Raw genomic sequence first — 111,534 nt, forward strand, 5'->3', positions numbered from 1 at the left:
GGTTTGCTGGCCTTGGCGATGCGCAGCCTGCCTCTGGGTACGGCCTATGTGATCTGGACCGGTATCGGTGCAGTCGGAGCTTTTGCTGTGGGCGCTGTATTCCTGGGCGAGGCTGTCACACCAATGCGACTGATGGCGGCGGCGCTGATTGTATCCGGCATGATCGTCATGAAACTTGCTTGACGCGCGGCTTGCCACAGTTTGTTCTGCGGTCGACGCAACCTTGTTGCGAAAGGAGCTGACCCCATGATGACAGATTTGGACAAACACCTGCTGCGTATTGCGTTCGAAGAGGCGCAGGCAGGGTTTGACGAAGGCGGGTGCCCGATTGGTTCTGTCCTTGCGCGCGACGGAGAGGTGGTCTCGCAAGGCCGGAACCAAAGGGTGCAAAAAGGCGATCCAATCGCGCATGGCGAGATGGACGCGCTGCGCAAAGCAGGGCGTCAGAAAACCTATCGTGACACGGTACTCTATACTTCTCTGTCACCCTGCATGATGTGTGCAGGTACAATTGTTCAGTTTGGTATTCCACGGGTGGTAATTGGCGACACGCAGAATTTCGGCGGCAACGAAGAGTTCCTGCGTCAGCGCGGTGTCGAGGTCATTCTGGCAGAGGACCCCGATTGCATCGCACTCATGCGTCGCTTCATCGCCGAGAAGCCCGAGCTTTGGGCTGAAGATATCGCAGAGTGATCGACTAGGCGTCGGCCAATGCGTCGATAATACCCGAAAAATCTGCAGCTTTCAGGCTGGCACCGCCAACCAAAGCTCCATCAACGTTGGACACACCAAAAATTTCGGCAGCGTTTCCGGGTTTGACTGAACCGCCATAGAGCAAGCGGATCGATTGGCCGATGCTTTCGCCAAACCGTTTTTCCAGAAGGGTACGCATGAAATCATGTACTTCGGCGATCTGCTCCAGAGTTGGAACCTTGCCTGTTCCGATGGCCCAAACCGGCTCGTAGGCGACGACTAGGTTTTCGCCCGTGGACTGATCCGGAATGGACCCCGCCATCTGACCGCCAACCACATCCAAGGTATTGGCCGCTTCGCGTTGTTCCAGGCTTTCGCCGACGCAGATGATGGACAGGAGGCCAGCTTCCATGGCCGTTTGGGCCTTGGCGCGTACATCCGCATCAGTCTCGCCGTGATCGACACGACGCTCGGAATGGCCAAGGATTACCGAAGATGCGCCAGCATCCATGAGCATCTGGGCACTTACGTCACCGGTATGAGCGCCCGATTGCGCAGCGTGGCAATCCTGACCGCCAATAGCGACGCCCGAGGTCTTTGTTACTTCTGCGGCCCTGTGCAGCAACGTGGCGGGTGGGCAGATCAGAATGTCAATCGCCGAGTCTGGATAGCGTTGCGCCAGCTCCGAAAGGTCAGCCAGAGATGCCCCGGTACCGTTCATTTTCCAATTGCCAGCCGCCAACTTACGCCGCATCGCGGACCCTCCAGTTCGATTGCATTTCGCACCGGATACCACCCTGCGGCCAACCTGACAATTACAGTTGTCTGCGCCGGCGTCGAATTGTCGGGATGTCTAGGACTGAGCCGAGATCGACTCGTCGAACTTGATGGACTCGCCGCAGCCGCAGGCATCAACCACGTTGGGATTGCGAAATTTGAACCCGGCTTCCAGCAGCGAGACCTCATAGTCGATCTCGGTTCCGAACAGGAACATCTGAGCCATGGGCGCAATCATCACCCGCGCGCCGCCTTGTTCCACCACTTCGTCATGAGGGTCAGCCTCATCAACATAGTCCATGGTATATTCCATCCCCGCACAGCCGCCTTTCTTGACACCGATGCGCAGGCCAGCATGACCACCCGACGTCATCAGTCGGACAATCTGTTCTGCTGCCTTGGGCGTTATGGTCACGGCCTGCTTGCCGGGAATGCCAAACATGGAATGCTCCGTTCTCGCGTTACTATGGTAATTTAAGGTGCCTTGATGCCTGGCTCAAGGGATGTTCGCACTCGATAGTCCAACTGTGACCAGAGGGAAGCGTCTTGCAGCTTGCCATAGATGCATTGGTGACCATAGTTTGTGCTTAAAACTGAACTCTTTCACCAAAGGCAGGTATCTATGATCTCCTTTTTATCGCTTCCTCTTCGAACGGGTATAGTGCTTGTTGCTTTGAGCATCAGCCTTGCCACCAACGCCTCGGCAGATAATGATGCGCGTCATCCCGTCAACTGCGCGACCGCGCAAGGTGATCTGCGCGCGATTGCGACAGAGAAGACGCATGCAGAAGAAAAGCAGGCCGAAAGCGTGATCGCCATTACACCCGCAGGTGCGCTGCTGGGGCTGGTGACGGGAACAGAGCAAAAACGTCTGAAGATGCTGTCTGGCGACTATATCACCGAGTTGGACAAGCGCGCAGCCGAGATAAAATCGACCTGCAATATCAAATAGGGTGCCAAAAGAAAGGACCGTTCTCGGGCAAGAACGGTCCCTATTTCTGGGCCAGCCGGTTGGGGACAGCAAACTGGTTTAAGGCCCATGCGCGCCATGTGTTTGGCGAAGGCATGTGTCGAAATTCTGAAAGGACTGTAACAGTTTAGAGACTGTTTTGCGACAGGAGCAAGTTTGCTGTGGATAACTTCCGGGGCTACATAAAGCCCAGTTCAAGTCGCGCCTCATCTGACATCATCTCCATGCCCCAGGGCGGCTCCCATGTCAGTTCAACATCAACTTCCTTCACACCGGCAACGGGTTCAATGGCTTCGACGATCCAGCCGGGCATCTCGCCGGCCACCGGGCAGCCCGGCGCAGTGAGCGTCATGATGATTTTGACGGCGTTCTCGGCGCTGATGTCGATCGTGTAGATCAGGCCAAGGTCATAGATATTGACAGGGATCTCCGGGTCAAACACGGTCCGGCAAGCGTCCACCACGGGCTCGTACAATGGGTGTTCGATGGTCGATGGCGCAATGAGTGGGCTGCCTTCAAACTGTTCGCTGGGGTGGGTCATAAGTGCCTCGGGTCCGTTACCTGAGAGATTATATAGGGAAAGACATCCAGAGCGTCCAGAGCAGGCGTGGCGCCGAAAGACAGCGCCACGTTAGGTCAATCGTTAATGTCGTGATTAAAAGTCTTTACCTGACCATGGGGCAGGGCGAACATGCGGCGCAGACCAAGCCATGCGGCCAAAGACAGAACCGCAAAGATCAGCAGCAGCACTGGCAGAACAGGCGTCATCCCCGTGATCCACAGCAGCAGCCCGGTCAGTGCGGCGCCGATGGCAAAGCCCAAGAAGATGAATCCGGGCAGGATGACCTCGGCAATGGCCAGAACCAGCGCTCCGGCCAGCCACAGCCACCATGTCAGCCAGAAGGGATCCACCATCACTTGCCTCCTTTGAGCATGTTGAACGCATTGCCAAATGCTTCAAGCGCATTTGCGGGCACCACAATGGTTTGAGAGCCATTTCCATTGCCCAAAGCATTCAAAGCTTCGACCTGTTTCAGCGCAACCTGATATTGTGCCGCTTCAAGGCCGTTGTCCTGGATCGCCTTGGCCACGACACCGGTGGCAAAAGCTTCGGCCTCGGCCTCGATCCGGCGCGCTTTGGCGGTTTGTTCTGCGGCATACAGCTCGGCATCCGCCTGCAACTCGACCGCGCGTTTCTGGCCTTCGGCTTCGGTCACCTGCGCACGGCGGGCGCGTTCGGCGTTCAGCTGTTGCAGCATCGCGTCGCGGGTGGCCTGGTCCAGGTTCACATCCAGAATCTCGGCGCGGGTCACTTCGATGCCCCAGTCGTCCACGGCGGTTTCCACGCTTTCCTGAATGCGGGTGATCAGCTGCGCACGGTTCGACTGGACCTCATCCAGATCCATCTTGCCGATCTCGGCGCGCACGATACCGGCCACTGTGGTGGCAATCGCGCCGTCTACGTCGCGGATACGATACACCGTCTTTTCCGGCTCCAGAATGCGGTAGAAGACCGAGGTGTCGATCTGCACCAGCACGTTATCCTTGGTGATCGCGTCCTGCGTCGCGTTGGGCAGCTGGCGTTCCAGGATCGAGATTTTGTGACGCGCAACATCCAAAAACGGCACGATAAAGTTGATGCCGGGCCCCAAGACCGAATGCAGCCGCCCAAAGCGTTCGACAACGTATTTTTCCGATTGCGGAACGATCTTTATCCCCTTGAAAATAATCGCGATGATAAAGGCCGCAGCCAGCAAATAAACGATGTTCGACGTAAGAAGTCCGATAATCTGTTCTTGGTTCATATCTGTCCTCTTTTATTGTGTACTATAGTATACATGTGGGAATTGAATCGCCCATTTTCAACTCTGGTATGGATTGAAAGGGCAGGTATTCATATCTTTGAACCTCAGCTTTTGGTGCGTAATTTTTGGGTTGTGACCGCTTTGCATCCCTTGTTGATTGCGGTAACCGGGCCTCATGAAACTGATAATCGACACCGATCCTGGCATTGATGACGCGATGGCCATCGCTTATGCGGCTGCCGCGCCCGAGCTTGAGCTGGTGGGGCTCACCACCGTGTTCGGCAACACCCATACCCATCAATCCAGCCGAAACGCGCGTTATCTTCTCCATCGTCTGGGCTTGTCAGTGCCCGTCGCACAAGGCGCACGCGCGGCTTGGGGCAAGGCCGAGCATAACCCGTCCAGCCATGTCCACGGGCCCGAAGGGTTTGGGGATCTGGTCGAGATTCCGGATATCGGCGAAAACCATGCGACCCCGGCGGCCGAGTTTCTGGTGCAGATGGCGCAAGAGCATCGCGATGAACTGGTCATTTGTGCCGTTGGGCCCTTGACCAATATCGCAGACGCCCTAGGCCTGGACCCTGAGTTTGCGTCCAATCTGGGCCGGTTGGTGATCATGGGGGGTGCGGTTTTTGTACCCGGCAATGTCTCAGCCCACGCCGAGGCCAATATCCATAATGACCCGCGGGCCGCGCAGGCGGTGTTTCAAAACCCACCCAAGACCGTCTTGGTCGGGCTGGATGCCACCATGAAGACCCTCTACCAAAGCTCGGATTTCGAAGCTTTGGCGCAGCACTCGCCGGATATGGGCGGCTTCCTCCGCGATATCTCAGAGTTCTACCTACGGTTCTACAAAGAGGTTGTGGGCGTCGATGGCTGTGGTTTGCACGATTCAACCGCGGTTATTGCTTGCAGCCACACTCATATGTTCGATTTGGTCGAAACCGGGTTGTCTGTGGTGACCGACGGGGATCGTGTCGGCGCAACTCTGCCCGATGCCTCAAATCCGCCGGTTCAAGTGTGCCGCGACGTGGACGGCCCTGCGGTGGTGGAACTGTTCACCCGGCACGTGGCGTCTTTGCCCTAGCGGGTTGCAATGCCGGGGCAGATCGGGCAAACGCTGCCCGGTTCCGTGACGCCGAGGCACTTCATGACAAACCGTTTTTCTTTTGAGCTGAAAGCCACTGATGGCAAAGCCCGCACCGGTGTGATCCAGACGCCCCGGGGTGAGGTGCGCACGCCCGCCTTCATGCCGGTGGGAACCGCCGCTACGGTCAAGGCTATGCTTCCCGAAAGCGTGCGCGCCACCGGTGCGGATATCCTTTTGGGCAACACCTACCATCTGATGCTGCGCCCCACCGCGGAACGGATCGACCGGCTGGGCGGTCTGCACAAATTCATGAACTGGGACCGTCCGATCCTGACGGATTCTGGCGGATTTCAGGTGATGTCTCTGGCCGGGCTGCGCAAGCTCACCGAGAAAGGTGTTACGTTCAAATCCCATATCGATGGGTCCAAACACGAGTTGACGCCCGAGCGTTCGATGGAGATCCAGCGTCTGCTGGGCTCTGACATTGTCATGTGTTTTGACGAATGCCCGGCGCTGCCTGCCGACCGGGACCGTCTGACCGAGTCGATGCGCCTGTCAATGCGGTGGGCGCAGCGGTCTCGTGACGCGTTCGGGGACCGACCGGGCCATGCCCTCTTTGGGATCATGCAAGGCGGTCTGGAACAAGACCTGCGCGAAGAAAGCGCCGAGGCCCTGACCTCGATCGGCTTTGACGGATACGCCGTGGGCGGTTTGGCTGTGGGCGAAGGGCAGGCGGCCATGTTTGACTGTCTGGACTATGCGCCTGATTTCTTGCCCAAAGACAAGCCGCGTTACCTGATGGGCGTTGGCAAACCCGATGACATCGTCGGCGCCGTGGCGCGCGGGATCGACATGATGGATTGCGTGCTGCCCTCACGTTCGGGGCGTACAGGGCAGGTCTTTACCCGGCGCGGTGTGGTGAACATCAAAAACGCGCGCCATGCCGATGATCCGCGTCCCTTGGAAGAAGACTGCACATGTCCGGCCTGTACAAGTTACTCTCGCGCCTATCTGCATCATGTCTTCCGGTCAAACGAGATGATCGCCGGTATGTTGCTGACCTGGCACAATCTCCATTATTTCCAAGAGATTATGCAGGGCACGCGCGATGCAATCTCAGCAGGGACGTTTGAGGCTTGGCAGGCACAATTCCACGCCCAGCGGGCGCAAGGCGACATCGATCCTCTATAACCACTGCATTCTTGGAAAATTCGGTGGATATCTGTGCGGGATGCCTTGCAGTCCACCGGGGCTTTGGCCATTCTGTTTCACGATAGACGATGACGAGGTTGAAAAGCGGTTCGAACCGCCCCACCTTTAACCATCCAAGACAGGAGACAGCCGAAGGTTGCCATACATGGGACCGGTGCTGTCTTGCCAATGATAAGGATAGAGCATGCAAGAGCCTCTGAATTCCTCATACCCCGTCCTGCCGCTGCGCGATATCGTGGTCTTCCCGCATATGATCGTGCCGCTGTTTGTGGGCCGAGACAAATCGGTCCGCGCGCTGGAAGAGGTGATGCAGGATGACAAGCAAATTCTGTTGTCGAGCCAGATTGATCCCGGTGTTGATGACCCGGAAACCGACGGTATTTACCGGTCGGGCGTTCTGGCCAATGTGCTGCAACTGCTGAAACTGCCTGATGGCACCGTCAAGGTGCTGGTCGAAGGGCAGGCGCGGGTTCAGATCACTGAGTTTCTTGAAAACGATGATTTTTTTGAGGCCCGGGCCGAATATCTGACAGAGATCCCCGGCGACGTGACCACAACCGAGGCGCTGCTGCGCACCGTTGCGGATGAGTTCGAGCGCTATGCCAAAGTGCGCAAGAACATCCCCGAAGAAGCGCTGGCTGCAGTGGGTGAGACCACCGAGCCCGCCAAGCTGGCCGATTTGGTCTCGGGCCATTTGGGAATCGAGGTTGAGCAAAAGCAGGAACTGCTGGAAACCCTCAGTGTCAGCGAACGACTGGAAAAGGTCTATGGCCTGATGCAGGGCGAGATGTCGGTGCTGCAGGTCGAGAAAAAGATCAAAACGCGCGTCAAATCCCAGATGGAGAAGACGCAGCGCGAGTATTATCTGAATGAGCAGATGAAGGCCATTCAGAAAGAACTGGGCGATGGCGAGGACGGCAGCAACGAGGTTGCCGAGCTTGAACAGAAAATCGCCGAGACCAAGCTGTCGAAAGAAGCGCTGGAAAAGGCCGAAGGTGAGCTGAAAAAGCTCAAAAACATGTCGCCCATGTCGGCCGAGGCCACTGTGGTGCGCAACTATCTGGATTGGATCCTTTCACTGCCGTGGGGCACGAAATCCCGTGTCAAAAAGGATCTGGGCCGGGCTCAGGAAATTCTGGACGCCGATCACTATGGGCTTGAGAAGGTCAAAGAACGGATCGTTGAATATCTTGCGGTTCAGCAGCGTTCGAAAAAGCTGAAAGGTCCGATCCTGTGCCTTGTCGGCCCTCCGGGCGTGGGGAAAACCTCGCTTGGTAAATCCGTTGCCAAGGCCACCGGGCGCGAATTTATTCGCATCTCGCTGGGCGGCGTGCGTGATGAATCCGAGATCCGGGGTCACCGCCGGACTTATATTGGCTCGATGCCAGGTAAGATCATCCAGGCGCTGAAAAAAGCGAAAACCACGAACCCGCTGATCTTGCTCGATGAGATTGACAAGATGGGGCAGGATTTCCGGGGCGACCCGGCCTCGGCCATGCTTGAGGTGCTGGATCCGGAACAGAACAACACGTTCATGGATCACTACCTCGAGGTCGAATATGACCTTTCGAACGTGATGTTCCTAACCACGTCGAACAGCTACAACATGCCCGGGCCGCTGCTTGATAGGATGGAGATCATCCCATTGGCCGGTTACACCGAGGAAGAAAAGAGCGAGATCGCCAAGCAGCACCTGATCGGCAAGCAGGTCAAGAACCACGGCCTTAAGACCAAAGAGTTCGAACTGACCGATGAAGCGCTGCAATCCATCATCCGTACCTATACCCGCGAGGCTGGTGTGCGGAACCTCGAGCGTGAGATCGCCAAAGTGGCGCGGAAATCGCTGACCAAGATCATCAAGAAAGAGGCGGAATCGGTCACCGTAACGCCTGACAATCTGGATGAGTTCTTGGGCGTGCCGAAATTCCGCTATGGTCTGGCCGAACAGGACGATCAGATCGGTGTCGTCACCGGTCTGGCCTGGACGTCCGTTGGCGGTGATCTGCTGCATATCGAGGCGCTGAAACTGCCCGGTAAGGGGCGCATGAAGACCACCGGTAAGCTGGGCGATGTGATGAAGGAATCCATCGATGCCGCCTCGTCTTATGTGCGGTCGATTGCGCCCGAGATTGGTGTGAAGCCGCCGCAGTTCGACAAGATCGACATCCACGTGCACGTGCCCGATGGCGCGACGCCCAAAGATGGCCCATCGGCCGGTCTGGCGATGGTAACCTCGATTGTGTCGGTTCTGACCGGTATTCCGGTGCGCAAAGACATCGCCATGACCGGAGAAGTATCATTGCGCGGGAATGCGATGCCAATTGGTGGTTTGAAGGAAAAACTGCTGGCCGCCCTGCGCGGTGGCATCAAGACCGTGCTGATCCCAGAAGAGAATGAAAAGGATCTGGCGGATATCCCGGACAACGTGAAGGAAGGGCTGGAAATCATTGCGGTCAAACATGTTTCCGAAGTTTTGGAACAAGCCTTGACCCGTACGCCTGAACCGATCGAATGGGACGAGGCCGCTGAAGAAGCCGCAGCGGCGACGGGCAAAGCTGCAGAAAGCTCGGGCCCGTCAGCAACCGCACACTAAAACCGATTTCAAGCTTACTGGAAGGGCGGGGATCAAACCCCGCCTTTTTTTGTGCCAGCCTCAGCAACACGCACCAGACCAATCCGGGCCTGCTGCGCTGTCAGCGCGGCGCAATATCTGCTAAGATGGGGCCATTGTAGATCTATTTTTCAGGAGATTATTATGGCGGACGCCCCTCGGACGCATGCGAAAACAGCGCGGGACTCCTACGCAAAGAAAGAAGAGCCCGGCAAGTTCATTGTTCGCTCAACTCAAGAGTTTATCACTTTCGAAAACCAAGACTGCAGCTTGTTGGACTCCGTGCTTGCAGCGCAGGATCAGTTCAGGCCCCCTTTGTCACTGCCCCGCAGTCGTTTTGGTCCATTTCGGGGCCCGGATGATTTCGCAACCGTTCCGGCACCGCATCTTCGGGTCGTGTTTCTGTTGATGAGAATGACAAATACTGTAGTCAGCGGATCGGGCATTTCGGGCGCCTTCGTTCATTGGGCCGGAGAAAGCAACGTCGCCAACGAAGAAATCAACGGCCCGTTCACCTTGTCCGCCCCAGCCCCCGGGGCGGTGATCAACACGAACTCAAACAATGGGATCTATCAGGGCTTGGCCATTGATGCATGCGGATTGTCGGTTTCTTACCCCGTGCAACTCGACAGTTGGATCACTCCAACACCATTCACGAATTCAGATGAAGAGTTTGGTCGTGTCAGCTTGCAAGATACAGACACTCTAGATTCCGCGGGCCTTTACAATTTCGGCTATGTGATCCGTGCAGAAGACGGCAGCGACGTCTCGGATTTCACCTTCAGCGGTCTTGTGTCAGTCTTTTGCAAATCCGAGCCGGATTTCGACTAAACAGCGCATGAGCCGGGTTTTGGCAGTCTGAAAAAACGGGAAGACAGAGCTTCTCCGCACCGACCAGCATTCGGTTCAAAACAGTCCTAAGAACCAGTGCTTTCTCGATTCGGTTGAAACTGCCAGCCCGTTTTGGTTTTCCGTAAGGCATATACACGGGGTCACGCGAACCCCGTGCGCTTGGTTTCACCAATCGTATTACAAAATGAAGTCGTCTGCCGTCAGGTTGTGAAGACCTTCCAGGTAAATGATCATCTCTGGGTCTTTGTCGTTATCAGTGTCGACGTAAACAAGAGTGTGATCGTTTGCCGTCCCAGGCTGGTTCACTTTCTTATAGTAGACTTCACCTTGGTCAGATGTTCCAGCAGGCTTTTCCCCTTTGAAAATAAACTCATCGTCGCCCGCCAATATGGTGCTTGCGTCAATGGCACTTAGATCAATCTTGTCGACGCCGACCTGGAAGTCTCTGATCACATCGGCCTTTGACACACTGGCTTTGCTCTCGCTGGTTGATCGATAGACAAATTCGTCCGCGCCACTGCCGCCGATCATCAAGTCTTTGCCTTTGCCGCCGATCAGCGTGTCGTTACCCGAGCCACCTACCAATTTGTCCCGATTTCCCTGGCCGCTCAAAGTGTCATCGCCAGATCGACCCTTCAACTTGTTCTCAGCGCCGTTTCCGGTGATCTGGTCACTATTTGTGGACCCCTGGACATTTTCGATTTTCAGAATGGTGTCGGTTCCATAACCAGTGTCCTGGGCGGATTTCTTTGTCAGGTCGATTGACGCTGCAGCGTTCCCCGAGATCCTGATCCAGTCTTTGCCAGAGCCGCCATGGATGATGTCGTTTCCGTCTCCGTTGGTGACGATGATGTTGTCAACATCGCCTCCACCAATGACGCGATCATTCCCGGACCCGCCGGTCAGTTGGTCTTTGCCGCTACCACCTTTCAATATGTCGTCGCCGCTTTGGCCGCGGATCGTGTCGTTCCCATCGCGCCCCTTGAGTTTATTGTTCACTTCGTTGCCGACGATAAGATCGTTGCCATTGCCACCAATGGCGTTTTCGATGACGACCCCGTTGGCGATCGTAAAGCCACCGCGAATACCCTTCGCATAGCTGGGAACACCACCCGCATCGTTGCCAACAAGATCGGCGTCATTCAGGTTGATTTTGACTCTCTTGGTTAGGCCGGCAGCTGAAATCGTATCATTGCCGCCAGTGTCCCATATGGCTTGCCAATAGGTCCCGGGCGCGTTTGCATCCGGTAACTGATACACGTTGTCCCCGCGTTTGTGCTGCGCGACGCCATAGATTTCCTGCAACGCAGCGATATCCAATGCCATCGGGCCAACAACGCTTCCGTAGTTCAGAGATTTTAGCGGCAGCTTTGAGGCATAGCCCGGATTGTAGGACATGATGGTAAAGATGGCCTGATTCTGACCATCGGTGCCGAAGTCGTTAAAAGGCCGTGTCACACCTGGGAAAACAGAAGAACCGCCGCCGTTGTCATGCGGGTGGGCAAGACCAAGACCGTGTAAAATTTCGTGCGTGATGATGGCGAAACCTTCACCACCTTTCTGCACCGCAGATTTGCTCAAATAAGGTGAGTCGTAGGCAAAAACGCCTGTCATCGCACTGGAGCCAAAATTACCGAACAGCGGAGTGTCACCAGGTACCTGGTGAAAGCCAACAATACCATTTCCCCCAAGGGCATTGCTTGAGAATAGCGAGTATGACAGGTCAACCTGATTGATCGTCCCGTTTCCAGCCAGGAATCCCTTTTCATTAAACTGTATCGGAATAATGGTTTCGATCAGGTCGAAAGCTTTGCGTATTGCGGATTTCATGAAGCCGCTGAACGCCTGTTGACCAAATGTTCCGTTGTCGAACGAATAGGTGATCACACCGTTGCTCGAAGTGGTGTTCCAGGACGTGCCCCAAATCAGACTGTCCACGTAAACGTTGCCAGTGAGATTGTTCCCCGGGGAAGAGGTCGCGATTGCCATTTCCGTCAGTTCTCTCTGTCTAATTTCATACGGATCCGAAAAAGCCGTCTTGATCCGATGTTCGTTTTCCTTGCACCAATAGTGCGTAAACTATGCGTTACAGTTATGAATCTCAGGGTAGTCACCTTAAGATTGACTGCAAGCTATTCAGATCGTCTGTCCGGTGCTGCGTTGCGCAGAAGTATCACTTTTTCAGTCGCGGCATCCGAATAGGTCTACCTTTTTAATATGTTAGATCTTTTTGAATGCGAGTTGTGATCGCTGTATTTCTGGAATTGTTGTTTTTTAACTTTTTGAGCAGCTTGCAACTATAGGGTGTTCTGGAGGTCATTGTTTATCGTCATGCCGAAGCCGGCAGATCTCCGTCATTGCCTGGCGCGCTGTGACTGGTCGCATGAATTTGAGGAAGCCTGGTGAAAGTTCGGCCAATCTCAAAAAACTTCAAAACGCCGCTTGACGCTGCTCGACCATAGCCATAATACACCCCAACGTTCCATCAGGAACGGGCAGTGGGCGGTTGTAGCTCAGTTGGTTAGAGTACCGGCCTGTCACGCCGGGGGTCGCGGGTTCGAGCCCCGTCAACCGCGCCATCACTGTCAGCCTTTGATCCGGGCAAACGGATCGCACAGAGACCCAAAATGCGCGGTTGTAGCTCAGTTGGTTAGAGTACCGGCCTGTCACGCCGGGGGTCGCGGGTTCGAGCCCCGTCAACCGCGCCATTTTTCACTTTAGTCCACGTTTTCCGAAGTCAATTCGCTGCAAAACGCATCCGTTATGATCTTGGTGAGCGCTGCCTTGGCGAAAACCGGCATGTTCTCTTATTGTTCTAACTTTTCTGTTGGAGACTCAGCCTGGCTCAACTATCTCTTAACCACTTGATTGTTGGGGGCCCGAGATGGCTGAGCTGAAGAATATTGAGGTGCGCGGCGCGCGCGAGCATAATCTTAAAGGCATTGATGTCGATATTCCGCGGGATCAGCTGGTCGTGATCACGGGTCTGTCGGGCTCGGGCAAATCCTCCTTGGCGTTTGACACGATCTATGCGGAAGGCCAGCGGCGCTATGTCGAGAGCCTTTCTGCCTATGCGCGGCAATTCCTGGACATGATGGAAAAGCCTGATGTGGATCACATCAGCGGGCTGTCTCCGGCGATTTCGATTGAACAGAAAACCACGTCGAAAAACCCGCGTTCGACGGTCGGAACGGTCACAGAAATCTACGACTACTTGCGGCTGCTTTTTGCGCGCGCGGGCACACCCTATAGCCCCACCACCGGCAAGCCGATTGAGGCGCAGCAGGTACAGGACATGGTCGACCGGATCATGACCATGGAGGAGGGCACGCGTGGGTATTTGCTGGCCCCGATCGTGCGGGATCGGAAGGGTGAGTATAAGAAAGAGTTTCTGGAACTGCGCAAACAGGGGTTTCAGCGGGTCAAGGTGGATGGCGAATTCCATGAGCTCGACACGCCGCCAACGCTGGACAAGAAGTTCCGCCACGATATCGATGTGGTTGTCGACCGTCTGGTGGTGCGTGAGGGGATGGAGACGCGCTTGGCCGACAGTTTGCGCACTGCTCTGGATCTGGCTGATGGCATCGCCATTCTTGAAACGGCCCCAAAAGAGGGGGAGCCCGAGCGGATCACTTTCAGCGAAAACTTCGCTTGTCCGGTCAGCGGCTTTACCATCCCCGAAATCGAACCCCGGCTGTTTTCCTTCAACGCGCCGTTTGGGGCCTGCCCGGATTGTGATGGGCTGGGGGTTGAGCTGTTTTTTGACGAACGGCTTGTGGTGCCGGATCAGACGCTGAAACTCTATGACGGCGCGCTGGCGCCCTGGCGGAAGGGGAAATCTCCGTATTTCCTGCAAACCATCGAAGCGATTGCGCGTCACTATCAGTTTGACAAGAGCACACCGTGGAAGGATCTGCCCGAAAAGGTCAAACAGGTGTTCCTGCGCGGCTCGGGCGATGAGGAAATCCAGTTCCGTTATGACGAAGGCGGGCGGGTTTATCAGGTGACCCGCAGTTTCGAGGGCGTTATCCCAAATATGGAGCGGCGTTATCGCGAAACCGACAGCGCCTGGATCCGGGAAGAGTTCGAGCGCTATCAGAACAACCGCCCATGCGGCACCTGTGAAGGATACCGCCTGCGGGCCGAAGCCTTGGCCGTGAAGATTGCAGGATTGCATATCGGTCAGGTGGTGCAGATGTCGATCCGTGAGGCGTTGGCCTGGGTCGAAGATGCACCCAACCATCTGAGCGCGCAGAAAAACGAGATCGCGCGGGCGATATTGAAAGAGATTCGCGAGCGTCTGGGGTTCCTGAATAACGTTGGTTTGGAATACCTTACACTGTCACGTTCAAGCGGAACTCTGTCGGGTGGAGAAAGTCAGCGTATCCGTCTGGCCAGCCAGATCGGCTCGGGGCTGACAGGTGTACTATACGTTCTGGATGAACCGTCCATCGGCCTTCATCAACGCGACAATGATCGCTTGCTGGGCACGCTCAAAAATCTGCGGGATCAGGGCAATACGGTGATCGTGGTCGAGCACGATGAGGAGGCCATACGCGAGGCAGATTACGTTTTTGATATCGGGCCCGGTGCCGGTGTTCATGGCGGGCAGGTGGTCAGCCACGGGACGCCTTCTGACATCACGGCAGACGCGGCTTCGATCACCGGTCAGTATCTGGCCGGAACGCGCGAAATCCCGGTTCCGACGGATCGTCGAAAGGGAAACAAGAAGAAACTGAAGGTGGTGAAAGCAACGGGCAATAATCTCAAAGAGGTGACCGTTGAGTTCCCACTGGGCAAGTTTGTTTGCGTGACCGGGGTATCTGGGGGCGGCAAGTCGACCCTGACGATTGAGACTTTGTTCAAAACGGCCTCAATGCGCCTGAACGGCGCGCGGCAGACGCCAGCACCTTGTGAAACGATCAAAGGGTTGGAGCATCTGGACAAGGTCATTGATATCGACCAGCGACCAATCGGGCGGACTCCGCGTTCGAATCCAGCAACTTACACCGGGGCCTTCACGCCGATCCGGGACTGGTTTGCCGGGTTGCCTGAGGCCAAGGCGCGGGGTTACAAGCCCGGTCGGTTCAGCTTTAACGTCAAAGGGGGCCGGTGTGAGGCCTGTCAGGGTGATGGTGTCATCAAGATCGAGATGCACTTTCTGCCCGACGTCTATGTGACCTGCGAAACCTGCAAAGGCGCGCGGTACAATCGCGAGACGCTTGAGATCAAGTTCAAGGGCAAGTCCATCGCCGATGTGCTTGATATGACTGTGGAAGACGCGCAAAACTTCTTTAAGGCGGTTCCGTCAATCCGCGACAAGATGGACGCGCTGGCGCGTGTTGGGCTTGGCTATATCAAGGTCGGCCAGCAGGCGACGACCTTATCGGGGGGCGAGGCGCAGCGGGTGAAACTTTCGAAAGAGCTGTCGAAACGTTCAACCGGGCGCACGCTTTACATACTGGACGAACCTACCACTGGTCTGCATTTCGAAGACGTGCGCAAACTGTTGGAAGTGCTGCATGAACTGGTTGATCAGGGCAATACGGTTGTGGTGATCGAACACAACCTGGATGTAGTGAAAACGGCTGACCACATCATCGATATTGGCCCGGAGGGCGGCGACGGCGGCGGTGAGGTTGTTGCGACAGGCACACCCGAGCAGGTGGCCGAGGTCGAACGCAGCCATACCGGGCGTTATTTGAAACCGATGCTGGGCGGCGCGCGGGTCGCGGCGGAGTGATATCTGGCCTCAGTACCGCGCGTAGCGGAACATGTGCGAGTGGCGCATCAGCGGTGGGAAGAAGATAAAGATGAAGCCAAACGCCACATAGGCGAAAATCATCATCGGGATCCACAGCAGGAACCCGATGATCCCCACAAAACCCGCGATGCGCGTTGCCGTTTGCGGCTGGAAAAAGCGATTAAGGGCGGCGTGAAACAGCCTGCCGCCATCCAACGGCATCAGCGGCAACATGTTGAACAGCGCCAGAAAAAGGTTGAGGTCGGCTGTCACTGCCAGAACCCAGCCCAGATCGGGCGATTTGACGTGCGGTTCCAGCAACGAACAGACGGCCCACAATGTCAGATTCACGATGGGGCCCATGGCCACGATCAACTCGTCTTCATAGGATGTTGTCGACCGGCGATGCTCGCAAAACCCGCCGCCGCCATAGAGAACGACGCGCTTGACCGGCACGCCCTGAATCAGACAGCCCCAGGCATGCCCCAACTCGTGCAGCAGGATCGATACGATCAGTATTGCCGCAAATCCAAGCGCATAGGGCAGGCTGTCGGGGTCGAAGTTGAACCCAACGATGATCAGAATCAGGAAAATCAGACTTTGATTGACTTGGACCGGAACATTCCATGGTCCTTGAAACTGAAAAAGAGGTGTCTCGTTGCTCATGTACAATCCTCAAATGAATGAGGATTGTAGTCGCTTAGAATTGTGTCAAAAATTTTAAGTTACACTCAAGGTTGCGAAATTGGCATCTAACCGTTGACCAGGCGACACCTCCGCTGTGTTCCCTTTGGCTGAGTGTCAGTTCAGAATATCGACCACCGCGCCGATCAGGTTCAGCACCTTTCGTGTGTCTGGATCGACGCGATAAACGTAGTCACCCGCGCGGATGTAATAATCATTGCGCTTGAGCCCATAGCGATAGGGATCTTTCACCCACCGATAATCGCCATTGATGTACTCTCCATTGCGGTAGAGCTTTTTGGCTTGGCCAGGCGGGACGCAGGGCACGGCTTTTTTGGCAAGCCCCGGAGGGCAATGCCCTGGCTTACCCTTGGCAAATGCTGTTACTGGCGTCAGCGACACAGCCACGACCATCGCCGTTTTTGTTAGTGCTTTGTTCATTTCGCCATCCTTTTCTTTTGGCCAAAACGCCACAGCCCACGTCAGTAGATGGAGTTTTCCCCGGCCAATGTCAAAGGCGGCAGGCAAGTTGCCGCCAGATCGTCACGTGCGACCACGCTGTTCAAATCGCGGCAACATGGCGCTGAAATCCTGGCCCAGCCCGTTTTCGTGTTCGACAAACTGTTCGTAAAGCGCCATGGCGGCCTGACCCATGGGGGTATCGGCATCGGCGCTGTCTGCGGCCTGTTGGCTCAGACGTAAATCCTTGAGCATCAGCTCTGCCGCGAATCCCGGCTGATAGCCGTTATCCGCTGGGCTTTGCGGGCCAACGCCAGGGGCAGGGCAATAGGCATTCATTGTCCAGCTATAGCCCGATGACGTGCTGACCACGTCAAACATCTTTTGCCGGTCGAGACCCAGCTTGTCGGCCAGCGCAAAGGCTTCACAGGTGGCAATCATAGTCACGCCCAGGATCATGTTGTTGCAGATCTTGGCCGCCTGACCGGCGCCTGCTTCACCGCAATGCACCGCCTTCTGGCCCATGATCTCGAACAGCGGCGCGGCCTTGGCAAAAGCGGCCTCCGAACCGCCGGCCATGAAGGTGAGCGTACCCGCCGCGGCCCCACCGATGCCACCAGACACTGGCGCATCAACGGCCAACAGACCGGCCTGAGTTGCCTGATCTGCAACCGCGCGGGCGCTGTCCACATCCACCGTTGAGCAATCGACAAGCGCAGCCCCGTTGGACATCGCTGGAATGATCTGATCGGCCACGGCGCGTAGGATCTGGCCATTGGGCAGCATGGTGATCACAACCTCCGCGCCCGAGGCGGCCTCGGCGGCCGTGCCTGCCATCGCAACCCCTTCGACGCTGACATCAGCCATGTCAAAGCCTGTCACCGCGTGCCCCGCAGCCGCCAGATTGGCGGCCATCGGCGCGCCCATATTGCCCAATCCAATGAACCCGATTTTCATGCTTAATCCTCCTCAAATGTCAGCCGGTCCGCCCCCAGGGGTTGTAGTATCTTTGACACCGCAACGGGGGGCACCAAACCATCTGCATGTTGCCAATTTGGGGTGCGATCCTTGTCGATAATCTGGGCCCGGATGCCTTCCAGAAAGTCGCTGTGCTGGGTGGCGCGGAAGGTGAAACGGTATTCCATTTCAAGCGCTTTGCGCATGGTCAGAGTGCTGGAGCGGAGCCGATGCAGCATCTCAACCGTCGCGGCCATCGACAGAGGTGAATTGCGCCCAAGGGCTTTTAAGGCTTTTTCCGAAAAGTCGGACGGGTTGTTCTGCAGCATATTGCGGATATCTGTCAGCGTCTCACCGTCGAAGTAATGGTCGATATCCCGTTGCATGTCTTTCAATGTGCTGTCGGGCAGGGCTTGCGCATGTTGCGCGATCGGCTCGGCACTGCCCGAGGCTTCGAGCAGTTCGATCACCTCGGGCCAGATATCCCGTGGAATATAGTGATCAGCAAACCCGGCATAAATCGCATCCGCTGGCCCCATGCGATGCCCGGTGGTGCCCAGATATTCGCCAAGCCGCCCCGGTGCCAAAGCCAGCATCAGAGATCCACCGACATCAGGGATCAACCCGATCGAACATTCCGGCATGGCGATTTGCGACGTGTCACAGACCACACGGTGACTGCCGTGGCAGCCTATGCCAACCCCGCCGCCCATGGTGAAGCCTTGCAGAAAGCTGATCACCGGCTTGGGGTATTCAAAGATCATAGCGTTCAGGCGGTATTCGTCGCGCCAAAAGGTCTGGCCATAAGAGTGATCGCCTTGGGTCGCTGCCGCATAAAGCTCGGCAATATCTCCGCCCGAGCAAAACGCCTTGTCACCTTCGGCATCCAGAATGATCAGATCGACCTCATCGTCTTCGCGCCAGTTCCGTAAGGCGGTATCGATGGCCATGCACATCTCATAGCTGAGCGCATTCAACGCCTGCGGCCGTGTCAGAGTAATGCGCCCGGCGCGGCCGGTGGTGCGAATATCAATATCGGGCATATGGACCTCAGCGAGCGGACAGCATCTGGCGTGCGACGATCACGCGCATGATTTCATTGGTGCCTTCCAGTATCTGATGCACCCGCAGATCGCGCACAAGCTTTTCGATGCCGTAATCGGCCAGATAGCCATAGCCGCCATGCAGTTGCAGGCATTGATCCACCACTTTTGACCCGGTCTCGGTCACGAATTTCTTGGCCATGGCGCAGAATTTGGTTGCATCTGGCGCGCCCTGATCCAGCTTCCACGCGGCCTGTCGCAAAAAGACACGGGCGGCCTGCAATTCGATTTCCATGTCCGCCAGACGAAACTGAAGCGCCTGGAATTGATCGATGGACTGGCCAAAAGCCTTGCGCACGGACATGTATTGCATGGTCATATCCAGGCCGGCTTGCGCCGCACCCAGAGAACAGGCCGAGATATTCAACCGCCCGCCATCCAGCCCCATCATGGCGTATTTGAACCCGTCGCCTTCGGTGCCCACAAGGTTGTCGGCGGGTATTTTGCAATCATCAAACTGGACTTGCGCCGTGGGTTGGCTTTTCCAACCCATCTTCTGTTCGAGAGCACCGAAACTCAGGCCGGGGGCACCGTCCTCTACATAAACGGTCGAAATCCCTTTGGGGCCGTCCTGACCAGAGCGCACCATGCAGACATAGGCGTCGGAGTAGCCACCGCCTGAGATGAACGCCTTGGTGCCGTTCAGCACATAGCCTTCGTTGTTGCGTTCCGCCCGGGTTTTCAGCGCAGCCGCATCCGAGCCTGATCCGGGCTCGGTCAGGCAGTAGCTGAGCACCGTGTTCAAGCTGAGAATATCGGGCATGACGCGGGATTTCAGCGTATCACTAGCAAAGCTGTCCAACATCTTGGCGCACATATTGTGAATCGACAAAAACGCGGCGACCGACGGGCAGGCCATCGACAGGGCCTCGAACACCAGTGTGGCGTCCAGACGGCTGAGCCCTGAGCCGCCACTTTCCTCCGAAACATATAGACTGCCGAACCCAAGCTCTCCGACCTTCGGCCACAGGTCCTTTGGGATGGTCCCATCAGCTTCCCATTGGCGTGCATAGGGCGCGATATGGTCCTGCCCAAAAGCATAAGCCATGTCGAAAATGGCTGTCTGTTCCTCGGTCAATGCGAAATCCATGGCAGGCCTTCCCGTGTCTTTAGAATTGAACGGTTGTTTATTTCCTAATCCTTACAGAAATTTTTCAGCCCCGGCAAACGGTCTGGGCGCATTTGTTGGATCACCGGGTTTGGTGTAGGCTGCGCGCATTTAGAGATCGATTTTTGAAGGAGTATCTTGATGTCCGGTTCCAAAATCGCCGTAGTCGTCATTCACGGTATGGGCAGCCAGTTCAGCGGCCAAAAGCAACCCTCTACAGCCATTACCTTTTCCCGCGATTTGCACAAACGCGTGTCGCGCGAGTTGGGCTCGGATTTTGACGACGTCGCGTGGCACGAGATCGTTTGGGCGCATGTATTGCAAAAGCGACAGGATGAGTACCTGGCCAAGATAAAACGGCGCACCGGATATGACGACGTGCGCAGTTTCGTGGTTCACAACCTTTCAGATGCGGCGTCTTATCGGAAAACCTCGGATGGAAATGACGCGATCTATGAAAATATCCACGCCGAGATTGATCGCGTGATGGAAGACGTTCGCCGCGCGGTTGGCAATAACGCCCCTGTCTTGTTGCTTGCGCATTCCTTGGGTGGCCACATCATGTCGAACTATATTTACGACCATCAAAATCATCTGCGGAAAACCGGCCAGACCCTGTTCAATTCGCCGGTCCGCAACATGCAGACAGTGGCCGGCATCATGACCTTTGGCTGCAACATCCCGATTTTCCTTTTTGCCTATCCCGAGTCACAGATTTTCCCGATCGAACCGCCTCGGTCGGCGGTGCCACCAGCCATGAGGTTCAAGACGTGGTGGTATAACTTCTATGATAAGCACGATGTGCTTGGGTTCCCGCTGCGCGACTGCGCGGATCGTTATGATGCTTTGGTCGCGTCCAAGCAACTGCGCGATGTACCGATCAATTCGGGCAATATCTTCACCTCGTGGAACCCGTTGTCGCATAACGGGTATTGGAAAGACCCGGATTTCTATGAACCGGTAAGCCGGATGATTAAGAACATGCTGCGCGCGCTTTAAAGGTCTGCGTGGAACTCTTCGATCAAGTGGCGCACCACGGCTTGCCCGGGGTCTTCGCCGCGGACTACTGCCTCGCCGTGAACACGGCGTTGTCGTGTGGCTGAGGTCCCGTTCTCTGCGATCTGACGCAACCGGGCAAGTTCGGTCATCGTACCGAGCGCCTCGGCGTCTTCGGCCAACATGCCCATGAGTTCCCCCATCAACTCTGCCATGGGTTTGATGGATCGGTCCCCAAAATCAATCAAGCCTTCGCCCACGCCGTAGCGCTGCGCGCGCCAGCGGTTCTCACCGATCAAGAAGCGATCATAGTAGCGCCAGCGCAGGTTTCTCTCTTTCAGTCGGCACAACATGCGGGTCAGGGCCTGCACAAGTGCGGCCAGGGACAGTGTGTGCTCTAACCGGGGCTGTACATCCATGATCCGCGTTTCAAGGGTTGGAAAACGGTGCGACGGGCGCAGATCCCACCAGATCTTGCTGGTGTCTTCGATCACACCAAGCTCGACCAGAATACCAGTGGTGCGCTCATATTCGGCCCAACTGCCAAAGATCGGTGGCAATCCGGTGCGCGGCAGGTTGTCAAACACGGTCAAACGGTACGACGACAACCCCGTGTCTTCGCCGCCCCAATAGGGCGAGGATGTGGACAGGGCCAGAAGATGCGGCAGAAAGTATGAAAGCTGGGGCATCAGATCAGCGCGCAGGGCAGGGTCTGCGACACCCACATGGACGTGCATCCCACAGATCAACATGCGCCGTGCAACGCCACCCAAGGCGTGTTGCAGCTCATCATAGCGCTCCTTGCGCGTGTGATGCTGGTCTTTCCAGTTCGCAAACGGGTGGCAGGACACTGCGATCGGTGCCAGATTATACTCTGCTGCGCGTTGCGACACGCAGGACCGCAACCGTTTCAGATCTTCACGCGCAGATCGGATCGTCGAATGGGGGCGGGTGCCTACTTCGATCTGGCATTGCAGGAATTCGGGGCTAACCTGTCCTTCGAAATCGGCCTGACAGGCCGCCATCAAGGCTTCGGGCGCTTCGGCAAGCTGCAGGCTGTCGCGGTCAACCAACAGGTATTCTTCTTCGATCCCAAGCGTAAAGTCTTGCTGCATCGCACCTCTCATCGTTCAAGTTCTGTCAGTGAATACGGAATCTCGCTTTTTGCCAAGGGTTTGATCCACTGTGGCTTGCGCAGGCCCGGCCAGCGAAGGTAAGGATCGGGCGCAATCAGGAACGAGGCCGCCGGTGAAACCGAGAAAATTTCCACAGATCAATGCCGCTCTGGACGAGCTAGGCGTCAAGCTGGTCGACAAGGTGACCGAGCAGGACGAGCGCGCGCGGTTGGAGGCGTTTGAGGCCGCCGGAGGCCTGACGCGCCCGGCCTATGCACTGTCTCCGGGAATGGAGGACTTCGACATCTCTTTGCTGGTCGAAGAGTATGCGCTTCACGCGGAATCTCTTGATGCGCTCAAGGATCCTGCGCGCAACCAGATGGGGTATCGGACCTCCAATGGCTATTATGACAGCCCGGATGCCGATGCGCTGTATCTGATGATCCGACGGTTTCAGCCCAAGCGTGTGATCGAAGTGGGATGTGGGAATTCAACCCGTGTGACCCGGCAGGCGATCCTTGATTCTGAGCTTGAAACTCAGATCACCGCGATTGATCCCTATCCACGCGCCGATATCGCGCATGTGGTGGATCAATTCGAACAAAAGCGCCTGGAAGAGGTCGATTCCGCGCTGTTCAATCAGTTGGAGGCGGGCGACATTCTGTTCATAGATTCCAGCCATGTCGTGCGCATGAGCAATGACGTGGCACATCTGTTCTGCCGCATCATTCCGGCGTTAAAGCCGGGCGTGGTGATCCACGTTCATGATGTTTTTCTGCCCTATGAATATCCAAAGCGCTTCTTCTACGATTGCCCCGGTTGGGGCGAGCAGTACATGTTGCACGCTTTGCTGCAATCTGGTGCGTTTTCAATGCTTTGGCCAGGATACTATCTGCAACAAGAGCGACCGGATGCGGTGGCCGCATTGCCGTTTCTGACCGAAGGGCGGGCACAAAGTATCTGGGTGCAAATCAAAAACCCTTAATTAATTTGTGATCCGGTAGTGAAACAGGCGCGTACCCCTTTCCATAACAAGCTGGAGAGGAGAAGACAGCCATGTTCCGCCGTACGTTTATGGGCGCCGCAGCCGCCGCAGCACTTGCATTTGCAATGCCCCTGAAGGCGCAGGCCGCCGATATCGTTGACACAGCAGTGTCTGCGGGTTCGTTCAACACACTGGTTGCTGCCGTTCAGGCCGCTGGTCTCGTTGATACGCTGAAGGGCGATGGCCCGTTCACAGTATTTGCACCGACCGACGAGGCTTTCGCCGCACTGCCCGAAGGTACGGTTGAATCGCTGCTGCTGCCTGAAAACAAGGATCAACTGGTGTCGATCCTGACATATCACGTCGTCCCGGCCAAAGTGATGTCCGCTGACATCGCAGGCAAGCGCGCCAAGGTTTTGACCGTTCAAGGTGATCGTCTGAGTGTAAACGCCCGCAACGGTGTTAAAGTGAATGACGCGAAAGTTGTTCAAGCTGATATCGAAGCCAGCAACGGTGTGATCCACGTGGTCGACACGGTTATTCTGCCCGAATAATCCTGCAGCCCCGAAAAAACAAAGGCCCCGGTCCTAGCGACCGGGGCCTTTGTATTTCAAGCAGCTTTGTTTTACAGAAGGCGTACTTGTGTGCCGACCTGAACCAGCGGGTAGAGCTCTTCCACATGCTGGTTATACAGCCCGATACAGCCAGACGAGCTCTGACGCCCGATCTTGCGCGTGTCATGTGTGCCGTGCACAAGGTAGGCTGGCCAGGACAGGTACATGGCGCGGGTTCCCAGAGGGTTCCCGGGTTCGCCACCTTCCATTCGAATTGGCAAAGTCGGGTCGCGCTCGCGCATGGATGAGGTCGGCGTCCAGCTTGGGTTTTCTGCCTTGCGCACAACTTTGGTGTACCCGCGCTTGGTCAGTTCTTCGCTCATCGGAACTGAGCTTGGATAAAGCTTATAGGTCCCGTCAGGCCCCCAATAGTGTACGGCGCGGCTGGTGATATCAGCCAGCAAGGCACCAACGCCCAGCTCGTCAAAGTGATCCTGCCAGTTCTGTTGCGAGAACGAGGAAACATTTCGGCGCACCGGCAATTGGGTGCTGATTGCCTCTTCGTCTTGCGGGAAAGCATCAACACTTTGGGCGCGCACAAGGGCAGGGGTGGCCAGCAACGAAGCGGCCCCCAACAGGGCCGAGCGGCGGGTCATTCGGGAATGGGACACATTTGCCTCCGGGAAAATTCTGCTCAGAACATTGTTCCCGCAGAAAATATTGCTGCTGGTTGCAAATTTCCAGTGCTGGCGCTCTGAATTTGTTGTGAATAGCCCGGAGCTCGAAAAAAACGGCCCGTCTCTGGGGCCGCTTTTTAGATACATTATTTGTTGCGACTTCAGTCCATCGCTTTGAAGTTGAACTCGCCACCTTCTTTGATGCCGGACGGCCAACGGGCCGTTACGGTTTTGGTGCGTGTGTAGAACTTGAAGCTGTCCGGCCCGTGTTGGTTCAGGTCGCCAAACATGGATTTCTTCCAGCCCCCAAAGGTGTGATAAGCCAGCGGCACCGGGATCGGAACGTTGATGCCAACCATGCCGATATTGATCCGGCTGGCGAAATCACGCGCTGTATCACCGTCACGGGTAAAGATCGCGGTGCCGTTGCCATATTCGTGATCCATCGCAAGACCAATGGCCTCTTCGTAGGAACCGGCGCGCACGGTCGACAGGACCGGGCCAAAGATCTCTTGCTTGTAGATGTCCATATCGGGCGTGACATGGTCAAACAGGTGGGGGCCAACAAAGAACCCGTCCTCATAGCCTTGCAGGCTGAAGTCCCTGTTATCGACCACAAGCTTCGCACCCTGTTCCACGCCCGAGTTGATCAGGCCCAGAATGCGTTCCTTGGCGGCTCCGGTCACGACCGGGCCCATATCCACATCATCGCCTGCGGTATAGGGGCCGACCTTCAGCTTTTCGATGCGCGGCACCAGTTTTTCGATCAACGCGTCGGCAGTGGATTCGCCCACCGGCACGGCCACGGAAACAGCCATGCAGCGTTCGCCCGCCGCACCGAAACCAGCGCCAACCAGAGCATCCGCCGCCTGATCCATGTCGGCGTCCGGCATCACGATCATGTGGTTCTTGGCACCGCCGAAACACTGAGCTCGTTTCCCATTCGCGGTGGCGCGACTGTAGATATACTGCGCAATGGGGGTCGAACCCACAAAGCTGACACCTTGGATGATCTCGCTGTCCAGGATCGTATCGACGGCCTCTTTGTCACCGTTCACAACCTGGAACACACCTGCGGGCAAACCGGCTTCGACAAAAAGTTCGGCCAGCATCAAGGGCACGGACGGGTCACGCTCGGAGGGTTTGAGAACCACCGCGTTGCCGCAGGCCAGGGCCGGGCCCACATGCCAGAGCGGCATCATCGCCGGGAAGTTGAAAGGCATGATCGAACCAACAACGCCCAAGGGCTGGCGCATCGAATACATGTCGATACCCGGGCCCGCGCTGTCGGTATATTCGCCCTTCAGCATCTGAGGGGCGCCGATGCAGTATTCGATCACTTCCAGACCGCGTTGCAGGTCGCCTTTTGCGTCCGGGATGGTCTTGCCATGTTCGCGGCTCAGAACTTCGGCCAGCTTGTCCATGTCGCGGTTCATCAGCGCAACCATTTGCATCATGACGCGCGCGCGTTTCTGGGGGTTGGTCGCGCCCCATGCTGGCTGGGCCGCAGCAGCGGCCTCGATGGCTGCTGTGGTCTCGGAAGCGCTGGCCATCGGGCAGCGATATTGGACCTCACCGGTTGCCGGGTTGAAAACATCGTCGAAACGGCCGGAAGTGCCCGCCGCCATTTCACCGTTCAGAAAATGAGTCAGATCATTCATCGCAATCTCCTCCGGATGCATTTGCGCGCAGAATAGGCTTGCAGAAATGTCCTGAACAGAAGCAATATCCCAAAAAAGCTTTGCAAAAATGCAAAAGAGGTTTCATGACCCCCAATTGGGACGACATGCGCATCCTGCTGGCTGTGGCGCGCGAAGAAAGCCTGTCTGCGGCGGGGCGCGTGCTCAAGATCGACCCGGCCACTGTTGGACGCAGGATCGCGCGGCTTGAGGCAGCGGTGAACGCGGTTCTGTTTACCAAGTCGCAGCAAGGCTATCTGTTGACCGAATCCGGGCAACGATTGATGGAGCATGGTTTGCAAGCCGAAGAGGCGATGCGGGCTGCAATGGGGATGGTTTCCGCCCCTACGCAATCGCTGCGGGGACAAATCCGCATCGGCGCACCTGATGGGGCGGCAAACTATCTTTTGCCACAGGTCTGCGCGCGGATCAGCGATGCCAATCCCGATCTGGACATACAGATCCTGGCACTGCCGCGCATCATCAATCTGTCGCGGCGCGAGGCTGACATGGCCGTGACGGTCAGCGCGCCGACGGCGGGAAAACTGTTGGTGCAGAAGATCACCGACTACCGTTTGCACCTTGTGGCCACGCAAGACTATCTGGCTGGCCACGCGCAGATCCACTCGATTGCCGACCTTAAGGGCCATCGCATGATTGGGTACATTCCCGACATGATCTTTGACCGCGAGTTGGATTACCTGAACGATATGGGCATTGACCGTGTTGCACTTGCATCAAATTCCGTCTCGGTCCAGCTGCGTCAGGTCTCGCAGGGGCTGGGCGTTTGTGTGGCCCATGACTTTACGTTGCCGTTCCATCCAGACCTGCGAAAAATCCTGACGGATCAGATCAGTTTGACCCGTGGGTTCTATCTGGTCCGGCATCAGGGGGATCAACGAAACGAGTTGCTGAACCGCTTTGCGCAAACCCTCATCCGCGGAATACGTGATGAGGTTGCACAACTGGAGGCCCAAGGTTCAACTTGACACATTCCCGCATTCCGGCAACGCTTTGGAAAACAGCAGGTTATACTCGGAGGTTTTAGCACATGCTTGTTCAGGCCATTCTCAAGTCCAAGGCTGCCGAGGGCGTTGTGACGGTGAAACCCGATATCACGGTATCCGAAGCGGCCGAAATTCTGGCCGAAAAAAGGATCGGGACCGTTGTCGTTTCGGAAGATCAAGGCCAAACCGCTATCGGAATCCTGTCTGAAAGAGACATCGTAAGGGAATTGGCTTCAAGCGGCAGCGGATGCCTTGATAAGCCGGTCAGCGCTTATATGACCAAGGATCTGATCACAGCGACACAACAGGATAAGGTCGAAGCGATCTTGTCGCGTATGACCGAAGGACGGTTCCGCCACATGCCCGTGATTGAAGAGGGCAAACTGATTGGCATCGTGACGCTTGGTGATGTCGTCAAGGCCCAGCTGTCCGAGCTGGCGATGGAGAAAGATGCGCTGGAAGGCATGATCATGGGGCATTGAGCGCTGCGCGCGGTTTAGGCCTCTTGCACCCGCACTCAACATATGTTTGCTTGCGCTGAAATTTTGTTGCGCAGGAGAGCCCGATGCGGGTTGGATTATATCCCGGAACCTTTGATCCAATCACACTGGGTCATATCGACATTATCCGCCGCGCGGCTGCTTTGGTGGACAAACTGGTGATCGGTGTGGCGATCAACCGCGATAAGGGCCCTTTGTTCTCGCTGGAAGAACGCGTCGCGATGATCGAAGCGGAATGTGCGCATCTGACGGAGCAGACGGGCACAGAGATCGTAGCCCATCCGTTCGAAAACCTGCTGATCGACTGCGCGCGCGACGTTGGTGCGCAGATCATCGTGCGTGGTCTGCGGGCTGTGGCTGATTTTGAATATGAGTTTCAGATGGTCGGGATGAACCGCGCGCTGGACGATTCAATCGAGACGGTGTTCCTGATGGCAGAAGCCCGCCACCAGGCAATTGCGTCGAAACTGGTCAAGGAAATCGCGCGGCTTGAAGGGGACGTGTCAAAATTCGTCACGCCCCGCGTCAATACTGCGCTGAAAGAACGTTTAGCTTAACACGCCCATCGCGGCGGCTGTGTCCAGCATCCGGTTCGAGAAGCCCCATTCATTGTCGTACCATGCCAGCACGCGCACCAGCGTGCCATCGGTGACCTTGGTTTCGGCCAGCGACACGGTCGAGCTGTGGGAATCGTGGTTGAAGTCGATCGATACCAGCGGGCGGCTTTCGGCGGCCAGAACACCAGGGATCTTGGCGGCAGCATCGATGAACAGCTGATTGACCTCTTCATCGGTGGTCGGGCGCGACACTTCGGCCACCAGATCAACTACCGAAACGTTCGGAGTGGGAACGCGGATCGCCTGACCGGTCAGTTTGCCCTGGAGCTGTGGCAGCACCAGACCAACAGCGGCAGCAGCACCGGTTGTGGTCGGGATCATCGAAAGCGCTGCGGCGCGTGACAAGTAGGGGTCTTTGCCCACAGTGTCATGAACCGGCTGGCTGGCTGTATAGGCGTGCACAGTGGTCATGTTGCCGTGTAGGATGCCCAATCCCGCGTCCAGAGCTGCGGCGACAGGTGACAGGCAGTTGGTGGTGCAAGACGCGTTGGAAACCACCAGATCATCCGCGGTAAGTTGGTCGTCATTGACGCCAAACACAACGGTTTTCACTCCGCCATCCCCTTTGGCCGGGGCCGAGATCAAAACTTTCTTTGCACCGTTCTTGAAATGACGCTCCGCCGCCTCGCGGGTACGGAACACGCCGGTGCATTCCAGCACGACATCGATATCCGACCAGGGCAGGTCCTCGGGGTTGCGCTCGCTGCTCAGACGGATGGGGCCGCGACCCACGTCAAGACCTGCATCGCTCAGGCTGACGGGGTTGGGATAACGGCCGTGGACGCTGTCGAATTCGAACAGATGCGCGTTCATTTCGGGCTTGCCCAGGTCATTGATCGCTACGATTTCGACATCGGTTCGGCCGCTTTCCATCACCGCACGCAGCACGCCGCGTCCGATCCGTCCAAAACCATTGATTGCAAGCTTGAGGGTCATTGATTGCTCCACCAGATTGGGTGTTCAGATTGGTTAGCGCTAACAAAGCCAGATGGGCTCAAATGTCAAGGAAAACCTGTGTCATCGCCAGAATGCGAGCCAGTCCAGGAAATCGTAGAGTTTCTTGCCGAGAAACAGCAGATGTTCGGTTCCGAACAATGCGACATCCACGATCAGAGCGCCGAGAATAAACACCCCAAGCCAGATAGCGATTTGATTGGTCATGGTTGTCCCGAACGAAAAATGCCCGCCCAGATAACCTGAGCGGGCGCTACGCTACAAGAGAAGTCCGAAGTCTCAGTTAAGGCGACCCATAGCCACGGCGACATCGGCCATGCGTACCGAGAAGCCCCATTCATTGTCGTACCACGCGAGAACGCGAACCATACGGTCATCGACCACGCGGGTCTGATCCGGTGCAAAGATCGAGCTTTCTTCGGTGTGGTTGAAATCGGTCGACACAAGCGGCGCAGGCTCATATCCCAGAACACGCTGCATCGGGCCTTTTGCAGCCTCTTCAACAATGGCGTTGATCTCGGCTGCTGACGTGTCGCGGGCGGCGCGGAAGGTCAGATCCACCGCCGAAACGTTCGGGGTCGGCACACGGATGGCGGACCCGTCAAGGCGGCCTTTGAGGTTCGGCAGCACTTCGCCCAGGGCCTTTGCGGCGCCGGTCGAGGTGGGGATCATCGACATCGCCGCAGCCCGCGCGCGGTAGAGGTCGCTGTGGCGGCGGTCCAAAGTCGGTTGGTCGCCGGTATAGGCGTGGATCGTGGTCATGATGCCATGTTCGATGCCCACACCTTCGTCCAGGACCTTGGCAAGCGGAGCAAGGCAATTGGTGGTGCAGGACCCGTTCGAGATCATGTTGTCATTTGCCGTTAGCGTATTGTGGTTCACGCCAAAGACGATGGTCTTGTCAACATTTGTGCCGGGGGCCGACAGCAAAACCTTGCCAGCGCCACGCTCGAGATGCGTTTTGGCTTTCAACCCGTCATTGAACTTGCCGGTGCATTCCAGAACGACGTCGCAGCCGTCCCAGTCCAGCTCGTTCATGTCATAGGTCGAGAACATCCGCATCGGGCCGCGCCCCAGATCCATGGTGTTGCCATCGACCCGAATCTCGCGCGGGAAACGTCCATGGATGCTGTCGTATTTCAAAAGATGCGCCGAGGTTTCCAGCGGACCGGTCGCGTTGATCTTGACAACTTCGATGTCATTGCGGCCTGAGGCAGCAATATGCGACAGGGTACAGCGGCCGATGCGGCCAAAACCATTTATACCGACCTTGATGGTCATGGGACGACTCCAGATACGCTTGCTTTGGTCGGCATATAGCCACGAAACTAATTTCTCAAAAGAGTAAAAACGACATATTTGCAATGTGTTAGCGCAAAACCTGGGCGGTTGCGCTAACGCTTGCGCTAGCTGTTGGATCAGATAGGGTCCGTGGTGCGGCGATTGTTGTGAAAGGAAGAACGATGAGTGGTCTGTTGGCCCTGCTGGATGATGTGGCCGGAATAGCCAAGGTTGCGGCTTCTTCGGTAGACGACGTGGTGGCAGCGGCCGGCAAAGCCGGGGCCAAAACCGCCGGCGTGATCATTGATGATGCGGCGGTCACGCCGAAATACGTTCAGGGTTTTGCCCCCGCGCGAGAGCTGCCGATCATCTGGCGTATCGCGCGAGGATCAATATTCAACAAGATCATTCTGCTTCTGCCCGTCGCCTTGTTGCTGGCCAACTTCGCGCCATGGCTGATCACACCGCTCTTGATGATCGGGGGGTCGTATCTGTGTTTTGAAGGGGCCGAAAAGATCTTTCACGTGCTGTTTCCCCATGGAAGCCATGTTATCGATGAAGACTTGAAGAACCGCGATCCGGGTCATCTGGAAGAACAGAAAGTGCGTGGAGCGATCAAAACCGATTTCATCCTGTCGGCCGAGATCATGACCATCGCACTGGCCGCGATTGAGGCTCCTAACGTCTGGATGCAGGCGGCTACGCTGGCCGTTGTCGGGATTGGTGTGACCGTGGCGGTATACGGCTCGGTCGCGCTGATCGTGAAGATGGATGATGTCGGTCTTTATCTGGCGCAGAACGCGCTAACATCTGTTGGACGCAGTATGGGCCGGGGTCTGGTGCGGGCGATGCCGGGTGTGATGAAAACCCTGTCGATCGTGGGCACGGCGGCTATGCTGTGGGTCGGCGGGTCGATTGTCATCCACGGTATGGAGGTTCTGGGCTTTGGCTGGCTGGGCCATCATATCCACGATTGGGCCTATGCGCTGGGGCATTCGGTATCCGCGCAGTGGACAAGTGCCGTTGAATGGATTTCGAAAGCCACAATGGACGGTGTGTTTGGTTTGGCCTGGGGGATGGTGCTGATCCCCTTGGCGACCAAGGTGATCATGCCGATGTTCGGAAAATCCGGCGCCCATTGATCCAAATGAAAAAGGCGGCCACGGGCCGCCTTTTGCTTGTTCAACTGGGTCTGTTTTACAGCCCGAGCAACTCCTTGACCTTGGCAACTGTCGCTTCGGCTGTAATGCCGAAATGCTTGTAGAGCTCACCCGCAGGGGCAGAGGCGCCAAAGCTGGACATGCCGATGAAACCAGCCTTGGCCTCGCGACCGCGTTCGCCAAGCAACCAGCGATCCCAGCCGCCCGCGCGCACGGCGGCTTCGATGCCGACCCGGACCGGGCCGCCCGGAAGCACGCGTTTGCGATAGGCTTCGTCCTGTTGGGCAAAAAGCTCCATGCAGGGCATCGAGACGACGCGGGTGCCAATGCCTTCGGCCTCAAGCATGGCTTTGGCCTCCATGGCCAGCGACACCTCGGACCCGGTGGCGATCAGGATGGCCTGACGTTTGCCTTCAGCTTCGGCCAGAACATAGGCGCCCTGTGCGGTGAGGTTCTTGGTCTTGTGATCCTTGCGCACCGTGGGCACGCCCTGACGGGTCAATGACAGGACAGAGGGGCTGTCTTTGAAGGTCAGAGCCAGTTCCCACGCCTCGGCGGTTTCAACGGTATCAGCAGGGCGGAACACAAAGGTATTGGGCGTCGCGCGTGAAATGGCCAGATGTTCGACCGGCTGGTGGGTCGGTCCGTCTTCGCCCAGACCGATGGAGTCATGGGTCATCACGAAGACCGTCGGCACTTTCATCAGAGCAGCCAAACGCATGGACGGGCGGGCATAGTCGGTGAAGGCCATGAACGTTCCACCATAGGGGCGGATACCACCATGCAGCGCCATGCCGTTCATCGCGGCGGCCATGCCGTGTTCGCGGATACCGTAATGGATATACCGACCCTTGCGGTTTTCCGGCAGGAACACGCCCATATCCGCAGATTTGGTGTTGTTCGATCCGGTCAGGTCAGCAGAACCGCCGATGGTTTCCGGCATGATCGGGTTGACCACGTTCAAAACTTTCTCGGACGAGGCACGGGTGGCCAGCTTGGGCTGCTCTTCCGCCATCTGCTTTTTGAAGGCACGGATGGCACCGGCCAGTTTTTTGGGAGCCTCAAAGGCATAGGCCCGATTGAACTCTGCCTGTTTGCGTTCAGAAACTTGGGCAAAGCGTTCTTCCCAGGCAGCACGTTCCGCAGCACCCCGAGCCCCAATGGCTTCCCAGGCGGATTTGACTGCCGACGGAATCTCGAACGGACCGTGCGGCCAGCCATAGCTTTCCTTGGCAGCTTTAAGCTGGTCCTGATCGGTCAGAGCGCCGTGACCTTTCGACGTATCCTGCGCCGCATGGCCCAACGCGATATGGCTTTCGCACGCGATCATTGTTGGCTTGTTCGACGATTTGGCCTTGGTGATGGCTTCATCGATGGCTTGCGGGTCGTGGCCGTCGATCTCGATCACCTGCCAGCCCGACGCGGCGAACCGTTTCACCTGATCCGTGCGATCGGCAATATCGACGGTGCCGTCGATCGTGATATTGTTGTTGTCCCAGAACACGATGAGCTTGCTCAACTCGTGCCGTCCGGCCAATGTGATGGCCTCTTGGCTAACGCCTTCCATAAGGCAGCCGTCGCCAGCGATCACGTATGTATAGTGATCGACGATCTTTTTACCGTATTGCGCACGCTGGATTTCTTCGGCCATGGCGAAACCTACGGCGTTCGAGATGCCCTGACCCAGCGGACCGGTAGTGGTTTCGACACCATTGATCAGAAAGTTCTCGGGGTGGCCTGCGGTTTTGGCACCCAACTGGCGGAAATTCTTGATCTCATCCAGCGAGACATCCGCGTGACCTGTCAGATACAGCAGCGAATAGACCAACATCGAGCCATGGCCCGCCGACAGGATGAACCGGTCGCGGTCGGGCCAGTTTGGCGCGCTTGCATCGAATTTCAGGTGCTTTTCGAACAGTACAGTCGCGACATCGGCCATGCCCATCGGCATGCCGGAATGGCCGGAATTGGCGGCGGCGACGGCATCAAGGGTCAGGGTTCGGATGGCCGCAGCCTTGTCCCAGTGTTCGGGGTTGGCTTTGCGCAGCGCAGTCAGGTCCACGGGCGTTGTTCCTTTGGATTACGGATGAGTTACGGGCGGTTGCGCCGCTGAATACCACTCACTTGCCAAAGTGCAAGCAGAACCGGGGCGATATCTCGCCGCTTGGTTCAAGAACTCGCCCCAAGCCCTTGAAAGCAAACAGTGGGTATTTTCCAATACATTCCGTTAGACTAGGCACAGATGATGGCATGGCGTGATTCGTAGACGTCACCACGCATACGAACCTTGACAAAGAGGTGACAGGGGCATGAGCCAAATCGAAGAATTACAGCGGCGCATTATCGTTGCTATGCATCGGATCGGAACAGGGGTCGACGCTTTGGCAGAAGCAACCCTGGAGAGCAGCGGTTCAGATGAGGGTTTGCGAGCGACGCTTGACCAGGAACGTCAGCTTACCGCCGAGTTGCATGAGCGGATCAAAACTCTGGAAACGCGCCACCAAAGCGAGATTGACAACCTGCGGGCCGAGTTGGAGCGGGCAGAGGGTGAGCCAGAGAAAGACCCCGAGATGGATGTGCTGCGTCAGCAGTTGGCCGAAGCGAAGACAACGCTGGCGTCGGTTGAAGCGGCGCGTGCGGAATTGGCTGAGGCCAAGGCTGCTTTGGACAACACCGATGAAGTTGACGGGCTGAAGGCGGAAATCGCGCAGCTGAAAGCAGAGCTGGCCGATAGCGAACGCATAGAAGAGCTGAGCGCAGAGCTTGATATGCTGCGGGCCGAGCGCAGCAGCCATGGCGCCGCGATGAGCCGGTTGGACGACGATTTGCAGCGGATGCGCAAAGCCAATGAACAACTTAGGGCATCGATGGATGAATTGCGCGCGGCCGCACAGAACGGTTTGCCGGACGCCGCGCTTTTGAACCGAGCCACCGCTGCCGAGCTTGAAGCCACCCGTGCGGCGCAAGCGACCGATGCTGCCGAAGCTCATGCGGTTCTGGCGCGTCTGGAACCGCTATTGTCGCGCGCACAACTGACCGAGGGAGAGGTGGAGTAATGCCCGAAGTGACCATTTATATCGGTGGCCGCGGCTTTCATGTCTCGTGCCAGGAAGGTGAAGAAGCGTTCTTGCAATCCGCAGCCAAGATGCTGGACGATGAAGCGCAGGTATTATCGGATCAGATTGGCCGGATGCCGGAATCGCGGATGCTGCTCATGGCGGGGCTGATGCTTGCCGATAAAATGGCCGAATCCGATGAGCGGTTGAAAACACTTGAATCCAAATTGGCCGAAACCGAGGCCGAATTGAACCGCCATCGTCTCGCCCCTCCGCCTGAACCGGAACGTATTGAGGTTGCGGTTGTGCCGCCATCGGTGACCGATACGCTGGCGGAAATGGCTGCACGGGCTGAAGCTCTGGCTGCGGTAATCGAGGAGAAGTCCACGAAATGACCTGCTTGCCCAAACTGGCTCTGGCTGCCGCTCTGTCGCTTGGCGCGTCGGCAGCACTGGCCGAGATCGACATTCTTTCCGTCGCCTTCAATTGCGAAAACAATACGCGCATTCCGGTCACCTATTTCAACGCATCCGATGGGTCCGGGGCGGCGGCATTGGTTTTGAACGGAGAGCTGATCGCAATGCGTCAGGTTCCCAGCGGGTCGGGCATCCAGTATGAATCGGTGGATGCCAATGGCCTCTATACGCTGCGGTCCAAAGGGTGGGACGCGACGATCACCCATCAACCCGCAGGCAGTACAGCCCCCGAAACCCTGTTGTTCAGGGACTGTTCCAGCCGCTAGGCGTTGGCTTCGCGGATTTTGTCCGCGGCATCCTTGTCGTAGGTGACACCATTGTCATCAAACAGAGTGTCCAACTCGCCCGACAAGGTCATCTCGGTGATGATATCGCACCCACCGACAAACTCGCCTTTGACGTAAAGCTGCGGCACGGTCGGCCAGTCGGAATAATCCTTGATGCCCTGGCGCACGGCTTCATCCGCCAGCACATTCACGTCAGCATAGTCAACACCCATATAGTTCAGCACGCCGGCCACGCGGGACGAAAACCCGCATTGCGGCATCTCTTTGGTGCCTTTCATATACAGAACGACGTCATTGGCTTTGACGGTTTCGTCGATCTGGGTTTTTACATCGGTCATTTCGCGTTTCCTTGTCATCAGCGCTCAATCGCGCTTGTTCATGCGTTCCAATCGATCGTTTTCTGCTTGTACCTTGTTTACAAGGTCAACATCGGTCGCTTCCATTCCAAGTATGGATTTGTGTTTGGCTCGTGAATGGCTCAACGCCAAAAGCGTGATCAACGCACCAAAACCGACTACCGCAAACAAAATGACGATCACATGCTCCATCTCACTCCGGCACTTTGGTGGTCAGCGCCAGCGCGTGCAATTCTCCATCTGGGCCGTCCATCTTGCCTTTCAAGGCCGCATAGACCGCGCGCTGTTGTTGGACGCGGTTTTTGCCCCGAAAGCTCTCGTCCACGACCATGGCAGACATGTGCACGCCATCGCTGCCGCCAACCTGAATTTCCGCGTTGGGAAAGCTCTCGCGCAGCAGGGTTTCAATCTCGTGGGCGCTCATCGGCATGTAGGTCACTCCTGAAGGTCTTTCCCAAGATGTAGAGCGCCGGGCGGGGGCGTGCAAGATGTGACGCGGGCGCAGCGCGGGAAAACCCGCGCCTGTGATCAGCGCGGGATTTTCCGTATTTGAAATGAGAAGAAGGGGTGGGCGTGCTTATGCCACCGCAGAGGCAAAGCTGGTGCGGAAGACATCGGTCAACTCGCTCAGAGGCGCTTCTGCGCTGCCAATCCTGACGCTGTCGCCCGTGAACCGGCCAACCGATACCAAAGGCACGCCCGCCTGACCTGCGGCGATCATCAGCGCCTCGGCCTGATCAAAGTTGCAAGCGACCAGATAGCGTGCCTGATCTTCGCCAAAGAGAAACTCGGTTGGCGCCTCGTCGAGGCAGACGCCGACGCCTGCGGCTTCGGCCAGTTCGAACGCGGCCAGTGCCAGACCACCATCACCCAGATCAGTGCAGGCTTTGATCATCTCGCGATTGGCGCGGATGAAATCGCCGTTGCGCTTTTCTGCGGCCAAATCAACCTGCGGCGCGTCGCCGTCTTCGCGGTTGAAGACCTCGGCCAGCAGGGCGGATTGGCCCAGATGGCCGGTGGTGTCGCCGATCACCAGCGCCACGTGACCCTCGCGCACTTCATTGCCGATGATCTCATCGGTGTGGGTCAGCAGGCCGACCGCGCCGATGGTGGGGGTGGGCAGGATCGCTTGACCATCGGTTTCGTTATAGAGCGAGACATTGCCCGACACGATGGGCATGTCCAGCGCACCAACGGCAGCACCGATGCCCTGAATGGCGCCGACGAACTGGCCCATGATCTCGGGCTTTTCGGGGTTGCCGAAATTCAGGTTGTCAGTGGTGGCCAAGGGCGTTGCACCCACGGCGGTGAGGTTGCGATAGGCTTCAGCCACCGCCTGCTTGCCCCCTTCCACCGGGTTGGCGCGCACATAGCGCGGTGTCACATCGCTGGTGAAAGCCAGAACCTTGTCGGTGCCGTGCACGCGCACCATGCCAGCACCCAGACCGGGCGTGCGCGCTGAATCGGCCATAACCATGGTGTCGTATTGTTCATAGACCCATTGCTTGCCCGCATAGTTGGGCGAGGAAAGAAGCGCGCGCAGACCATCAATCGGGTCGATCTGCGGCACGTCATCGAGCGGCGCGGCCTGGGGTGTCGGCACCCACGGGCGATCATATTCGGGTGCGGTTGAAGAGAGTTTGGACAGGACCAGATCGGCTTTGACCTCGCCATTGTGCATGATCAGGAAGCGGTCTTCGGCGATTGTTTCGCCGACGATGGCGAAATCCAGATCCCATTTTTCGAAGACCGCGCGCGCCTCAGCCTCAAGCTCGGGCTTGAGAACCATCAACATGCGTTCCTGGGATTCTGACAGCATCATCTCATAGGCGGTCATGTTCTCTTCGCGCTGGGGCACGTTTTCCAGATCCAGACGTACACCCAGACCACCTTTGTCACCCATTTCAACGGCAGAACAGGTCAAGCCCGCAGCACCCATATCCTGAATCGAGATCACAGCACCGGTCTGCATAAGTTCAAGCGTGGCCTCCATCAGGCGCTTTTCGGTGAAAGGATCGCCAACTTGAACCGTGGGGCGTTTTTCTTCGATCGTGTCATCGAATTCGGCCGAGGCCATGGTTGCGCCGCCCACACCATCACGACCGGTCTTCGCACCAAGATAGACAACGGGCATCCCGATCCCGGAGGCAGCGGAGTAGAAGATCTTGTCACTGTCTGCGAGGCCTGCGGCGAACGCATTTACAAGGCAGTTGCCGTTATAGGCCGGGTGAAACCGGACCTCACCGCCCACGCAAGGTACGCCGAAGCAGTTGCCATAACCGCCGATGCCTTCCACCACGCCGTTCACCAACTGACGGGTCTTGTGGTGCCCGGGTTCGCCAAAGGACAGCGCGTTCATCGAGGCGATGGGGCGCGCGCCCATGGTGAAGACGTCACGCAGAATGCCACCCACACCCGTGGCCGCACCTTGATAGGGTTCGATGTACGAGGGGTGGTTATGGCTTTCCATCTTGAAGACCACGGCCTGACCGTCACCAATATCAACAACGCCTGCATTCTCCCCCGGGCCACAGATCACCTGCGGGCCCGATGTGGGCAGGGTGCGCAACCATTTCTTGGAGGATTTGTACGAGCAGTGCTCATTCCACATGGCCGAAAAGATGCCCAGTTCGGTGAAGCTTGGTTCACGCCCGATGATCTCGAGGATCATGTCGTATTCCTCGGGCTTGAGCCCATGTGCAGCAATCAGATCGGGTGTGATGGCGGGCTCTTGCATCTTCTGTCCTGTGTTCAAATGGGCCGAGTTTTCGGGCCTTTTAGGGCAAGGCGCGGGCTGTGGAAAGAGCCAAACCCGCGCAGGTTGGTAGCGGCAAAGAAAAACGGAACCGACGATGGGGCCGGTTCCGTCTATTCTGTGGTGGCGTCTTGTGAGCGCCACCGGCTGCGACACGGTGGTTAAGCCGGATTCTGCGCCTTGTTTGCAGCGTCGGCCGCCGCAGCGCCTACTGCCGCCTTTTGTTCTTCCGTCAGCGCCTCGGCCTCGTCCAGACCTGGGATCGCAACGCGTACCTCGCGGCGCGCAAAATCGATACCGTTTTCGTTGAACGCTGCCTTGACCCGGTTGAAGATCTCTTTGCGCAGGGTGAACTGCTTGCCGGGCTTGGCCATGAACTTACCGCGGATGATCATGCCAACATCGTCAAAGTCAAAGACGCCCTGAGATTTGAACGGTTGCAGGAACCCATCTTTGTGGGTTTCATCCGCCATCATCTCGGCGCCGATCTTCTTAAAGATTTTCTTGACCTTATTGGGATCGGTATCGAAAGGAACGGTGAACTTGAGTTTCATGATCACCCAGTCGCGGCTGAAATTGGTCAGCTTCTGGATCTCACCATAAGGGATCGTGTGCACCGGGCCGCGGTGGTGACGCAGTTGCATCGACCGGATCGAAATCTTTTCGACGGTACCTGCAGTACCACCCACATCGACATATTCGCCCACGCGAAACGCGTCATCGATCAGGAAGAAGATACCGCCCACGATATCCGAGACCAGTTTCTGAGCACCAAAACCGATGGCCAGACCCAGGATACCGGCACCGGCCAGCAGCGGGGTGATGTCCAGCCCCAGAGCCCCAAGCGCGAGCAGGGCGAAGATCACTGCAATCGCCACCTGCGCGGTCACGCGAAGCAGCGGAAGAACTGTGGCCAGACGCGATCCGCCCGAACCACCGCCTTCACCGGCTTCTTCGTCCGGGCTCTGTTCTGCGGCAGTCTGCTCCTTGGCCAAGCGGCGGTTGATCCATAGCGAGACAAGTTCGTTCAGGATGTAGCCAATGGCCGCAATGATGAAGAACTGGATCAAACGGCTGCCTTCTTCAGCGCCACCACCTGCGATTTCCTGAAGGTTCAGGTTCCAGGCTTTGGCGATCATCAGGATCACCAGAATCCCCGCGATAACGCGGCCAATCCGGATATAGCTGCGTTTGGTCGAGCGGTAGGCGCGTTCCGCCACGGGTCCGTCACCCATCATGGGTGGCTGCAGGTGGCGCACAAGACCCCGGATCAGTGTATCCAGCGCCGGCGCGATCAGCAGCCAGAACATGGTGGTGAAATGAGCACCCGACAGGAGTATTGCGCGAATAACCGGGTCACGCTGCGCTGCCAGAAACTCGACCAACAGCCAGATCACTGCGGACACTGCAATGGCGAAATAGGGATAATACCGCGCCACTTCCTCGTCGAACTTGGTGTGGTCAGGGTCTGTGCCCAACATCATCTGGGTCAGACCATCCCGTGCGGTCCAGGCAATCAGACCGATATAGATGTGAATGCCCGCGTTCAGCCAGAACCCGATGCGTGTTTCCCCACCGGTGATGCCGTTCAAACGATTGAAGTGCAGCAGGAACAGTGTGAAGCCGATCAGGATCAGCAGGCCGATCAGGTTGCGATGCAGGTATTTTGCCCAATGGTCGTCGATGTTCACCAAACGGTATTCGGGCTTGTTCGGGGCCAACACAAAGCGCGACGCTGCTGCACCCAAACGCGGAATCCAGATAAGATAGAACACAAACGGAGCAGCATATACGATCTGCTCGGGTGTCAGAAGGCCACGTCCAACCGCGCGTATGACCACGTAGAACACGACCAGACCAGCGATCTCGTGACAAAACCGGACAAACAGATACCTGACGGCACCCCACAGATCGTTCTCTGAAGCGACATCTGATTTCGCGTGCCACTTGCGAGTAAAAAGCCCAAACAGCTTTTCCGCGATGAACCCTACAATCAGAACACTGGCCACTAACCCTAGCAACAAAAGTGCGCCATTGCTGCCAAACGTGCCGACGAAGTTGCTAACGGCCTCGGCCTGCGCACTAAAGATGTTGGGAATAGTGACAAAAACATGTGTCCACGAGGCGACCATCTCGGCCCAGATCTCATTGATCTCGGTGATGGGATCTTCGCGATCTTCAGCTTCCGCCGCGTTTTTCTCGGCTACCGCATCCAAGCGCTCTAAAAGGATCGAGCGTACCTGATCATCCGACATGCGCGCGACAAGATCATCGACCTGTTCGGGTGTCAGGTCCTCGGGGATGGTCACTGTTGTCGGGGCAGAGCTTGATGATGTTGATGGCACTTGGGCCTGCAATGGTCCGACCAGCAGCACCAATGAAATTAGTGCCGCCAAAAGGCGAAGGGTGTCGCGCATTGAGTTGTCCTCGATCACAATAAATTTGATTGTTTTTTCGGGATCATAGGCATGTGAACTGAAATTTCCCAGCAGTTTCACAGCCCTGGGCTCATGCAAAACCAAAAAACTAAAAAAAAAGGCCGAGCACTAAGCTCGGCCGTAGTCCAACAGGGAGGTATGAAGATGATGAGCGTTTCAGCATCACCGCCTTCGATTGCTCATTTAGGGATCACTTGGTGAACGATCAAGGTATTTTACTGGTTAATAAAACATGCCCGCTATGTCGTGAGCGCATAGCTAGATTTTTCCCAACTGCCTCAGGTGTTTGCGATGCGCGATAATTTCATCCTGCACAAAATCCCTGAAGGCTTCGATGCGCTTGGAATGGCGCAGTTCCTCGGGGTAGGCGAGGTAAACCGGCACGTCGGTGCTGTCGATATCGGGCAGAACCGGCACAAGATCGGGGAAATCCTCGGTCACATAGTCAGGCAGAACGCCGATGCCCAGATCATGCAGAACACCCTGCAGAACACCAAAATAGTTGTTTACCGTCAGCAACGACCCGGGGTTATAGGTCATTAGGTGGCGCACCAAAGTGGCGCTGGCCCCGACCTGCGGGGCAGAGGGCGTTTGACAGATCAGACGGTGTTTCGAGATGTCCTCGAGGCTTTCCAAAGGCTCGGGATGCGCATCAAGATAGCTGCGGGTGGCATAAAGCAACATCTGAACTGTCATCAGGCGTTTGCGCACCAGATCGGCCTGGCTGGGTTCTTTCATACGGATGGCAACGTCAGCCTCACGCATGGGCAGATCCAGCACCCGTTCTTCCAGCATCAGGTCGATATTCAGGTCGGGATATTGCTCGTAAAGCTTGGGCAGGCGCGGGGCCAACCACAGGGTACCGAAGCCAAAGGTAGTGGTGACGCGCAGAACGCCAAAGACCTCGTCTTCGCTGTCACGGATGCGCGCGGCGGCTGTGTCCAACCGTTTGGACATGGCCGTGGTTGCATCAAACAAAAGCTCGCCTTGTTCGGTGAGAATCAGACCCCTTGCATGACGGTGAAACAGGGTCACATCCAGCGATTCTTCCAGCGCTCGGATCTGACGACTCACGGCGGATTGAGACAAATTGAGCTTGTCACCCGCATGCGTGAGGCTGCCCGCATCCGCGACCGCGTGAAATATTCTAAGCTTGTCCCAATCCATCTTTGCAACTTTCGTTATTCTTTGGCCGACCTATATGAAACAGGTAACAAATTCCACACGCAAACCCGGAATCGGAAACGTGCGAGCGGAAATTCCCTATACAGGTCAGAATATATGACCTAAAATAGATGAACAATGTGGCAGTATTTTCCGACGAGGGGAGACGTCTGAATGAGTCAGCCAAAAGTATCGCTGAATGACCGGTTCGATCTAAGCAAAAGTCCGATTCTTTTAAACGGCACACAAGCGATTGTACGTCTGATGCTGATGCAGAAAGAGCGGGACCGCGCAGCAGGGCTGAACACCGCCGGACTGGTCACCGGATACCGAGGTTCACCCTTGGGCGCGGTTGATCAGCAGATGAACCGGGCGCAGAGGCAACTGCTGGAAAACGACGTCACCTTTCAATACGGGTTGAATGAAGATCTGGCCGCCACGGCACTGTGGGGCAGTCAACAGGCCGGTTTGCGCGGCGACGGCAAATACGATGGCGTCTTTGGGCTTTGGTATGGCAAAGGCCCCGGCGTTGACCGATCAGGTGATGTAATGCGCCACGCCAACATGGCAGGAACGGCCGCTTTGGGCGGTGTCCTGATGGCGATGGGCGATGACCATACGGGCGAAAGCTCGACCGTGTTGCACCAGTCGGAATGGTCGATGGTCGACATGTATATGCCGGTGGTCAGCCCCGCCGGTGTGCAAGAGATCCTGGATTATGGCATTTACGGCTTTGCTCTCAGCCGCTTTGCCGGTGTCTGGGTCGGGCTCAAGACAATGAAAGACACGATCGAGGTCACCTCGGTCGTCGATGGCAGGTCGGACCGGGCCTCAGTGGTGATCCCTGAATTTGATATGCCCGAAGGAGGCTTGAACATTCGCCTGGGCGATACGCCCCACCTGCAAGAAGCGCGGATGATCGACTACAAGCGCTTTGCGGCGGAAACCTTCTCGCACGCAAACCGGATGGACAAACGCGTCTGGGGCAAAGCGGGTGCCAAGATCGGGCTGGTGGCTGCGGGCAAGAACTGGCTGGACCTGACGCATGCCTTGTCTTTGCTCAACATTGATGAGGCCGAGGCCGAGCGCCTGGGGATCACAACCTATAAAATCGGCCAGACGTTCCCGTTAGATATGAAAGGGTTTCACGATTGGGCCGAAGGTCTGGACCTGATCGTTATCATCGAAGAAAAGCGCAAGCTGATCGAAGTGCAGGTCAAAGAGGCTATCTTTGACGACCGGCGCGGGCGGCGCGTTTACGGCTGGTACAAAGGCGGGGCCGGGGCGCTGCACCGGGAAGAACTGTTCCCGACGCGCGGCGCGCTTGATCCGATCATGATCGCCGAAAAACTGGGTGATATCCTGGTCGAAGAAGGCCGCGAAACGGACGGTATCCGCGCGGGTCTCAGCAAGCTGACCGAGGCACGACGCGCCGATAATGCTCAGAACATTGCTGAACGTGTGCCCTATTTCTGCTCGGGCTGCCCCCATAACAGCTCGACCAAACTGCCCGAAGGCAGCCGGGCCTATGCCGGGATCGGATGCCATTACATGGTGCAGTGGATGGAACGCGAGACGACGGGGTTCACCCAGATGGGCGGCGAAGGTGCGAACTGGATCGGTGAAGCGCCGTTTTCCACCACAGAGCATGTGTTCCAGAACCTGGGCGACGGCACCTATAACCACTCGGGCGTTCAGGCCATCCGGGCCGCTTTGGCCAACGACACCAACATCACCTTCAAGATCCTGTTCAACGACGCGGTTGCCATGACGGGCGGGCAGGGCAACGAAGGGGGTCTGACTGCGGAACGGATCGTGGACGAAGTGCGCGCTATGGGCGTCAAAACCGTGGCGCTGGTTTATGACGAAAAGGAAGATGTGAACCTCAAGGCCTTGCCCTCGGATGTCGAGACGCATGAACGGGCCGAACTGATGCAGGTTCAGGAAAAGTTCCGTGCCATTGAGGGGGTTTCGGTCATCGTCTACGTGCAGACTTGCGCTGCAGAGAAACGCCGGCGGCGAAAGCGGGGCACCTTCCCGGACCCAGACAAGCGTGTGTTCATCAACACCGACATTTGCGAAGGCTGCGGCGATTGCGGGGTACAGTCGAACTGTGTGTCCATCGTGCCGAAAGAGACCGAACTTGGGCGCAAACGGGCCATTGACCAATCCAGTTGCAACAAGGATTTCTCTTGCCTCAAAGGGTTTTGCCCGTCTTTTGTAACGCTCGAAGGCGCGACAATCCGTAAAGAGGCCACCACCGAAATTGATCTGCCCGATCTGCCCGAGCCTGATCTGCCGGTCATCAAGGGAACCCATAACATCGTAATTACCGGTGTCGGCGGTACCGGCGTTGTCACCATCGGTGCGCTTCTGGCACAAGCCGCGCAAATCGACGGCAAGGGCGCCGGGATGATGGAAATGGCGGGGCTGGCGCAAAAAGGCGGTGCGGTTCACATCCATTGCCGCTTGGCAGAGCGCCCCGAGGACATCAGCGCCATTCGCGTGGCAACCGGTGAGGCGCATGCACTGATCGGGGGCGATCTGGTTGTGTCAGCCGGGGCCAAGACATTGGGGCTAACCCGTCAGGGCCAGACTGGGGCAGTGGTAAACAGCCATGAGATCGTGACCGGAGATTTCACCCGCAATACCGAATTTCAGATCCCAAGCGACCGGTTGGAGCTGGCGCTCAAGGCGCGTCTGAAGGAGGATGTGGATCTCTTTGATGCTTCGGATCTCGCGCGCGCGGTTATGGGGGATTCGATCTATTCCAACATGATGGTGTTTGGCGCGGCTTGGCAGCGTGGTCTGATTCCGCTGTCCTGGGACGCGATCGAACAGGCCATTGACCTGAACGGCACAGCGGTCGAGCGCAACAAACGCGCCTTTGCCGTTGGCCGCTGGGCTGTCTTGCATCCCGAAGAGGTCGCAAAGATCCTTGCACCGAACGTAACATCCCTGCCCAAGACGCTGGATCAATTGATCGCATTCCGTGCCGGTCACCTGACACAGTATCAAAGCGCCCGATTGGCTAGGAAATACACCAAACTGGTCAATTCAATCGAAGATGAGGCCGTCAAAGAGGCTGTCGCCAAAGGTTATCACAAGCTGCTGTCTTACAAGGACGAATACGAGGTCGCGCGTCTATTGCTGGGCAGCCGCGAAAAGGCGCGGGCCGAGTTTGATGGCGATTTCAAAATGACCTTCCACTTGGCACCGCCAGTTCTGTCCAAGGCCGGTTCTGACGGGCGTCCTGTGAAAAAGGCATTTGGTGAAGGGTATCTGAGGCTGTTCAAGCTGCTGGCGCGTTTGAAATCCCTGCGCGGCACGCCGCTGGACCCGTTTGGCCGTACTGCCGAGCGCCGGATGGAACGGGCGCTGATCAAACAGTACGAAAAGGACATGAAGGAGGTTCTGCCCAAACTGACTTCTGAAACACGCGACGCGATTGAGGCATTGGCAAAGCTGCCCCTTGAGATCCGCGGGTTTGGCCCGGTCCTTGCGGCCAATGAGGCCAAAGCAGCAAAGCGAAGGGAAGAATTGTTGGCGCTGATCCGGTCAGGCGGTCCTGAGTTAAAGACTGCGGCAGAGTGAAGCTTCACGCCCTTGTCACGTTACTTGGGCAAATCTGTCACATAAAATAACAAGCAGACCGCAAACCGGAGACCACAATGCGCTCGCGTCATGTTGTTCGTGACATTTCCTATGCCTATTCCGCCGAAACCAAGGGTGGGCGGATGGTGATCAAACTGATCGAGAATACCACTGGACGTTTGCGTCTGATCAAACGCGCGGATGGATATGATCGAGAAGTCGCGTCTGGCCGGGACTTCTGGCAGGTGATGGTCGACCGCTATGGGCTGAGTTTGGACATCGTTGGTGGCGCGCTGTCAAACATTCCCAAGGACCGCCCGCTGATCCTGATCGCAAACCATCCCTATGGTATTCTCGATGGCTTGATGATGGGACATATCTTGTCCCAAACCCGAGGGGATTTTCGAATCCTCGCCAATCGTGTCTTTCGCAAGGCCGAAGATCTGAATCGCATCATCCTACCGATCTCGTTTGACGAGACGAAAGAGGCGATGAAGCTGAACCTCGAGACACGTAAAACCGCGCTGAACTACCTGGGTGCGGGGGGGGCCATTGGGATCTTTCCGGGTGGCACGGTCAGCACTGGGTTAAAGCCGTTCTCGCACCCGATGGACCCCGGATGGCGCGGGTTCACTGCGCGGATGGTGGCCAAATCTGACGCGACCGTTGTGCCTGTTTTCTTTGACGGCCACACCTCGCGCCTGTTCCAGATCGCCAGCCATCTGCACAGCACGCTGCGGATGGGATTGTTGATCAAAGAGTTCAAAAAGCGCGTCGATACTCCGGTCAAGGTGGTGATCGGTGAGCCAATTGGTCGTGATGTTTTGGACCCATTGGGCAAAGACACGCGCAAGATGATGGATTTCCTGCGCAAAGCCACGTATGAGCTGTCTCCGACGCCATTGAAGTCGTATGACTATGGCTATGAATTCGAGGAACGGCATCGCGCCTGAGTTAAGACATGGCAGTAGGTATCTTTGATTCCGGTTTGGGCGGACTGACCGTTCTGAACGCCGCGCAGCAACGGCTGCCCGACGTGGACTTCCTGTATTACGCCGACAGTTCGCACGCGCCTTATGGTGTGCGCGACGCGGAAGATATCTATCAACTGACGCGCCGCGCGGTTCATGACCTGTGGGAGCGCGGGTGCAATCTGGTCATTCTGGCCTGCAACACTGCCAGCGCAGCGGCGTTGCGGCGGATGCAGGAAGAAGGCGTGCCCGAAGGCAAGCGCGTGCTCGGGGTTTTTGTGCCTCTGATCGAGGCTTTGACCGAACGCCAATGGGGCGACAACTCGCCCCCGCGCGAGGTCAAGGTGCAGCATGTGGCCTTGTTTGCCACCCCGGCCACGGTTTCAAGCCGTGCTTTTCAACGCGAATTGGCGTTCCGGGCCATTGGTGTCGATGTCGAAGCACAGGCCTGCGGTGGGGTGGTCGATGCCATCGAAGACGGTGACATGATCCTGGCCGAAGCCTTGGTGCGCAGTCATGTGGACGCGCTGAAACGCAAAATGCCGTCGCCTCAGGCGGCCATTCTGGGCTGTACGCACTATCCCCTGATGGCTGAGGCGTTCCAGAAGGCATTGGGACCGGATGTTCAGGTGTACAGTCAGGGAACGCTGGTGGCGGACAGTCTGGGCGACTATTTGCAGCGTCATCCCAACATGTTGGGCGACGGTCCGGGCGGGTTTCTGACGACGGGAAAGCCCGATATGGTCAGCGACCGCGCCACGCAGTTCCTCCGACGACAAATCAAGTTTGAAGCCGCCTGACCTGCATCAAGGACGGCGCAACTCCTGACCCTTAAACCAATGACCGTCGCATCGGCGGTCGTGACATGTGACATCAAGATGAAAGAGGTCTGACATGACCCACAAAATCGCAATTCTGGGCGCTTCGGGATATACCGGCGCCGAACTGGTGCGGCTGATTGCCGAGCACCCGAACATGGACATCGTTGCCTTGGCCGCCGAGCGTAAGGCAGGGCTTTCGATGGCCCAGGTCTTTCCGCATCTGCGCCATATGGACCTGCCGGATTTGTGCAAAATCTCGGAAATCGACTTTTCGCAGATCGATCTGTGTTTCTGCGCGCTGCCCCATAAAACCAGCCAGGACGTGATCCGCGCGCTGCCAAAAGATCTCAAGATCGTTGATTTGTCTGCCGATTTCCGGCTTGAGGACGCTGAGGCCTATGAAAAGTGGTACGGCAACCCGCACAGCGCGCTTGAGCAGCAGTCAGAGGCTGTTTACGGCCTGACCGAGTTCTGTCGGGATCAGATCCGCACCGCCCGGCTTGTGGCTGGCACTGGCTGCAACGCGGCAACGGGTCAGTTCGTTTTGCGGCCTCTGGTGTCCGCTGGCGTCATTGATCTGGATGACATCATTCTGGACCTCAAATGCGCCGTTTCGGGCGCTGGTCGGTCGTTGAAGGAAAACCTGCTGCATGCGGAACTGAGCGAGGGCTATCACGCCTATGCGGTTGGTGGCACGCACCGGCATCTGGGCGAGTTCGATCAGGAGTTTTCCAAGATCGCAGGACGCCCGGTTCATGTGCAGTTCACCCCGCATTTGCTGCCGGCAAACCGGGGGATTTTGGCCACGACTTACGTGAAGGGTGACCCGCAAAGTGTTTATGAAACGCTGAAATCCGCTTATGAGGCTGAGCCGTTCATTCAAGTTCTACCATTCGGCGAAACACCCTCGACCCATCACGTGAGAGGTTCGAACTTCTGCCATATCGGTGTTGTCGCGGACCGGGTCGAGCGGCGGGCCATTGTGGTGGGTGCCTTGGATAACCTGACAAAAGGTAGCAGCGGCCAAGCCTTGCAGAACGCAAACCTGATGTTAGGTGAGGTCGAAACCACCGGTCTGATGATGGCCCCGTTATTCCCATGAGGATGACATGAAAACGCTCAAGAAACGTCGTCGCGTCCAAGTCGTATTGCTGGCCACAGCCGCGCTGGTGTTGGCGACCGTGTTGATTGGTTATGCCATGCGCGACGGGATCAATTTCTTTCGCTCACCCAGTCAGGTCATCGCGGAGCCGCCGCAGCCCAGCGAAGTGTTTCGGATAGGTGGACTGGTCGAAGAAGGCTCGATCGTGCGCGGGCAGGGTGAAACCGTGCGCTTTGTGGTGACTGATGGCGGTGAGAGCGTGCCGGTGTCTTTCACTGGCGTTTTGCCGGATCTGTTTTCTGAAAATCAGGGCATGGTCGGCACGGGCAACTACATCAATGGCGTCTTCGAAGCCACTGAAATTATGGCCAAACATGACGAAACCTACATGCCGAAAGAGGTCGTGGACGCGTTGAAGGAACAGGGCGTCTACAAAGAAGCGACCGACGGGTAAAACCCGACTGATATTGAAAAAGGGCGTTGCGGATTGCGGTTCACAGCGCCCTTTTGTCTTAGAACCTGTTAACGCGCATCGACCAGTCTGCCCGCATCGTAAAGGCGGAGACATCATGCAGACAGTTCGACGAATTGCGCAAGACATAGTGCATCGCGAGGGCGGGTTCGTGGACGACCCTGACGATCCGGGTGGCGCAACGAAATATGGCGTGACGATCCATACAATGCGACGGCTTGGATTGGATTTGAACGGGGACGGCGCAGTGTCGCGCGATGACGCTCAGATGCTGAGCTGCGCGCAGGCGGTGGATATATTCATACGCCATTATTTCGAAAAGCCCAGATTGGCCTTGGTGCCTGAACACCTGCAACCTTCGGTGTTCGACATGTATGTGAACGCAGGCGGGCAGGCCGTTCGCTTGTTGCAAAGCCTGTTGCGACAGATGGGGTTCAATGTGGTCGTTGACGGCGTCATGGGGCCGCAGACCGGACGGGCGGCCAAGCAGGCAGCCAATCCTGATCCTTTGGCGCTGCGCGATGCCTATGGGGTGGCGCGGCGGAATTATTACTTCCGATTGGCAGACCGCCGGGCGAACCTTCGGAAATTCGCGCGCACCCGTGCCGGGAACAAAGGTGGCTGGATTAAGCGGGCCGAGGAGTTCCTGTCGCCCACTTATCATCTGAGCCGGGTAGAGTTTCAGAAAAGGGTGGCAGCATGGGATTGATTTCGAACATTTTGGGGTTTCTGTTTGGGATTGAGCGTAACGTGATCCGCGAAACGACTGAAATCTTTCGAGAAAACGCTGAACATGGAGCCGAGCGCGCAGCGACCTTGCAGGGTCAGGCCGTCGGGCAATTTGGGGCCGAGTTCCAAATCCCTCAGAAAGGCGCGTTTGACCGTTTCATGGACGGGCTCAACCGTCTGCCACGGCCGGCGCTGGCGCTTGGAACCCTGGCGCTGTTTGCTGCCGCCATGATCGACCCGATCTGGTTTGCCGCGCGGATGCAGGGCATTGCGCTTGTGCCCGAACCACTATGGTGGCTGCTGGGCGTTGTTGTCTCGTTCTATTTCGGGGCGCGACATCAGGCCAAGGTGCAGGATCTGCAACGTGAGATCAGCGCCACGATGATGCGGGTGCCCACCGTCCTATCGAACCTGCAACGGCTGGAGCAGATGCGCAGCAACACCCCCGGCGCGGCAGATCCCGGGACGGATGCGGAACTGATGCAGCATGTATCTGACCCGGATGAAAACAAGGCGCTAGAGGACTGGCGGCGTCTAAGAACGCCCTGAACCGCGACACTTTGTGCGCGACGTCTGGATTGAAAGTGAATGGCGTGCCGGGGGCGTTCGCCCTATAACTACGGGCATGATTACCGAGCTTGGCCATTTCGCACTGATCCTCGCCTTTCTTGTCGCCATCGTGCAAAGCGTGGTGCCTCTGATCGGGGCATCAAAACACTGGGCTGGTTGGATGGCCTTCGCCGAGCCTGCGGCGATTGCGCAGTTTCTGCTGACCGGCTTTTCCTTTGCCGCGCTGGTCTGGGCCTTTACCGCCTCGGACTTTTCACTGCGTATCGTGGTGGAAAACAGCCATTCGGCCAAGCCGATGCTCTACAAGATCAGCGGAACCTGGGGCAATCACGAAGGATCGATGCTGCTTTGGGTGCTGATTGTCGCCCTGTTCGGGGCCATGGCCGCAATGTTTGGCGGCGGCTTGCCCCCAACCCTGAAAGCGCGTGTTTTGGCGGTGCAGGCGGCGATTGGCGTGGCTTTCTTTGCCTTCATCCTTTTCACCTCGAACCCGTTCGACCGTCTGGCGGTGGCACCTTTTGACGGGCGGGATCTGAACCCCTTGCTGCAAGACCCCGGTTTGGCCTTTCACCCGCCGTTCCTCTATCTGGGGTATGTGGGGCTGAGCATGGCCTTCAGCTTTGCTGTCGCCGCCCTGATCGAAGGGCGCGTGGATGCCGCCTGGGGCCGTTGGGTGCGCCCCTGGACACTAGCCGCCTGGATATTCCTGACCATTGGTATCGCGCTGGGATCGTGGTGGGCCTATTACGAGCTGGGCTGGGGTGGGTTCTGGTTCTGGGACCCGGTAGAGAATGCCTCGTTCATGCCATGGCTGTTGGCGGCTGCGCTGTTGCATTCGGCGATTGTGGTGGAAAAGCGTGAGGCGTTGAAAAGCTGGACCATCCTGCTGGCCATCATTGCTTTCGGGTTTTCCCTGATCGGGACATTCATCGTGCGGTCGGGCCTTTTGACCTCGGTCCATGCCTTTGCCAATGACCCGGAACGTGGCGTCTTTATTCTGATGATCCTGGTCTTTTTCATGGGCGGCGCGCTGACCTTGTTTGCTGCCCGCGCTCAGGCGATGGAGGCCAAGGGCGTGTTCGGGATCGTCAGCCGCGAAAGCGCGTTGGTTCTGAACAACATCCTGTTGGCAGTCAGCTGTTTTGTGGTGTTCTTTGGCACCATGTGGCCGATGGTGGCCGAGATGGCCTTTGACCGAAAGCTGTCGGTTGGCCCACCGTTTTTCGATGCGGCCTTTACACCGTTCATGATTGGCTTGGGGCTTGCCCTGCCGATTGGATCGGCACTGCCTTGGAAACGCGGCAAACTTGGGCGCGCGGCGTGGTCGATGCGTTATGCGTTTGTGCTGGCTGTCGCGCTGGCTCTGCTGGTCTGGGTGATGCAGACGGGGCGCAGCGCGCTGGGGCCGATTGGCCTGTTTCTGGGCGCCTGGATCACCTTCGGCGCGGCCGTCGATCTTTGGAGCCGTACAGGCCGTACTGGCAGCCTCGCGCGCCTTTTCCGGCTGCCGGGGGCCGATTGGGGCAAGGCCGTCGCGCATGCCGGATTGGGCATCACCATGTTTGCTGTGGCCGGTCTGACCGCGTGGGAGGTCGAAGACATTCGAGTGGCCCAACCCGGCGAACCGTTTGAGGTCGGTGACTTTACCCTGACATTGCAGGATGTGCGCCGCGTGCAGGGGCCGAACTATTTTTCGACCACCGCAGACATCCTGGTTGAAAAGCAGGGAAGCCACGTGGCGTTGTTGCACCCGGAAAAACGCGATTACCCGGTGGCGCAGATGCCCACGACCGAGGCCGCCATCGACTATCGCCTGATGCGTGATGTCTATGTGGTGATCGGGGATCAGCAGGCCAATGGCGGATGGGTGGTGCGTACCTATATCAAGCCGCTGGCCAACTGGATCTGGGGCGGGTGTATCCTGATGGCTCTGGGCGGGTTGCTCAGCCTGTCTGACCGCCGGTTCCGCGTTGCTGCTGGCGCACGCAAAACACCGAAAGCCGGAGTGCCCGCGGAATGAAGCGCCTGGTTCTGATCTTTTTGCTGGTCGCAGCCCCTGTTTGGGCGGTGCAACCCGATGAGGTTCTGGAGGATCCGGCCCTCGAACAGCGCGCGCGCGATATTAGCACCGGCCTGCGCTGTCTGGTTTGCCGGAATGAAAGCATTGATGAAAGCAACGCAGACCTAGCCCGCGACCTGCGCCTGCTGGTGCGCGAACGGCTTGTGGCCGGTGATAGCGACGAAGAGGCTGTGGATTTCATCGTTGACCGCTATGGCGAATATGTGTTGCTGAAACCGACCGTGACCGGTGCCAACCTGCTGTTGTGGCTTGCCGGACCCATCATGGCGCTGATTGCTATGGCTGTCGGCTGGAGCTTTTTGCGTCGACGCGCGGCCCTTGAAGCCGCAGCGCCTGCAGACAGCCTGAGCGCCGAAGAACAAGCGCGGCTCAAGGAAATTCTAGAAGACTGACGCGCCGTTCTGCTTTTCCTTCCTGCGGAATTGCGTCAGGGTCCGCAAAAGATTTCGCGCTGGTGAGGAAGCTTATGGAATATCAAGACGTTCTTTTGGACATTACCGACGGTCTGGCCGTTCTGACTCTGAACCGGCCGGACAAGATGAACGCATTGACCACCAATATGCGCGCCGAGATCACCCATGCGATGAAACATGCCGCTCGCCATGCGCGCGCTATCGTGCTGACGGGGGCGGGCGGTGCCTTCTGCTCGGGTCAGGATCTGGGCGACGCCTCCAGCACGGGTCGGATCGATCTGGAACGGGCGCTGCGCGATGAATATGAGCCGATGCTGCAGTCGATCTATGACTGCCCGGTGCCCACTATCGCAGCCGTAAACGGTGCCGCAGCTGGGGCAGGGGCCAATCTTGCGCTGTGCGCGGATGTGGTGATTGCGACCGAGAGCGCCTATTTCCTGCAGGCTTTCGCACGGATCGGGCTGTTGCCTGATGCGGGCGGCACCTGGTTCATGCCGCGCCTTATGGGCTTTGCCAAAGCCATGGGGGCTGCTTTATTCGCCGAGAAGATCAGCGCCAGACAAGCGGATGATTGGGGCCTGATCTGGGAAGCGGTGTCAGATGACACATTCGATCAGCATTGGCGCAAGCGCGCCAGCTATCTGGCCAATGGTCCTACAGCGGGTTTCGGAGCGATCAAAAAGGCGTTGCGCGGATCATATGACAAGTCGTTGGCCGAACAGCTGACCATCGAGGCCAGCTTGCAAGGCGAGTGCGGGCGCACACGGGACTTTTCCGAGGGTGTGGTGGCTTTCCTGGAAAAACGCCCTCCGAATTTCGAAGGGCGGTGAAACCTCAAGCGCGACGACGGCGGCGGGTGCGCCGTTCAGGCGCTGCGTCGTCTCCGGTACCGTCCGAGGCTGATGTGAACGGACCCAGCGCGGCGGTGATCTCGGTCAGACTTGGGCGCTCACCACGTGGTGTTTCGTCCAACGCGGCGCGCATCTTGCGCAGGTGGTCGGGCATGGTGCCGCAGCACCCGCCAATGATCGTCGCCCCTGCATCCCGCGCCATGGCCGCGTATTGGCCCATCAACTCGGGTGTACCGTCATAATGGATATGGCCGTCCACATATTTCGGAATGCCCGCGTTACCTTTTGAGATCAGCGGGCGTTCAGTGCCTTGTGCCGCAAAGCCCAAAACAGTGCGCAAAATGTCGGACGCGCCGGTGCCGCAATTCGCGCCAAACGCGATGGGTGGATTTGGAAGGGTCTCGACCAGCTGCGCCAGATCCGCCGAGGTAACGCCCATCATGGTACGGCCCGCTGTGTCAAAGCTCATGGTGCCACACCAGGGCATGTTGGCCAGGGCAAAGGCCTCGGCCGCGGCACGGAATTCTTCGGGCGCGCTGATGGTCTCAAGCCACAGCACATCCGCACCACCGTCTTTCAGCGCTTCGGCCTGCTCATGGAACATCTCAACTGCGTTTGCATGAGACAGCGCTCCCACCGGCTCCATAATCTCACCCGTCGGCCCGACCGAACCCGCAACGATAATGGGGCGACCTGCTGCATCTGCCACCTCACGGCCAAGCTCGGCCCCGATGCGGTTCAACTCGGCCACACGATTCTGGGCGTCATGCAGTTTCAGACGCGCATAAGTGCCGCCAAAGGTATTGGTCAGAAACAGATCGCTGCCCGCATCGACCGAGCCTTGATAGAGCGCCTTGATCTTTTCCGGGGCCTCTACATTCCACAATTCCGGAGCATCCCCGGATTGCAGACCCATATTGAATAGATTTGTTCCGGTGGCACCGTCCGCCAGGATGATGTCGGATGTTTCAAGAAAGGCACTCAGCGCGTTTGTCATCTTGCGATGTCCTGACAGGGGCTAAAATAAAGAGACGCCCCGTGTCTCACGACAGGGGCGTCAAATCAAATTCATAAAACTCATGATGATCATGAGTTTTGCGTCAGGTTCATCCAGCTTCGCTCAGGACCTGGGCTTTAGCCTGGGGCAAAAGTTCGGTCATCTTGGCGCGGATTTCATCTGCTGACGACAGATGTCCAAGATCACCGGCAACCTTGCGCACAACGTCTTCGTGGCCTGCCTCTTCAAAATCTGCGATCACGACAGATTTTGCATATTCTTCAGCGCTATCGCCGGATTTTCCCATTTTTTCAGCCGCCCAAAGGCCCAGAAGCTTGTTGCAACGGGCCTGCGCCTTGAACTGCATCTCTTCATCATGGGCGAATTTGGCTTCAAACGCATTTTCGCGGTCGTCAAACGTGGACATGGAATAGGGACCTCTTGGGTTACATCTTCGTTACTGACGATATGAGCATACGACAGCGCCAGTGCAAGGTATTTGCGCTGTGTCAAAAGGGCCCGAGGTGGTGAACTTGCGGGTTCGCAAGGGTTGCACTATGAGAGCGCCAAGGCAAAGGGACTCATTCCCATGCTCTGTTTCGGAAAGGTCGCTCATGGCGCGTCGCAAAAAGATCTATGAAGGCAAGGCTAAGATTCTGTATGAAGGCCCCGAACCGGGCACCATCGTTCAGTATTTCAAAGACGATGCCACCGCGTTCAACGCGGAAAAGAAAGATGTGATCGACGGCAAGGGCGTTTTGAACAACCGTCTGAGCGAGTTTTTCATGTCAGGTCTGACGCAGATAGGCGTTCCGAACCACTTTATCCGCCGCCTGAACATGCGTGAGCAGTTGGTACGCAATTGCGAGATCGTGCCGCTTGAGGTGATCGTGCGCAACTATGCCGCCGGGTCGATGTCGAAACGTCTGGGGATTGCCGAGGGCACGCAACTGCCGCGCCCGATCGTTGAATATTGCTATAAGGATGACGCCTTGGGCGATCCTTTGGTCACCGAAGAACATATCGCGGCTTTTGGCTGGGCCAGCCAGCAGGACATGGATGACATCCTCAGCCTTGCGCTGCGCGTGAATGACTTCATGAGCGGTGTCATGCTGGCCGTCGGCATCCGTCTGGTGGATTTCAAGATCGAGATCGGGCGCGTGTTCGAAGGCGATTATCAACGCCTGATCGTCGCCGATGAGATCAGCCCCGACAGCTGCCGCCTGTGGGACATCGAAACCGGCCAGAAGCTGGACAAGGACGTATTCCGCCGCGATCTGGGCAGCCTGACAGACGCTTATTCCGAAGTGGCGCGCCGACTGGGCGTCTTGCCGCAAAGCAATGTGACCAAGCCGACTCTGATAAACTGATCCAAGCTTTGTCACTCAACATGTAACACGCCTCCGGTTTCGGGGGCGTTTTGCATTTGGGGTGCGGGTAAATTCAACATTTGGGCGGCTGCGACAAAGCCGCCTTTGGTCAAAGCCCGCAAAGGGTTGTCGAAAAGGGTCAGGCGCGCTATCCCCCGCGCAACGGAACGGACCGGTCCCATGGTCCACAGGTGGAGTTTTCGAAGATGAAGGCACGGGTGCATGTGATGCTCAAAAACGGGGTGCTGGACCCGCAGGGCGAGGCGGTTCGTCACGCGTTGGGCGCCATGGGGTTCGACAAAGTCGAAGGCGTGCGTCAGGGCAAAGTGATCGATCTGGATCTGGCCGATGGCGCGACCGAGGCCGATGTGACCGAGATGTGCGAAAAGCTCTTGGCCAATACGGTTATCGAACGCTACGAGATCGAGCTGGGCTAAGCCCATGCGCGCCGCGCGTCTGATCGGATATCGCCAACCGCTTGAGGTGATGCAGGTCCCAGATCCCGAGCCTGCCGCCGATGGTGTTGTCCTGCGGCTTTTGGCCTGTGGTGTGTGCCGCTCTGACTGGCATGCCTGGTCCGGCGCGGATCCCGATGTGATCTTGCCGATGACTCCGGGCCACGAATATTGCGGCGAAGTCGTCGCCGTTGGGCCAGACGTCAAACGCTGGCGCACAGGGGACCGGGTGATAGCGCCCTTTATTCTGGCCTGTGGCCGATGCCCGGACTGTGCACAGGGCCATCAGACGATCTGCGCCGATCAGGTGGTGCCTGGCTTTACCTGCGATGGTGCCTTTGCGGAATATGTGGCGGTGGCCCATGCTGATGCAAACCTGTCCCCATTGCCCGAAACAATCGCGCCCGGGATCGGTGCCGCACTGGGGTGCCGTGTCACCACGGCCTGGCAAGCGCTGGTGGGACGGGCTCAGGTTCAGGGTGGGGAATGGATCGCTGTCTTTGGTGGCGGTGGGGTTGGTGTCTCGACCCTGTTGCTGGGCAAGGCGTTGGGCGCGCGGGTCATCGTTGTGGACATCGATGATGACAAACTGGCCTATGCCACATCGCTCGGCGCAGACGCAGTGGTGAATGCTACCAATACCGACGCACCGCAAGCTGTCAAAGACCTGACCAGCGGTGGTGCGCATGTTGCGATTGAGGCATTGGGCATCGAGCCCACCACGGTTGCGGCGATGCGGTCGCTGCGCAAGCTGGGCCGTATGGTGCAGATCGGAATGCCAGCGGGCGATCATACGACCATGTCCTTGCCGATGGATGCGCTCTATTCCGGTCAACTCACCCTTCAGGGCACGCGCGGTATGCCCAGCTGGCGCTACCCTTCGCTTCTGTCGCTGCTCGAAAGCGGTGCGGTGGACCTGAGCCCGTTGGTTACCCGCCAAATTACACTTAACCAGGTAAGCGCCGAGCTTGCCGCCTTTGACGCCCCGACGCCTCCGGGTGTGGCGGTCGTCACCGACTTTAGCTCTTAGGAGACATCACCATGCGTGCAGCCGTTATCGTTTTCCCCGGATCCAACTGTGACAGGGAACTTGCCGTTGCCTTCGAGCAGGCGGGGTTTCAGGTAGATATGGTCTGGCACAAGGATGCCTCTTTGCCAGATGGTGTGGATATCGTTGGCGTTCCCGGTGGGTTTTCCTATGGAGATTACCTGCGCTGCGGCGCAATCGCGGCGCAATCGCCGATCTGCAAGTCTCTGGTCGAGCATACGCAGCGAGGCGGCTATGCGATCGGGATCTGCAACGGATTTCAGGTTTTGACAGAAACCGGTATCTTGCCTGGCGCATTGTTGCGCAATGCAGGTCTGAAATACATTTGCCGCACCATTGGCCTGAAGGTCGAGACCAGCGACAGCGCCTTTACCCAGGGCTATAACGCAGGCGATGTGATCGGTATTCCCATTGCGCATCATGATGGAAACTACTTTGCCGATGACGAAACGCTGGCTGAGCTGAAAGGTGAGGATCGTATTGCGTTCTCCTATACCGAGAATCCCAATGGCTCGCGCGGGGACATCGCTGGGATCCTGTCGCCGAACCGGCGTGTTCTGGGAATGATGCCGCATCCCGAGCGGGCGGCTGATGAAGGCCATGGCGGAACAGACGGGACGGCGCTGTTTCGCGCATTGTCAGGCGTTCTTGCGCCCGCGTGACTTGAGGTCGGGGCCTCGGGCACGTAGCGTCGCGATATGAGTTCAGATACTGGGTCGGCGTCGACAGGGTTTTTCAGAGGGTTTCGTTCAACCACCTTGGGGTGGCGACTGCGCTTGGCCATTGTCCTGCTGCTGTTGACTGCGGTTGTCACCGTCTGGGTCACCAACAGCCTGCTGACCAACCGGTTTACGGAGTCCACGCGCAACCGGGCCGAATTGCGACTGGCCTTGTATTCCGGCAACCTGATCAGCGAATTGCGACGCAATGCTATCGTGCCGCAATTGCTGGCACGTGACCCGACACTGATATCCGCGCTGCAATCCAGTGACTATACCCTGTCGAGCCAGCGTCTGATCTCGTTTGTGGAAGAGATCGGAGCAGCGTCTTTGGTTTTGCTCGACCGAGATGGGCTGACACGTGCAGCAACCGATCGAAACCGTTTGGGTGAGGCGCATCGCAATTCCCCCTATTTCATCGATGCCATTCGGTCGAATGCGACGATCTTTTCGGTGATCGCCCGCGAATCCGGCGGCTACAGCTTTGTGTATTCGCGGCGGATCGAAGCCAATTCCGAGATCCTTGGTGTCATCGTGGTCGAGGTCGATCTGCAAAAGTTCGAACGCGCTTGGTCGGGGATTTCCGATGCGGTCATGGTCACCGACAGCACCGGGACCATTATTCTATCAACCGAACCCAAATGGCGTGGCTTGGTCGAGCAAGACGCGCTGTTGCGTCAGCCCCCTCAGGGCGCCATTCAGCGCGCCATCCGCGCAACTACGGATTGGACGGCAGTGCCAGTTGACGCCTATTTCCAAGGCGAGGCGGTCATGCGCATGGAGACACGGATCCCGTTCCGGGGGTGGCAGATGACCTCTTACACCACCTATTCCTCGGTGCGCGAACGGGTGAACAGCGTTCTGGCGCTTGAGATTATGGGCTTTGCGATTCTTCTGGCACTGGCCTTCTATGCGCTCAGCCGCAGGGCGACCTTGCGCATGGCATTGTTCCAGCGCGAGTCGGCGGAGCTTCGCGCATTGAATACAAGGCTACAGCGGGAAATTGCTGAGCGCGAACGGGTGGAAAAGACGCTGGAAGTGGCCGAGCAGACGCTTGCGCAAAGCTCGAAACTGGCGGCCTTGGGCGAAATGTCGGCGGCGGTCAGCCACGAGCTGAATCAACCTCTGGCAGCAATGAAAACCTATCTGGCCGGGGCACGGTTGCTGCTGCGTCGTGATCGCCCCGAAGAGGCTTTGGCCAGCTTTGGTCGCATCGATGGGCTGATCGAGCGGATGGGAGCGATCACGCGGCAGCTGAAATCCTATGCTCGCAAAGGGGCTGACGCGTTTTCGCCAGTAAATCTTGGGGATGCGCTGGCCTCATCTCTGTCGATGATGGAACCTCAGCTGCGGCAGCGACATGTCAAGATCACGCAGATCATCCCCGAAGACCCCGTGGTGGTCATGGGCGACCGGATGCGGATCGAACAGGTGATGGTGAACCTCTTGCGCAACGCGCTGGATGCCACCAAATCAGTGGCGGAACCTGATGTCGAGATCATATTGGCGGCAGGCGATACAGCGGTCTTGACGGTGCGTGACAACGGGCACGGCATCGAGGATATCGAAAACCTGTTCGAGCCGTTTTACACCACCAAACGTCCCGGTGACGGGGTGGGGCTGGGGCTTGCCATCTCGTCCGGGATCGTGAACGACCATGGGGGACGACTGACGGCGCGCAATGGCCAGAAAGGCGGCGCTGTGTTTGAGATGCAATTGCCCATATTGGGAACAGACGGCCTTGAGGCCGCCGAATAAGAGGAAGACCTATGGCACAGGCCATGAAGATCGCCATTGTGGATGATGAACAGGACATGCGCCAGTCGATCAGCCAATGGCTGGCATTGTCGGGCTATGACACCGAAACCTTCGCCAGCGCAGAAGACGCGCTCAAGGTGTTGGGGCCGGATTACCCGGGCATCGTGATCTCGGACATCAAGATGCCGGGGATGGACGGTATCCAGATGCTGAAAAAGCTAATGGGTGCAGACAGCACCTTGCCGGTGATCATGATCACGGGGCACGGCGATGTGCCCATGGCGGTTGAGGCGATGCGCGTGGGCGCGTTTGACTTTCTTGAAAAGCCCTTCAACCCGGACCGCATGTCGGAACTGGCCAAACGCGCCAGCAACGCCCGCCGTCTGACCCTGGACAACCGCGCATTGCGGCGCGAGCTGTCGGGTGGCGCGCAGATCATGAACAAGCTGATCGGTGCCAGCCCGGTGATGGAGCGTCTGCGCGAAGACATTCTGGATCTGGGCCAGGCCGATGGTCATGTGCTGATCGATGGCGAGACCGGCACCGGTAAAACGCTCGTGGCCCACGCGCTGCACGCGGTTGGCAGCCGGGCTGGCAAGAAATTTGTTCTGGTCTCATGCGCGGCGCTGGAAGAGGAAGCGCTTTCGAAGCGTCTGTTTGGCCCGATGCTGCCGGAAGACAGCCAGTTGCCCGCCATCGAAGAGGCGCGCGGTGGCACTTTGGTTTTGGAAGATATCGAAGCGCTAAGCGACACGCTGCAAGCCCGTTTGCTGAATGTCATGAACGAGCAGGGAACACCTGCGGAAACCCGGATCGTCGCGATCTCGAATCTGCAGGAAGCGGGCAAAACATCAGAAGACGTGTTGCGCCCGGACTTGTTCTATCGGCTTGCCGCGCTGCGGATCACCATGCCGCCGCTGCGGCAGCGGGGTGAGGATATCCTGACGCTCTTCGCCCGTCTCAGCGAGCAGTTTGCTGAAGAATATGGCTGCGATGCACCACAGGTGAGCGCCCAGGAGGCCGCGCAACTGTTGCAGGCGCCCTGGCCGGGCAATGTACGCCAGTTGATCAACATCGCCGAACGCGCCGTTTTGCAGTCGCGGCGCGGCTCGGGCACGATCGCGTCATTGCTGATGTCGGATCACGAAGAAATGCAGCCGGTGATGACCACCGAAGGCAAGCCGCTGAAGGAATATGTCGAAGCGTTCGAGCGCATGCTAATCGACAACACGATGCGGCGACATAAGGGGTCGATTGCGTCGGTCATGGAAGAACTATGCCTGCCGCGCCGCACGCTGAACGAGAAGATGGCCAAATACGGGCTGCAAAGGTCGGACTATTTGTAAGGGAGGGGGCCAGCCCCCTCTTGAGCCTGCGGCTCAATTCACCCCCGAGGTATTTTTCAACAGAAGAAGAGGATTACTGAGTTCGGGACCGGCCGAATGCAGTTTGCCCATTGTCTTTTCCACAGGACTGCTTTTATGGTGTCCTGACGGGCCGGGCGTTTTTTTGGTGCCCAAAAGTCCCGAATCAAAGAGTTTCGCTGTTTTGCTGAAGGTGACCTGAAGGGTCGAACGGCAAGGCAGACCGATTGTGTCCCGTATGGGACAACAGAGCACCTGAGCCCGAACCCCTTCGGGCGAAAGGAATAAATGGGCAGGCTGCAGCACTCTGCGCTTGTCGGAGAAGAACCGCGATGACGCGCGCGCAACGATTGAGAGAACGGGCAGGGGGCCATAGCGCCAGACCTTGCCGCGCGCCGTCCGATATCGCCACTACAAGACATCATGCCAAATGTGCCTGTCCACCCGGACGGGTCAGGACAACGCGTTTGGCGCGGTGCATCAAGGACACATGGCTAAGAAAATGCTTATCGATGCCACCCACGCGGAGGAAACCCGCGTCGTGGTGGTCGACGGAAACAAGGTCGAGGAGTTTGATTTTGAATCCGAAAACAAACGTCAGCTTGCTGGCAATATCTATCTAGCAAAAGTCACGCGGGTCGAACCCTCGCTTCAAGCAGCTTTTGTCGATTATGGCGGGAACCGGCACGGTTTCCTGGCGTTTTCCGAGATCCATCCGGATTACTACCAGATCCCCGTCGCGGATCGCGAAGCTCTGATGGAAGAAGAGCGCGCTTATGCCGAGGCGATGAAGGCGCGGGATGAGGCCGAAGAGGCGAAGCCCAAGAAGCGGCGGTCGCGCTCACGCACAAAAGCGGCAGACGTCAAATCGGACGATCCGGTCGAAACACTGGACGTTTCGTCTGAACCCAGCGGAATGGAAACCATCGATCTGGACGATGGGGATCAGGCGGAAATGCCGGTACCCGAGGGGACGTCTCCGATGGAGGTTGTTGCCGAAACACCGGTTGAGGAACCGCAGGACGAGCCTGCTGCCGAGGTGGAAGAGGCCGCAGAAGAAAGTACCGCAGCAGAGTCCGTCGAAGCGGAAGAAGGCGCAGAGCATGCGGCGTCAGAGGCTGTGGCGGAAGACACGGACAACTCGGATGACCCGGTGGACTCCGAAGAAGAGGCAGACGACACCTCTGAGGATGAAGATCAGGGCGAGAAAAGCGCGGATGCGGCGTCAAAAGACGAGACCATTGAATCGGTCGCCGATGAAGATGACAGCGAAGATATTCGCCCGCCGCGCAAACCGCGCCCGCGCCGGTACAAAATCCAGGAAGTTATCAAAGTCCGCCAGGTTCTGTTGGTGCAAGTGGTCAAGGAAGAACGCGGCAACAAAGGGGCCGCGCTGACCACCTATCTGTCACTGGCCGGTCGCTATTGTGTGCTGATGCCCAACACCGCGCGTGGCGGTGGTATCAGCCGCAAGATCACCAACGCGGCCGATCGCAAGAAACTGAAAGAAATCGCTTCGGACATCGATGTGCCGACCGGGGCCGGGCTGATTATTCGCACAGCTGGGGCCAAGCGCACGAAATCCGAGATCAAGCGTGATTATGAATATCTGCAACGCCTGTGGGAGCAGATCCGGGAACTGACGCTGGAATCGATTGCGCCGGCCAAGATCTATGAAGAAGGCGATCTGATCAAACGCTCGATCCGCGATTTGTATAATCGCGATATCGACGAGGTTCTGGTTGAAGGCGAGGGCGGATACCGCATCGCCAAGGACTTTATGAAGATGATCATGCCGTCTCACGCCAAGAACGTGAAACGGTACGAAGATGCGCTGCCGCTTTTTGCGCGCTATCAGGTGGAAAGCTATCTGGCGGGGATGTTCAACCCGACGGTGCAGCTGAAATCCGGCGGCTATATCGTGATCGGGGTGACCGAGGCATTGGTGGCCATTGACGTGAACTCGGGTCGGGCGACCAAAGAGGGCTCGATCGAGGAAACCGCGCTTAAGACGAACCTTGAAGCCGCCGAAGAAGTGGCGCGTCAGCTGCGTCTGCGGGACCTGGCCGGTCTGATCGTCATCGACTTTATCGATATGGACGAGCGCAAGAACAACTCGGCTGTTGAGAAGCGGCTGAAGGACAAGCTGAAGACCGACCGCGCGCGCATTCAGGTGGGCCGGATTTCGGGCTTTGGCCTGCTGGAGATGAGCCGCCAGCGCTTGCGCCCTGGGATGCTTGAGGCCACAACGCAGCCATGCCCGGCCTGTCACGGCACAGGCTTGATCCGTTCGGATGACAGTATGGCCTTGTCGATCCTGCGCCAGATCGAGGAAGAGGGAACGCGTCGCCGCTCGCGCGAGGTTCTGGTGCGGTGCCCTGTGGGGATCGCCAATTTCCTGATGAACCAGAAGCGCGAGCATATTGCGCAGATCGAAGCCCGCTATGGCCTGTCGGTCCGTGTTGAAGGTGATGTGCATCTGGTCAGCCCGGATTTCTCGATGGAGAAGTTCAAGACCGCAAGCCGGATTGTCCCGGAAGCAACCGCACCGGTTATCTCGGCGGATGCCTCATTGATGGATGCGATTGACACCTCGGACGAAGAAGAGGCCGTTGAAGACAGCGTGCAGTCCGACGAGGAACAGAAACCCAAGCGCAAACGTCGCCGCCGTCGTCGCAAGAAAGGTGGCGGCAATGGTGAAAACGGCGAGGCACAGGATTCAGGTGCCGAAGGTGAAGCATCAGACGACGCTGACGCTGCCGAAACCGCATCGGAAGAGCCAGCATCGTCGGATCAGGACGAAAAGCCTGCAAAACCCAAGCGCAAACGTGCACCGCGCCGCCGCAAGAAGGACGATGACGCTGAGGTCGCGCAACCGGCTGAAGTAAGCTCTGACGAGTCGAGCGCCCAGGCGGATGTTGCGGCGGCGGAAGAATCGGGCGAAGCCGCACCTGCCGAAGAGGTGGCGCAGGAAGAAACGTCTGAGCCAGTTGTTGAACCGGCGGCAGAGGCGGAACCTCAGGAAATCCCTTCAGAAGAGACCCCTGAGGCCGCTGTGGCCGAAGAAACCCAAGAGGTCACGGCCACAGAGGCAGAGCCTGAAGCTCCGGCAGAAGAAGCGCCAGAGCCGGTTTTGGAAACTGTGACGCCAGAGCCCGAGCCTGAACCCGCCCCGGCCAAGCCAAAACGCAAGGGCTGGTGGTCATTATAACAAACAAAAGGCGGGCATCATGACCCGCCTTTTTTCTTGTCCGGTTTCAATCTAGCCAGATTTTTGGATCAGATAGACCTGGTGATCACCATCGCTGTCTTGTGACAGCAGCACATGGCCCGACTCGGTGCAAAAATGGGGAACATCAATAATCGCAGCCGGATCATCAGCAAGCACCCGCAGCACAGCGCCTGCAGGCAAGGATTTAAGGCGTTTGCGGGCTTTTAGAACAGGCAGCGGGCACAGCAACCCCAGCGCGTCCAGCGTCTCGAACTTTTGCGTCATGTCATTGGGGATAGGACGAACTTGTAACACTGTCTAGATTTCAACCACGAGGTTGTGACCGTTTGGCCTCGTGACGACGCGCATTTGATACCATATGTGGGGATCATGTTCGGAATTGATATCATAGATGCGGGGCTTCTGCCCGCCATGTTCATCGCCATGCTGGGCGGGCTGATCAGTTTTCTGTCCCCCTGCGTGTTGCCGATCGTGCCGCCCTATCTTGCGTATATGAGCGGTGTGTCGATCAACGAGATGAAAGATGAGGCGCAAGCGCGCCGCAAGGCCACCCTGTCGGCGCTGTTCTTCGTTCTGGGCTTGTCGACCGTGTTTCTGGTGCTCGGCTTTACCGCGTCGGCCTTTGGGGCTTTTGTGCTGCAAAATCAGGTACTTTTTGCCAAGATTTCGGGTGCGGTGGTGATTGTCTTTGGTCTTCACTTCCTGAACATCATCCGCATTCCACTGCTGGATCGTGAGGCACGGATGGAGACTGGCGAATCCAGTGGTTCGATCTTTGGCGCCTATATTCTGGGTCTGGCCTTTGCGTTTGGCTGGACGCCCTGTATCGGCCCGCAACTGGGCGCGATCCTGTCGCTGGCGGCGTCCGAGGCTTCGGTGGCGCGCGGAACCCTTCTGCTGGGTGTCTATGCGGCGGGCCTTGGCATTCCTTTCCTGCTGGCCGCCATGTTCCTGAACCGGTCGATGGCCGTGATGAACAAGATCAAACCGCATTTGGCATTGATCGAAAAGATCATGGGCGGGTTGCTGTTGTTCGTGGGCATCATGCTGATCACTGGTCTGTTTACCGAGTTCAGCTTCTGGCTGCTGGAAACATTCCCGGTTCTGGCAACCTTCGGTTAAACCCATCGCTCTAACATCGCAGGACCGGTCAGGTGGGTCTTACCCTGACCGTCCCGCTGCGCTAACCTGCGCGGCAGATGAGCAGGGGCATGAGCAGTCAAAGCACCGAAACTACAGTGCGCAAACGCCGGGTGTTCTACATGCCCGGTTATGACCCGATTCCGCCACGTCGCTATCGTGAGCTTTATCGCAAGGAAAGCGCCGCGCAGGCCTGGGTTTCGGGCTATGAAATCGCATTGAGCCCCAAGAAAGGTGATGGCCCCTATGGTTGGCACGTGTTCTCGCGCCAGGACGGGTTTGAAACCGAAACAGACATTGAGGTTCTGGTCTGGTCCGACATCGTGCAGCACAGCATGGCGCAGTCCATTCCCGGCACCTATCTGCAATTGCTCAGGACGGCGTGGATTTACCTTTCGACCGGCACGCTGGGACGGTTGATGCGGCTACGCAAAGGGCCGGTCATTGCAGCGCTTTATCCGGTCGGGATGCTGCTGGGGCAATTGGCGCTGGCTGTGGGTATCGCTTGGGCCTCGGCTGCGTCGCTTTGGGGCTGGATAGGCTGGCTGGCTCTCTTGCCTGCGTTCGGGTTGGCCTATGGTCTGCTCTACGCCTTTCGCCGTTTCGACAACAGGTTCTTCGCCTATTACTTGATGCATGACTACGCTCATTCCTCAGCCCTGAAAGGTGCGGTCCCTGCCAATCTGAGCGCACGGCTGGACATGTTTTCGCAGATGATCCGGGACGCGCTGGATGGTGACACAGATGAGGTGCTGGTGGTTGGCCACAGCTCGGGTGCGCATTTGGGAGTTTTGGTTCTGGCTTCGTTGCTGAGGCAGCGCCAGACACAGCGCCCTGTGTCCTTCCTCAGCTTAGGGCAAGTGGTCCCCATGGTCTCGTTCCTGCCCAACGCAGACCAATTGCGCCGCGACCTGCAATTCCTAAGCACGCGTGAAGACCTGACCTGGGTCGATGTCTCAGCCCCGGGCGATGGCTGCGCCTTTGCGCTTTGTGATCCCGTAGCGGTGAGTGGCGTGGCCGGGCCGGGCAAGCGCTGGCCGCTTGTCCTGTCAGCGGCCTTTACACAAACGCTGTCGCCCGAGCGCTGGCGACAGCTGCGCCACCGCTTTTTCCGCCTGCATTTCCAGTATCTTTGCGCCTTCGACCGCCCCGGAGACTACGATTATTTCCGCATCACTGCCGGGCCCCTGACGCTCGCGCAGCGGTTCAGCGGCCGTAAGCCGTCAAAATCGCGGATCGAAACACCGGTTTCCAAATACAGTTCGGTCGGCCCATGACGCCGCCCAAGCCTCAGCCCCGCGCCGACAAAGTATCACTGCGGCGGTACCTGAAACTATTCCGGCAGGATCTGCTCTCGGCCCAGCCACAGCGATTGTACCGTGCCTGGATGGCCGAATTTCGAACGCCGTTTTTCCGGTCATACCTGATCAATCAGCCTGATCTGATCCAAACGGTTCTGAAAGACCGGCCCGATGATTTCCCCAAGTCCAACCGCATCAGCGAAGGGTTACGCCCGCTGTTGGGTCAATCGGTGTTCCTGACCAACGGCGAGGTCTGGAAAGCCCAGCGGCGCATTTTCGATCCGGCGTTTGAGGGCGGACGGCTGAAAGATACCTTTCCCGCGATGCGCGCAGCGGCGCAGGCTTGTGCGGACCGTTTGCAATCGCGGGTCGGAAACCCCGTCGAGTTCGAAGAAATCACCAGCCACGCAGCCGCAGACGTGATTTTCCGCACCCTGTTTTCGGTCCCGATTGAACATGAGATCGCAGCAGAGGTGTTCCAGAAATTCCGCGCTTATCAGCGCGAACAACCGCTTTTGAACCTGGCCGCCTTTGTCCCGTTGCCGCGCTGGATGCCTCGGTTCCATTCCCGCCGCACCCGCCGCACCGCACAGGATATCCGCGCTCTAATCACGCGAATGACACAAGAACGAGCCGGGCAGATCGCAAACGGCACTGCGCCGGATGATCTGGCGACCAAGATCATGACCACACCGGACCCCAGCACCGGGCGCTGTTTTGACACCGATGAGATGGTGGATCAGGTGGCGATCTTCTTTCTGGCCGGTCACGAGACCAGCGCATCCGCTTTGGCCTGGGCGCTGTATCTGTTGGCGCTGTTTCCCGAGTGGCAAGACCGGATCGCCGCAGAAGCGCACGCGCTGGATCAACCTGATTTTTCTGCGATCGCAAAGCTGCGCAGCGCGCGGGATGTATTTCGCGAAACCTTGCGGCTTTATCCGCCGGTCCCGATGATGGTGCGCGAAACAACCTGTCCCGAGCAATTCAGAAATCGCGGCCTGCCAACAGGCGCGCAAGTGGTTCTCAGCCCGTGGCATCTGCATCGGCATGAGCGGTTATGGGACAACCCGGACGGGTTTGACCCCAGCAGGTGGAGCACGGAGAACGGCAAGCGCTGTCAGCGGGATGCCTATATGCCGTTTTCAGCCGGGCCGCGCGTTTGCCCGGGCGCGGGCTTTGCTATGGTCGAAGGCCCGTTGATCTTGTCGATGATCCTGCGGCGCTTCAGGTTGGAAACAATCCCCGGCAAAACGCCGGTTCCCGTCGCACATCTGACGGTCAGGTCCAAAGATGGCATCTGGTTGCGCTTGGTTGAGCGCTAACATCCTACCATCCGTCTCCGCGCTGCTGTATGCGAGGGGGTAAATCGGAATCAGTATTGAACAGGAAAGAGTTATGTCCAACGCAGAACAGCGCGCGCAGATGTCTGAAGGTGCAGGATTTATCGCAGCATTGGATCAAAGCGGCGGCTCGACCCCCAAGGCGCTGGCGCTTTATGGCGTGGAAGCGTCTGACTATGGTTCAGACGCCGAGATGTTTGACGAAATCCAGAAGATGCGCGCTCGGATCATTCTGGCGGATGACTTCACCAAAGACAAAGTCATCGGCGCCATCCTGTTCGAACGGACTTTGGGTGAAGAGATCGAGGGTCGCAAAGTGGCTGACTACCTGTGGTCGGTCAAAGGCATCGTACCTTTCCTCAAGATCGACAAAGGGCTGGAAGAGCAGGCAAACGGTGTTCAGTTGATGAAACCGATCCCCGGTCTGGCCGAGACACTGGCCAAGGCAGGTGGCGTATTCGGGACCAAGGAACGCTCGGTCATCCACGAGGCAAACGCAGAAGGGATCGCCGCCATTGTCGCACAGCAATTTGACGTAGCCCGTGAGGTTGTCAGCGCCGGAATGGTTCCGATCATCGAGCCGGAGGTGAATATTCACTCCGCGACCAAAGCCGAAGCAGAAGACATTCTGAACACGGAGATCCTGAAAAACCTTGATCAGTTGGAAGACGGTCAGGATGTGATGCTCAAATTGACGATCCCGACCAAAGCCAACCTCTATGATGCGGTGGCCGATCATCCGCGCGTGTTGCGCGTTGTGGCTTTGTCGGGTGGCTATTCTACCGAAGAGGCCTGCGACCTGCTGGGGCAGAACGGCAAAATGATTGCCTCATTCTCGCGCGCCTTGACCGAAGGGCTGTCGAAGCAGCAATCTGAGGCCGAGTTCAACGCGGCCCTGGGTGGCAATATCGACAAGATCTTCAAAGCGTCCTGCTAAACCGGCTTGACGAACGCGCGGCGCTTTTGCGCCGCTTTGTCTCGAAAGACGCAGCCTTCTGCGTGATCATTGATCAGCCCCATCGCTTGCATAAATGCATAAGCGGTGGTGGGGCCGACAAATTTCCAGCCGCGTTTCTTCAGATCATTAGACATCGCAACCGACTCGGGTGAGGTCGATGCGCTTCGCGGCGCGGGTGGTGTTTCAGGCTCATAGCGCCAAACATAGGCGGCGATCGAGCCTTCCTGAGCAACCATCTCCTGCGCGCGCTGTGCGTTGTTGATCACCGCCTCGATCTTTCCGCGATGACGAATGATACCCGCGTCTTGTAGCAGTCGCGCGACATCTGCATCAGAAAACGCGGCCATCTTGTTGAAATCAAAACCACAAAAGGCGCTGCGAAAATTCTCGCGCTTGCTCAGGATCGTGCGCCAGCTTAGCCCGGATTGAAAGCTTTCCAGGCAAAGCTTTTCAAACAGGCGAATGTCGTCGGAAACTGGATAACCCCATTCCGTGTCGTGATACGCAAAAAACTCCGGCGCCGCCTGACACCAGGCACAGCGCTGTCGGCCGTCAGGGCCAGTGACGAGATTACCCATATGATGTACCCTTTTTGTTCTTATTCAGGCTAGCGGTCAAAGCGCGGGATGACAAGGGTCAGGCTTTGTCTTGATACCAATTCAGGATGTATACACGGATGGCCGAGGCCAGGCCTGTTTCCGGGTCTCGCGCGACATCAATTTCCGACGCGAGGACATTGATCGGAATGTCTTTTTCCTGTGCAATGCTGCGAAAAGCGCGCCAGAACTCATCTTCAAGGGAAACCGAGGTCCGGTGCCCCTTTAGCGTCAGAGAGCGTTTCACCGGGCGGCCGCTCATTCATCCAGCTCATGATTGTCGAGGTCGCGTTTCAGCTTGTCCAGCCGCTCAAGCACCTTGTCTTTTTCCGCCTTGGACCGCCTAAACGCCACAGCATTTTGGTCTGCGCGGGTCTTTTTTGCAGCCCGCGCTTTTTCTTTTCGATACCGGTTCAGATTGACCGGTTTGCCCATCAGTCTTTCGGGCCGATCATCTGTTCAGGGCGTACAACCGCATCAAAGGTCGCCTCATCGACAAAACCCAGGGCAATGGCCTCTTCCTTGAGGGTGGTGCCGTTCTTATGGGCCGTCTTGGCAACCTTGGTGGCATTGTCATAGCCGATGGTGGGGGCAAGCGCGGTCACCAGCATCAGCGATTCCTTCATCAGCTTGTCGATGCGGGGCTCATTGGCCTTGATGCCCAGCAACATGCGCTCGGTAAAGCTGTCGGTTGCATCGCCCAGCAACTGGATCGATTGCAGCAGGTTGTAGGACATCATCGGATTGTAGACGTTCAGCTGGAAATGACCCTGCGAGCCTGCAAATTTCATCGCCGCATCATTGCCCATCACATGGGCGGCGACCTGGGTCAGCGCTTCGGCCTGTGTCGGGTTCACCTTGCCTGGCATGATCGACGAGCCGGGCTCATTTTCCGGCAGGATCAGTTCCCCCAGACCTGACCGCGGGCCTGAGCCCAGCAAACGGATATCGTTCGCGATCTTGTAACAAGAGCCCGCAATGGTCGCCAGGGCACCTGACAGGAAGACCATGGCATCATGGGCCGCCAACGCTTCGAACTTGTTCGGCGCAGTGACAAAGGGCAGGCCGGTGATGTCTGCCATGTTCTTTGCAACTGCTTCGTCCCAGCCATTGTGCGTGTTCAGGCCAGTGCCCACTGCAGTGCCGCCTTGCGCCAGCTCGTAAATGCCGGGCATCGAAGCCTCAACGCGGGCGATCCCTTGACGGATCTGATGTGCGTATCCGCCAAATTCCTGTTCCAGCGTCAAAGGTGTCGCATCTTGTGTATGGGTTCGACCGATCTTGATGATCCCTTCGAACTCTTTAGCTTTTTTCTCAAGCGCCGTAGCGAATTTCTCCAGACCCGGCATCAGCACATCTCCCACGCTCATCGCGGTGGCAATATGCATGGCGGTGGGGAAGGTATCGTTTGACGATTGTCCCATATTGCAATGGTCATTCGGATGCACCGGATCTTTCGAACCGATAACGCCGCCCAGAATTTCGATGGCCCGGTTCGCAATCACCTCGTTCGAGTTCATGTTCGATTGGGTGCCCGATCCGGTTTGCCACACAACCAGAGGGAAGTTGTCATCAAACTTGCCCTCGATCACCTCACCCGCGGCTTGGATGATCGCATCGGCAATCTTGGCGTCAAGCTTGCCAGTGGCTTTGTTTTCCATCGCACAGGCTTTCTTGATCACGCCCAGCGCGCGGACAATGGCCACGGGCTGTTTTTCCCAACCGATCGGGAAATTCATGATCGAGCGCTGAGTTTGCGCCCCCCAATACTTGTCAGAAGGAACCTCAAGCGGGCCAAAGCTGTCGGATTCGGTGCGGGTCTGAGACATCTGTCACTCCGTCTGGTATGCAGTTGTATGCCGTTTAGCCCGAGAGATCGTATGACTCAATCGGCAAGTTGCGCGCACCATAGAGGCTGGGCCTTCAAAGATATAGATCGTCAGTAGCGCTCAAACCTTGAAGTTAACGCAAACAGGCCCATTGTGCTGATGGGTAGGCCGGATAGAATGTAGTGCACCCTGCGATGGAGAGCGAAATGCAAAGATCGATTCTCGGACAGTCACTGATCGTGACGCTTGGCGCGGCGTTGATCATGCTGTTCTTGGCTGTTGCTGCCAAAGCGTCCGACATCACACCTTTTGTGGGCAATTATGTTGGCTCGGCGAATGTGGTGAGCATCGACGGCGAAGAAACCCCGCGCGATATGAGCGTTTCTATTCATGAGCTTAAACAGGGGTTCAATGTCAGTTGGACGACAACGACCTACAAGCCGGACGGGCGCGTGAAGGACGAGAAGTATTCCATCGACTTTCTGCCCTCGGGGCGCGGCGACCTGTTCTCGGCTGCGATGAAACGAAATGTTTTCGGGCACGAGGTTCCGTTGGACCCGATGAAAGGCGAACCCTTTGTCTGGGGGCGGATCGACGGGCCGACGCTGACTGTCTTTTCTCTGTTTATTGACGAATCCGGCGGCTATGAATTGCAGCAATTTGACCGAACGCTGGCCGACGGCGGGCTGGAATTGTCCTTCTCGCGGTTCCGCAATGGCGAGAAATCACGCTCGGTCGAAACGTTCTTGCGAAAAGAATAAAGGCCTTAGGCGCAGCGCCGCGATTTGCTTACTTCCGAAAACTGTCGAGCGAGACGATATCTGCATCCTGATGCGGCTCGTCTTCTGTTTCCGGCGCTGAGTCAGCGATCTCTTCCGAGATATCATCCTCGCTATCGTCATCATTGCTTTCGAAGCGCAAGCCAAACTCGACCGACGGATCCACAAAGGTCTTGATGGCCAGATAGGGGATATACAGAACCTCGGGCGCATCGCCGAAATTCAGCGTGATCGAAAAGCCTTCGTCTCCAACCGTCAGGTTTTCGAACCAATGCTGCATGACGATGGTCATTTCATCAGGATAGCGCTCGCGCAGCCAATCGGCCAACTCGACGCCCGGTTGGCGCGTATCGAAGGTGATAAAGAAGTGATGCGCCCCAGGCAGGCCGGTGTTGGATACATCCGTCAAAACCTGCTTGATCAGGCCGCGCATGGCCGTGTGCATCAGGTTTCCATAGTCAATGTCCTGCGACATAAGTTGTCCTCAATACTCGCTACACTCAGCATAGGGGATTTGGCCGGAAACGAAAGGCCGCGCGGGCCAAGATTGGCTACAAATAGTGCAAAACCAGACCGGCGCAGGTCATCAAAGCCAAACTGACTGCAAACCCCAATTTTGCCCAGAAAATCAACAGCCCAGCGCCGATTGTCAAGCCTAGCGCGGCAAGATTCAAAGAGGTGATTTCGGGTAAAGGTATTGACACCGGTCCAAAACTCCAATCCGCGACTGTTCCGAATAAGACGCTCAACCCAAACCAGAGCGACAAATTGAGAATCACTCCGACCACAGCTGCCGTGATCGCGTGCAATGCCGAGGTCAGACGCGGGCGTTCAGCAAGGTGGTCGAGATAGGGTGCTGTCAGGAAAACCCACAGGAAACACGGCACGAAAGTCGCCCAAAGGGCCACCGCTCCGGCCGCCAAGGCCAGGGCAAATCCACCGGACAGGTAGCCGCTGAGCATGGCCACAAACTGTGTCACCAGAATCAGCGGGCCGGGGGTTGTTTCGGCAAGTCCCAACGCGTCGATCATCTGATCGGTGCTGATCCAGTGATACGTATCCACCACGGTCTGCGTCATATAGGCCAAAACCGCATAGGCCCCGCCAAAGGTCACCACTGCCAGACGGGCGAAATACCAGCCCAGATCGCTCAGCAAGGTTTGACCTGTCAGCTTCAGCAGGACCAAGGGGGTCAGCCAAAGCGTCAGCCAGATCGCAGCCGTTCGGATCGGGTTGTTACGGACGGGCGAGGGGGTCGCAGGAACACCCTTGGGTACAGGTGTAACAACGTATCCCCAAAGAGCGGCGCAGAGGATGATGATCGGGAAAGGCAGGTTGAGCGCGAAGATAGCGATGAATGCCAGCGCAGCGGTCGCTTTGTGGCTCGGCCCGTTAAGAGCCTTTCGCCAAAGGTTGCTCAACGCCTGAAGGACTATCACGATGACAGTTGCCTTGATGCCCAGAAATCCGGCTTGAACCAAGGGCAAATCCCCATAGGCCGCATAAAGCGCAACCAGCAGGGCGATGACGATGGCTCCGGGCACGACAAAAAGCGTGCCTGCGATCAGCCCTCCCCAAACGCCGCGGAGCCGCCACCCGGCATAGGTGGCCAGTTGCATCGCCTCGGGCCCAGGCAACAACATGCACAGAGACAGCGCCCTGAGAAAGCTCTGCTCATCCAGCCAAGGGCGGCGCTCGACCAGTTCTTGATGCATCAGGGAAATCTGTGCCGCCGGGCCACCGAAGGACAAAAGCCCAATGCGCCCGAAGACGCGGAGCAGTTCGGAAAATGACGGGCTCATGCGGACCACACAAGATGTCGCGTCACCACCGTGTATGCGCACGCGTTGCACAGCAGGCGCGCATTCTGCGCCGAACACAGAACCCAAAGCTGTTTAACGGGCCAAAAGGCTTGGGTTTCAAATCTTCGCGGCGAGGCTGCCATTGCATGTTTCCTGTTTCAACTCGGATACATGCGAAGCTTGGAAAGCGACCTTTGGGGTGTTCGCAAGCTAACCCCGTTCGGGGCTGAGCTAACGCGGAACGCGCGACTGGGTCAAGCGTGCCGTCAAGCCCAGTCCAGGCGCTGCCCAGTCATGCAGACGGGCAGGGTGTCTTGCGGGAACTGACCCAATTGTTCAAACAGCGAAACGAAGTCGAACTGGTTATACGCCTCAACCATTTTGTCGCCTTTGAACCGCGCCATAACCTGCCCTGTGGCCGTAACCGGAGCCCCATTGTCAGCGCGCGTTGTTTTCAGGTGAACAAACGCGCTGACCCAATCGCCGCTTTCAAGGATCTTGGGCATTTCAACCGTGATGTCGCCAAGGATGTGTCGGAATGCCATGACGAGGTCACGAAAATCACCACCATCCATCTGCATTTCAGGGATCAACCCTTCGGTTGTGGTGTCGGGCGCAAAGAACTGATCGATTGCATCCGTATTGCCCTGTTCCCAAACCTGCGAATACCAGTTGCGAAGCATATCTGCGTTGCTCATCACAGCCTCCTGTCTCTTGGTCAGGACGATGCGGCAAAGGCCTAAATAAACCGTGAACAAAACCTGAGATCTTGTTCAGAATTCGCGCATAGGGGAAATGCAGGTTTCTGTTGCCAGGTACCTGCGAACCCCGCCTTACGCGGCTAGGCGCAAGGGCTTAGATTTCGGTCTTGTTACTGCTTACGCAGCAACTGCAACCGGAGCACGATTGTCGTTTGCAATTGTACTAGTTTCGCCGGTAACGGTGGCAGACAGCCGAGACAAAGCTAACCCCTTTAGACGTTCGTCGATCCTGTTTCGGCCCCAAAATCCCCAAACGAAGGATGGTTGGTGGAGCCGCCGGGTACCGCCCCCGGGTCCGATCCGCTTATTACGAGCGCGTTTATGTCCATAGTCCCGAAGGACATCTTTTATATAGGCAAGGCGTAGGACAGATGCAAATGGCGAATCTGCCGCAGCGCCAATGCCTTAGGCGGTTCTGTTGAGATTGGCCGCAATCAGCCACACGGCCAGCACAAGCTCGATTCCCCCAAAAATCAGAGCTTTGGCCAGGGGTGGGTTGTCCAGCACAACAGATACGAACCGCCCCAGTGCCGCCCCGGAATAGACCACGCCCAGCATGACATAGGCCATGGGCTGGTTGAGCCACAAAACCGCGATCCCTGTCACCACAAACAGCCCGCCAACCGAGGCGCGCATTTCGCTGAGCCCCATAGTGCTGGTGGTGGGTGCCAGATCCAGCGCATTGGCCGTATAGGCGGGGGCCAAAAAGCCGAACAGGCCAAACCCGATGGTCAACAGGGCGGCAATTGCGTTCACGATCGGTTTCATTCTGGCCTCTTTTTCTGTGGGTTCATTGCGAACCTAGACTGCCCTTGGCGAATGAACAGCACCAACTTGGCGCTTCAAGCGGGTTTGCGACGTTGTTCGGCCACGTCCCGGGCCAATTGCCGCGTATAGGCCTCAAGCTCGATCAGAGCGGCCTCGACACCATCCGCGTCGCGCGCATCCAGAGCGTCGGCTATGTTGCCGTGCAGCTCGATAATGGCCTCGCGCGACCGTGCCGTGAAGGTGATCATGTTCATCAGTGGCTGCATCGCCTCAACCGCACCCGCTAGTTGGTAGGACAGAACCGGATTGCCAGCACCGTCGACCAACGCGCGATGGAAGGCCACATCCGAGGCGCAAAAGGCCTCATCCGTCAGCCCGGGCTGCGCCTGACGAAAGATCTCGGCCCGCATGGTGGCCAGCTGATCCGGGGTTCTGCGTTCAGCGGACAAGGGCGCACAGGCCCGTTCCAGCGCATAACGCGCCTCGCAGGCAGTATCGAAACTGACCGCATTCATCGACAGCAGCAGGGTCGAAGTGGTGATTTGCTGCGAATAAGCGTCCTCAAAGCTGAGACGGTTCACAAAAGCCCCCCCCGTGGCGCCTCGCTGGGTGCGGATCAGTGCCTGAGCGGCCAGTCGTTTCAGGGCCTCGCGCACAGTGGGGCGCGAAACCTGGAACTGATCGGCCAGCTCAGCTTCGGACGGCAGGCGCTCATCAACGATCAGCGCGCCAGACACGATAGCGTTCCGAATAGCCTGCGCGATCTGCGCCGACAGGTCCGCCGGGTTTTTGGGGTCAATTTTCATCCCGTGTGCCTGCAAACGTGAATTTTTATTTGTCTGACATTTAAAAGTCTGACATTTGAAAAGCAAGAGCGATGCTGTGGGAGGATCAGGTGAGTCGCGCAATCATCCGCAACGGGCTGTGGCTGGGCTTCTATCTCGCGATTCTGTGCGCGTGGTGGGTGATGTTCTCCATGAGCCGCGCGATGGATCTGGACTGGATCGGGCGCCCGGGGCCCATGGGGCAGGCGATGGCGGCAATGGATCCTCGGATGGATATGTACATGCCCATGGCCGAGTTCGGCCCGTTGTTCTGGATGTGGGCCATCATGATGGCCGCGATGATGCTGCCGACGCTTGTGCCCACGCTGCGCAGTTACGAGGACCTGATCCGTAGCGCCAATGGCTCTCGCGCTGGATGGCTGGGGGTGTTGCTGGGGTATTTCGTCGTCTGGGTCGGATTTGCAGCCCTGATTGCAGGTGTTCAGCTTGTGCTGCTGTTTGGTGGCGTGATCGACATGCTGGGTATCGCCAAATCGGGATGGGTCGCCGCAGGGTTGATGATCGTCGTCGGCGCGTTTCAGTTTACCCGCGTCAAAGAGGTCTGCCACGGCGTATGTCACGCGCCCATGTCCTATTTCCTGGGCCATTGGAAAACCGGCTTTGCAGGCGGTCTGCGCATGGGGCTGGGGCTGGGCAGTTTTTGCGTTGGATGCTGCTGGGGCTTTATGGCGCTAGGCTTTGTGGGCGGAGTCATGAGCCTCTTGTGGATGGGTTTGGCGACGCTGTTCATGGTCTTGGAAAAACTGCCTCAGATCGGGCACCGGGTGACCCGGCCGATGGCGTTTCTTTTGATTGCTGGCGGCGTGCTGCTGCTGGCCTTTCCCGTGACTTACGGATGACTTGCGGAGGAGAGTGAAATGGCAAAGAACAGAAGGGCAGATGCGGACAGGCTGCCGATAAGCCAGCGGATCGACAGCCGCATGCCCAACCCGAAACGGCGCGAGATGAGCCCGACGGAATGGGCCATCAAGGGCGAGTTGATCCTGAACTGTTCCTGCGATGTGTTTTGTCCCTGCGTTGTCTCGCTGGGCGCGCATCCACCAACCGAAGGCCATTGCCACGCCTGGATGGGGGTGATCATCGATGAAGGCCATTACGAGGGCGAAGACCTGTCCGGTTTGAATGTGGGCCTGCTGGTCGATATTCCGGGCCGGATGGGCGAAGGCCAGTGGAAAGTCGCCGCCTATGTCGACGAACGCGCCAGCGGCAAGGCGTATAACGGCCTACTGCAGATCTTCAGTGGTCAGGCAGGCGGCACCACAGGTCTGTTCACCATGCTCGTCAGCGAGATCATCGGAGCCGAGCGTGCGCCGGTTGAGATTGAACGCGACGGAACCAAGCGTCGCATCATGATTGGTCGCAAAATTCAGGGCGAGATCGAGATGCTGGGCGGCAAGGACCCCGATCATCCGGTGATGGTCTCGAACTCGAAATACTGGATGGGCCCCGACATCATCGTCGCGCGCGGCACCAAGTCGAAGGTGCGTGATTATGGCCGGGTTTGGGATTTTGGCGGTAAATCCGCCGAAATTTGCCCCATCGACTGGCACGGGCCCAAGTGATGCGCGACCGAAGCGTCGTCGAATGTCTGATCAGTGAGAGGAGAGCGGCGTGACCCAAATTTCTCTGTCCCGGCGCTTGCGGCGCACACCGTTCTCAGACGGTGTCGAAGCGGCGGGGGTCAAAGCCTATACGGTTTACAATCGGATGCTGTTGCCGACGGTCTTTGAAAGCGTCGAAGCGGATTATCGGCACCTGAAAGAGCATGTGCAGATCTGGGATGTCTCTTGCGAGCGCCAGGTCGAGCTGCGCGGCCCGGATGCGACGCGGTTGATGCAAATGCTCACCCCACGCGATTTGCGTGGGATGCTGCCGGGGCAATGCTATTACGTGCCCATCGTTGATGAGACCGGCGGGATGCTGAATGATCCGGTGGCGGTGAAGCTGTCAGAGGACCGTTGGTGGATTTCCATTGCCGACAGTGACCTGCTGTTCTGGGTCAAGGGAATCGCCAATGGCTATCGCTTGGATGTGCTGGTGGATGAGCCCGACGTCTCACCCTTGGCGGTGCAGGGGCCAAAATCGGATGAGCTGTTGGCGCGCGTTTTCGGAGATCGTGTGCGCGATATCCGGTTCTTCCGCTTCGACATGTTCGAGTTTCAGGGCCACAGCCTGGCGATTGCGCGCTCGGGCTATTCGAAGCAGGGCGGGTTCGAAATCTATGTCGAAGGCAGCGCTGTTGGAATGCCGCTCTGGAACGCTCTGTTCGAGGCTGGGCGGGATCTGAACGTGCGGGCGGGGTGCCCAAACCTGATCGAACGGATCGAGGGTGGGTTGCTGTCTTATGGCAATGACATGACCGACGACAACACACCGCATGAATGTGGGCTGGGTAGGTTCTGCAACACACATACGGCCATTGGATGCATTGGGCGTGACGCGCTGTTGCGTGTGGCCAAGGAAGGGCCGGTGCAACAGATCCGACCGATCGCCATTGCCGGGGATCCGGTACCGCCCTGCGATCGGCCCTGGGGCGTTTTTGCCGAAGGCAGGCGCGTGGGGCAGATCACTTCGGCTGCCTGGTCCCCGGATTTCGCAACAAACGTGGCCATCGGCATGGTGAAGCTGAGCCATTGGGACGCGGGCACGGCTTTGGAGGTTGAGACGCCCGAGGGGACACGTGATGCGGTGGTGCAGGCGCATTTCTGGATTTGAGCGGAGGTAGGGGGCTCTGCCCCTGTCGCTGCGCGAACCCCGGGGATATTTTTGGCCAGATGCAAAGCGGATCTGGCGCTGAGGAACAGAAAGGAAGAGCTGAATGTTTAATGCATTGATCATGAACAAGGACGAGGACAGCAGCGCGGCGCAAGCCGAGATCAAGCAAATCTCGGAAGAGGACCTGCCATCCGGAGATGTGACTGTGGCGGTCGAATATTCCACAGTGAATTACAAAGACGGTTTGTGCCTTTCCCCCAAGGGAGGAGGGCTTGTTCGCAATTACCCTCATATTCCGGGGATCGATTATGCCGGTACGGTCGAGACGTCCTCGGACGCGCGCTATGCGCCCGGTGACAAGGTGGTTTTGACTGGTTGGCGTGTGGGCGAGGCGCATTGGGGCGGGTACGCCCAGAAAGCCAGCGCCAAGGCTGACTGGCTGGTTCCCTTGCCGGATGGCTTGAGCACGCAACAGGCGATGGCTGTGGGCACTGCGGGGTTCACTGCGATGCTGGCGGTGATGGCTTTGGAAGACCACGGGCTGACCCCCGGCCACGGGCCTGTTCTGGTCACCGGCGCAGCAGGTGGCGTTGGATCGGTGGCTACGGCCATTCTGGCGCATCTGGGCTATGAAGTGGCCGCAGTAACGGGACGCCCGGAGACAGGCGATTACCTGAAGTCATTGGGTGCCAGCACCATCGTGCCGCGCGAGGAACTGAACGAGACCACCAAACGCCCGCTTGAGAGCGAAACCTGGGCCGGATGCGTTGATGCGGTCGGCGGTGAGATGCTTGCGCGGGTTCTGGGGCAGATGAAATACGGTTGCTCGGTCGCCGCTGTCGGTCTGGCCGGGGGCGCAGGGTTGCCGGCCACGGTGATTCCGTTCCTTCTGCGCGGTGTGAACCTGCTGGGGATCGACAGCGTGATGCAGCCCTATGACAACCGGGTACGCGCCTGGAACCGCATCGCCACTGATCTGCCGATGGACAAGCTTGAAGCGATGGTACAACCCGCGACTCTGTCGGATCTGCCAAAGCTTGGGGCGGATATCCTGCAAGGCCAGGTCAAGGGCCGTGTCGTTGTCGATGTGAACGCTTGAGGCGCGGCCACAACTCCGGGCATTTGTCTGACAATGGCCAGAAACAACTCTGGCCATTGCCACAATTCATGCTCATGATTGCTATACATCCCAATTGTGATGGCTTATGACCCATCCAAACAGCACCTGAAGACCGGGAGTGAGCAGCATGTCTGATGATTTCGAACTGGACACCGATGATTTGCAACGCCGCATGGACGGCGCCATGGCGAATTTGAAAACCGAATTTGCGTCGCTGCGCACCGGGCGGGCATCGGCCTCGATGCTGGAGCCTGTGATGGTGGATGCCTACGGTTCGATGACGCCGATCAATCAGGTGGGCACAGTGAATGTGCCCGAACCGCGCATGGTGACGGTCAACGTCTGGGACAAGTCGCTGGTCGGCAAAGTGGAAAAAGCCATTCGCGAAAGTGGCTTGGGGATCAATCCTCAGCTGAACGGCACGATCATCATGCTTCCCATTCCCGAGCTGAACGAAGAACGTCGTCGGGAACTGGGTAAGGTTGCCGGGCAATATGCTGAAAGCGCACGCGTCTCGATCCGCAATGTGCGCCGGGACGGCATGGATCAGATCAAGAAGGCCAAGGCCGACGGCATGTCCGAAGACGATCAGAAGCTTTGGGAAGCCGAAGTTCAGGAGATGACCGACGCAATGATCAAGTCGGTGGATGACGCGCTTGAGACCAAGCAAACCGAGATCATGCAGGTCTAAGGCCCAGCATATGCCAAAAGATCCCCATACCGGGCCGCGTCACGTGGCCATCATCATGGACGGCAATGGCCGCTGGGCGCAGGCACGTGGTCGCCCGCGGCTCTATGGCCATCACGCGGGTGCCAAGCGCGTGCGCGAGGTGGTTGAAGCCTGCCCGGAACTGGGTGTGAAATTCCTGACGATCTTTGCGTTTTCAACCGAAAACTGGAAACGGACGCAGGTTGAGGTTGCCGGCCTCATGAGCCTGTTTCGGCGCTATATCGTCAAGGAAACGCGCACGCTGAAGGAAAACGGGATCCGGGTGCGGTTCATCGGGGATCGGGTGCGGTTGGACAAAAAGTTGACAAGCTTGATGGACAAGCTTGAACAAGAAACCAAAGACAATGATCTGGTGCACCTGACAGTCGCTCTGAATTACGGCGGTCGGGATGAGGTCGCGCGGGCAACCAAACGTCTGGCCCGAGATGTGGCCGCAGGAAAGCTGCAGCCTGAAGACGTAGATGAGGAAACTCTGCCAAAATATTTGGATACAAGGGTTTTACCGGATCCCGACTTGGTGATCCGCACCAGTGGTGAGGCGCGAATTTCGAATTTTCTGCTCTGGCAGTCAGCCTATTCGGAATATGAGTTCATCGATACCTTGTGGCCCGATTTTACAGCCGCTGAGTTCGGTCGCGTTTGCCAAAACTACGGTGCGCGCGAGCGGCGTTTCGGAGCGGTGCCCGCATGAGCGATGGCCGATGGGCTGACCTTACCGCCCGAGTTCTGTCTGCTGCGGTCTTGGTCGCCATTGGCGCGGTTGAAGTTTGGCTGGGCGGCCTTTGGTTTGAAATCTTCGTTGGCATCGCCTGTGGCTTGATGACATGGGAATTGGTGCGCATGATCGCGCCCGAGCGCGCTGGCGTTGCGATCCAGCTTGCGATCTTGACTGGGGCTGCGGTCATTGCCAGCTATCATCTGCCCGCCATTTACCGTCTGCCGATCCTTGTTGCACCCGCGATTGTCGGCGCGGGGCAGGTTGGACGTGCAAAGCTGACCTATGTCGCCTTTGCCGTCTGGATCGCAGCGGCAGGTCTGGGCTTTATCTCGATCCGCGAAAACATGGGGTTTGGCTGGATGGTCTGGCTGATCCTGATTGTCGTCGCCACGGATGTCGCGGGCTATTTCGTGGGCAAGGCGATTGGTGGGCCAAAATTCTGGCCACGCATCAGCCCCAAGAAAACATGGTCGGGAACCGCAGGAGGATGGGCCGCCGCGGCGGTGGTTGGAATAGTTTTTGCAGCCTATTTTGGCTTGGGCTTTTTCTTCGTCGTCATCTCGGTTCTGGCATCAATGGCCAGCCAGATCGGTGATATTGTTGAAAGCGCCACAAAGCGGAAGTTTGGCGTCAAGGACAGCTCCAACCTCATTCCCGGCCATGGCGGTTTTCTGGACCGGTTTGACGGAATGATGGGGGCTGCGTTATTTGTTCTGATCGCAGCTCAGTTCTTTGTTCCTGTGGGGATGTAATGCGCAAGCTATCCATTTTGGGCGCTACAGGTTCGATCGGTCAGAGCACGATTGATCTGATATCCAGACAGACAGACGCCTATGATGTGGTGGCGCTGACCGGTGGCAACAACATCGAGCAATTGGCAAATGATGCCAAACGCTTACAGGCTGATATTGCGGTAACGGCTTATGACGGACAGCTTGACGCATTGCGGGCTGCGCTGAAAGGATCGGGGGTCGAGGCGGCAGCGGGTCAGACTGCCATTGCCGAAGCGGCTTCCCGTCCGGTGGACTGGGTGATGTCCGCCATCGTCGGGGCCGCGGGGCTCGCCCCAGGGGTCAAAGCGTTGGAACAAGGCGCGACGCTGGCGCTGGCGAACAAGGAAACACTGGTTTGCGCCGGACCTTTGGTGCTGCAGACCGCGCAGCGACACAATGCCCGGCTTCTGCCGGTCGACAGTGAGCATTCAGCTGTGTTCCAGGCTCTCGTGGGCGAGGATATGGACGCGGTTGAGCGGATCATCATCACCGCCAGCGGCGGTGCGTTTCGCGACTGGCCTTTGGAAGCTCTGGCCAGTGCCACGGTCGAACAGGCCTCGAGCCACCCGAACTGGGATATGGGGCAGCGCATTACGATCGACAGCGCGTCTATGTTCAACAAGGCGCTGGAGGTCATTGAAACCAAAGAATTCTTTAAGGTTCATCCGGACCAGATCGAAGTGCTTGTTCACCCCGAGTCCACCGTGCACGCACTTGTGGGTTTCAACGATGGAGCATTGATGGCCCATCTCGGCGCACCAGATATGCGCCATGCTATCGGATATGCGTTGCACTGGCCGGATCGTCGCGATTTGCCTGTCGAGCGACTGGATTTGGCAGCGCTTGGTCAATTGCGGTTTTCACCGCCCGATCTGAACCGATATCCAGCGCTGCGCATTTCCCGGGACGTGATGGAGCGTGGTGGCTTGTCCGGCGCGATATTCAACGCCGCCAAAGAGCGCGCTCTGGATCACTTCATCGCCCGACGGATCGGTTTTTTGGACATGGCAGACTTGGTCTCGGTCGTTCTTGACCAATTTGACACTACAAATGACCTTATTGATGCCGCTTTGACCCTTGATAACGTCCAGCAAACGGACCATCTCGCACGGAAGTGGGTGGATGAAGCCGTGCGACAACGAGCAGGATAAGACACTTGGATATTTTTTCTCTGATCCCGCAATTCGGTGGGCTTCTCTACACAATCGCAGCCTTCGTGATTGCATTGTCCGTTATCGTCGCGGTCCATGAATATGGCCACTATATCGTTGGGCGCTGGTCTGGCATTCATGCCGAAGTTTTCTCGATCGGATTTGGCCCGGTCCTTTGGAGCCGTGTCGACAAGCGCGGCACCAAGTGGCAGATCGCGCTGCTTCCTTTCGGCGGCTACGTCAAGTTTCTGGGCGACGCCAATGCGGCCTCGGGCAAAGACGATGACACGATGACCGAAATGGCCGAGCAAAGCCCCGAAGCCCTGCGTCGTACGATGCATGGTGCGCCGCTTTGGGCGCGCGCAGCGACGGTGGCTGCAGGACCTGTGTTCAATTTCGTCATGTCGATCTTGGTTTTCGGCGCGATTTTCTGGTCCGAAGGCGTCACCCGCGAACCGCTGACAATTGCCTCTTTGAAACCTTTGCCGGGGACCGTACAGGGCTTGCAGGATGGGGACGAGATCATCGCTATCGAAGGGATCGCAACTCCCGATATCGATGATGGCAACACATGGTCGGAATTCCGGGATGCGCTGCCCGTCGAACCCGTATTGGATTATACGGTGATCCGCGACGGCGAGACCCTGGACGTCGCTGGCCCGTGGTTGTTCCCACCGCTGATACAGCAGGTGACGCCACGCAGTGCGGCCATGGATATCGATTTGAAAGCGGGCGATGTAATCACCTCGGTTGACGGAGACCCAATCTTTGCCTTCGACCAGTTGAAAGAACATGTTGAAAGCTCGGACGGGCGCGCCTTGCTTTTGAATGTGTGGCGCGATGGTGCAGACCTTGAATTTGCTTTAGCGCCGCGTCGGACGGACGAGCCCTTGGCCGATGGAGGTTTTGCAACGCATTGGCGTATCGGAATCGTCGGCGGCATGATGCTGGAACCTGCGACCGTTCCCGCCGGTGTTGGCGAATCCCTCTCGGTCGGTGTCAGCCAGACGATGCGGATCATCGAAGGATCATTGTCGGGTATGTGGCACATGATCACCGGAGCGATCAGCACCTGCAATATCTCGGGGCCTATCGGGATTGCCGAAACCTCGGGTGCGGTGGCCAGCCAAGGCGCGCAGAGCTTCATCTTTTTCATAGCTGTCTTGTCTGCTGCGATCGGCCTTTTGAACCTGTTCCCGATACCCGCTTTGGATGGCGGCCATCTGGTGTTCTATGCCTATGAGGCGGTGTCGGGCAAACCACCCAGCGACAAGGCGCTTCGGATCCTGATGGGCATCGGCATCACCATGATCCTGTCTTTGATGCTGTTTTCGATCAGCAACGACCTGTTCTGCTGATTTGGGAAAACCCGGCACAATCTGGACGCATTCTTGCCGCATTTAAACGCTATGATCTGTCCTTACACAGAGCATGGAAACCGGACAGATGACCAAGGCATTGCAGAAATCATATCAGAGTTTCAGCTTTCTGTTCCTTATGAACTGGAACATGCTGATGAGTTTTGCGATCACCGCACTTGCCCTTGCGGCAGGCGCTTATCTGGTGACTATGTGATTCCTCGTCTCTGAAAGCCTAAAACCAATACGCTTTTTATGCAGTTTGGTCTTTTGACAAGACTGCATATTCCCGCTACTCAACTTGCAAAGACTTAGATTCTGGGTTGAGAAAAAAACATGGCGGACAGCAGAGGTACGGGCACATCCTGCGGCTCGGTACAGGCACCAATCAATATATTGTGGCGCGCACTAGTATTCATTTTTGCCTTTACTGTCGTCGGGTTAACGGCAACACCACAGGTCGCGCAGGCGCAGACTTACACGATCAACAGCTTCGAAGTTGAAGGCAATCGGCGGATCGAAACGTCGACGATCATCGAACGAACAGGCATCGAACCGGGCCAAACGGTATCCGCAGGTCAGTTGAATGATGCTTTCCAGCGTTTGCTTGACAGTGGCGTTTTTGAAACAGTTGAACTGACACCGCGCGGCACGACTCTTGTGATTGAGGTGCAGGAATACCCGACAATCAACCAAATCAGCATCGAAGGGAATCGCCGGGTAAAGGATGAGGTGCTGCTTGACGTCATTTCGTCTGAGACGCGACGGGTGTTTACGCCCCAAGTGGCCGAAGCGGATGCCGATCTGATCGCCGAGGTTTACTCGGCCCAGGGACGCGTTTCGGCGACCGTCATCCCGCGTATCATTCGTCGCAATGACAATCGGGTCGATCTGGTTTTCGAAGTGGCCGAAGGCACTACGATCGAGGTTGAACGCGTAAGTTTCGTAGGGAACCGCGCGTTCTCGGACCGACGTTTGCGCCGTGTTCTAGAAACCAAGCAAGCAACGTTTTTGCGGACCTTCATCCGAAGCGATACCTTCATCGGCGACCGGATCGAGTTCGATAAGCAGGTAATTCGGGATTTCTATCTTTCGCGCGGCTACGTCGACTTTCGGGTTAACAGCACGAATGTCGAGTTCACCCGCGAGCGGGATGCGTTTTTCCTGGTCATGAACATCACCGAAGGTCAGAAGTTCTCATTTGGCAACATCACAACGGTCAGTGAAATTCCGGGTGTCGATCCAGCGATCTATCAGGAAGCCTTGAAGATCAAACCTGGCGTTACCTACACGCCCTCGCTGGTCGAACAGTCGATCGCGAGACAAGAGCGCTTGGGCTTGAAGGAAGGTGTCGATTTTCTTCGGGTAGAGCCTCGCGTCACACGAAATGACCGTGATCTATCATTGGATATTCAGTTTGTTCTGACCAAAGGGCCTCGCATCTTTGTCGAAAGGATCGACATCGAAGGAAATACGACAACACTCGACCGTGTTATCCGACGCCAGTTCGACACTGTCGAAGGAGACCCCTTTAACCCGCGCGAAATCCGTCAGGCCGCTGAACGTATTCGGGCACTTGGCTTCTTTTCCGAGGCCGATGTCGAAACACGAGAAGGTTCGAGCCCAAGCCAGGTGATCGTCGATGTGGATGTCGCCGAACAACCGACCGGTTCGCTGAGCCTCGGTGGTAGTTTCTCGGTTTCCGACGGGTTCGGCATCGCGGTTGGTTTGAACGAATCGAACTTTTTGGGACGTGGTCAGAATTTGGGCCTGACAATCTCGACGGCTCAGGAGTCAGAACAGTACACCTTGAACTTTACCGAGCCCTATCTATTGGGTCGCCAATTGCGGTTCGACCTGGGTCTGGGTTTCGCTGCCACGGATTCAAGCTTTGCATCGTACAATACTGAGCGGTTGTTCTTCCAACCGCAGTTGACCTATTCGATTGGTGAACTCTCGGCACTGCGTCTTCGCTATGGTTGGGAAGACAGTGAAATGACCCAGCAAAGCGGCCAGACAAGCGGTGCGGTTATTTCGTCTGAAATCGCCCAAGGCAGCCGGACTTCAAGTTCGATTGGTCTGTCTTATATCTACGACAGCCGGCTTGGTGGTTTGAACCCCAATGCAGGCGTGCTGTTGGAAGCAAACCTGGACTACGCTGGGCTGGGTGGTGACAACAAATATATCCAAACCACAGCGCGCGCGATCGCGCAGCAGCGTGTCTTGAATGAAGAAGTAGTTCTGAGAGCTACACTTGAGCTTGGCGCGCTTAACTGGAGAGGTTCCGATTTTAGTCGAACACTGGATCGCTTCTTGCTTGGAAGCGGGACCTTCCGTGGCTTCGAGCCCTCGGGTATTGGTCCGCGCGACCTTTCGAACGGTGAAGACGACGCTATCGGTGGCAACTATTACTGGGTCGCCCGGTTTGAGACCGATTTTCCACTGGGGCTGCCCGAGGAACTTGGTTTGAGGGGCGGTGTTTTCTATGACGTCGGCAACCTCTACAACATCAACAACGTTGACACGACGGGTGCCAATATCGTTGGTGCAGATGGTTCGATCCGTCACGTATTGGGCGTGTCGGTCCTGTGGACAACACCCTTTGGCCCGCTGCGTTTCAACTTCTCAAAAGCTCTTAAGAAAGAAAGCTTTGACAAAGAGCAAAGCTTTGACCTGACCATTCAGGCAAATTTCTGAGCCAATGAAGCCCTCATTTGTCAAAAGGTTTACGCGGGGCCCGATCTGGGCCCTGTGTGTTTTTGTCTGCATCGGTGCATCGGCGGCGGCACAGCAATTGGGCGTGCCGCAATCGGGTGTTCTTACAATTTCAAGCGAGCGGTTGTTTTCTGAATCGCAATTTGGCCAACGTATCTTCCGAGAAATCGAAGAGGAAAGTGCCGAACTTGCGGAAGAAAATGAGAAGATCGTCGCTGAATTGAGCCAAGAAGAGCAAGACCTGACCGAACAGCGCGCGACTCTGCCGCCAGAGGAGTTCACGCCGCTTGCAGATGCGTTCGACCTTAAAGTTCAATCGCATCGTGAAAGCCAACGTGCAAAGCTGGACGATTTGGCACGCCGCAGCGAAGTCGCGCGAGCTGCGTTTTTTGAGTTGGCGCAACCTCATTTGATCGACCTTCTGCGCGAATCCGGGGCCTCGATGATCATCGAAAGGTCCAGTGTCTTTCTGAGCGCCGATCGTACGGACATTACCGATTTTGCAATTTCTCGCATAGATGCAGCTATTGGGGATGGACAAGGTCTCGATAACCTCTCTGGCGACTAGCGTGGCTTGCCCTGACGTGACGGTATTGCTAACCACACGTTCAAGATAACACCAAAAAACGGGACACCAGAACCATGAGCACGGAAACCAAGAGTGCCGACATTCAGCTGATCCAGCGCATTCTGCCGCATCGCTATCCGTTTCTTTTGGTCGACAAGGTGGTCGAAATTGACGGGTATCAATCGGCTATTGGCGTCAAGAACGTCACGATGAACGAGCCTCATTTCCAGGGCCATTTCCCGGGCACGCCGATCATGCCGGGCGTTACTATAGTCGAGGCGATGGCACAGACCGCAGGCGTCATGCTGGGCGTCGGTATGGATGTGATCGACAGCGAGTTGCTGATCTATTTCATGAATATCGACAAGTGCAAATTCCGCCGCAAAGTGGTGCCCGGTGACGTCTTGAAGATGCATGTCGAAACCGTACGCGGTAAAAAGGGCGGTAAAATCTTCAAGTTCAGCGGCCGTGCAACCGTTGATGACGAAGTGGCCGCCGAGGCCGAGTTTTCGGCCTATGTTGATTGGGACATGGAAAAAACAGCATGAGCGGTATCCATCCCAGCGCCATCATCGAAGAGGGCGCAAAACTCGGGCAGGATTGTACGGTTGGACCGTTCTGTTACGTCGGAGCAAATGTCCGTCTCGGAGACCGGGTCGAGCTGAAATCACATGTCGTGGTGACCGGTGAGACCTCGGTTGGGGATGACACCGTCATCTTCAACTTTTCGGTAATCGGTGAAATTCCGCAGGATCTGAAATTCGGTGGCGAAAATACGCGGCTTGAGATCGGCCAACGGAACCGCATTCGTGAGCATGTCACGATCAATACCGGCACCGAAGGCGGTGGCGGCGTGACACGCATCGGTGATGATTGTCTGTTAATGGCAGGCGTCCATGTGGCGCATGACGTTCAGATGGGTGATCGCGTGATCATGGTCAACCATGCAGGCGCAGCCGGGCATTGCATCATAGAAGATGATGTCATTGTGGGTGGCATCTCGGGCTTGCATCAATGGGTGCGAGTCGGGCAGGGGGCGATTATTGGCGCGCTTACCATGGTGGCCAAGGATGTCATTCCCTACGGTCTGGTCCAGGCACCGCGTGGTGAGTTGGACGGGCTGAACCTTGTGGGGCTCAAGCGTCGCGGTGTGGCGCGTGAAGATATCGCAGCCTTGCGGGCAGCGTTCCGCGAGTTGTCCGAAGGTGACGGCCCCTTCATGGACCGTGCGCATCGCCTGGGGGAAGACGTCCAAAGCGACTATGTCCGCCGGATCGTGGATTTTGTCACCAGCGACACCGACCGGTCCTTCCTGACCCCAAGGAAATAACCGATGCTGGCTTTGATTGCGGGAACAGGCGCATTGCCGGACGAATTGGTCGCCCGGTTGCCCCAGCGCCCTTTGATCTGCGCCTTGGAAGGGTTCGTGCCCGATAGGCTGACCCCGGACATGGTCTTCCCGCTGGAACAGCTGGGCACGTTTCTGGCCGAGTTGCAGACACGCGGCGTAACCGAAATCTGCATGGTTGGCGCTGTGAAACGCCCGAAGGTAGACCCGGCCCGTATCGACGCGGCGACAATGCCTTTGGTTCCGCAATTGCAGCAAGCGATGATCGCCGGCGACGATGCGGCTTTGCGCGCCGTGATATCAATCTTCGAGGGTGCAGGGCTGAGCGTGCGCGCCGCGCATGACCTTGTCCCGGATCTGTTGCCTCCGCTGGGCTGTTTGACCGAGGCGCAACCTGCTGAAGGAGATCTGGCAGATGCAGACCGTGCCGTGGGCGTGGTTCGCAGCATGGGGGCTGCGGATATCGGGCAGGCCTGTGTCGTTCTGAAGGGGCAAGTGCTCGCGGTCGAGGGCATCTTTGGCACCGCCTGGATGCTACAATCGCTGACCCAGCGCCCGGATGCGGGCGGCGGGATTCTGTTCAAAGGCCCAAAACCCGACCAGGATCGGCGGGTGGACCTGCCCACCATCGGCCCCGACACCGTTGCCGAGGCCGTTGCGGCAGGGCTGACAGGGATCGTCATCGAAAAGGGCGGTGTGATCCTGTTGCAGCGCGACACGGTGATTGCCGAATGCAACCGGCTTGGCCTCTTCCTGACCGTGCGCGAGCGGGCTGTCTGATGCGCGTCTTTCTGGTGGCCGGAGAACCGTCTGGCGACCGGCTGGGTGGCGCGTTGATGGCGGGATTGAAGACCCTTGTCCCTGACGTCGAATTTCACGGTGTTGGCGGCCCGTTGATGCAAGCAGAAGGGCTGACCAGCCAGTTTCCCATGTCTGAACTCAGCGTCATGGGGCTGGTGGAAGTTCTGCCGAAGTTTTTTCACCTCAAACGACGGATCGCCGAGACGGCCGAGGCGGTGCTTGCGGTGCAACCTGATGTGTTGATCACCATCGACAGCCCCGATTTTTCGCTGCGCGTGGCCAAGATCGTCAAAGCCTCTAGCGCGATACGAACCGTGCACTACGTGGCCCCCAGCGTCTGGGCCTGGCGACCAGGACGAGCGGACAAGATGGCCAAGGTGATCGACCACGTGCTTGCTCTGCTGCCCTTCGAGCCGCCCTATATGGAGCGGGCAAGGATGGAGTGCGACTTTGTCGGTCATCCCGTGGCCAGTGAACCGATTGCAACGCAAGCCGAAATCGCAGGCTTTCGCGAAACCCATGATCTGGGCGATGCACCTATCCTGCTGGCCTTGCCGGGCTCGCGCCGGGGTGAGATCGAGCGGCTGGCCGACAGCTTTGGCGGCGCGCTGGAGCTGTTTATCGCAAAGCACCCCGCGTTTCGTGTTGTCGTGCCCACGGTTGGGGCAACGACCGATCTCATCAATTCGCTTGTTCCCAACTGGCAGGGCAAACCGGTTGTTTTGGACCCGCGCGACAGCGACACCGCGCAAGCCGGTGCCCAGAAACGCGCGGCCTTTGCAGCGGCGGACCTTGCGCTTGCCGCGTCGGGTACCGTCTCGCTGGAGCTGGCAGCGCAGAACACGCCGATGGTCATTGCCTATAAGCTCAACTGGCTGACCCAGCAATTGGCCGAGCGTATGGTCAAGCTGGACACTGTGACGCTGGTCAATCTGGTAACCGATACGCGCGCTGTACCAGAGTGTCTGCTGGATGACTGCACGCCCGAAAACATCGCCGCAGCCTTGAATGAGGTATGCGAAAACCCGGGCGCACAGCAGGACGCAATGGCGTTGACCATGGAAAGGCTGGGCCGTGGTGGTGAAGCGCCAGGCCTGCGTGCGGCACGTGCTGTTCTGGACCGACTGCCCACGGCCCATGCTTGAACTTACACTCTTTGCCCTGTCTGCCTGCATTGCACTGGTGACCACCAACCTGGACAACCTCGCTGTTCTGCTGGGCCTCTTTCTGGTCGTTGACAGGCGCCGCGCGATAGCAGGCTTCGCGCTGGCTCAGACCATAATGCTGAGCCTGTCGATGATCGTGGCCGTTGGACTGAACAACAACGGCATTCCGTTCTGGATCGGCTATCTGGGCCTTGTCCCGCTTGTGCTGGGCCTGCGTGGCATCTGGCATCAGGCCAGCGGCGCCGAGGTCGAAGAGATGGGGGCCAAAAGCGCGGTCACCTCGATCGTCACACTGTTCCTCAGCCTGTCGATTGACAGCTTTGCCGTGATGACACCGCTTCTGGCCGACTCAACCCCCGGCTTTCGCTGGGCGGCCCTGATTGGCGCCAGCATTGCGGCCGCTGGGCTGGTTCTTCTGGCCAGTTGGGGCGCGCCGCATGCCCAGAACCTAGCGCCACGCTTTGCCCGCATGGATCGCATCGCGCCCTATGTCATGGTTTGCGTGGGGCTCTATATCCTGATCAATTCGCCGACGGATGGGCTTTGACCCCTTGGTCCGGCCCTTGTGAACATGCAGTCGCTAGGGCAGGGTCGAAAAGCTGCGCACAGACGTTCGCCAAGGAGAGACCTCATGACCCGCATTCCCGCCCTGCGCGATGACGAGATGACCCAGACGGCGCGCGAAGCCCATCAGACGCTGGAGGCTTATGGGCCGTTCGACAATTGGTCCCGTGTGGCGGCCCATTGCCCGCCGGTGCTGGACCACGTGGCCGGTATGCTGTCCGAACTGCGCGTACAGGCCAATTTGCCCCGCCGCGCATTGGAGCTGGCCATGGTCACGGTGTCCAAGCTGAACGCTTGTGACTATTGCATCTCGCATCACGCAGCCTGGGCCACCGTCGAGGGGCTGAGCGCCGAAGGGGTGGCAAAACTGCCCGAGGTAGACGGCCACCCGGAACTGGACGAGTGCGACAAGGCGGTTGTGCTTTATGCTCAGGCGGTCACGTTGCGCTCAGGCCAGATGCGCGACGCCGAGGTCTCAGACCTGCGGCAGTGGTTCACCGACGCACAAATCGTCGAACTCACTTGGCGCATCGCCCTGACCAGCGCTTTTAACCGCTTCAATGATGCGTTACAGATTGAACTTGAAGCGGAGGTTGAGCCTGTTTCTGGAGGATAGGCTAAATGTCGTTAGCCTAGCCAAATTGACGTTAATCTCAGATTTTTGAGCAGCTTCTTCTATGATCACTTCAGAATTCAAACTGTTCGCGGACTTTTTTCAGTTTCTTGTCCAAGATGAATGGTCGGCGGGCGTAGACGGTGATCTATGGACCGAAGACGCAATGAGAGCGAGATTAGCGCGTGGAGTAGATGCTTTTGCTGTACGCACAGCTCGAAATATGCACGTCCCAGTCGAAGTTCTCGTGAACAACAAACCACCTAAATTGGACCTTTCATCTTGGGATCATGTTGTTGAGTTGTCCATTGACCTGCCTTCGGGCCGATTGGTTGTCGCTGGATGCTCCGACTATCTACCGGAGGCGGAGCGGCTGGTCTTAGACAAAGGACACTACCAAGCCCGCGTGCTCTATTCGAACCTGGACAGTGTTTATTCGGATGGTTTGGATGGTGATGATCGTTATCGCGTTGAGCTTTGGAAAGGAGATGCTAAACCGCTGAAAGTTCTTAAAGAGTTTGTGGTTTAGTTCGCTAAGAACAATGCTGAAACAAGATCGCCATTGGATCTTGGCGTCCAGCTTGTCGCAAACCCATCGCAACCCTAATACCCCCGCCAGATCCAGCCACCGCCATAGATGCGGCTGCCCTCTGAGGCGTAGAACACACAGGCCTGACCGGGTGAGATGCCTTCTTCGGGGGTCAGCAGCTCCACCTCGGCGGTGGTGTCGGACAGGGGGCGGATGATCGCTTCGCGTGGGGGGCGGGTGGAGCGGACTTTGACCGACAGGTGCCATTCTTTGCGCGCGGTAAAGGGCTCATCGCCCAGCCAGTTGATCTCACGCACTGGCACGATGCGCGTGGCCAACATCTCTTTGGGGCCGACGACGACCTGTTTCTTGTCCACGTCCAGCTTGACCACATAAAGCGGCTCGCTCAGCCCACCGATGCCAAGGCCGCGGCGCTGACCGATGGTATAATGGATCACGCCCTCATGCTGCGCCAGAACACGTCCATCGGCATGGACGATCTCACCCGGTTCCACCGCACCGGGGCGCAGCTTTTCGATCACGCTGGCATAATTGCCGTTGGGCACAAAACAGATGTCCTGACTGTCGGGCTTGTCGGCCACTGCCAGCCCGTATTGCGCGGCCATCTCTCGCGTTGCGTCTTTCGAGGGCAGGTGGCCCAGCGGAAAGCGCAGAAACTCAAGCTGCTCGGGCGTGGTCGAGAACAAGAAATAGGATTGATCGCGGCTTGCATCCTCGGCGCTGTGCAATTCCGGGCCGTTTGCACCCATCTTGCGCTGAATGTAATGACCCGTCGCCATGCAGTCAGCCTCAAGATCCTTGGCGGTTTCCAGCAGATCCTTGAACTTCACCCGCTCATTACAGCGAATGCAGGGCACAGGGGTTGCGCCCGCCAGATAGCTGTCGGCAAATTCATCAATCACGGCGTCCTTGAAAATGTTCTCATAGTCCAGAACATAGTGGGGAAAGCCGCGCTCTTCGGCCACGCGCCGCGCGTCATGGATATCGATCCCGGCACAGCAGGCGCCTTTCTTGGCCAAAGCGGCGCCATGATCATAAAGCTGCAGGGTTACGCCGACCACGTCATAGCCTTGTTCGGCCAGATGTGCGGCAACCACGGAACTGTCCACACCACCAGACATGGCCACCACCACCCGCGTTTCCGAGGGCGGTTTGGCAAAGCCAAGCGAGTTCAGGGGTGTCTCGGTATCGAGGGCCATCAGGGTATCCGTTCCGGGTTAAAGAAGACCGGCAGAATATAGGAAAATTCTACACACTCTCAAGGGGCGGTTTCACTCGGCTTTAAGTAGACTGGTGTCAGCTTTGTCGCAGCAAGAAAAGGTCAATGAGATGTATTTGCACAAAGTGGAAGGTCCACGATCCGTCACCTTGCCCGATGGCAGCATTCTGACACGCGCTGATCTGCCCCCAGCCGATACCCGTCGCTGGGTCGCGTCACGCAAGATTCTGGTCGTTCGTGGCGTGGTTTACGGGCTGATCACCCAGTCCGAGGCGCAAAAGCGTTATGCCATCAGTGAGGAAGAGTTCAACAACTGGGTGTCACTGGTTGCCGAACACGGTGAGGCCGGTCTGAAAGTCACTGCGCTAAAAAAATATCGACAACTTTAAGATGAATGTGAATAAATGGATAAACGGTAACTTCAGATTAACCATTTTTCTACAGGCTCGATTCAGTTGAAGAATTTGACCTAAATTGGAGCAGTTAAATGCGCATACTTCTTGTCGAGGATGATCCGACAACGTCCAAAAGCATCGAGTTGATGCTGACCCATGCCAACCTGAACGTGTATGCGACAGATCTTGGCGAAGAAGGGATCGACCTGGCGAAACTGTATGACTACGATCTGATCCTGCTTGATTTGAATTTGCCGGAAATGAACGGGCACGAAGTTTTGCGCCAGTTGCGCATCTCGCGCGTTGAAACGCCAATCCTGATCCTGTCGGGTGCGGACGACACTGAAAGCAAGATCAAAGGCTTTGGCTTTGGCGCCGATGACTACCTGACCAAACCGTTCCATCGCGAAGAGCTGGTGGCCCGTATTCACGCCATCATCCGCCGGTCAAAAGGTCATTCTCAATCAATCATTCACACCGGGCAGGTGGCCGTGAACCTGGATGCGAAAACGGTTGAGGTCGAAGGCAAAACGGTTCACCTGACCGGCAAAGAATACCAGATGCTGGAACTGCTCAGCCTGCGCAAGGGCACGACCCTGACGAAAGAGATGTTCCTCAATCACCTTTATGGCGGCATGGATGAGCCGGAATTGAAAATCATCGACGTGTTCATCTGCAAATTGCGCAAGAAACTCAGCAATGCCACCGGCGGTGACAACTATATCGAAACGGTATGGGGGCGTGGCTATGTGTTGCGTGATCCGCAAAGCAACGGTCTGGATGAAACCCGCATGGCCGTCGGCGCCTGATACGACAGAATTGTCGTTATTGGTCCGGGACGACATACTCACTCACGGCTCAGCACAGCACTGGACCTGGCCATGGCCTCGCCCTATCACTGGGGACAAAGAAGATGTGATAGAGCGAGGCCATGAGCGAAACCGTTGCGGTAGAAAACCTGACCGAAGCGCAGGCAAAGGACGAACTGGCCCGCTTGGCTTCGGTGTTGCAGCGCGCAAACCGAAAGTATCACGGCGAAGACGCGCCCGAGATCACTGACGCAGAGTATGACGCGCTGAAACAGCGCAATGCCCAGATCGAAGCACAATTTCCCGACCTGAAACGCCCCGACAGCCCCTCGGACCAAGTGGGTGCCAAACCCTCGGACGGGTTTGCCAAGGTCACCCATGCGATCCGGATGATGTCGTTGGGTAATGCGTTTGACGATGAAGAGGTGGGCGACTTTGATCGCTCTATCCGCAAGTATCTGGGATTGTCGGCAGTCGCTCCACTGGCTTATACAGCGGAACCGAAGATCGACGGGCTGTCTCTGTCTTTGCGCTATGAGAACGGCAATCTGGTTCAGGCCGCCACGCGCGGTGATGGCGAAACCGGCGAGAATGTGACCGAGAATGCGCGGACGGTGTCCGATATTCCGCATCACATCGAAGACGCGCCGGAAATCCTTGAAGTTCGCGGCGAAGTCTACATGTCACACGCCGATTTTGAGGCGCTGAATGCACGGCAGGCCGAGACGGGTGGCAAGAGCTTTGCCAATCCGCGCAATGCGGCTGCCGGATCTCTGCGGCAGCTGGACTCCCAAATCACCCGTGAACGACCGCTTCGATTTTTTGCTTATGCCTGGGGTGCGTTGTCCGAGCCGCTGGCGGAAACACAGCACGAAGCAATCCAGCGCCTGAAAGGTTTTGGATTTCAGGTGAATGCTCTGACGCAACTGTGCCAAACCACGCAGGAAATGCTGGATCACTACCGCGCGATTGAGGCGCAGCGCGCGACGCTTGGCTATGACATCGACGGGGTCGTCTATAAGGTCGACGACCTGGCCTTGCAGACGCGTTTGGGCTTTCGCTCAACCACGCCTCGTTGGGCAATAGCGCACAAATTCCCAGCTGAACTGGCCTGGACGCGCCTTGAAGCCATCGACATTCAAGTGGGACGCACCGGCGCGTTGAGCCCGGTGGCGCGATTACACCCCGTGACCGTGGGCGGTGTGGTCGTGTCAAACGCGACGCTGCACAATGAAGATTATATCGCGGGCAAGGACGCCAAGGGCGGCACCATTCGCGGTGGCAAAGACATACGCGTCGGTGATTGGGTGCAGGTCTATCGCGCCGGCGACGTGATCCCGAAAGTCGCGGATGTGGACCTGTCAAAACGCCCCTCCGATGCTGCTCCTTACGTGTTTCCAACGCAGTGCCCGGAATGTCAAAGTGCAGCGATCCGGGAAGAAGGCGACGCCGTGCGCCGCTGTACCGGTGGGTTGATCTGTCCGGCGCAGGCTGTTGAAAAACTGAAACATTTTGTGTCGCGCAAGGCGTTCGATATCGAAGGGCTGGGCGCAAAACAGATCGAGATGTTTCATGGCGACGCAACGCTGCCGATCAATACGCCTGCGGATATCTTCACGCTGGAAGAACGCGACAAAACCAGCCTTGCCAGCCTCAAAAACCGCGAAGGTTGGGGAGAAACCTCGGCCAGAAATCTGTTCGCCGCAATAACTGAAAAACGCCAAATCGCCTTTGCGCGGCTGCTTTTTGCCCTCGGTATTCGCCATGTGGGAGAGGTGGGCGCGCGCGATCTGGCGCTGTATTACCGCGATTGGGACGCCATGGCCCAAGCGCTGGATACGGCGCGCCCAGCCGCCCTTGCGCAGCGGCAGGCGGATGAGGCCGAAGAAGCCGAGCGCTTTACTGCTGCCTCAGAAGGCCGCCGCGCCCGCGTGAAAGAGGTGCGCGATGCGGCCATTGCGGCAGCAGATGTGCCGGATGAGGCCAGCCGGGCCTGGGCGGATCTGATCGGTATCGATGGGATCGGTGCGACTTTGGGCCTGTCGCTGTCGGACGCGTTCGCCAATGCAGATGAACGTCGGGCCTTTGACGCGTTGCGCAGCCACCTGACGATCATACCTCCCGACGCGCCGGCCTCGGACAGCCCGGTGGCAGGAAAAACCGTGGTCTTTACCGGCACGCTTGAGAAGATGACCCGGGCCGAGGCCAAAGCCCGCGCCGAAGCGCTTGGGGCCAAGGTGTCGGGCTCGGTCAGCCAAAAGACCGACCTTCTGGTGGCCGGACCGGGCGCGGGTTCAAAGGCTAAGAAGGCAGCAGATTTGGGGATCGAAACGCTGGATGAGGACGGTTGGCTGCAACTGATCGGCGATGCATGAGCGGCCGTCCTGAGCAATTATTCCCGCTTTTTGCGAGCCTTGAAACGCTGGACGGCGTGGGGCCTAAGACCGCTCAGAACATGGCGCAATTGGGTATAGAGACGCCGCGTGACGTTTTGTTTTCATTGCCTTATGCGGTGATCGACCGACGCAGGCGCGACACGATCCAAGGTGCGGATTTGCCCAGCACCCTGACGGTTGAAGTGACAATCGGAACCCATCGACCACCGCGCAATCGCGGAGGGGCTTACCGAATCCATGTCGAAGACAGTCAAGCCGATTTTCAACTAGTCTTCTTCCATGCGCGTGGTGTCTATCTGAAGAAAATCCTGCCGGAAGGATCCCGGAGGGTGGTGTCGGGCAAGCTGGAGCTGTTCGACGGGATGGCACAAATGGTGCATCCAGATCATATGGTTGCACCGGAAGAAGCCGAAGAGCTACCTGAGTTTGAGCCGGTCTATCACCTGACCCAAGGCGTGACACAGAAAACGGTCTATAAGGCCGCGCAATCCGCATTGGCCCGCATGCCAGAGACGCAGGAATGGGCCGATCCCGAACAGGTCAAACAGAAAGACTGGCCAGGTTGGGCCGATGCCATGCAGGCGGCCCATCATCCCAAGGGCGCGGATGACGTCTCACCCTTTGCCCCGGCGCGAGAACGTTTGGCCTATGACGAGTTGCTGGCGCATCAGCTCACCTTGGCGCTGGCGCGTCAGCGGGAACGTAAATCGCGTGGTGTGGTCAGCGTGGGCACTGGCCGGTTGCAGTCGCGGGTCTTGGGCAATTTGCCTTATCGACCCACCGGGGCTCAGGCCCGGGCCATCGAAGAAATTGCCGCTGATATGGCGTCCGAGGCGCGCATGAACCGGTTGTTGCAGGGGGATGTCGGCGCGGGCAAAACCCTTGTGGCATTCATGGCGTTGTTGGTCGCGGTCGAGGCAGGCGGGCAGGGTGTGATGATGGCGCCGACGGAAATTCTGGCGCGCCAGCATTTGGAAGGCCTGCGCCCGCTGGCCGAGGATGCGGGCGTGGTGCTTGAGATCCTGACAGGTCGCGACAAAGGCAGCGATCGCAAGGCCAAACTTGCAGCTTTGGCGCGCGGGGACATTCAGATTCTGGTCGGTACCCATGCGGTGTTCCAAAGCGATGTCGCGTTCCATGATTTGCGGCTGGCCATTGTCGACGAACAGCATCGGTTTGGCGTGCGTCAAAGGATGGAACTGTCGGAAAAGGGGCAGGGCGCCGATGTACTGGTTATGACGGCCACGCCGATCCCGCGCAGCCTGGCTTTGGCGCAGTATGGGGATATGGACGTCTCGGTGCTGGACGAAAAGCCACCGGGTCGCAAACCGATCAAAACCGCGGTCATCAGCACGCAGCGGATGGATGAGGTTGTGGCGCACCTGCGAGGTGCCATTGAGGCGGGCAAGCAATGTTACTGGGTGTGTCCGCTGGTGGACGAATCCGAGGTTTCGGACCTGACTGCTGCCGAGGAACGGTTCAAACGGTTGCGCGCTATTCTGTGTGACGGGGTTGTGGGGTTGGTCCACGGGCAGATGCCACCGGCCGAGAAAGACGCGGCCATGGCGTCCTTTCAGAACGGTCAGACCAAGGTTCTGGTGGCCACCACGGTGATCGAAGTTGGTGTGAATGTGCCAAACGCTACGATCATGGTGATCGAACGGGCCGAGATCTTTGGTCTGGCGCAATTGCACCAGCTGCGCGGGCGCGTGGGACGGGGCGAGGATGCGTCGACCTGTTTGCTGATGTATCAGCCGCCGCTCAGCGAAGGGGGCCGCAAACGGCTTGAGGTGTTACGCGAAACCGAAGACGGGTTTCGCATTGCCGAAACTGACCTTCAGATGCGCGGCGCAGGTGATTTGATCGGAACGGCGCAATCGGGCCTGCCCAAATTCCGCATCGCCGATCTGGAACGTCAGGCCGGGTTGATGGCCGTTGCCCAATCGGATGCCCGTGCTTTGCTGTCTGGCGATCCCAAACTCACCTCTACCCGAGGGCAGGCGGCGCGTGTTCTTTTGTGGTTGATGAAACAGGATCAGGCGATCCGTTTGATTTCAGTGGGTTAGCCGAGAAATCCCATAAAGTTCGCAAATGTTCTTTAAAAGTTCTTTACTCGCCCCTCGAAATATGAGAACAAAAGGTCAACAAAACCTTAAGACACGACGAGAGGTGACCCGATGCTGACCCAGATCAAATCCGCATTCAGCCGTTCTCAGGCAACGTTTATTCAAGACGCTGCGGGTGCTGTGTCATTGGTCGTGATCCTGATGGTTGCCCTGCATATGCCCACAGGGTTCTAGAGTTTTCTGCCTGCGATCTCGTGCCGGCCTACCGCGCTTGTCATCCCCATCTCAGTCAAGGGTGACCTGCCTGTCCCAATTCCCTTGAAGGGGCCAGCCTCGGCCCCGCGCGGAGTTCCGGGTCCCACGCGAGAGACGCAATACCTGCCGCCGCCCTTTCCGCCCGGAAGGTGCGGCGGTTTTTTCATAGCTGACCGGTTTTGAAAATCTCCAGCAGCGCCGACAGGACCGAGTTCACCGCAACCGAAGCCAGAATCATCCCCATCACCCGGCTGATGATCGCGGCGCCGGAATAGCCGATGAAGCGGATAATCGGCTCGGCCAAAAGCATCAGAACAAAGGCGATCAGCACGACAACCAGCATGACAAGCGCGGTTATGCCCTGATCCACCACGCTGTAACGGTTGTTGTCGGTCAGCACGACGATGGCCAGCATAGCCCCGGGTGAAGCCAGCGAGGGCACAGCCAATGGGAAGATGGCAGGGTTGGGTTTCTGCGGCGCTTGGTCCAACTCTTCTTCGGCTTCGCGTTGTTCCCTGTGCTGTTTGCTTTCGCCAAAAATCATGGTCAGCGCAAAGAGAAACAGAATGATGCCACCGGCCACTTGAAAGGAGTTCAGACCGATATCCAGGGCTTCGATGACCAGTTGGCCGCACAGCAGAAAGAACAGCAAGATCCCGGCGCTGACCAGGGCCGCCAACAAAGCCACGCGCCTGCGCGCCGCAGCCTCGATCCCCGCCGTCACGGCGATAAACACCGGGATGGTCCCAATGGGGTCGATGACAACCCAGAGCGTGACGAATTGTTCAAGAAGATACTTCAAGTCTTTCTCCGCTATGCGAGACAGACCCTAGACCGATCTCATTTCAAAAACCACGGCTTACGCGCAATGCGCCTGTTCAGCCTGTTCCATCGCCTCGGCGGCGGCTTCCAATGTCAGCATGATCGACGCGTGGCGATTCTTGTAATCGCGTGCGGGCATCAGAACATCCAAGCCGTCAAAGGGTGCATCCGGGGCGGGACCGTCGCTCTTGAGCATGGCCTTCAGCTGATCCCGCGCGGTTTCGACCTGTGACCGGGTCGCCCCAAGAATGGCGCTGCCAACGACCGAAGCCGCAGCCTGGCCCAATGCGCAGGCTTTGACGTCCTGACCGAACTCGGCCACCCGCCCGTCCTGAACCGAGACATCCACGGTCACTGTAGACCCGCACAAAGGCGCGCGTTTCTTGACGGTCGCGTCGGGGGCTTCAAGCCGGTCAAGATGGGGAATATCGGCTGCCAGGGCCAGAATACGACCGGAATACAGCTTGATAAGATCGGTATCGCCGGACATGGCTTTCCCTCGTTGTCTGTTCCTCATACATAGTGACCCAACCCTGGGATGCAAAAGGTTTTTCTCATGTCAGACTCGATCACGTTTGATCCAAACACTCTCAAGTTCAACGCTGACGGGTTGATTCCTGCGATTGCGCAGGATGAAGAAACCGGTGAGGTTTTGATGATGGCCTGGATGAATGCGCAGGCAGTGTCGCGGACGCTGGAGACCGGGCGCGTGACCTATTGGTCGCGGTCGCGGCAGGCGTTTTGGATCAAGGGCGAATCCTCGGGCCATGTGCAGGAGCTGGTGGATTTTCGTGTGGATTGCGACCGGGATTGCCTGTTGGTCGTGGTGCGTCAGACCGGTCCGGCCTGCCACACCAATCGCCGGTCGTGCTTTTATACTGCAGTGCGCGACGGGCAGGAGGTTGAGCTGATGGCTCCGATGCACTGAAGGACGCGTGCGCCGTGCCTTCGGCGAGCCTATCTTTGAAATGATGGCCGGGTCAGAGACCCACCATCTCGCGAATATCCAAAGGGCTAGCGCCTTCGGCCCTGTATTTCATCAGCGACCGCGCGTCGTCTCGTTTGGCCAGGCGCTTACCTGCGTCGTCCCGGATCAATCGGTGGTGGCGATAGATCGGGATAGGCAAGCCCAGTAGGGTTTGCAGCAATACGTGGATCTGCGTGGCCTCAAACAAGTCTTCCCCGCGTACCACATGGGTGATCATCTGCGCGGCGTCGTCGACCACTACAGACAGGTGGTAAGAGCTGCCCATGTTGCGGCGCACCAGAATGATGTCGCCGACAGATGAGATCAGCGCATCAGGGTCCAGCTTATGCGCTCCGTGATAGGTCTCGCCCGTTTCCGTGAAACCCGTCATATCCGCCCGTTGGATGGCTTTGGCCACATCCAGCCGCAACACGTCATCTGGTTGCGCAGACGACATCGCCCGGTGACGGCAGGTGCCTGGATAGATGCGCCCATCGGGGCCAAATTGCGGAACGCCTTCCTGCGGCGCACCCGCGGCGGCTTCGATATCTGCGCGATTGCAACTGCAGGGGTAGACCACCCCCATCTGGATCAACTGATCCAATGCCGCGCGATACTGCGGCAACCGGCCTGATTGGCGCATCACTGGTGCAGGCCAGCGCAGGCCAAGCCAGCTCAGGTCGTCATATATCTGATCCTCCCACTGCGCCCGCGCGCGGGACTGGTCAATATCCTCGATCCGCAGCAGAAACTGGCCACCCTGTGCTGCGGCCATGTCAGAGGCCAACAACGCCGAATAGGCATGGCCCAGATGCAGCGGACCGGTGGGGGATGGCGCAAAACGGGTGGTGAAGGTCACGCTTTTTCAAGAAGGATGACGTCGGAATTCAGGTTCTGGCGGGGCAGGTGCGGCCCGCTTTCGCGAAACAAGATTCGCGCCGCACCGGTGTCGACCCAATCTGTCAGCCGCGAGGTAAAGGCCGGATCATCCAGCGTATGATCGTTGAAGGAAAAGGCCAGAATGCCGGATTTGGGCAGGGCTTTCATCAACAGATCAAAGGTTTCTGGCGGCGCGGCTCCCGTTCCGATCACCCCTATGGCGGCGATGACGGAATAGGCGCCGTTTTGCAGCGGTGCCGGGTCGTCGATGTCAAACCCTTTTAGGTTGCGATAAACGCCCTTGGCCTGCGCGCCCTCTAACATCTTTGGTGTCGGGTCCATGCCATCGAGCGCACGGAAACCTGTCTCGTGCAGCGCCAAACCCGACAGGCCCGTGCCACAGCCATAGTCCAGAATCGGGGTCTGTGGCTCTGGCAAATGCGCCCATAACGCAGCAGCAACTCGGCGCGGCGTCGCATAGCCGTTTTCGGCCACCTCATCGTCATAAGAGGCCGCCCAGTCCTGATAAAGATCTTGCGTTTCCTGAGAGGAATTCAGGTTATAGGCGTCGTCGAGGAACTTCTTGCTCATGCCCACATGTTAGGCGCAGCCTGCCTGCCACGTCCAGTCAACATTGGCTCAGCCAGTTGGTCCATTCCTGTTTTGCGCGATCGGTATAGGCCTTATAGCGATCCTTGCGTCCGCGCCGCCCGCCTTTGAGGCCATCAACCAGGCGGAACAGACCGAAATTTACGTTCATCGGCTGAAAGGTCTTGGCATCTGCGCCGCCAGTGATGTGGTGGATCAAGGCACCCATGGCGCTGTCTTGGGGCACATCAGGCAGGGAGTTCCCCAGAATTTCAGCCGCCGCCAACCGGCCGGCCAGCAGCCCCATGGCAGCACTTTCGACATAGCCTTCGACACCGGTGATCTGACCTGCGAACCGGATGTTAGGCTTGGATTTCAGACGCATCTGCGCATCGAGGAGTGTTGGCGAGTTCAGAAACGTGTTGCGATGGATACCGCCCAGGCGAGCAAAGCTGGCGTTTTCCAGACCCGGAATTGTTCGGAATACATCTGTTTGCGCTCCGTATTTCATCTTGGTCTGAAAGCCCACGATGTTGAACAGTGTGCCCAAGGCGTTGTCGCGGCGCAGTTGGACCACGGCGTAAGGTTTGACATCCGGCTGATGTGGATTGGTCAGCCCCACCGGCTTCATTGGACCATGGCGCAAGGTTTCGCGACCACGTTCGGCCATCACTTCGATGGGCAGGCACCCGTCGAAATACCCTGCAGTTTCGCCTTCGTGGAACTCGGTCTTGTCAGCTGCAAGCAGCGCATCGATGAACGCCTCATACTGATCACGATCCATCGGGCAGTTCAGATAGGCGGTGCGTTCTTCCTCAGTCTCACCTTTGTCATAGCGAGACTGCATCCAGGCCTGGCTCATGTCGATGCTTTCGGCATAGACGATCGGAGCGATTGCATCGAAAAAGGCCAGCGCCTCGGCCCCGGTTTCCGCCTGAATGGCCGCGCCCAGATCTGGTGAGGTCAGGGGGCCGGTTGCAAAAATCCAATGCCCATCATCGGGCAGGGTGGTGACTTCTTCCCCGGTCACGGTCACTTTGGGATGTGCGTGCAGTTTGGCGGTGACGGATTCCGCAAAAGGATCACGATCCACAGCCAGCGCGCCACCAGCAGGCAGGCGATGCGCGTCGGCAGTGGTCATGATCAACCCGTTGGCTGCGCGCATTTCCCAATGCAGCAGACCAACAGCGTTCTGCTCATCATCGTCGGACCGGAAGGAATTCGAGCATACCAACTCGGCCAGATTGCCAGTTTGGTGCGCAAAGGTGCCAACTTTGGGCCGCATTTCGTGGATGACAACATCCACACCCATTTCTGCCGCTTGCCAGGCCGCTTCGGATCCGGCCATGCCGCCGCCAACGATATGCAATTTCTGTGTCATGCGCTGCCACATAGGGCACGACGCAAACATGCGCAACGCGTGTCTTTCAGGTGCTGGAAAACTTGGGAGATTTTGGGGTCGCCGCTGCGGGAATGTCTGCGCCGGTGAGAGAAACCAGCTGGAGGGACCTTCCGCCCACGGCGACCCAAAAGCATATTTGGGCCTCAGCCCTGACTAACCTGTGCCACAGTGTTGCCCTTTTGGGAAGGGAAAAATTGCGAACAGTCGTTAAAATTATCAGAGACCATTGCCTTATTGCCGCCAATTGGGCGGTCGCTTCTCAATAAAGGCAGAAATTCCTTCTTCGGTGTCGCGATGCATCATATTCTGTGCCATTACCTCGGCGGTATGGGAATAGGCCTGATCCACAGGCATATGAATCTGCTCATAAAATGCCCGCTTTCCGATCTTCACAGCCGCGCCAAGCTTGCCTTCCAGTTGTTTGGCCAGTGCTTCGGTTTCGTGCTCAAGTAGCAATTCTGGCACAACGCGGTTGATCAAACCCAGCTCAGCTGCGCGTTCTGCAGATATGAACTCACCGGTCGTCAACATCTCAAATGCTTGTTTTCTAGGGATATTTCGGCTGAGCGCCACCATCGGTGTCGAGCAAAAGAGACCGATGTTCACCCCGTTGACGCCAAACCGCGTGCCTTCGGCGGCCACAGCCAGATCACAGGTGGCCACCAATTGACATCCTGCGGCCGTCGCAATGCCATGAACGCGCGCAATTACCGGCTGGGGCAGAGACTGGATCGACAGCATCATGCGAGCGCAGCGGTCGAACAGATCCTGAAAATAGGCTTTACCGCCATCTTCGGCCTGACGACCTTGTGTCATTTGCTTCAAATCATGCCCGGCACAAAAGGCTTTGCCCGCACCGGACAAGATGACCACCCGAATCGATTTGTCATTCTGTAGCGCATCAAATTGGTCTTGGAGTGCCGCCAGCATCTCATCACTGAGTGCATTCAAACGCTCGGGCGCATTCAAGGTCAGGTGGGCAATGGCCCCCGTGTCGCTACGTTCCAGAATTGCCATCTTGCCCTCCCCATGACAGTTGGCCAACTCTAGGGCGGCAGGGCACGGAGGGGAAGTATGTCATTGGCGCTGAACAAAGAAGAATTGACGGAATATCTGGCGCAGGTCTTTCCGCAGGTGCATCAGGATTTTGTGGTCGAGGCGCTGAGCGAGGATCAGATTACCATGCGGCTTGTCGTGGAAGAGCGGCATCTGCGTCCGGGCGGCACCGTGTCGGGCCCGTCGATGTTTGGGTTGGCGGATGTCTGCGTCTATTCGATGGTTCTGGCGCGCAAAGGGCGGCAATCTTTGGCGGTGACTACCAACAGCTCTCTTGATTTTTTGCGCAAACCGGACGGCGCAAAGGACATGATTGCCCACTGCAAGTTGCTGAAACTTGGGCGCAGCCTTGCCGTTGGGGACGTGCTGATATTTTCCGAAGGATCGGACAAGCCCGTGGCCCGCGCCAGCATGACCTATTCCATCCCGCCCGAAGGCTCGGCCGCAGCGGCATTTGGATGAAAAAGGGCCGGGGGCAAGCCCCGGCCAGGAAGAGGTCCCGAAAACGGGACTGGGGATGGGTCAGTTCAGCCAGAAATACCGGCGAGATTGTTCATAGGCCTGGCGCGGCGTCAGGCCGACATCGCGCAGCAACCGATCATCCAGCTTGCCCAGATTGACACGGCTGCGGCGGCGCTGCTCCCATTTCGTGACCGTCGCTGCAAACTGCACGGCCAGAGCTGCGATCAGCGGCAGCCGGGGGCTGTCGGTCAGCAACATGAGGGCGGGTGTGTGCGTTGCGCGTGTCATGGGAGGTATCCTTTCCAAATTGTATTGACACAAAGTAAATTGCCTTGATACAAGTATCTGATACATTCAGGATTGTGTCGAAATCAAAGGAAGAATTGTAATGGATACAATTTGGCCGTCTGAACTGCCGAAAACAAAAGGACCAAAATATGCTTTGGTCGCCGATGCAATTCGAAAAGCAATTGAAAACAAAACTCTGGAGATCGGCGTTAAGCTACCTCCCGTGCGTGAATTGGCCTATCGCCTGCATATCACTCCGGGCACGGTCGCGCGGGCCTATACAATTCTGACCGATGAAGGGCTTTTATCCGCCGAAGTTGGAAGGGGTACATTTGTTGCCCCGCCAAAGTCTCCGATCCTGGATGATGTGTGGTCTCGGCAGTTGCATCAGCGAGACGACAAGTACAATGCCAATGTCAGCCTGTTCAGCCCCCGCCTGCCAGATGCAGGGCAGGTGGCGCTGATCCGCGAATGTCTGCAAAAGGTTTCGCATGCCGACCCGGGCTTGTTCCTGAATTATCCGACGCGTGATGCCTATCAGCCCATGCGGCAATCGGTGGTGGACTGGCTGTCGGACTTGCCGCTGGGTCCGCTGACCCATGATGATATCGTTCTGACCCATGGCGGACAGAACGGTTTGTGCCTGGTGTTTCAGACCATCTTGCGAGGGCCACGGCCCGTCGTTCTGGTCGAAGATCTGTCTTATGCCGGCTTCCGCCGTGCGGGAGAGCTGATGCGGGCCGAGGTTATTGGGGTCAAGATGGACAAATGGGGCATTGATCCGAAAGCGCTGGAACACGTCTTGCGCCAGACCAGTGCGCAGGCGGTCTGCGTGTCGCCCGAGGTTCAGAACCCAACCGGCGTGCATACACCGCTTGAACGCCGAAAAGAGGTGGTTGAAGTGGCCCGACGCCACGATCTGCAAATTGTCGAAGACGATTGTTACCGCATGGGCGAAGCGCGCGAGCCCAGCTATCGCGCTTTGGCGCCCGAGCGGGGGTGGCACGTGTCGTCGATTTCGAAAATCCTGACCCCGGCGTTGCGTGTCGGCTTTGCGATTGCACCCCGCGACCGCAGCGTCGATCTGCGACGGTCGGCGGAATATGGCTATTTCGGATTGGCGCAGCCGCTGGCCGAGTTGACACGCTTGCTGCTGTCAGACCCGCGCACCCCACGCATAGCCATGGATGTGCGCAAGAAGATGGGTGACTATGTGCGGATCACGGTAAACGCTTTAGGCGGTTTTGACCTCAACTGGGCCCCGGATGTGCCCTTTGTCTGGCTGAACCTGCCAGCGGGTTGGCGCGCAGCAGCCTTCAGTCGCGCTGCCGAGCGCGAAGGGATACAGTTGCGGTCGGCAGACGAGTTTGCTCTGCGCGATGGCCGTGCGCCAAACGCCGTCCGTATCGCCATGAACGGGCATATATCGCTGGAACGGTTTGAAGAGGCGATGCTGAAATTGCGGGTTTTGCTGGACAACCCGCCCGAGCAAATCAGCGTTTAATATCAAGCCGTCGGCGCGGGATCGCCGAAGAAACCCGCAAGATGCTGGATCTTGCCACCTGCGCCGAGCCGAACAAAGTCGTGACCGGCGACCATTTCCTGACCCTCTGCGTTGATCATGTGCCATCTGAAATGGACGACATCATGGTGAACGCTGGGTTTGGTGGTGATCTCGACCCGCCCGCCGGAGGACTTCAGAACTTCACCTATATGCACTGAAAGAGCCTCGCGGCCTTTAACGTCCGCCGTCGGATCCACGTATCGACCATCCTCTTCAAAGCACCGCTCCAACAGACGCATTCTGTTGTCAGCGTCCAACTCCTGCCAGGCGGCACCGTAGTCCAAGATGGTTTGATCCAAATCCTGCACCAGAACACTCCTTTCCTGATAACACAGTCCCACTATACGTTCTGCGATAGGGCACAGGTCAAAAATGACCCTTGTTGTTGGGGTAAAATAATACCTATTTTTTATCACTTTGTTTTATAACATTTTTTCCGGAAATGCTGTTGTTGACGCGGTAAGTGACACGGTCTAAACACCGCTCATCGAATTCGGACCGGTCTGCGATCAGGCCGGTCTTTCACATCAAACAGGACTATCCTGCCATGAAAACCTTTTCTGCAACACCTGCAGACATCGACAAGAAATGGATCCTGATCGACGCCGAGGGCGTTGTTCTGGGCCGTCTTGCCTCGATCGTCGCCATGCGCCTGCGTGGCAAGCACAAAGCGTCGTTCACCCCGAACATGGACATGGGCGACAATGTCATCGTGATCAACGCTGACAAAATCCAGATGACCGGCAAGAAGCGCGACGAAAACTTCTATTGGCACACAGGCCATCCGGGCGGCATCAAATCGCGCACCAAACAAGAGATCCTTGAAGGTGCGCATCCCGAGCGTGTCGTGACTCAAGCGGTCAAGCGCATGCTTCCGGGCAACCGTCTGGCGCGCAAGCAGATGACCAACCTGCGCGTTTATGCCGGTGCCGAGCATCCTCACGAGGCGCAAGCGCCCGAAGTTCTGGATGTTGCATCCATGAACAAGAAAAACACCCGGAGCTAATGACCGATGGCTGATCAGATCAATACTCTCGAAGAGCTGAGCGCCGTCGCAGGCGTTGAAACCGTGGCTGAAGAAGTCATTGCACGTGAGCCCGTGCGTGACGAACTTGGCCGCTCCTACGCCACCGGCAAGCGTAAAGACGCTGTTGCCCGTGTCTGGATCAAACCGGGTTCCGGCAAGGTCACCGTGAACGGCAAAGACCAGGACGTGTATTTCGCACGCCCCGTTCTGCAGCTGATCCTGCGCCAGCCGTTCCAGGTTGCCGGCGTGGAAGGTGAGTTCGACGTTGTCGCAACCGTCAAAGGCGGTGGCCTGACCGGTCAGGCCGGTGCGGTCAAGCACGGCATCTCGAAAGCGCTGCAGCTTTATGATCCCAACCTTCGTGGTGCACTGAAAGCCGCAGGCTTCCTGACCCGCGACAGCCGCGTTGTGGAACGTAAGAAATACGGTAAGCGCAAAGCGCGTCGTTCGTTCCAGTTCTCGAAGCGTTAATCGCGTCGAACTGCAAAAACTCAAAGGGCTCGCGTTTGCGAGCCCTTTTTTGTTGCGTCATGTCCGGTGGTTATTCTTCGTAGACCAGTTTCCACGCGCCGTTTTCGACGACATTCACAAAGACCGTGTCAGCTCCCTGGTGATCGTCAGGGCCATAGGTGATGTGGTTTCCGACCAGATCGTCCATGTAATCCAGCGACTCCATCGCTTCGATAAAACTGTCATGGGTCAGGTCCGGCCCGGCGGCTTCCAGCGCTTTGACCATCATCTCGGCGGCGGAATAGCCCAGCATTGCAAAGCCTACCGGATCTTCGCCGGTCGCTTCTTTGTATTCAGCGATGAACGCGGCGGGGGCGGGTTCTTCGGCGCGGGCCCAAAGGTCAAGCCATGAGGCCGCGGCATAGAACCCATCCGTCACGCCGCCCGGGACCTGTGCCACGACGGTCAGGAAACTGGCCGAGGTGCCCAGGAATTTCATGTCCTCAAGCCCCATCTTCTTGGCCGTGCCCACAACGGTGATCGCCTGACGCACCCCCAAGGCCATGGTGACGATGTCACAGCCTTCTTCCTTGAGCTTGCTGAGCGAGCCGACAAAATCGGTCTCATCCGGTTTATGGGTGGTCTCGGCCCCAAATGTGATGCCAGCCTCTTCGGCGCCCGATTTGCTGCCGTCCAGAATCTCTTCGCCGAAATCGGTGGGCAGATACATGGTGCAAACGGTTTGCGAGCCGAACTCTCCGGCCAGGTATTTCACACCGATCCGCGCCTGATCGTAATAGGTGGAGAACGAGGTGAACTTGTTGCGCATCGGCTCTTGCAGCATCTGACGCGCGGCGGTCAGGGGGGCCACGTTGGGAATGCCTTTGGGATCCAGCAGGTTAAAGCCCGCCACATTCATCGGCGTGCCCAGAGATTGCAGCATCGCAAACACCTTGTCGCGGTTCAGCAGCTTGTTATAGCCCTGCATCGCGCGCGGCATCTGATACCCGTTGTCTTCAACCACATAGCGGATCTGGCGTCCGTGCACGCCGCCCGCGGCGTTGACCCGGTCAAACACAACATTGGCACCTTTGGTGGCTGGCACGCCGACGGCGGCGAAAATTCCGCTGAGGTCATTGACCGAGCCGATAACGATTTCATCGTCGGTGACGCCTTGCGTCTGCGCCCAGCCCGCCGTTGTCATAGCTCCTGC

At 57.6% G+C, this 111,534-nt stretch carries 115 protein-coding genes, 2 tRNA genes and 1 other RNA gene (2 of these 118 running past the window's edge); 71 read left to right on the plus strand and 47 right to left on the minus strand.

Going from position 1 to position 111,534, the window contains the following annotated elements:
• Together GOX45_RS05365 and GOX45_RS05370 are read left to right on the plus strand one after the other, a co-directional pair.
• Positions 1-183: the 3' portion of a multidrug efflux SMR transporter gene (locus GOX45_RS05365; protein ID WP_171098734.1), read on the plus strand. The gene continues 129 nt to the left of window position 1, outside the view; the window shows 183 of its 312 coding nt (coding positions 130-312); its start codon lies off the left edge, out of view; the stop codon is at positions 181-183.
• Positions 184-246: 63 nt separating this feature from the next.
• Positions 247-693, plus strand: coding sequence for a nucleoside deaminase (locus tag GOX45_RS05370; protein WP_254445936.1), 447 nt, complete (start codon positions 247-249; stop codon positions 691-693).
• A 4-nt stretch (positions 694-697) separates the two neighbouring features.
• Here the strand turns inward: GOX45_RS05370 and tpiA are convergent, their stop codons facing one another.
• Together tpiA and GOX45_RS05380 are read right to left on the minus strand one after the other, a co-directional pair.
• Entirely contained in the window at positions 698-1,447 is a 750-nt protein-coding gene (tpiA, locus tag GOX45_RS05375) for a triose-phosphate isomerase (protein ID WP_171098738.1), read from the minus strand.
• 99 nt (positions 1,448-1,546) lie between these two features.
• A complete protein-coding gene (locus GOX45_RS05380) occupies positions 1,547-1,912 on the minus strand; it encodes an iron-sulfur cluster assembly accessory protein (RefSeq protein WP_171098740.1) in 366 nt (121 codons plus the stop codon).
• Between the two features lie 141 nt (positions 1,913-2,053).
• Here GOX45_RS05380 and GOX45_RS05385 point away from each other — a divergent pair, with 141 nt between their 5' ends.
• Positions 2,054-2,422, plus strand: a complete 369-nt coding sequence (locus GOX45_RS05385) for a hypothetical protein (RefSeq protein ID WP_371808954.1) — start codon at positions 2,054-2,056, stop codon at positions 2,420-2,422.
• A 196-nt stretch (positions 2,423-2,618) separates the two neighbouring features.
• Here the strand turns inward: GOX45_RS05385 and GOX45_RS05390 are convergent, their stop codons facing one another.
• From GOX45_RS05390 to GOX45_RS05400, 3 genes are all read right to left on the minus strand, one after another.
• Positions 2,619-2,981, minus strand: a complete 363-nt coding sequence (locus tag GOX45_RS05390) for an SUF system Fe-S cluster assembly protein (RefSeq protein WP_171098742.1) — start codon at positions 2,979-2,981, stop codon at positions 2,619-2,621.
• 95 nt (positions 2,982-3,076) lie between these two features.
• Positions 3,077-3,355 carry an NfeD family protein gene (locus GOX45_RS05395; RefSeq protein ID WP_171098743.1) on the minus strand — a complete coding sequence of 93 codons (279 nt, stop codon included), beginning with the start codon at positions 3,353-3,355 and terminating at the stop codon, positions 3,077-3,079.
• Positions 3,355-4,245 carry an SPFH domain-containing protein gene (locus GOX45_RS05400; protein ID WP_171098745.1) on the minus strand — a complete coding sequence of 297 codons (891 nt, stop codon included), beginning with the start codon at positions 4,243-4,245 and terminating at the stop codon, positions 3,355-3,357. Before GOX45_RS05400 ends, GOX45_RS05395 begins: the two co-directional genes overlap by 1 nt.
• 175 nt (positions 4,246-4,420) lie before the next feature.
• On the opposite strand from GOX45_RS05400, the gene GOX45_RS05405 reads away from it, so the two are divergent.
• The 4 genes from GOX45_RS05405 to GOX45_RS05420 all read left to right on the plus strand — a co-directional run bounded on the left by GOX45_RS05405 (position 4,421) and on the right by GOX45_RS05420 (position 9,989).
• Positions 4,421-5,332, plus strand: coding sequence for a nucleoside hydrolase (locus GOX45_RS05405; RefSeq protein ID WP_171098747.1), 912 nt, complete (start codon positions 4,421-4,423; stop codon positions 5,330-5,332).
• A 63-nt stretch (positions 5,333-5,395) separates the two neighbouring features.
• Positions 5,396-6,526, plus strand: coding sequence for a tRNA guanosine(34) transglycosylase Tgt (gene tgt, locus GOX45_RS05410; RefSeq protein ID WP_171098749.1), 1,131 nt, complete (start codon positions 5,396-5,398; stop codon positions 6,524-6,526).
• 205 nt (positions 6,527-6,731) lie between these two features.
• Complete coding sequence (gene lon, locus GOX45_RS05415; protein ID WP_171098752.1) at positions 6,732-9,140, plus strand: endopeptidase La; 2,409 nt, start codon at positions 6,732-6,734, stop codon at positions 9,138-9,140.
• Positions 9,141-9,572: 432 nt separating this feature from the next.
• A complete protein-coding gene (locus GOX45_RS05420) occupies positions 9,573-9,989 on the plus strand; it encodes a hypothetical protein (RefSeq protein WP_171098753.1) in 417 nt (138 codons plus the stop codon).
• A gap of 198 nt (positions 9,990-10,187) precedes the next feature.
• Here GOX45_RS05420 and GOX45_RS05425 read toward each other — a convergent pair whose 3' ends face one another.
• Positions 10,188-11,999 carry a M10 family metallopeptidase gene (locus GOX45_RS05425; protein ID WP_171098755.1) on the minus strand — a complete coding sequence of 604 codons (1,812 nt, stop codon included), beginning with the start codon at positions 11,997-11,999 and terminating at the stop codon, positions 10,188-10,190.
• Positions 12,000-12,512: 513 nt separating this feature from the next.
• On the opposite strand from GOX45_RS05425, the gene GOX45_RS05430 reads away from it, so the two are divergent.
• From GOX45_RS05430 to uvrA, 3 genes are all read left to right on the plus strand, one after another.
• Positions 12,513-12,589: transfer RNA gene (locus GOX45_RS05430), tRNA-Asp, on the plus strand.
• Positions 12,590-12,641: 52 nt separating this feature from the next.
• Positions 12,642-12,718: transfer RNA gene (locus GOX45_RS05435), tRNA-Asp, on the plus strand.
• A gap of 176 nt (positions 12,719-12,894) precedes the next feature.
• Complete coding sequence (gene uvrA / locus GOX45_RS05440) at positions 12,895-15,753, plus strand: excinuclease ABC subunit UvrA (protein ID WP_171098757.1); 2,859 nt, start codon at positions 12,895-12,897, stop codon at positions 15,751-15,753.
• Positions 15,754-15,762: 9 nt separating this feature from the next.
• On the opposite strand, the gene GOX45_RS05445 is transcribed toward uvrA, so the two are convergent.
• The 5 genes from GOX45_RS05445 to GOX45_RS05465 all read right to left on the minus strand — a co-directional run bounded on the left by GOX45_RS05445 (position 15,763) and on the right by GOX45_RS05465 (position 20,046).
• Positions 15,763-16,419: a site-2 protease family protein gene (locus GOX45_RS05445; protein ID WP_171098760.1), complete on the minus strand. Its 657-nt coding sequence runs from the start codon at positions 16,417-16,419 to the stop codon at positions 15,763-15,765.
• Positions 16,420-16,554: 135 nt separating this feature from the next.
• Positions 16,555-16,878, minus strand: a complete 324-nt coding sequence (locus tag GOX45_RS05450) for a hypothetical protein (RefSeq protein ID WP_171098762.1) — start codon at positions 16,876-16,878, stop codon at positions 16,555-16,557.
• A gap of 102 nt (positions 16,879-16,980) precedes the next feature.
• Positions 16,981-17,853 carry a 3-hydroxyisobutyrate dehydrogenase gene (mmsB, locus tag GOX45_RS05455; RefSeq protein WP_171098764.1) on the minus strand — a complete coding sequence of 291 codons (873 nt, stop codon included), beginning with the start codon at positions 17,851-17,853 and terminating at the stop codon, positions 16,981-16,983.
• Between the two features lie 2 nt (positions 17,854-17,855).
• Positions 17,856-18,896 carry an enoyl-CoA hydratase/isomerase family protein gene (locus tag GOX45_RS05460; protein ID WP_171098766.1) on the minus strand — a complete coding sequence of 347 codons (1,041 nt, stop codon included), beginning with the start codon at positions 18,894-18,896 and terminating at the stop codon, positions 17,856-17,858.
• Positions 18,897-18,903: 7 nt separating this feature from the next.
• Positions 18,904-20,046, minus strand: a complete 1,143-nt coding sequence (locus GOX45_RS05465; RefSeq protein ID WP_171098767.1) for an acyl-CoA dehydrogenase family protein — start codon at positions 20,044-20,046, stop codon at positions 18,904-18,906.
• A gap of 159 nt (positions 20,047-20,205) precedes the next feature.
• Between GOX45_RS05465 and GOX45_RS05470 the strand changes: the two genes are divergently transcribed.
• A complete protein-coding gene (locus GOX45_RS05470) occupies positions 20,206-21,063 on the plus strand; it encodes a hypothetical protein (RefSeq protein WP_171098769.1) in 858 nt (285 codons plus the stop codon).
• On the opposite strand, the gene GOX45_RS05475 is transcribed toward GOX45_RS05470, so the two are convergent.
• A complete protein-coding gene (locus GOX45_RS05475; protein ID WP_171098771.1) occupies positions 21,060-22,175 on the minus strand; it encodes a carboxylate-amine ligase in 1,116 nt (371 codons plus the stop codon). The genes GOX45_RS05470 and GOX45_RS05475 overlap by 4 nt on opposite strands.
• A 133-nt stretch (positions 22,176-22,308) precedes the next feature.
• On the opposite strand from GOX45_RS05475, the gene GOX45_RS05480 reads away from it, so the two are divergent.
• Together GOX45_RS05480 and GOX45_RS05485 are read left to right on the plus strand one after the other, a co-directional pair.
• Positions 22,309-23,160, plus strand: a complete 852-nt coding sequence (locus tag GOX45_RS05480; protein WP_171098772.1) for a class I SAM-dependent methyltransferase — start codon at positions 22,309-22,311, stop codon at positions 23,158-23,160.
• A gap of 71 nt (positions 23,161-23,231) precedes the next feature.
• Positions 23,232-23,714: a fasciclin domain-containing protein gene (locus GOX45_RS05485; RefSeq protein ID WP_171098774.1), complete on the plus strand. Its 483-nt coding sequence runs from the start codon at positions 23,232-23,234 to the stop codon at positions 23,712-23,714.
• Between the two features lie 71 nt (positions 23,715-23,785).
• On the opposite strand, the gene GOX45_RS05490 is transcribed toward GOX45_RS05485, so the two are convergent.
• Together GOX45_RS05490 and GOX45_RS05495 are read right to left on the minus strand one after the other, a co-directional pair.
• Positions 23,786-24,370 carry a L,D-transpeptidase gene (locus GOX45_RS05490; protein WP_171099267.1) on the minus strand — a complete coding sequence of 195 codons (585 nt, stop codon included), beginning with the start codon at positions 24,368-24,370 and terminating at the stop codon, positions 23,786-23,788.
• Positions 24,371-24,552: 182 nt separating this feature from the next.
• Complete coding sequence (locus tag GOX45_RS05495) at positions 24,553-26,052, minus strand: CoA-acylating methylmalonate-semialdehyde dehydrogenase (RefSeq protein WP_171098776.1); 1,500 nt, start codon at positions 26,050-26,052, stop codon at positions 24,553-24,555.
• A gap of 104 nt (positions 26,053-26,156) precedes the next feature.
• On the opposite strand from GOX45_RS05495, the gene GOX45_RS05500 reads away from it, so the two are divergent.
• The 3 genes from GOX45_RS05500 (at position 26,157) to coaD (ending at position 28,134) form a co-directional block, all read left to right on the plus strand.
• Positions 26,157-27,059, plus strand: a complete 903-nt coding sequence (locus tag GOX45_RS05500) for a LysR family transcriptional regulator (RefSeq protein ID WP_171098778.1) — start codon at positions 26,157-26,159, stop codon at positions 27,057-27,059.
• A 62-nt stretch (positions 27,060-27,121) separates the two neighbouring features.
• Complete coding sequence (locus GOX45_RS05505) at positions 27,122-27,559, plus strand: CBS domain-containing protein (protein WP_171098779.1); 438 nt, start codon at positions 27,122-27,124, stop codon at positions 27,557-27,559.
• Positions 27,560-27,642: 83 nt separating this feature from the next.
• Positions 27,643-28,134, plus strand: a complete 492-nt coding sequence (coaD, locus tag GOX45_RS05510; protein ID WP_171098781.1) for a pantetheine-phosphate adenylyltransferase — start codon at positions 27,643-27,645, stop codon at positions 28,132-28,134.
• Here coaD and gap (GOX45_RS05515) read toward each other — a convergent pair.
• The 3 genes from gap (GOX45_RS05515) to gap (GOX45_RS05525) form a co-directional block, all read right to left on the minus strand.
• Positions 28,126-29,130 (minus strand): type I glyceraldehyde-3-phosphate dehydrogenase, encoded by a 1,005-nt coding sequence (gene gap, locus GOX45_RS05515; RefSeq protein WP_171098782.1) that lies wholly within the window; start codon positions 29,128-29,130, stop codon positions 28,126-28,128. The two genes, coaD and gap (GOX45_RS05515), sit on opposite strands and share 9 nt — an antisense overlap.
• Before the next feature lie 81 nt (positions 29,131-29,211).
• Entirely contained in the window at positions 29,212-29,355 is a 144-nt protein-coding gene (locus tag GOX45_RS05520) for a hypothetical protein (protein WP_171098784.1), read from the minus strand.
• A gap of 72 nt (positions 29,356-29,427) precedes the next feature.
• Positions 29,428-30,429 (minus strand): type I glyceraldehyde-3-phosphate dehydrogenase, encoded by a 1,002-nt coding sequence (gap, locus tag GOX45_RS05525; RefSeq protein ID WP_171098786.1) that lies wholly within the window; start codon positions 30,427-30,429, stop codon positions 29,428-29,430.
• 182 nt (positions 30,430-30,611) lie between these two features.
• Between gap (GOX45_RS05525) and GOX45_RS05530 the strand changes: the two genes are divergently transcribed.
• Positions 30,612-31,571, plus strand: a complete 960-nt coding sequence (locus GOX45_RS05530; RefSeq protein WP_171098788.1) for a DUF808 domain-containing protein — start codon at positions 30,612-30,614, stop codon at positions 31,569-31,571.
• Positions 31,572-31,626: 55 nt separating this feature from the next.
• On the opposite strand, the gene tkt is transcribed toward GOX45_RS05530, so the two are convergent.
• Entirely contained in the window at positions 31,627-33,651 is a 2,025-nt protein-coding gene (gene tkt, locus GOX45_RS05535) for a transketolase (RefSeq protein WP_171098790.1), read from the minus strand.
• Between the two features lie 247 nt (positions 33,652-33,898).
• On the opposite strand from tkt, the gene GOX45_RS05540 reads away from it, so the two are divergent.
• From GOX45_RS05540 to GOX45_RS05550, 3 genes are read left to right on the plus strand one after another with little or no spacing between them, the layout of a single operon-like run.
• Positions 33,899-34,645: a hypothetical protein gene (locus tag GOX45_RS05540; RefSeq protein ID WP_171098791.1), complete on the plus strand. Its 747-nt coding sequence runs from the start codon at positions 33,899-33,901 to the stop codon at positions 34,643-34,645.
• Positions 34,645-35,040, plus strand: a complete 396-nt coding sequence (locus tag GOX45_RS05545; protein WP_171098793.1) for a cell division protein ZapA — start codon at positions 34,645-34,647, stop codon at positions 35,038-35,040. Before GOX45_RS05540 ends, GOX45_RS05545 begins: the two co-directional genes overlap by 1 nt.
• Positions 35,037-35,387 carry an MliC family protein gene (locus GOX45_RS05550; protein ID WP_171098795.1) on the plus strand — a complete coding sequence of 117 codons (351 nt, stop codon included), beginning with the start codon at positions 35,037-35,039 and terminating at the stop codon, positions 35,385-35,387. The genes GOX45_RS05545 and GOX45_RS05550 overlap by 4 nt, the downstream gene beginning before the upstream one ends.
• Here the strand turns inward: GOX45_RS05550 and grxD are convergent.
• From grxD to GOX45_RS05580, 6 genes are all read right to left on the minus strand, one after another.
• Positions 35,384-35,746 carry a Grx4 family monothiol glutaredoxin gene (grxD, locus tag GOX45_RS05555; protein ID WP_171098797.1) on the minus strand — a complete coding sequence of 121 codons (363 nt, stop codon included), beginning with the start codon at positions 35,744-35,746 and terminating at the stop codon, positions 35,384-35,386. The two genes, GOX45_RS05550 and grxD, sit on opposite strands and share 4 nt — an antisense overlap.
• Positions 35,747-35,770: 24 nt before the next feature.
• Positions 35,771-35,956: a hypothetical protein gene (locus GOX45_RS05560; protein WP_171098800.1), complete on the minus strand. Its 186-nt coding sequence runs from the start codon at positions 35,954-35,956 to the stop codon at positions 35,771-35,773.
• Position 35,957: 1 nt separating this feature from the next.
• Positions 35,958-36,194: a BolA/IbaG family iron-sulfur metabolism protein gene (locus GOX45_RS05565; protein ID WP_039530494.1), complete on the minus strand. Its 237-nt coding sequence runs from the start codon at positions 36,192-36,194 to the stop codon at positions 35,958-35,960.
• 147 nt (positions 36,195-36,341) lie between these two features.
• Positions 36,342-38,501 (minus strand): phosphoribosylformylglycinamidine synthase subunit PurL, encoded by a 2,160-nt coding sequence (purL, locus tag GOX45_RS05570; protein WP_171098802.1) that lies wholly within the window; start codon positions 38,499-38,501, stop codon positions 36,342-36,344.
• Between the two features lie 179 nt (positions 38,502-38,680).
• On the minus strand, positions 38,681-40,936 hold the full coding sequence (locus GOX45_RS05575; protein WP_171098804.1) for a mechanosensitive ion channel family protein: 2,256 nt from the start codon (positions 40,934-40,936) through the stop codon (positions 38,681-38,683).
• A gap of 279 nt (positions 40,937-41,215) precedes the next feature.
• Positions 41,216-42,124, minus strand: a complete 909-nt coding sequence (locus GOX45_RS05580; RefSeq protein WP_171098807.1) for a LysR family transcriptional regulator — start codon at positions 42,122-42,124, stop codon at positions 41,216-41,218.
• 171 nt (positions 42,125-42,295) lie between these two features.
• Here GOX45_RS05580 and GOX45_RS05585 point away from each other — a divergent pair, with 171 nt between their 5' ends.
• The 10 genes from GOX45_RS05585 (at position 42,296) to GOX45_RS05630 (ending at position 53,703) form a co-directional block, all read left to right on the plus strand.
• Positions 42,296-45,715 (plus strand): indolepyruvate ferredoxin oxidoreductase family protein, encoded by a 3,420-nt coding sequence (locus GOX45_RS05585; protein ID WP_171098809.1) that lies wholly within the window; start codon positions 42,296-42,298, stop codon positions 45,713-45,715.
• 77 nt (positions 45,716-45,792) lie between these two features.
• A complete protein-coding gene (locus GOX45_RS05590; RefSeq protein WP_171098811.1) occupies positions 45,793-46,668 on the plus strand; it encodes a lysophospholipid acyltransferase family protein in 876 nt (291 codons plus the stop codon).
• 8 nt (positions 46,669-46,676) lie between these two features.
• Positions 46,677-47,486: a glutamate racemase gene (locus GOX45_RS05595; RefSeq protein ID WP_171098813.1), complete on the plus strand. Its 810-nt coding sequence runs from the start codon at positions 46,677-46,679 to the stop codon at positions 47,484-47,486.
• Positions 47,487-47,580: 94 nt separating this feature from the next.
• Positions 47,581-48,609 (plus strand): N-acetyl-gamma-glutamyl-phosphate reductase, encoded by a 1,029-nt coding sequence (argC, locus tag GOX45_RS05600; RefSeq protein ID WP_171098815.1) that lies wholly within the window; start codon positions 47,581-47,583, stop codon positions 48,607-48,609.
• 7 nt (positions 48,610-48,616) lie between these two features.
• Positions 48,617-49,063 carry a cytochrome c maturation protein CcmE gene (ccmE, locus tag GOX45_RS05605; RefSeq protein ID WP_171098817.1) on the plus strand — a complete coding sequence of 149 codons (447 nt, stop codon included), beginning with the start codon at positions 48,617-48,619 and terminating at the stop codon, positions 49,061-49,063.
• A gap of 115 nt (positions 49,064-49,178) precedes the next feature.
• Positions 49,179-49,790 (plus strand): holin-associated N-acetylmuramidase, encoded by a 612-nt coding sequence (locus GOX45_RS05610; protein WP_171098819.1) that lies wholly within the window; start codon positions 49,179-49,181, stop codon positions 49,788-49,790.
• Positions 49,781-50,359: a holin family protein gene (locus GOX45_RS05615; protein WP_171098821.1), complete on the plus strand. Its 579-nt coding sequence runs from the start codon at positions 49,781-49,783 to the stop codon at positions 50,357-50,359. Before GOX45_RS05610 ends, GOX45_RS05615 begins: the two co-directional genes overlap by 10 nt.
• 76 nt (positions 50,360-50,435) lie before the next feature.
• On the plus strand, positions 50,436-52,400 hold the full coding sequence (locus tag GOX45_RS05620) for a heme lyase CcmF/NrfE family subunit (RefSeq protein WP_171098823.1): 1,965 nt from the start codon (positions 50,436-50,438) through the stop codon (positions 52,398-52,400).
• Positions 52,397-52,852 (plus strand): cytochrome c-type biogenesis protein, encoded by a 456-nt coding sequence (locus GOX45_RS05625; protein WP_171098824.1) that lies wholly within the window; start codon positions 52,397-52,399, stop codon positions 52,850-52,852. The genes GOX45_RS05620 and GOX45_RS05625 overlap by 4 nt, the downstream gene beginning before the upstream one ends.
• A gap of 74 nt (positions 52,853-52,926) precedes the next feature.
• Positions 52,927-53,703: an enoyl-CoA hydratase-related protein gene (locus GOX45_RS05630; RefSeq protein WP_171098825.1), complete on the plus strand. Its 777-nt coding sequence runs from the start codon at positions 52,927-52,929 to the stop codon at positions 53,701-53,703.
• 4 nt (positions 53,704-53,707) lie between these two features.
• Here GOX45_RS05630 and bmt read toward each other — a convergent pair whose 3' ends face one another.
• Entirely contained in the window at positions 53,708-54,721 is a 1,014-nt protein-coding gene (gene bmt / locus GOX45_RS05635) for a betaine--homocysteine S-methyltransferase (protein WP_171098826.1), read from the minus strand.
• A gap of 109 nt (positions 54,722-54,830) precedes the next feature.
• A complete protein-coding gene (locus tag GOX45_RS05640; RefSeq protein WP_171098827.1) occupies positions 54,831-55,148 on the minus strand; it encodes a DUF1476 domain-containing protein in 318 nt (105 codons plus the stop codon).
• A 187-nt stretch (positions 55,149-55,335) separates the two neighbouring features.
• Between GOX45_RS05640 and purC the strand changes: the two genes are divergently transcribed.
• From purC to GOX45_RS05675, 7 genes are all read left to right on the plus strand, one after another.
• The gene (gene purC, locus GOX45_RS05645; RefSeq protein WP_171098829.1) at positions 55,336-56,091 is read left to right on the plus strand and encodes a phosphoribosylaminoimidazolesuccinocarboxamide synthase; all 756 of its coding nucleotides are present in this window, start codon (positions 55,336-55,338) and stop codon (positions 56,089-56,091) included.
• A 206-nt stretch (positions 56,092-56,297) separates the two neighbouring features.
• Complete coding sequence (purS, locus tag GOX45_RS05650; protein WP_171099270.1) at positions 56,298-56,528, plus strand: phosphoribosylformylglycinamidine synthase subunit PurS; 231 nt, start codon at positions 56,298-56,300, stop codon at positions 56,526-56,528.
• Between the two features lie 4 nt (positions 56,529-56,532).
• A complete protein-coding gene (locus tag GOX45_RS05655) occupies positions 56,533-57,576 on the plus strand; it encodes a zinc-dependent alcohol dehydrogenase family protein (protein ID WP_171098831.1) in 1,044 nt (347 codons plus the stop codon).
• Between the two features lie 11 nt (positions 57,577-57,587).
• On the plus strand, positions 57,588-58,256 hold the full coding sequence (gene purQ, locus GOX45_RS05660) for a phosphoribosylformylglycinamidine synthase subunit PurQ (protein WP_171098833.1): 669 nt from the start codon (positions 57,588-57,590) through the stop codon (positions 58,254-58,256).
• A gap of 36 nt (positions 58,257-58,292) precedes the next feature.
• Positions 58,293-60,071, plus strand: a complete 1,779-nt coding sequence (locus GOX45_RS05665; RefSeq protein WP_171098835.1) for an ATP-binding protein — start codon at positions 58,293-58,295, stop codon at positions 60,069-60,071.
• A gap of 11 nt (positions 60,072-60,082) precedes the next feature.
• Positions 60,083-61,417, plus strand: coding sequence for a sigma-54 dependent transcriptional regulator (locus GOX45_RS05670; protein ID WP_171098838.1), 1,335 nt, complete (start codon positions 60,083-60,085; stop codon positions 61,415-61,417).
• 508 nt (positions 61,418-61,925) lie between these two features.
• Complete coding sequence (locus GOX45_RS05675) at positions 61,926-64,646, plus strand: ribonuclease E/G (protein ID WP_171098840.1); 2,721 nt, start codon at positions 61,926-61,928, stop codon at positions 64,644-64,646.
• A gap of 51 nt (positions 64,647-64,697) precedes the next feature.
• Here GOX45_RS05675 and GOX45_RS05680 read toward each other — a convergent pair whose 3' ends face one another.
• Positions 64,698-64,931: a sulfurtransferase TusA family protein gene (locus tag GOX45_RS05680; RefSeq protein WP_171098842.1), complete on the minus strand. Its 234-nt coding sequence runs from the start codon at positions 64,929-64,931 to the stop codon at positions 64,698-64,700.
• 105 nt (positions 64,932-65,036) lie between these two features.
• On the opposite strand from GOX45_RS05680, the gene GOX45_RS05685 reads away from it, so the two are divergent.
• The 4 genes from GOX45_RS05685 (at position 65,037) to GOX45_RS05700 (ending at position 69,385) form a co-directional block, all read left to right on the plus strand.
• A complete protein-coding gene (locus tag GOX45_RS05685) occupies positions 65,037-65,789 on the plus strand; it encodes a cytochrome c biogenesis CcdA family protein (protein ID WP_171098843.1) in 753 nt (250 codons plus the stop codon).
• An 89-nt stretch (positions 65,790-65,878) separates the two neighbouring features.
• Positions 65,879-67,084, plus strand: a complete 1,206-nt coding sequence (locus tag GOX45_RS05690; protein WP_171098845.1) for a hypothetical protein — start codon at positions 65,879-65,881, stop codon at positions 67,082-67,084.
• Positions 67,081-68,430: a cytochrome P450 gene (locus GOX45_RS05695; protein ID WP_171098847.1), complete on the plus strand. Its 1,350-nt coding sequence runs from the start codon at positions 67,081-67,083 to the stop codon at positions 68,428-68,430. Before GOX45_RS05690 ends, GOX45_RS05695 begins: the two co-directional genes overlap by 4 nt.
• 73 nt (positions 68,431-68,503) lie before the next feature.
• On the plus strand, positions 68,504-69,385 hold the full coding sequence (locus tag GOX45_RS05700) for a fructose bisphosphate aldolase (RefSeq protein ID WP_171098849.1): 882 nt from the start codon (positions 68,504-68,506) through the stop codon (positions 69,383-69,385).
• Here GOX45_RS05700 and GOX45_RS05705 read toward each other — a convergent pair.
• Genes GOX45_RS05705 through fumC form a run of 4 tightly spaced genes read right to left on the minus strand, consistent with a single transcriptional unit; the run spans position 69,382 to position 71,831 of the window.
• Positions 69,382-69,984 carry a DNA-3-methyladenine glycosylase I gene (locus GOX45_RS05705; RefSeq protein WP_171098851.1) on the minus strand — a complete coding sequence of 201 codons (603 nt, stop codon included), beginning with the start codon at positions 69,982-69,984 and terminating at the stop codon, positions 69,382-69,384. The genes GOX45_RS05700 and GOX45_RS05705 overlap by 4 nt on opposite strands.
• A 58-nt stretch (positions 69,985-70,042) precedes the next feature.
• A complete protein-coding gene (locus tag GOX45_RS05710) occupies positions 70,043-70,264 on the minus strand; it encodes a ribbon-helix-helix domain-containing protein (protein WP_171098853.1) in 222 nt (73 codons plus the stop codon).
• A complete protein-coding gene (locus GOX45_RS05715) occupies positions 70,261-70,437 on the minus strand; it encodes a DUF4169 family protein (RefSeq protein WP_171098854.1) in 177 nt (58 codons plus the stop codon). Before GOX45_RS05715 ends, GOX45_RS05710 begins: the two co-directional genes overlap by 4 nt.
• Entirely contained in the window at positions 70,437-71,831 is a 1,395-nt protein-coding gene (fumC, locus tag GOX45_RS05720) for a class II fumarate hydratase (RefSeq protein WP_171098856.1), read from the minus strand. Before fumC ends, GOX45_RS05715 begins: the two co-directional genes overlap by 1 nt.
• A gap of 206 nt (positions 71,832-72,037) precedes the next feature.
• Between fumC and GOX45_RS05725 the strand changes: the two genes are divergently transcribed.
• Positions 72,038-72,592 (plus strand): hypothetical protein, encoded by a 555-nt coding sequence (locus GOX45_RS05725; protein WP_171098857.1) that lies wholly within the window; start codon positions 72,038-72,040, stop codon positions 72,590-72,592.
• Positions 72,593-72,620: 28 nt separating this feature from the next.
• On the opposite strand, the gene GOX45_RS05730 is transcribed toward GOX45_RS05725, so the two are convergent.
• The 6 genes from GOX45_RS05730 to GOX45_RS05755 all read right to left on the minus strand — a co-directional run bounded on the left by GOX45_RS05730 (position 72,621) and on the right by GOX45_RS05755 (position 76,747).
• Positions 72,621-73,085, minus strand: coding sequence for an SspB family protein (locus GOX45_RS05730; protein ID WP_171098859.1), 465 nt, complete (start codon positions 73,083-73,085; stop codon positions 72,621-72,623).
• A gap of 76 nt (positions 73,086-73,161) precedes the next feature.
• The gene (chrA, locus tag GOX45_RS05735; RefSeq protein WP_171098862.1) at positions 73,162-74,412 is read right to left on the minus strand and encodes a chromate efflux transporter; all 1,251 of its coding nucleotides are present in this window, start codon (positions 74,410-74,412) and stop codon (positions 73,162-73,164) included.
• Between the two features lie 266 nt (positions 74,413-74,678).
• Positions 74,679-75,110 carry an ester cyclase gene (locus tag GOX45_RS05740; RefSeq protein WP_171098864.1) on the minus strand — a complete coding sequence of 144 codons (432 nt, stop codon included), beginning with the start codon at positions 75,108-75,110 and terminating at the stop codon, positions 74,679-74,681.
• Positions 75,111-75,206: 96 nt separating this feature from the next.
• Positions 75,207-75,554: a transfer-messenger RNA gene (gene ssrA, locus GOX45_RS05745) on the minus strand.
• A gap of 24 nt (positions 75,555-75,578) precedes the next feature.
• Positions 75,579-75,941 carry a DUF4345 family protein gene (locus GOX45_RS05750; RefSeq protein ID WP_171098866.1) on the minus strand — a complete coding sequence of 121 codons (363 nt, stop codon included), beginning with the start codon at positions 75,939-75,941 and terminating at the stop codon, positions 75,579-75,581.
• 74 nt (positions 75,942-76,015) lie between these two features.
• A complete protein-coding gene (locus GOX45_RS05755; RefSeq protein WP_171098868.1) occupies positions 76,016-76,747 on the minus strand; it encodes a FadR/GntR family transcriptional regulator in 732 nt (243 codons plus the stop codon).
• A 161-nt stretch (positions 76,748-76,908) separates the two neighbouring features.
• On the opposite strand from GOX45_RS05755, the gene GOX45_RS05760 reads away from it, so the two are divergent.
• From GOX45_RS05760 to GOX45_RS05845, 19 genes are all read left to right on the plus strand, one after another.
• A complete protein-coding gene (locus GOX45_RS05760) occupies positions 76,909-77,625 on the plus strand; it encodes a DUF2182 domain-containing protein (protein WP_254445949.1) in 717 nt (238 codons plus the stop codon).
• 18 nt (positions 77,626-77,643) lie between these two features.
• Positions 77,644-78,348 carry a DUF1326 domain-containing protein gene (locus GOX45_RS05765; protein WP_171098871.1) on the plus strand — a complete coding sequence of 235 codons (705 nt, stop codon included), beginning with the start codon at positions 77,644-77,646 and terminating at the stop codon, positions 78,346-78,348.
• A gap of 49 nt (positions 78,349-78,397) precedes the next feature.
• Complete coding sequence (locus tag GOX45_RS05770; protein ID WP_171098873.1) at positions 78,398-79,501, plus strand: dimethylsulfoniopropionate demethylase; 1,104 nt, start codon at positions 78,398-78,400, stop codon at positions 79,499-79,501.
• Between the two features lie 103 nt (positions 79,502-79,604).
• Positions 79,605-80,600, plus strand: a complete 996-nt coding sequence (gene acuI, locus GOX45_RS05775) for an acryloyl-CoA reductase (protein ID WP_171098874.1) — start codon at positions 79,605-79,607, stop codon at positions 80,598-80,600.
• A gap of 148 nt (positions 80,601-80,748) precedes the next feature.
• A complete protein-coding gene (gene frr / locus GOX45_RS05780) occupies positions 80,749-81,312 on the plus strand; it encodes a ribosome recycling factor (RefSeq protein WP_171098876.1) in 564 nt (187 codons plus the stop codon).
• Between the two features lie 10 nt (positions 81,313-81,322).
• Positions 81,323-82,042, plus strand: coding sequence for an isoprenyl transferase (locus tag GOX45_RS05785; protein ID WP_171098878.1), 720 nt, complete (start codon positions 81,323-81,325; stop codon positions 82,040-82,042).
• Entirely contained in the window at positions 82,039-82,821 is a 783-nt protein-coding gene (locus GOX45_RS05790; RefSeq protein ID WP_171098880.1) for a phosphatidate cytidylyltransferase, read from the plus strand. The genes GOX45_RS05785 and GOX45_RS05790 overlap by 4 nt, the downstream gene beginning before the upstream one ends.
• Positions 82,821-83,993, plus strand: coding sequence for a 1-deoxy-D-xylulose-5-phosphate reductoisomerase (gene dxr, locus GOX45_RS05795; protein WP_171098882.1), 1,173 nt, complete (start codon positions 82,821-82,823; stop codon positions 83,991-83,993). The genes GOX45_RS05790 and dxr overlap by 1 nt, the downstream gene beginning before the upstream one ends.
• Before the next feature lie 5 nt (positions 83,994-83,998).
• Positions 83,999-85,351 carry an RIP metalloprotease RseP gene (gene rseP / locus GOX45_RS05800; protein ID WP_171098884.1) on the plus strand — a complete coding sequence of 451 codons (1,353 nt, stop codon included), beginning with the start codon at positions 83,999-84,001 and terminating at the stop codon, positions 85,349-85,351.
• 88 nt (positions 85,352-85,439) lie between these two features.
• Entirely contained in the window at positions 85,440-85,568 is a 129-nt protein-coding gene (locus GOX45_RS22200; RefSeq protein ID WP_256367814.1) for a hypothetical protein, read from the plus strand.
• Positions 85,569-85,687: 119 nt separating this feature from the next.
• Complete coding sequence (gene bamA / locus GOX45_RS05805; protein ID WP_171098886.1) at positions 85,688-88,048, plus strand: outer membrane protein assembly factor BamA; 2,361 nt, start codon at positions 85,688-85,690, stop codon at positions 88,046-88,048.
• 103 nt (positions 88,049-88,151) lie between these two features.
• Entirely contained in the window at positions 88,152-88,634 is a 483-nt protein-coding gene (locus GOX45_RS05810) for an OmpH family outer membrane protein (RefSeq protein WP_371808957.1), read from the plus strand.
• Positions 88,635-88,708: 74 nt separating this feature from the next.
• Entirely contained in the window at positions 88,709-89,182 is a 474-nt protein-coding gene (fabZ, locus tag GOX45_RS05815; protein ID WP_171098890.1) for a 3-hydroxyacyl-ACP dehydratase FabZ, read from the plus strand.
• Positions 89,179-89,964, plus strand: a complete 786-nt coding sequence (lpxA, locus tag GOX45_RS05820) for an acyl-ACP--UDP-N-acetylglucosamine O-acyltransferase (protein WP_171098892.1) — start codon at positions 89,179-89,181, stop codon at positions 89,962-89,964. The genes fabZ and lpxA overlap by 4 nt, the downstream gene beginning before the upstream one ends.
• 3 nt (positions 89,965-89,967) lie before the next feature.
• Entirely contained in the window at positions 89,968-90,762 is a 795-nt protein-coding gene (locus GOX45_RS05825) for an LpxI family protein (RefSeq protein ID WP_171098893.1), read from the plus strand.
• Positions 90,762-91,928 carry a lipid-A-disaccharide synthase gene (gene lpxB, locus GOX45_RS05830; RefSeq protein WP_171098895.1) on the plus strand — a complete coding sequence of 389 codons (1,167 nt, stop codon included), beginning with the start codon at positions 90,762-90,764 and terminating at the stop codon, positions 91,926-91,928. Before GOX45_RS05825 ends, lpxB begins: the two co-directional genes overlap by 1 nt.
• Positions 91,921-92,496, plus strand: coding sequence for a cadmium resistance transporter (locus tag GOX45_RS05835; protein WP_171098897.1), 576 nt, complete (start codon positions 91,921-91,923; stop codon positions 92,494-92,496). The genes lpxB and GOX45_RS05835 overlap by 8 nt, the downstream gene beginning before the upstream one ends.
• A gap of 84 nt (positions 92,497-92,580) precedes the next feature.
• Complete coding sequence (locus GOX45_RS05840) at positions 92,581-93,129, plus strand: carboxymuconolactone decarboxylase family protein (RefSeq protein ID WP_171098899.1); 549 nt, start codon at positions 92,581-92,583, stop codon at positions 93,127-93,129.
• Between the two features lie 61 nt (positions 93,130-93,190).
• Complete coding sequence (locus GOX45_RS05845; RefSeq protein WP_171098901.1) at positions 93,191-93,655, plus strand: hypothetical protein; 465 nt, start codon at positions 93,191-93,193, stop codon at positions 93,653-93,655.
• A gap of 74 nt (positions 93,656-93,729) precedes the next feature.
• Here the strand turns inward: GOX45_RS05845 and mnmA are convergent, their stop codons facing one another.
• Positions 93,730-94,875, minus strand: coding sequence for a tRNA 2-thiouridine(34) synthase MnmA (gene mnmA, locus GOX45_RS05850; RefSeq protein ID WP_171098903.1), 1,146 nt, complete (start codon positions 94,873-94,875; stop codon positions 93,730-93,732).
• Between the two features lie 130 nt (positions 94,876-95,005).
• Here mnmA and GOX45_RS05855 point away from each other — a divergent pair, with 130 nt between their 5' ends.
• The 5 genes from GOX45_RS05855 (at position 95,006) to GOX45_RS22205 (ending at position 100,795) form a co-directional block, all read left to right on the plus strand.
• Complete coding sequence (locus tag GOX45_RS05855; protein WP_171099273.1) at positions 95,006-95,284, plus strand: DUF1153 domain-containing protein; 279 nt, start codon at positions 95,006-95,008, stop codon at positions 95,282-95,284.
• Between the two features lie 98 nt (positions 95,285-95,382).
• Positions 95,383-96,099: a response regulator transcription factor CtrA gene (gene ctrA, locus GOX45_RS05860; protein ID WP_171098906.1), complete on the plus strand. Its 717-nt coding sequence runs from the start codon at positions 95,383-95,385 to the stop codon at positions 96,097-96,099.
• A 122-nt stretch (positions 96,100-96,221) separates the two neighbouring features.
• Positions 96,222-98,474, plus strand: a complete 2,253-nt coding sequence (ligA, locus tag GOX45_RS05865; protein ID WP_171098908.1) for an NAD-dependent DNA ligase LigA — start codon at positions 96,222-96,224, stop codon at positions 98,472-98,474.
• A complete protein-coding gene (gene recG, locus GOX45_RS05870; RefSeq protein WP_171098910.1) occupies positions 98,471-100,561 on the plus strand; it encodes an ATP-dependent DNA helicase RecG in 2,091 nt (696 codons plus the stop codon). The genes ligA and recG overlap by 4 nt, the downstream gene beginning before the upstream one ends.
• Positions 100,562-100,672: 111 nt before the next feature.
• On the plus strand, positions 100,673-100,795 hold the full coding sequence (locus tag GOX45_RS22205; protein ID WP_256367812.1) for a hypothetical protein: 123 nt from the start codon (positions 100,673-100,675) through the stop codon (positions 100,793-100,795).
• A 184-nt stretch (positions 100,796-100,979) separates the two neighbouring features.
• Here GOX45_RS22205 and GOX45_RS05875 read toward each other — a convergent pair whose 3' ends face one another.
• Positions 100,980-101,618: a MarC family protein gene (locus GOX45_RS05875; RefSeq protein WP_171098912.1), complete on the minus strand. Its 639-nt coding sequence runs from the start codon at positions 101,616-101,618 to the stop codon at positions 100,980-100,982.
• Positions 101,619-101,675: 57 nt separating this feature from the next.
• Entirely contained in the window at positions 101,676-102,128 is a 453-nt protein-coding gene (locus tag GOX45_RS05880) for an iron-sulfur cluster assembly scaffold protein (RefSeq protein WP_171098914.1), read from the minus strand.
• Positions 102,129-102,176: 48 nt separating this feature from the next.
• Here GOX45_RS05880 and hisI point away from each other — a divergent pair, with 48 nt between their 5' ends.
• Positions 102,177-102,566: a phosphoribosyl-AMP cyclohydrolase gene (gene hisI, locus GOX45_RS05885; protein WP_171098916.1), complete on the plus strand. Its 390-nt coding sequence runs from the start codon at positions 102,177-102,179 to the stop codon at positions 102,564-102,566.
• 52 nt (positions 102,567-102,618) lie between these two features.
• On the opposite strand, the gene gluQRS is transcribed toward hisI, so the two are convergent.
• From gluQRS to GOX45_RS05905, 4 genes are all read right to left on the minus strand, one after another.
• Positions 102,619-103,464, minus strand: coding sequence for a tRNA glutamyl-Q(34) synthetase GluQRS (gluQRS, locus tag GOX45_RS05890; protein ID WP_171098918.1), 846 nt, complete (start codon positions 103,462-103,464; stop codon positions 102,619-102,621).
• On the minus strand, positions 103,461-104,075 hold the full coding sequence (locus tag GOX45_RS05895; RefSeq protein ID WP_171098920.1) for a class I SAM-dependent methyltransferase: 615 nt from the start codon (positions 104,073-104,075) through the stop codon (positions 103,461-103,463). The genes gluQRS and GOX45_RS05895 overlap by 4 nt, the downstream gene beginning before the upstream one ends.
• Positions 104,076-104,112: 37 nt before the next feature.
• Entirely contained in the window at positions 104,113-105,453 is a 1,341-nt protein-coding gene (trmFO, locus tag GOX45_RS05900; protein WP_171098922.1) for a methylenetetrahydrofolate--tRNA-(uracil(54)-C(5))-methyltransferase (FADH(2)-oxidizing) TrmFO, read from the minus strand.
• 252 nt (positions 105,454-105,705) lie between these two features.
• The gene (locus GOX45_RS05905) at positions 105,706-106,491 is read right to left on the minus strand and encodes an enoyl-CoA hydratase (RefSeq protein ID WP_171098924.1); all 786 of its coding nucleotides are present in this window, start codon (positions 106,489-106,491) and stop codon (positions 105,706-105,708) included.
• Positions 106,492-106,548: 57 nt separating this feature from the next.
• Here GOX45_RS05905 and GOX45_RS05910 point away from each other — a divergent pair, with 57 nt between their 5' ends.
• On the plus strand, positions 106,549-106,992 hold the full coding sequence (locus GOX45_RS05910; RefSeq protein ID WP_171098926.1) for a PaaI family thioesterase: 444 nt from the start codon (positions 106,549-106,551) through the stop codon (positions 106,990-106,992).
• Between the two features lie 60 nt (positions 106,993-107,052).
• On the opposite strand, the gene GOX45_RS05915 is transcribed toward GOX45_RS05910, so the two are convergent.
• Positions 107,053-107,280 carry a DUF1127 domain-containing protein gene (locus GOX45_RS05915; protein WP_171098928.1) on the minus strand — a complete coding sequence of 76 codons (228 nt, stop codon included), beginning with the start codon at positions 107,278-107,280 and terminating at the stop codon, positions 107,053-107,055.
• A gap of 100 nt (positions 107,281-107,380) precedes the next feature.
• Between GOX45_RS05915 and GOX45_RS05920 the strand changes: the two genes are divergently transcribed.
• Entirely contained in the window at positions 107,381-108,784 is a 1,404-nt protein-coding gene (locus GOX45_RS05920) for a PLP-dependent aminotransferase family protein (RefSeq protein ID WP_171098930.1), read from the plus strand.
• Between the two features lie 2 nt (positions 108,785-108,786).
• On the opposite strand, the gene GOX45_RS05925 is transcribed toward GOX45_RS05920, so the two are convergent.
• Positions 108,787-109,152, minus strand: a complete 366-nt coding sequence (locus GOX45_RS05925; RefSeq protein WP_171098932.1) for a nuclear transport factor 2 family protein — start codon at positions 109,150-109,152, stop codon at positions 108,787-108,789.
• Between the two features lie 239 nt (positions 109,153-109,391).
• On the opposite strand from GOX45_RS05925, the gene rplM reads away from it, so the two are divergent.
• Complete coding sequence (gene rplM, locus GOX45_RS05930) at positions 109,392-109,850, plus strand: 50S ribosomal protein L13 (protein ID WP_171098934.1); 459 nt, start codon at positions 109,392-109,394, stop codon at positions 109,848-109,850.
• Between the two features lie 6 nt (positions 109,851-109,856).
• Positions 109,857-110,342 carry a 30S ribosomal protein S9 gene (gene rpsI, locus GOX45_RS05935; protein WP_171098936.1) on the plus strand — a complete coding sequence of 162 codons (486 nt, stop codon included), beginning with the start codon at positions 109,857-109,859 and terminating at the stop codon, positions 110,340-110,342.
• A gap of 70 nt (positions 110,343-110,412) precedes the next feature.
• On the opposite strand, the gene GOX45_RS05940 is transcribed toward rpsI, so the two are convergent.
• Positions 110,413-111,534: the 3' portion of an ABC transporter substrate-binding protein gene (locus tag GOX45_RS05940; RefSeq protein WP_171098938.1), read on the minus strand. Its footprint extends 30 nt past the window's final position; only the last 1,122 of its 1,152 coding nucleotides appear in the window; the start codon falls outside the window, past its right edge; it ends in the stop codon at positions 110,413-110,415.

Origin of the sequence: Ruegeria sp. HKCCD7255, from assembly GCF_013031565.1 — a bacterium.
Taxonomy (GTDB): domain Bacteria; phylum Pseudomonadota; class Alphaproteobacteria; order Rhodobacterales; family Rhodobacteraceae; genus Ruegeria.

Coding starts and splice junctions, on each gene's coding strand:
- GOX45_RS05630 (WP_171098825.1), top strand. CDS start 52,927: ATGGAATATCAAGACGTTCTTTTGGACATTACCGACGGTCTGGCCGTT.
- coaD (WP_171098781.1), top strand. CDS start 27,643: ATGCGGGTTGGATTATATCCCGGAACCTTTGATCCAATCACACTGGGT.
- GOX45_RS05550 (WP_171098795.1), top strand. CDS start 35,037: ATGACCTGCTTGCCCAAACTGGCTCTGGCTGCCGCTCTGTCGCTTGGC.
- acuI (WP_171098874.1), top strand. CDS start 79,605: ATGTTTAATGCATTGATCATGAACAAGGACGAGGACAGCAGCGCGGCG.
- GOX45_RS05505 (WP_171098779.1), top strand. CDS start 27,122: ATGCTTGTTCAGGCCATTCTCAAGTCCAAGGCTGCCGAGGGCGTTGTG.
- lpxB (WP_171098895.1), top strand. CDS start 90,762: ATGCGCGTCTTTCTGGTGGCCGGAGAACCGTCTGGCGACCGGCTGGGT.
- GOX45_RS05595 (WP_171098813.1), top strand. CDS start 46,677: ATGGCAGTAGGTATCTTTGATTCCGGTTTGGGCGGACTGACCGTTCTG.
- bmt (WP_171098826.1), bottom strand. CDS start 54,721: ATGACAAACGCGCTGAGTGCCTTTCTTGAAACATCCGACATCATCCTG.
- GOX45_RS05590 (WP_171098811.1), top strand. CDS start 45,793: ATGCGCTCGCGTCATGTTGTTCGTGACATTTCCTATGCCTATTCCGCC.
- tpiA (WP_171098738.1), bottom strand. CDS start 1,447: ATGCGGCGTAAGTTGGCGGCTGGCAATTGGAAAATGAACGGTACCGGG.
- GOX45_RS05785 (WP_171098878.1), top strand. CDS start 81,323: ATGCCAAAAGATCCCCATACCGGGCCGCGTCACGTGGCCATCATCATG.
- GOX45_RS05580 (WP_171098807.1), bottom strand. CDS start 42,124: ATGGATTGGGACAAGCTTAGAATATTTCACGCGGTCGCGGATGCGGGC.
- GOX45_RS05395 (WP_171098743.1), bottom strand. CDS start 3,355: ATGGTGGATCCCTTCTGGCTGACATGGTGGCTGTGGCTGGCCGGAGCG.
- GOX45_RS05665 (WP_171098835.1), top strand. CDS start 58,293: ATGAGTTCAGATACTGGGTCGGCGTCGACAGGGTTTTTCAGAGGGTTT.
- GOX45_RS22200 (WP_256367814.1), top strand. CDS start 85,440: ATGACCAAGGCATTGCAGAAATCATATCAGAGTTTCAGCTTTCTGTTC.
- gap (WP_171098786.1), bottom strand. CDS start 30,429: ATGACCATCAAGGTCGGTATAAATGGTTTTGGCCGCATCGGCCGCTGT.
- purQ (WP_171098833.1), top strand. CDS start 57,588: ATGCGTGCAGCCGTTATCGTTTTCCCCGGATCCAACTGTGACAGGGAA.
- trmFO (WP_171098922.1), bottom strand. CDS start 105,453: ATGACACAGAAATTGCATATCGTTGGCGGCGGCATGGCCGGATCCGAA.
- GOX45_RS05585 (WP_171098809.1), top strand. CDS start 42,296: ATGAGTCAGCCAAAAGTATCGCTGAATGACCGGTTCGATCTAAGCAAA.
- GOX45_RS05495 (WP_171098776.1), bottom strand. CDS start 26,052: ATGAATGATCTGACTCATTTTCTGAACGGTGAAATGGCGGCGGGCACT.
- GOX45_RS05835 (WP_171098897.1), top strand. CDS start 91,921: ATGCTTGAACTTACACTCTTTGCCCTGTCTGCCTGCATTGCACTGGTG.
- GOX45_RS05370 (WP_254445936.1), top strand. CDS start 247: ATGATGACAGATTTGGACAAACACCTGCTGCGTATTGCGTTCGAAGAG.
- GOX45_RS05765 (WP_171098871.1), top strand. CDS start 77,644: ATGGCAAAGAACAGAAGGGCAGATGCGGACAGGCTGCCGATAAGCCAG.
- GOX45_RS05740 (WP_171098864.1), bottom strand. CDS start 75,110: ATGAGCAACGCAGATATGCTTCGCAACTGGTATTCGCAGGTTTGGGAA.
- GOX45_RS05530 (WP_171098788.1), top strand. CDS start 30,612: ATGAGTGGTCTGTTGGCCCTGCTGGATGATGTGGCCGGAATAGCCAAG.
- argC (WP_171098815.1), top strand. CDS start 47,581: ATGACCCACAAAATCGCAATTCTGGGCGCTTCGGGATATACCGGCGCC.
- GOX45_RS05500 (WP_171098778.1), top strand. CDS start 26,157: ATGACCCCCAATTGGGACGACATGCGCATCCTGCTGGCTGTGGCGCGC.
- GOX45_RS05725 (WP_171098857.1), top strand. CDS start 72,038: ATGCAAAGATCGATTCTCGGACAGTCACTGATCGTGACGCTTGGCGCG.
- GOX45_RS05750 (WP_171098866.1), bottom strand. CDS start 75,941: ATGAAACCGATCGTGAACGCAATTGCCGCCCTGTTGACCATCGGGTTT.
- GOX45_RS05485 (WP_171098774.1), top strand. CDS start 23,232: ATGTTCCGCCGTACGTTTATGGGCGCCGCAGCCGCCGCAGCACTTGCA.
- mnmA (WP_171098903.1), bottom strand. CDS start 94,875: ATGGCCCTCGATACCGAGACACCCCTGAACTCGCTTGGCTTTGCCAAA.
- GOX45_RS05420 (WP_171098753.1), top strand. CDS start 9,573: ATGACAAATACTGTAGTCAGCGGATCGGGCATTTCGGGCGCCTTCGTT.
- GOX45_RS05685 (WP_171098843.1), top strand. CDS start 65,037: ATGTTCGGAATTGATATCATAGATGCGGGGCTTCTGCCCGCCATGTTC.
- recG (WP_171098910.1), top strand. CDS start 98,471: ATGAGCGGCCGTCCTGAGCAATTATTCCCGCTTTTTGCGAGCCTTGAA.
- tgt (WP_171098749.1), top strand. CDS start 5,396: ATGACAAACCGTTTTTCTTTTGAGCTGAAAGCCACTGATGGCAAAGCC.
- rplM (WP_171098934.1), top strand. CDS start 109,392: ATGAAAACCTTTTCTGCAACACCTGCAGACATCGACAAGAAATGGATC.
- bamA (WP_171098886.1), top strand. CDS start 85,688: ATGGCGGACAGCAGAGGTACGGGCACATCCTGCGGCTCGGTACAGGCA.
- GOX45_RS05695 (WP_171098847.1), top strand. CDS start 67,081: ATGACGCCGCCCAAGCCTCAGCCCCGCGCCGACAAAGTATCACTGCGG.
- GOX45_RS05445 (WP_171098760.1), bottom strand. CDS start 16,419: ATGAGCAACGAGACACCTCTTTTTCAGTTTCAAGGACCATGGAATGTT.
- lon (WP_171098752.1), top strand. CDS start 6,732: ATGCAAGAGCCTCTGAATTCCTCATACCCCGTCCTGCCGCTGCGCGAT.
- GOX45_RS05625 (WP_171098824.1), top strand. CDS start 52,397: ATGAAGCGCCTGGTTCTGATCTTTTTGCTGGTCGCAGCCCCTGTTTGG.
- GOX45_RS05840 (WP_171098899.1), top strand. CDS start 92,581: ATGACCCGCATTCCCGCCCTGCGCGATGACGAGATGACCCAGACGGCG.
- GOX45_RS05655 (WP_171098831.1), top strand. CDS start 56,533: ATGCGCGCCGCGCGTCTGATCGGATATCGCCAACCGCTTGAGGTGATG.
- GOX45_RS05490 (WP_171099267.1), bottom strand. CDS start 24,370: ATGACCCGCCGCTCGGCCCTGTTGGGGGCCGCTTCGTTGCTGGCCACC.
- GOX45_RS05620 (WP_171098823.1), top strand. CDS start 50,436: ATGATTACCGAGCTTGGCCATTTCGCACTGATCCTCGCCTTTCTTGTC.
- ligA (WP_171098908.1), top strand. CDS start 96,222: ATGAGCGAAACCGTTGCGGTAGAAAACCTGACCGAAGCGCAGGCAAAG.
- GOX45_RS05575 (WP_171098804.1), bottom strand. CDS start 40,936: ATGCGCGACACCCTTCGCCTTTTGGCGGCACTAATTTCATTGGTGCTG.
- GOX45_RS05615 (WP_171098821.1), top strand. CDS start 49,781: ATGGGATTGATTTCGAACATTTTGGGGTTTCTGTTTGGGATTGAGCGT.
- GOX45_RS05690 (WP_171098845.1), top strand. CDS start 65,879: ATGAGCAGTCAAAGCACCGAAACTACAGTGCGCAAACGCCGGGTGTTC.
- GOX45_RS05565 (WP_039530494.1), bottom strand. CDS start 36,194: ATGCCGATGAGCGCCCACGAGATTGAAACCCTGCTGCGCGAGAGCTTT.
- GOX45_RS05460 (WP_171098766.1), bottom strand. CDS start 18,896: ATGCCCGATATTGATATTCGCACCACCGGCCGCGCCGGGCGCATTACT.
- GOX45_RS05640 (WP_171098827.1), bottom strand. CDS start 55,148: ATGTCCACGTTTGACGACCGCGAAAATGCGTTTGAAGCCAAATTCGCC.
- GOX45_RS05905 (WP_171098924.1), bottom strand. CDS start 106,491: ATGGCAATTCTGGAACGTAGCGACACGGGGGCCATTGCCCACCTGACC.
- purC (WP_171098829.1), top strand. CDS start 55,336: ATGGCGCGTCGCAAAAAGATCTATGAAGGCAAGGCTAAGATTCTGTAT.
- GOX45_RS05545 (WP_171098793.1), top strand. CDS start 34,645: ATGCCCGAAGTGACCATTTATATCGGTGGCCGCGGCTTTCATGTCTCG.
- fabZ (WP_171098890.1), top strand. CDS start 88,709: ATGAGCACGGAAACCAAGAGTGCCGACATTCAGCTGATCCAGCGCATT.
- hisI (WP_171098916.1), top strand. CDS start 102,177: ATGCAAAAGGTTTTTCTCATGTCAGACTCGATCACGTTTGATCCAAAC.
- lpxA (WP_171098892.1), top strand. CDS start 89,179: ATGAGCGGTATCCATCCCAGCGCCATCATCGAAGAGGGCGCAAAACTC.
- GOX45_RS05405 (WP_171098747.1), top strand. CDS start 4,421: ATGAAACTGATAATCGACACCGATCCTGGCATTGATGACGCGATGGCC.
- ccmE (WP_171098817.1), top strand. CDS start 48,617: ATGAAAACGCTCAAGAAACGTCGTCGCGTCCAAGTCGTATTGCTGGCC.
- GOX45_RS05920 (WP_171098930.1), top strand. CDS start 107,381: ATGGATACAATTTGGCCGTCTGAACTGCCGAAAACAAAAGGACCAAAA.
- gap (WP_171098782.1), bottom strand. CDS start 29,130: ATGACCCTCAAGCTTGCAATCAATGGTTTTGGACGGATCGGACGCGGC.
- GOX45_RS05825 (WP_171098893.1), top strand. CDS start 89,968: ATGCTGGCTTTGATTGCGGGAACAGGCGCATTGCCGGACGAATTGGTC.
- mmsB (WP_171098764.1), bottom strand. CDS start 17,853: ATGAAAATCGGGTTCATTGGATTGGGCAATATGGGCGCGCCGATGGCC.
- GOX45_RS05670 (WP_171098838.1), top strand. CDS start 60,083: ATGGCACAGGCCATGAAGATCGCCATTGTGGATGATGAACAGGACATG.
- dxr (WP_171098882.1), top strand. CDS start 82,821: ATGCGCAAGCTATCCATTTTGGGCGCTACAGGTTCGATCGGTCAGAGC.
- GOX45_RS05880 (WP_171098914.1), bottom strand. CDS start 102,128: ATGTCCGGCGATACCGATCTTATCAAGCTGTATTCCGGTCGTATTCTG.
- GOX45_RS05915 (WP_171098928.1), bottom strand. CDS start 107,280: ATGACACGCGCAACGCACACACCCGCCCTCATGTTGCTGACCGACAGC.
- GOX45_RS05560 (WP_171098800.1), bottom strand. CDS start 35,956: ATGGAGCATGTGATCGTCATTTTGTTTGCGGTAGTCGGTTTTGGTGCG.
- GOX45_RS05380 (WP_171098740.1), bottom strand. CDS start 1,912: ATGTTTGGCATTCCCGGCAAGCAGGCCGTGACCATAACGCCCAAGGCA.
- GOX45_RS05755 (WP_171098868.1), bottom strand. CDS start 76,747: ATGAAAATTGACCCCAAAAACCCGGCGGACCTGTCGGCGCAGATCGCG.
- GOX45_RS05895 (WP_171098920.1), bottom strand. CDS start 104,075: ATGAGCAAGAAGTTCCTCGACGACGCCTATAACCTGAATTCCTCTCAG.
- fumC (WP_171098856.1), bottom strand. CDS start 71,831: ATGTCTCAGACCCGCACCGAATCCGACAGCTTTGGCCCGCTTGAGGTT.
- GOX45_RS05425 (WP_171098755.1), bottom strand. CDS start 11,999: ATGGCAATCGCGACCTCTTCCCCGGGGAACAATCTCACTGGCAACGTT.
- GOX45_RS05465 (WP_171098767.1), bottom strand. CDS start 20,046: ATGGATTTCGCATTGACCGAGGAACAGACAGCCATTTTCGACATGGCT.
- GOX45_RS05705 (WP_171098851.1), bottom strand. CDS start 69,984: ATGGGTAATCTCGTCACTGGCCCTGACGGCCGACAGCGCTGTGCCTGG.
- GOX45_RS05675 (WP_171098840.1), top strand. CDS start 61,926: ATGGCTAAGAAAATGCTTATCGATGCCACCCACGCGGAGGAAACCCGC.
- GOX45_RS05390 (WP_171098742.1), bottom strand. CDS start 2,981: ATGACCCACCCCAGCGAACAGTTTGAAGGCAGCCCACTCATTGCGCCA.
- GOX45_RS05400 (WP_171098745.1), bottom strand. CDS start 4,245: ATGAACCAAGAACAGATTATCGGACTTCTTACGTCGAACATCGTTTAT.
- GOX45_RS05450 (WP_171098762.1), bottom strand. CDS start 16,878: ATGAACAAAGCACTAACAAAAACGGCGATGGTCGTGGCTGTGTCGCTG.
- GOX45_RS05790 (WP_171098880.1), top strand. CDS start 82,039: ATGAGCGATGGCCGATGGGCTGACCTTACCGCCCGAGTTCTGTCTGCT.
- chrA (WP_171098862.1), bottom strand. CDS start 74,412: ATGAGCCCGTCATTTTCCGAACTGCTCCGCGTCTTCGGGCGCATTGGG.
- purL (WP_171098802.1), bottom strand. CDS start 38,501: ATGCAAGAGCCCGCCATCACACCCGATCTGATTGCTGCACATGGGCTC.
- purS (WP_171099270.1), top strand. CDS start 56,298: ATGAAGGCACGGGTGCATGTGATGCTCAAAAACGGGGTGCTGGACCCG.
- GOX45_RS05610 (WP_171098819.1), top strand. CDS start 49,179: ATGCAGACAGTTCGACGAATTGCGCAAGACATAGTGCATCGCGAGGGC.
- GOX45_RS05710 (WP_171098853.1), bottom strand. CDS start 70,264: ATGAGCGGCCGCCCGGTGAAACGCTCTCTGACGCTAAAGGGGCACCGG.
- GOX45_RS22205 (WP_256367812.1), top strand. CDS start 100,673: ATGCTGACCCAGATCAAATCCGCATTCAGCCGTTCTCAGGCAACGTTT.
- GOX45_RS05680 (WP_171098842.1), bottom strand. CDS start 64,931: ATGACGCAAAAGTTCGAGACGCTGGACGCGCTGGGGTTGCTGTGCCCG.
- GOX45_RS05475 (WP_171098771.1), bottom strand. CDS start 22,175: ATGCAGCAAGACTTTACGCTTGGGATCGAAGAAGAATACCTGTTGGTT.
- GOX45_RS05470 (WP_171098769.1), top strand. CDS start 20,206: ATGTCCGGTTCCAAAATCGCCGTAGTCGTCATTCACGGTATGGGCAGC.
- uvrA (WP_171098757.1), top strand. CDS start 12,895: ATGGCTGAGCTGAAGAATATTGAGGTGCGCGGCGCGCGCGAGCATAAT.
- GOX45_RS05760 (WP_254445949.1), top strand. CDS start 76,909: ATGTTCTCCATGAGCCGCGCGATGGATCTGGACTGGATCGGGCGCCCG.
- GOX45_RS05845 (WP_171098901.1), top strand. CDS start 93,191: ATGATCACTTCAGAATTCAAACTGTTCGCGGACTTTTTTCAGTTTCTT.
- rpsI (WP_171098936.1), top strand. CDS start 109,857: ATGGCTGATCAGATCAATACTCTCGAAGAGCTGAGCGCCGTCGCAGGC.
- GOX45_RS05700 (WP_171098849.1), top strand. CDS start 68,504: ATGTCCAACGCAGAACAGCGCGCGCAGATGTCTGAAGGTGCAGGATTT.
- ctrA (WP_171098906.1), top strand. CDS start 95,383: ATGCGCATACTTCTTGTCGAGGATGATCCGACAACGTCCAAAAGCATC.
- GOX45_RS05855 (WP_171099273.1), top strand. CDS start 95,006: ATGTATTTGCACAAAGTGGAAGGTCCACGATCCGTCACCTTGCCCGAT.
- GOX45_RS05730 (WP_171098859.1), bottom strand. CDS start 73,085: ATGTCGCAGGACATTGACTATGGAAACCTGATGCACACGGCCATGCGC.
- GOX45_RS05520 (WP_171098784.1), bottom strand. CDS start 29,355: ATGACCAATCAAATCGCTATCTGGCTTGGGGTGTTTATTCTCGGCGCT.
- GOX45_RS05910 (WP_171098926.1), top strand. CDS start 106,549: ATGTCATTGGCGCTGAACAAAGAAGAATTGACGGAATATCTGGCGCAG.
- GOX45_RS05715 (WP_171098854.1), bottom strand. CDS start 70,437: ATGGGCAAACCGGTCAATCTGAACCGGTATCGAAAAGAAAAAGCGCGG.
- grxD (WP_171098797.1), bottom strand. CDS start 35,746: ATGACCGATGTAAAAACCCAGATCGACGAAACCGTCAAAGCCAATGAC.
- frr (WP_171098876.1), top strand. CDS start 80,749: ATGTCTGATGATTTCGAACTGGACACCGATGATTTGCAACGCCGCATG.
- GOX45_RS05540 (WP_171098791.1), top strand. CDS start 33,899: ATGAGCCAAATCGAAGAATTACAGCGGCGCATTATCGTTGCTATGCAT.